Here is an 80,787-nt window from a genome sequence, read left to right on the forward strand (position 1 = left end):
TCCGGTATTTTCTGATATCACAATAAAATTCATCATGGATGATTCATAGTTTGGAAAAGCAGAAATTAAATAATCGAGAATGGTTTTAGATTCATTTGTAAGCAAGAAGTCACGTCCTTTCGTCATTTGATAGGAAAATTATACCAGATTTTTAGAGGAGGTGAAACGATGAAATATCCAAAACCAGTAATGCATAAGACTGAACTGCTTGACATGGGCTTTACCAGGACGTACCTGGATCGGGCCATTGCGGCACCAGGTCAGACATTCGCCTGGCCGATCAATCCGGCCAATAAGTCCAGTCCTGTGCTGTTTGATACAGAGGGGTTTGAACGCTGGAGACTGAAGGAGGTTGCCATGCGGGAGAGGGCGAGAAGGCAACAGAGAGGGGTGATGTAATGAAGAATAACCTAAAATTCGTAGAACCCATGAAGTTAAAACCCGGAACTGACTGGGAAAAACGACGGGAAATCCGGAGGAAAGAGCGGGAACTTGACCGCTGGTGGTGCAGGCTCTACCGAGCGTCACTGGCGCTGGAGATGGTCATAGCGGTCTTAGTGGTCTTGTGTATCGCACATTGCACGGGGCTGCTGCAGATGATGTGAGGAGTGGGAAAGATGAAGAGGTTAACAGTAAGCAGGATTGACGAGATCATCCGCACTCTCGAATCTACAGAGCATATAGATGACCAGACGCAATACCATAAAAATATGGCGATATCATACCTGAAGAATTATGCGGATCTGCTGGATGGGAAGGGGATTAAAAGTGTGAAAGTGAAAGAAGATGAGAAGAGTGGAAGAGGATAAGCAGAAGATCCTGGACTTGTTACTCCCAGCATTGCGGGAGACAAGAAACCTGCACGATCTGGATAACCTGGAATACTTTCCCCAGAACAGCCTGGTGTACGCCACATTTAAAAACGGATACATCAAGGTGGTTGATGTGGAGTGTGATTCTGGGACGGCTATGATCCAGGACGTGATCAGGGGGATCGTATAGGACGAGCGCCCTTACGAGGCGGCAACCTCGGGCGCTCTGGGATTTAATCAATATTATTGTAATCGAAAAAAGGAGAAATGTAAAGATGGCATACATAGGGATCGGGCCAGAGGAAGGGACCATCGCGGAAGAAGACCGGGCTTATGAGTATGCTCTGGAGAGATGTCTTCACGGCACGCCACAGGATCAGCAGGATTTCAAGGAACTGCTGATCGAGTGGTTCTATTCCGGGAACTGGATCAGGAAGGAGGACCATGGATAGGAAGGAGATCCTCTACATCATCCGTTGCTCTGACGGGACTATGAGATGTATCTATGGAACCTATGAAGCGGCGGTAGAAATGGCAGAGGAATATGTCAGGGGTACAGGCCTGACGTATGTGATCAGTTAAGGAGGCGCTATGGAGGTATATAAGATCTATGATTTCCCGGATGAATCTGCATGGCTGAAAGGCCGGATGAACGGGATCGGCGGGAGTGACGCCAGCGCTGTGATCGGCATGAATCCATACAAGAGTAACATCGATCTCTTCGAGGAGAAGATCGGCAGGCGGATCCCGGAGGACATCTCGGACAAGCCCTGCGTAGTCTATGGAAAGCTGGCAGAGGAGCCTATCCGAGCCCTGTTCCGGCTGGACTATCCAGAATACCAGGTAGAACATCATGAACATCGGATCCTGCAGAGTATCAAGTATCCGTTTATGCAGGCGTCCCTGGATGGGGAACTGGTGGACATGGATGGCCGCCGCGGGATCCTGGAGATCAAGACCACAAATATCCTGCAGTCCATGCAGCGGGAGAAGTGGAAGGACAGGATCCCGGACAACTATTATATCCAAGTGCTGCACTACCTGCTTGTGACAGGATATGAATTTGTGATACTCCGGGCGCATTTGAATACAGACTGGAACAGCGAGAAGCGGACCACAGTGAAACATTATTTCATTGAGCGGTCTGAGGTGCGGGAAGATCTGGATATGCTGCTCCGGGAGGAACAGAAGTTTTGGGAGTATGTGGAGAGCGGCAGGAAGCCGCCTCTCGTACTACCAGAAATATAAAAAAGAGAAGGAGGATTCTATGGAATTAAGGATCATCAGTCCCCAGGAAGGGGGATTCATAAAGGAAATCCAGTGGAACAAAGAAGAATTGAAAGCCTGGGTTGCCGAGAAAGTGAAGGATTATCGAGGATTGGTATTTACAGAGGCAACGATCCCGGACGCAAAGAAGGACCGGGCAGACCTCAACAAGCTGAAGAAGGCATTTGAGGACGAGCGGAAGCGGATCAAAAAGCTGTGTCTGGAGCCATACGAAGAGTTCGAGCGGCAGGAAAAGGAACTGATCGCCATGATCGATGAACCGCTCCAACTGATCGATTGTCAGATAAAAGAGGTGGAGGAGAAGCGAAAGGAAGAGAAACGCTTGCGAATCAAGGATCTGTTTTCAACGATCGGTTTTCAGGCATTTGTCTCTTTGGATATGATCTGGGATGAGAAATGGTTAAATGCAACGGTGTCTATGCCCAAGATCGAGGAACAGATGAAGAGCCGGATGTATCAGATTGGGGAAGATGTTTTCACAATCCGCAACCTTCCGGAATTCAGCTTTGAGGCTATGGAGGTCTATAAGAAGTCGTTGGATCTTACTAAGGCAATCCAGGAGGGACAGCGACTATCCGATATCCAGAAGCGAAAGGCAGCCTATGAGGAAGAGAGGCGCCGGAAAGAGGAAGCGGCGAAGCAGGGATCCGTTCACTCGGCGCAGGAACAGGAGGCGGTTCCCGCGGCACAGGAAGCCCAGTCGGAAGCGAAAGAAGCAGAGGATGATGTGGTATGTCTGGATTTCCGTGTATGGGGAACCAGGGACCAGATCATGGGTTTGAGACAGTACATGATTGGCAATAAGATTCGATTTGGAAAGGTGGAATAAGAAGATGGCAGTACAGAACAGTTTGGCAAAGAGTCAGCAAAGAATGGGACTTACGGCGTATCTGACGCAGGACGCTGTGAAGCGGCAGATCAACAGTGTAGTGGGTGGAAAGAATGGAACCCGGTTCATTTCTTCTATTGTGTCGGCTGTACAGACTACCCCAGCGCTTCAGGAGTGTACAAATCAGAGTATCTTATCAGCGGCGCTTCTGGGTGAGGCGCTGAATTTGTCACCATCCCCGCAACTGGGACAGTTCTATATGGTGCCTTTTGACAATAAAAAGAAAGGCGCCAAAGAAGCGCAGTTCCAGCTTGGGTATAAGGGGTATGTTCAGCTTGCAGAACGGTCTGGATATTATAAGAAACTGAACGTACTTGCAATCAGAGAAGGTGAATTGATCCGGTACGATCCTCTGAATGAAGAGATTGAGGTGGAATTGATCGAGGATGATGTTGTCCGGGAAGAAACCCCGGCCATGGGGTATTATGCCATGTTTGAGTACGAAAATGGATTCCGTAAGACTCTGTACTGGTCAAAAAAGAAAATGCTGGCCCATGCAGAGAAGTATTCCCAGGCGTTTAAGCGGAATGGCGGGGCAAAGTCCCTGGAACTATTGGAACAGGGGAAAATTCCAGAGAAAGAGATGTGGAAGTATTCCTCCTTCTGGTTCAAGGATTTCGATGGTATGGCCATGAAGACCATGCTCCGGCAGTTGATCAGTAAATGGGGAATCATGAGCATTGATCTTCAGACTGCGGTGGATAAGGATATGGCGGTGATCCACGAGGATGGGACAGTGGATTATGTAGAAAATGAATCGGTAGAGGATGATGTGGTGTCTGATCAGGACTTGAATGAGGTTCCTGACAATCATAATAATCCGCAGACAGAGCCGATACCACAGAAAGCGGAAAAACCGGACATTGAGTCAGAGTTTTTCAATAACTAATCTATTAGAGATAGAGCATTTCCTTTTTGGTTGATGTATCACATGTAACTTATCAATAACATTTAGCCCGCGCTGGATCAACTACAGTGCGGGCGGAAAGGAGAAACCTATGCGGTCAGTGACCTTTCAAGTCCCGGGAAAGCCCCAGGGAAAAGCCAGGGCCAGGACCTTCTACAGCCCGTCATCCGGCCGGCACATGTCTCACACGCCAGACCGGACCGTCCTGTATGAAAATCTGATCAAGGATCAATTCCTGAATCATGCGGACGGGTTCTATCTTGAGCGGGAGATCCCGGTGTCGCTGCGGATTGTAGCCAGGTTCCTGCCGCCAAAGAGCGCGGCAAAGAAAAAGCAGCAGCAGATGCTGGGAGGTGAGATCCTCCCGCTGAAGAAGCCGGACATGGACAATATCGTGAAGGTGGTGGCGGACGCTTTGAACGGCGTGGCATATCACGATGACACCCAGATCGTTCTGGTGTCCGCGAAGAAAGCCTATTCCGCGATGGAAGGGCTGGATATCACGGTTGAGGAATATTTAGGCGGGAGGTAGGTGAGGACATTGGCCAGACCAAAGAAGAGCGGCCTGTCATACTTCCCTCTGGACGTGGATTTCTTTGAAGATCCAAAGATAAAGATACTGAGAGCCCGATATGGGCGGGATGGTATCGTACTATACATCTACCTTCTCTGCAGAATCTATAAGCAGGGCTACTATATACAGGTGGATGATGATTTTGAGTATATCATATCTGATGACCTGAAAATGGATCAGAATAAGGCGAAGCAGGTCTTGAACTTCTTGCTGTCACGGTCACTGTTTGATAACACACTTTTTCAGTCGGACAAGGTCTTGACCTCTGCCGGAATACAGAGGAGATTTCAGCTGGCGGTAAAAGAGCGGGCAAAGAAAAATCCGATCGAAGTCGGGCGGTTCTGGCTTTTGAAAAAAGAAGAAACGGAACCTTTTATTAAATGCACCGTTTTTGGTGGTTTTTCCGGGAAAAACGAGAGTAATTCCGGGAAAAACGAGAGTAATTCACCGGAACAATCCCTAAAGAAAAGTAAAGTAAATAATATATATAATACTGCGTTTCCGCCAGAACTTGAGAAAGCCTTCCAGATGTACCTCCTTGTGCGTAAAAGTAATTACGGGGAGATCCTGCCGGAGCAGATCCAGGCATTGAGGGAAGATCTCCTGCAGTTGTCCACAGACGAAAAAGAACAGCTTGCTATCGTAAAGAAAGCCACAGCAGGAGGATGGAAGAGTTTTTACAAGTTGAAAAAGGAGCAAGCAAAGGACAAGCAGAATGGGAAGAAGAAAGGATTTGATAATTTCCAAGGTCGGGACTATGACATGGCAGATCTGGAGAGAAGATTAATAAAAAGGGGTGATATGTCATGATATCGACAGATCAGATTGAGATTTATGGTTTTGAATCCCTGGAGGATTTTGAACGATTCCGGCTGCGATGGATAATGGTCTGTTCAAAGATCAACCGCAACGGAAAAAATGCTGGCCGTTCGGAAGTAGCAGAGCGGCGGGCAAAGATATTAAAGATTATTTTGTAAAAACGGAAAGGAGGCGGGAGCCCCGGCCGGGAAAAGATATCTGGCTTCCTTTCGACATGGATTATTTAGAGTTTTTAAAAACAAAGATAGAGATTGCGCCGGAGAGTGGATTTGATGTAGATCCGGATGTGATCAATCCAGCGTTAAAGCCACACCAGCGGGACGCTGTGGCCTGGGCGTTAAAGGGTGGAAGGCGGGCTCTGTTTGAATCTTTTGGACTTGGCAAAACGATCCAGGAACTAGAGTTTTGCCGATTGGCCGCAGGACATGAAAAGAGACGAGCATTGATCGTTCTTCCTTTGGGTGTGAAACAGGAATTTTTGAGGGACGCCGCACAGCTTTTGAAGTATAGAGAAACATGGCCAGGATATAGGGATCCAGAATATTGTCGGACCATGGACGAGGTGAGGAAGTCGAAAAGCCAGATTGTGTTGACAAATTATGAACGGGTCCGGGATGGAGATATCGATCCGTCATATTTTGGGGCAACGTCCTTAGATGAAGCAAGTGTACTGAGATCCTTTGGGAGTAAGACATATCAGACATTTCTGGACAAGTTCAAGGGGGTGCCCTATAAGCTGGTGGCGACGGCAACACCGTCTCCAAACCGATATAAGGAGCTGATCCATTACGCAGGATATCTGGAGATCATGGACACCGGACAGGCGCTGACCAGGTTTTTCCAAAGGGACAGCACAAAAGCTAATAACCTGACACTCTACCCCAATATGGAAGATGAGTTCTGGCTGTGGGTGAGCTCCTGGGCGTTGTTCATCACAAAGCCGTCAGACCTGGATCCGGCTTATTCAGACGATGGATACGTGTTGCCGCCTTTGGATGTGAGATGGCACGAGATTCCAATCCACTATGGAGACGCGACAGAAAAAGATGGTCAGATGACGCTCTTTACAGACGCTGCCGCTGGACTAAAACAGGCGGCGGAAGTGAAGCGGAATACGATCGATATCCGGGTACAGAAGTTGAAAGAAATCGTGGAGGCGTATCCTGAAGAGCATTTTGTCTTATGGCATGACCAGGAAGCGGAACGCCACGCAATCAAGAAGGCGCTTCCTGAGGTCGTGGATATTTATGGATCTCAGGATTATGACATCCGTGAACAACGGGTGATCGATTTCTCAGAAGGAAGGACCAGGCTGTTTGCAACGAAGAAATCCTTGTCTGGATCTGGCTGCAACTTTCAACGGTATTGCCATCGGGAGATTTTCGTTGGGATTGACTATGAGTTCAATGATTTTATCCAGGCTGTGCACCGGTGCTACCGCTTCCTACAGGATAAACCGGTGATCATCGACATTATCTATATGGAGAATGAGCGGAAGATCAAGGAAGAACTGATCCGGAAATGGAAGGACCACGATCACATGATTGAGAAGATGATTGAGATTGTGAAGAAATATGGTCTTTCTTCCGCCGGGAAAGAGCAGGGACTGAAACGAAAGATGGGAGTGAAAACGGTGAGAGTAGAAGGCAAACACTATATGGCGGTACATGATGACTGTGTGGAAGAAGCAAGGAGGATGAAAGGCAATTCTGTTGGGCTGATCCATACTTCAATCCCGTTTGGGAACCATTATGAGTATAGTGCCAATTACAATGACTTTGGTCATAACCAGGATACGGAACGATTTTTTGAGCAGATGGATTTCCTGACACCGGAACTCTTTCGAGTACTGGAGCCCGGAAGGGTGGCGGCAATCCATGTGAAGGACCGGGTGCTGTTTGGAAATACCACGGGGACGGGAATGCCGACTGTGGAACCATTCCATGCGATGTGCATTAAGCACTATATGAAACATGGATTTCAATATTTTGGAATGATCACCGTGGTGACTGATGTGGTCCGGGAAAACAACCAGACCTATCGCCTTGGCTGGACGGAGCAGTGCAAGGATGGTTCCAAGATGGGAGTTGGGTGTCCGGAATATATTCTTCTCTTCCGGAAGCTGCCTTCAGATCGGTCAAACGCCTATGCGGATGATCCGGTGAAAAAGACTAAAGACGAGTATACACGGGCACAGTGGCAGATTGACGCGCATGGGTACTGGAGAAGCTCAGGTGATCGCCTTGTCAGTAAAGAGGAACTGAAAGAGATTTCTGTGGATAACCTGCAGGCAGTCTATCGGAAATACAGCCGCGGAACTGTCTATGATTATGATGAACATGTGAGACTGGCAGAAGAATTAGATCAGAACGGGAAACTTCCAGCCACTTTCATGGTTGTGGCGCCGGGATCCTGGAATCAGATGGAAGTTTGGGACGATATCAACCGTATGCGGACGTTGAACACAACGCAGAGCCGGAGAAGACAGCAGATGCACGTTTGCCCGTTGCAGCTTGATATTGTAGAACGTATCATCAATAGGTATTCCAATGAGGGGGATGTGGTACTGGATCCGTTTGGCGGGCTTATGACAGTACCGATGACCGCGGTGAAAATGAACCGGTATGGATATGGGATCGAACTGAATCCAGACTATTTCCGGGATGGAGTTGGATATTTAAAAGAGGCTGAGGATGAACGGGAAACGCCGACGTTGTTTGATTTTATGTAGAGTGAATGACAAATAAAAATCATGGGGTGAGTATACAGAAGCAAAGAAATAAGCGGTAGACCGTCCGCCAAGACTAATATCTACCGCTTCCACCTGAGGACATTATACCATAGCGGTCCTTGGGAGACAAGGAGGGAAAAGCTATGTATACACAGAAAGAGATATTACGGGACACTATATTGACCGGAATGAAACCATACCTTGATGCCGCAGTGCTGGATATCCTAAACCAGGTAGTCGTGCAGGCATTGTTTGATGTGGAGGTTACAGAGAGCCAAACGCTTCCGGCTACTAGGAATAATACCAATGAGCATATCCTGCAGTTATATATGACCAAAAAGGCTCCAAAGCTGAGCCCTAAAACCGTTAATTATTATCTACTGACTATCCGGCGATTTTCCGACTATGTGGATAAGTCTCTGCTGGACGTGACTGATATGGATGTGGAGTGTTACCTACAGGCCTATGCTCGCAAGGGAAATCAGGCCAGCACGGTCAATAATGAGAGACGTAACTTGTCCGCATTTTACACCTGGGCACGCAAAAGCCATCTGGTCAATGATAACCCAGTGGACGGAGTAGAGCCTTACAAAACGATAGACAAACCTATTGAATATATGGAGGACTGGGAGATGGAGGCTATGCGGGACGCCTGTAAGCTGGAAAAATCCAGTAAGGTTACTGAGATTAAGGAGTATAGGGAATGCTTGCGAGACCGGGCGCTGATTGAGTTTTTACGAAGCACGGCCGTTAGGGTATCAGAGTGTGCGTCTGTGGATATCCGGGATATCGATTGGCAGACTGGAGAGTTAGTGGTGTACGGTCAAAAGACCAGGAGCTATCGGACCGTCTGCTTGGACGATGCAGCCCGGTATCACGTCCGCAAGTACATAGATAGCAGGAGAGACAACGATCCGGCGCTATTTGCGTCACTTAAGGCCCCACATAATCGCCTGACTAAATCAGGGATTGAGAGTGCGATCAAGGCAGTGGCAATCCGGGCAGGCCTCAAACGCCGAGTGTACCCGCACCTATTTCGTAAGACCACAGCGACCAATATGACGCGGCGGGGGTGCCCTAGGGAGCTGATCGCACTGTATCTTGGACATAAAAACGGCAACACGCGGACGCTTAACGCTCATTACGCTGCTACTGACCAGGGACAAGTATTGGCTGCATTCCGACAGTATGGAGCTGCGGCTTAGGAAGGAGAAAATATGTATTAGAAGGAGGACAATCATGAAAAAGAAATCACCAGAACAGGAACTAGAAGGATTGCGCGCCTATATCCGTAAGGAAATCGAATGCTGGGAATATATCAACAAGAATGGGTGCAATGATCCTTTCTGGCCGGATGGAACCAATATGAATTTGACGCGGAACCATATTATATACGCAAAGAACCAAATATTAGAAATCTGCGAGGTGAACAAATTACCAATACCGGAAGAGATGTATCTACCAACCCCGCCGGAAGTAAATGATTACTACATGGCAAACCTGAAGCAGCGGGAACGGGTGAAACGGATTGACAATCCAGAAAAAATCACAACGAAGCGGACGAAATACGATCGAGAACAAATGTCATTATTTTAGGAGTGCGGAGTATTGCAACTAATAGCGACTAATTGCAAATGATTGCAACTAATTGCAACTAAATTTTGATTTAACGGAGGGACAAGGTTGATGTGAGAAAAAAACTAAAAGTGTGTTGGCTATCAGCGGGGGTGTCATCGTTTGTGGCAGGGTATTTGGCAAAAGAAGTGGATGAATATATCTACATTGACATTGATAATCAACACCCGGATAGCATGAGGTTTATTAAGGACTGTGAAAAAGCTTTGGAAAGACCGATAAAAATACTCAGATCTCCATATCGAAGTGTAGAGAATGTGATTAAACAATTTCGATATATTAACGGTGCCTACGGCGCGAAATGCACACAAATCCTGAAAAAGCGTGTGCGAAAAGAATGGGAAGATGCACATAAGGATTATGAGATTATATATGTCTGGGGATTTGATGTCGGAGAAAAGGGCCGTGCAGAACGCCTGAATGAATCTATGTCAGAGTTTGAGCATGAATACCCGTTGATAGAGAGAAATCTGACCAAACAAGACGCACATGCGATTCTGGACAGGCTGGGAATCAAGAGGCCGGTTATGTACGATCTTGGGTACCAGAACAATAATTGTATTGGATGCGTCAAGGGTGGAATGGGTTACTGGAACAAGATCAGGCAAGACTTCCCGGAAGTGTTTGACCGGATGGCGAAATTGGAAAGAGAAGTAGGGCACTCATGCATTAGAGGTGTCTTCCTGGATGAACTTTCCCCGGAACGAGGGCGAATAGAAGATGAGATTATGCAGGAGTGCGGAATTATGTGCTATTTAGCATTAAACTGATATTTAGGGCGTGACTGAAGGTGTGGTCACAGTAACTAGCGGTGTGGAGAGACCACTGCATAAGCGGGGTACGGGGCGATGTTGCAGAACAAACGAAGGGATGAATGACGATGAAAGAATTAACAGTAAAAGAATTAAGGGAAGCGCTGAAGGGCGTACCAGATGATCTGCCGGTACGCTTAAGTAGTGACACAGGGGTAGATCAGGGAGAGGGAGATATCATTATTGAGTCGGCGAACCGAGTAAAATGCGGTGATATGGAGTACTTTGATATCTATGCAAATGACATTGTTGACGATGAAGAAGACTGCGAGAGCCTTCCAGATGATGAGTTTGATAGGCTTATGGGACTTCTGGGAGAGCGGGGAGAATGACATGCAGGAATTAACATCAAAAGAAATAAATGAAATGAAGCACTGTATAGGGTTGGATTATAAAAAACCATACAAAAGACATGGAAAGGAATTTTACAAACCGTACAGAAACCGCTATGCAACATATGTCTACGATGAGGTTTGGAATGGATTAGTTGGAAAGGGGTTTTCAAAGCATGAAAGTGTAGATGAAAAACAAAGGACAGTGTTTTATTTGACCAGAAAAGGACTTGACGCTCTGGGAGACGTGATTGGTGTACATATCTATGATGAGGAGGACTGACATGCAGGAATTAGAGAAGATTCTGGAAGAGATAGATCAAAGGATTGAAAAGGCTGAGAAAATCATTGTTGATCATCCGAGTGACAAATTGGACGAAATAGCAAATGATACGGCTGAAGCGTTTATTGAGGCATATAAAGAGTGTCAGGATATCATCCACAAGCACCTATCTCGTGAAAACGACTCTGAAATCACGAGATTGTCACGAGATAATGACGGATGGATTCCGGTGGAGGAACGGTTGCCGGAAACGAATGAGGATGGACTGAGCGAAGATGTGCTGGTTAGTTTTTCTGATTCGCATAGTAGATGTATAGGATTTTATGATTTTAATAAAAAGCGCTGGTATGTACATGAATCATGCCCGTATATTGGCAGACTGATCGCATGGCGCCCTCTTCCAGAGCCATACCGCCCGGAAAGGAATCGGCCATGACGGTCCGTGATCTGATTGACCGCCTGCTGGTTGAGATTCAATCCGGCGAGCTGAAAGGTTCTGACCCGGTGCCGGCGGACCTCCTGGCGGATAGTGTGCTGGAGAGATACGGAGTGGCTGAGTACATAGCGGAGAAATACGGGATAGGGGAGGTTGGTAAGCATGGGGACTGATTGGAGCCCAGAGGGATATGCCTTATGTGCGGCCAAGGTGGTAGAGCAGGCGGCCCAGGACTACCGGAGGGCGCTGCGGCGGCTGTACCATCATCCAGAAGACGTAGCGGCGCAATCCGGGAAAGAAGAGTGCGAGAGGTTTTTCCGGCGGGATATAGGGATGTACTCCAATCTAGATGGGGAATCTATCATCCGTGAGATCCAAAAGCGGGTGAAAGGAGAGATGAAGCGATGAATAGAGCGATATTGAACAGGTACAAGCCAAACAAAAAAGAGTTGGCATTACTTGATCGGCAACTGAATCGACTGTACGGACGACTGGAGGAAGTCGAGGAAGTATCCGGGAAGGTATCAAAATCCTCGGATGACTGGCCGTACATAGAGGAGTATGTTACTGTCAGGATGGCAGAGCCGAAGGCCGCCGCGAAGATTAAGGACAAGATCAGGGTCAAGGAATCCAGGAGGCAGACGGTTATGTGTGAGGTTTTGGAGGTAGAGGGCTTCATCGAGAGCCTGCCGGAGGGGATTGAGAGGCAGATCCTAGAGATGGTCTACCTGGAAGGGATGAGCCAGGGAGAAGTTGGAGAGATATTGAACCTTGAAAGAAGCGGAATATCCAAAAAGATAAGTGGCTGCCTAAAAGATTCACAGCATTCACACTTTTAGTGTGCTATACTTATACTGAGAAAAGTGGATGACGTAGAGAACCCTCCTTTTTTCTCTCTAATGACATATAGACATACACGGTAAAAGACGCCTACCAGTTAGGGCGTCTTTTTCGTTGTATAAATCAGCCCAGAATGAAGGTGGTGACGTGCCAAGAGCAAGAAGTCCGAAACGGGATGAGGCTATGCGGATATGGCTTTCATCAAACGGACAAAAGAAACTGAAGGACATAGCTGCGGAGATGGGGGTGTCAGAAACCCAGATCCGCAAGTGGAAAAACCAAGATAAATGGAATGGTAACGTTACCAAACTGGCGAAAGGTAACGTTACCAAACGGAAACGCGGCGGGCAGCCAGGTAACAAGAACGCTGTCGGCCACGGCGCACCGCAGGGGAATCAGAACGCCACGAAGCACGGGCTATTCTCCCGGTATCTTCCAGAAGATACCAGGGAGCTTTTTTATTCCCTGGATTCCGCTGATCCGCTTGATCTTCTGTGGGATCAGATCAAGCTTGCTTATACGGCCATTATCCGGGCACAGCAGATCATGCACGTCCGGGACCGGAAGGACAAGACTATTGAGAAGGTCGAAGAAAAAGACGGTAATGTGATCGGGGAGCGATGGGAGGTACAGCAGGCTTGGGACAAGCAGGCTTCCTTCCTGCAGGCGCAGGCCAAGGCCCAGAGAGAGTTGACCAGCATGATCCGGCAGTACGAAGAGTTGCTGCATAAGAACTGGAAATTGGCGACAAAAGAGCAGAAAGCCAGAATCGCACAGTTAAAAGCCCAAACACAGAAAATCACGGGAGAGGGGCTTGAAGTAGAAGATATGTCGGAAATCGAGGCGGAGATCTATGAAGCAGATCAGGAAAAAGAAAACGCTTAATTATGTGTTTTCTGAAAAGCATAAAGATTATATCCGGGCCTGTCGTGATTGCGAATTCAATGTGGCGGAAGGAGCTGTCCGGGCTGGGAAGACGGTAGACAATGTTTTTGCATTTGCTCAAGAATTGAAAACGACACCTGACAGAATCCACCTTGCGACAGGATCCACAGTTGGAAATGCCAAGCTAAACATTGGTGTCTGTAATGGACTTGGTCTGGAGAATATATTCAGGGGACAATGCCACTGGGGGAAATTTAAGGATAATGAGGCTCTGTTTGTGAGAGGGCCTGATACCGGATGGCGACAGAGGATTATCATATTTGCGGGCGGGGCAAAAGAAGACAGCTATAAACGTATCCGAGGAAACTCTTATGGTATGTGGATCGCTACTGAAATAAGCCTCCATCATGATAAAACGATCAAGGAGGCCAATAATCGTCTGCTGGCGGCACGGCGATTAAAGATATTTTGGGACCTAAATCCTGATAACCCGAAACATCCAATATACACAGATTACATAGACAAGTACAGGGATATGGCCGCCGCGGGCAACTTCCCTGGGGGCTACAACTATATGCACTGTACGATCTATGATAATAAAACTATCACTGCTGAGCGCCTGAAGCGGATAGAGAGCAGATATGACAAAAACAGTATCTGGTATATGCGGGATATCAAGGGTATGCGTGTTGTGGCGAGTGGCCTTATCTACCGTAGATTTGCGGATGACGTTAGCACCCAGCAATATACATTCCGTCTGGCGGATAAGCCCAAAGATATCATGGAGATTATCCTTGGGATAGACTTTGGCGGCTCGGCTTCCGGCCATTCTTTTTCCGCGACCGCTATTACCAGAGGGTATAGATTTGTTGTTGCTTTAGCGACTGAGATGATCCCCTGTAAGGATAAAAGCGGTAATCAGATAGAGATTGATCCAGAACTGTTGGGTAATATGTTTTGTGATTTTGCGCAGCGGATATTAAGCATATACGGCTTTGTTACAACCGTATACGCGGATTCTGCGGAGCAGACGTTGATCGCCGGGATCCGAAGCAGTCTTAGAAAGCACGGATTGGGATGGATCAGGGTGGAAAATGCGCTCAAGACGGAGATCAATGACCGGATAAATGCACTTGCTATCTTAATGGCGCAGAGAAGATTTTTCTATGTGGAAAATCAATGCAACAGTCTGGAAACAGCGCTGTGCACGGCTGTATGGGATCCAGATGAGATTACGAAAAATGTCAGGTTGGATGATGGAACGAGCGATATAGACAGCCTGGACAGTTTTGAGTATACATTTGAGCGGCGGATCAGCCAGCTCATCAAATATGGATAGGTGAGGCAAATGAGATATACGAAAATGTATGAGGCGATCGCAAAGATCCTAAAAACTGAAGAGCAGATATCTTTTGTGATGTCAGATATCATGGCTAAGCGTATCGAGCTATGGTCTATGCTTTTCCAAGATAAGGAACCTTGGCTCAGTGATACGGTAAAAAGTTTGAATCTCCCCGCCTCTATTGCTGGAGAGATTGCAAGGCTTGTGACCCTTGAGATGGACACTAAAGTGGAGGGAAGCGCAAGAGCGGCGTATATAGATAAAGTCTACCAAAAGACAGTTAAAAAATTGAGGATCTATGTAGAATTTGCCTGTGCAAAAGGAGGTCTTATCCTAAAGCCATATGTGACAGACTCTGGGATGTGTACAGAATTTATACAGGCAGACAGTTTTTTTCCTCTTTCCTTTGATGACGATGACAATATAACACGCTGCGTCTTTCTGGACCAGTTTCGAGATGGGAATTCCATCTATACAAGGATTGAATATCATAAGCTTGATGGAGGATTTCTGACGATCAGGAATAGGGCTTTTGTATCTATGACAGATGGAGTTTTAGGATCGGAGATACCACTTCATATCGTACCCAAATGGGGCGGGCTTGAGAGCCAGATGATATTTGAAAATGTTCAGAAACTGCCGGTTGGATATTTTAAGGTCCCGATGGCGAATCAGGAAGACAATACCAGCCCCCTGGGGGTGTCCTGCTATAGTCGAGGGGTTGGTCTCATTAAAGAGGCCGATGAAAGATATTCTCAGATTAGCTGGGAATACAAAGGGAAAGAGGTCGCGGTACACATAGCGGAGAGCCTGCTATCCAGAAATCCCCAAACCCAAGAACTTGAGTATCCAGATGGAAAGAAACGGTTATATCGTGAGCTGGATTATAACTCTGGAGCTGTAGATAAACCGCTGTTAGATGTGTTTTCTCCAGATATTCGCGATCAGTCCCTGTTTAATGGACTGAACCAGCAGTTGAGGCGAGTAGAGTTTGCGTGTAATCTGGCTTATGGGACATTGTCAGATCCAAACAATACGGACAAAACAGCGGAAGAGATACGGGCCAGCAAGCAAAGATCCTATTCCTTCGTGGAATCCTGTCAGAGTGCGTTACAGGACGCTCTGGACGATTATATCACAGCCATTGATTTCTGGGCTACAATATATAACTTGGCGCCATTCGGGAACTATCACACATCCTACAAATGGGATGATTCTCTTGTGGTGGATACAGAGAAAGAACGCCAAACAGATCGAGCGGATGTTGCAATGGGGGCAATGCAGTTATGGGAATACCGAGCAAAGCACTATGATGAAGACGATGAGACTGCCAAACGAATGGTGGCGCAACCGGCCGATCTGATTGAAGAGTAGGTGATATCGAATGATGAGCCAAGGAGAGATCGAGGCGCTGACCATTACAATGGAGCAGGCTGCGGCAAAGTTGGAGCGAGACATCATGCTGGATATCGTCCGCAGGATCAAAGCCAATGCCGGAATGACATCTACGGCAGAGTATCAGATCAACCGCCTGCGGCAACTTGATCTATCAGATGCCTATATACAGGAGCAGATCCAGACATATCTCAAAGTGTCCAACGATGAAATGGAGCGGATTTTTAATAATGTCGTCGAAAATCAATATGAGAAGTTTAATGGCATCTATGAATCCACTGGAATATCTCAAAAACCCTTTGGAGATCACGTGGCAATTCAGACGGTGATTTCCTCTGCGCTTGCCCAGACGGATGAAACATTCAAGAATATCTCTCAGAGCATGGGTTTTTCTGTCAAGAAGGGCGGGAAAACGGAGTTTCTTCCGGTGGCTGAATATTACCAGCAGACATTGGACAATGCCATTCTTGGGATAGCAACAGGGGCTTTTGATTACAACTCTGCACTGAACAGAGTGGTTAAGCAGATGACTATGAGCGGCCTTAGGACTATTGATTATGCCTCTGGGAGATCCTATCGGATAGAATCCGCTTCCAGGACGGCCCTCATGACAGGATTTTCCCAGATTACTGGCTATATGAATGAGCAGGTAGCCGCAGAGTTGGGGACAGATAATTATGAGGTGTCCTACCACATGGGCGCCAGGCCAACCCATCAATGGTGGCAGGGAAGGGTGTACAGCTACCAAGAGCTGATCTATACTTGTGGACTTGGCACTGTCACAGGATTGTGCGGGATCAACTGCTATCACTGGTATGAGCCCTTCATCCGTGGCGTATCGGCCAGAAATTATACAGATAAAGAACTGGACGCAATGATCCGGGAAGAGAATCGCCCAAAATCTTACCAGGGAAAGGAATATACCACTTACACGGCCCTTCAGAAGCAGAGAAAGATGGAGCTCCTAATGCGAAAGCAACGCCAGGACATTATGCTGTTGAAAGAAGGAGGTGGAAGCTCCCTTGATATTCTGGCGGCACAGGCCAGATATAGGTACACGATGAATGACTATGTATCATTCTCCAAGGCCATGAACCTACCACAGCAGATGGAAAGGGTGTATATGGATGGGCTTGGAAAGGTAGGAAGGAGCGGAACGATTCCAAGGCCAAAACGCAGAGAGAAAAATACGGGGGCTTTTTCTGTACTTGAAGTTCCTATGCAAAAAAGAACCGTTGACCGTATTGCTAAGAAATATGGAATAACTATATCCGATTTGCAGATAAAAATACAAAGAGACGAGGAACACTTGCGGCGTCCGATGATGGGATGTGCTGATTATGATAATATCGGAAGGATTGACTTGTTTCCCAATTCTTTCAAAAATGAGGAAGCGCTGATCAGGACACTGATACATGAGCGATGTCATGTGCTGCAGCTTAGAAAATATGGCAAGAAATATACGCAGGAGCATATCAATAAGATGGAGGAAGTTGCATACAAGTTCGAAGATTTCTGGTATAATATAGTCAGAAAGAGGGTGCAGCCATGAAGTGGTTAGAAAATTTAGACAATATTGTAAAAGAAAAAAAGCCGGGGAAATGTCCACATTGCGGAAGTGAAGATACAGACTATAGTTGCACGATAGTCATACCGGAAAAGAGATTGGGGCATATGACAATCTGGTGCAACGACTGTATGAGAGGATATCACATATCACGGATGGAAGTTCCAGAAGGATTTAAAACAGGTGGGAAAATCCCGGAGGGTTTGAAATACTAATACCGCTCATTCTTTGGATTGGGTGGTATTTTTATACTCTTTTTAGGAGGTGATTAAGGATGATCGAAAAGACATATTGCGGGAAAGAAACGGAAGTTACTCTTACGAAATATGAATTAGAGTGCATGCTTGATGAAGCAAAAAATCTCGGACGCTGTGAGGTAGCTAAGGAAAACCAAAAATTAAAGGAGGTATTAAGGGTTGTGGGTGAATTGATAAAAATTGTAACAGATGAATAGAGAGGCGGTGATCCGATATCTCCCTTAAGGCGCAGGGTTATGCGTCTTATTTTTATGCCCTGCCATATGGCTCTAAACTGGACAAATTGGCAGCTATGCCGGAAATAGCGACTCTGTGGGTGGATGGTTACACACCGAAAATAACCGAATGCAGAGAGAAAGGATAACGATGATTTTAAAGACAGAAACCTTGAAAGAAAAAGGTATGACGCAGGAGCAGATTGATTTTGTGATGGCGGAAGTGGGGAAAGAAATTAATTCCATTACCGCCGAGCGAGACACCTATAAATCCCAATTGGAGACAGCACAGGCCTCTCTGAAAGCTATGGAAGGAATTGACGCTGCTGGATTGCAACAGAGCGTGAAAGACCTGCAGACGAAATTATCTGGAAAAGACGCAGAGATTGAGAGAATCAAGTCTGATTATGCCTTTAATGATTGCCTGAAAGAAGCTGTCCGGAAATCAGGAGCAAAGAACAGTACGGCAGTCATGGCTCTGTTGGATTTGGAGACGCTGAAAAAGAGCAAGAACCAGACGGCAGATATCGAAGCAGCTTTAGAAGTCGTCAAGAAAGAAAACGACTATCTATTTGCAAGCGACAAGCCGGTGCCTAGGGTAGTCTCCACGACATCTGGAATTGATCAAACTGCGCAGACCAAAAAAGAACAGGCTAATGAAGCACTGAGAAGCCTGTTTGGAAGATCAGAATAGAAAGGAATGTAAATTATGGCAGTAAATATTGTAAATCGGGCGGATGTGGAAGCTCTCATCCGCGAACAAGTTGTATCTACAGTGTTCCAGGACGCGCCAAAGCAGTCTACATTTTTAGGGATGGCCAGGAAGCTCCCTAATATGACCAGCAAACAGACTCGAATCAGGGTACTTGATTTCCTCCCGACCGCTTATTGGGTCAATGGGGATACCGGAATGAAACAGACCACCAGGCAGGCTTGGGACAATGTGTTTTTGACCGCTGCAGAGTTGGCTGTGATTGTACCTATCCCGGAATCAGTTTTTGATGACGCGGAAATCGACATCATGGGTGAAATTACCCCTAGAGTAAATGAAGCCATTGGACAGCGAGTCGATGGAGCCGTTATTTTTGGTGACAACAGACCAGCAGAATGGGATGCAGATATTATCACTCGTGCAAGACAGGCGGGGAACAATGTTGCGCCGGCAGAGGGAAAAGACTGGTATGATCTGATCCTTGGGGAAGATGGCGTTTTTGCGAAGGTTGAAAATGATGGATACGGCGTAAATGGCGCTATTGCGGCTATGAATTTCAAGTCCAAGCTCCGTGGCTTGAGAGACGCAAATGGAGTTCCGATTTTCATGAGAACTATGCAGGAGTCCGCAAGATATACCTTGGATGGTGCTGAAATGGCTTTCCCAGAAAATGGAGGTTTCTTCTCGAATATCGCACAGCTTGTAGTAGGGGATTTCTCCCAGGCGGTGTATTCTATTCGTCAGGATATCACAGTTAAGATTTTGGATCAGGGCGTTATCCAGGATCCAGAAACGAAAGAAATCGTCTACAACCTGGCACAGCAGGACATGATCGCATTGCGTGTAGTCTTTCGTATGGGCTGGGCGCTTCCGAATCCTGCTACGCGAATGAACGAAGACAGAACCGGTTGTCCATTTGCGTACATTGAACCTGGAACGCCTGTAACAACTCAGACAGTTACTTTTACTGTGCAGGATAGCGAATCTACAGCGATTCAGGGCGCACGGGTAAGCGTAGATGGAGCAATTTTAACTACAGACGATTCTGGTCAGGCTGTATTTAACCTGCGCAAAGGATTTTACAAAGCTAAAGTTTCCGCGAAAGGCTATGTGTCCTCTACCCAGACTGTGACTGTTGACAATGCAGCAGTACCGCTTACCGTAAAGTTGGCTGAACAGGCGTGAAAGGGGGCTTAACGCATGGGAACGATTGAAGCTTTAAAAAAACTGGCCGTTGCAATTAAAGGCAGCGGCCAGATATCCGATATTTCTGGGGATAAAATCCCAGAAGTGATTGAAGAAATCCCAGAAGCTTACGAGGAATCTGGAGCTTCCAAAATGTCGCAAGCGGAACTGGTTCCTGAAGCTGTTGGCGATCAGGTATCAAAAGCAGAGTTTAAATCCCTGCTTGATTCCTTAAAAGCAGCCGGGATTATGAAATCATCATAAGGGGTAAAGTATTATATGTATGCGGATTATCAATATTATGTTACCGATTACCTCCTTGGCAGAGATCCAGAGATTACAGAAACTGATTTTCCATTCTTCGAACGTCTTGCCGAGAAGGAAGTCAATAACCGAACCTATGGGCGCATCGTAGCTGATCAGACGTTACTTACAGATGACGTGAAGAACTGTATCTGTGCCGTGACGGAGTTTTTGTGGGAGGCAAACAGTCTGGACAAAGACAATTTCGCGAATGGTGGGGGACAACTGGTATCTTATAGTAATGATGGAGATAGTGGGTCCTATGATCTTTCGCAGTCGGATTACTCTTCTTTAGCGGCAAGGCAGACTAAGATTAGTAGTCTTGTATCCTTCTATTTGAGCGGTACAGGGCTGCTCTACAGAGGGGTTGATTAAAAATGAATCCAAATTACATCCACACGATCACGATCTACAACCGTCTACAAGCCAATGATAATCCGGACAGCATGAAAGACACTTGGCAAAGGACGGTCCTGCATGATTGCTATTATAAAAATGTGATAGGGCGTGTGGAATCTGATAAGACTGCGAAGATGGCCAATGTATATACGGCCAGAATCCCGGAATCAGAAAACTATCGTCCCTATCACGAGTGGGCGGAGCAAGAAGACCGGTCAGGTCTTTTTACGGCAAGCCTTGGGGATATCGTGGTAAAAGGAGAGTGCCAGGAAGAGATTACCGGAAAGTCGCCGTATACAGCAACGGAACTCCTGAAGCGATATAAACCAGACGCCTTTGTGGTGACAGCAGTCTCTGATAATACGTCCCACAAGATGGCTAAGCATTATAGGGTAGGTGGATAGATAGTATGAAAACAGAAGTGAAATGGAATAAGCCAATCCCAACGATCGTCAATGGGGCGACAGGCGGGAACCGGACCCTGCTCTTTATGGCCCAGGAGGCAAGACGGCTAATGCAGCCATACGTCCCGGCCAGAAACATGGTGTTGTCCCGAAATGTAAGGACCTACGTGGAAGGCGACCACGGAGTTGTGCACTATCTATCTCCTTATGCCCGTTTCCAGTATGAAGGATTTCTGATGGTTTCGAGGCTCACTGGCAGCCCTTGGGCAGCGAAAGGGGAGAGTAAAGTGGTCACGGGGATAAGGCTGAATCACAGCGGGGCCAGACATCCCTTGGCTACATCGGAATGGGATAAGGCCATGAAGACCGCAAGGATGGATGATTACCTTCAGGCTGTGCAGAACTATGTGAGGGGGCGCGGACGATGACAAAGCATGACGCTATGGTGGTCTATGTGACGCCGAAAGTGGAGGAGCTGGCCGGCCGTCTTTTGAACTTTAATGTTTCATCGGACCAGGAAGGAGATATATCCTTTTTGACTAATTACTCCGCAAAAGTCCGGCGGAAATATATCCGTGTTGGGGCTGAGAAAGAGTATGGATTTACGATCGTGATCACGAAGTATTTTTCTGACGGCACGGACGATCTGAATATTGGGGCGATGAATTTCGCTCAGGAATTTATGGATTGGATTGATGAGCAGGATCGGAAGAAAAGCTATCCTGATTTTGGCGATAAATGCCAAGTAAAGAAAATAGAAAACTTACAAAACATGCCGAACCTTGCCACAGTAGACTGGGAAAATATGCTTGCTCAGTACATGCTGCAGTGCAGGGTTATTTATTTTGAAAAGGAGATGTGAGATATGAAATTAAGCGAATTGATGGCAAAGCATACACCGGATCCAGAATATGAAGGATGGGTGACAAATGATGATTACGTGTTGGCGATTGACACAGATCCGGGCGCATCGGAAGCGACTACAGAAGCTAATTTTGCTGTGGTAGAAATGGGCATTTCAGGTTTGGATTCGCAGATGAACCCTGTTACGCAGGATAAGCAGTATATCCGCGCTGGGCAGAGTACAACAAAAACTGGAACGCAGAGAACCTTTACTTTGTCTGGTGACAGGTATGTTGGGGACGAGGCACAGGACTATATCCTGTCCCATGCGATGAAGTATGGAACTGGAAATAGCGTGGTAACCAACTATGTATACTTTAATATCTTAACAGGAAAAGGAGAAAAGGGACAGTGTTCGATCATTGTAAATTCTGACGGGTCTGGAAACGCAGGAGAATCGTCCGCGGTAGACGTGGAATTTCGTAAAATCGGGGCCAATCCAACAGAATATACATACTCGGCGGCTTGAACTGAGCCTGTGGCAGGACCACAAATCACTGAAACAGATGTTGTAGATGATAAGGAGGAGATTGACAATGAAATTGATAACAGTGAAGCTCCAGGGGAAGGAAGTACAGGCAGATCTGCTGAATCCGAAAGTAACGAAGCGATTTGAGGATGGATTTGACGAAGTCCTTGAAAAATTTAAAGCTTCTACGGGAGATGAATCGATATCGGGATCTGAAGGAATCCGAATGCAATGCCAGGCTGTGATCGATTACGTGACAGACATCTTTGGCGAAGATGGGGCCAAAGAGGTATTTGGGGATAAAACAGATCTCCTTACTTGCTTGGATGTGTTGAAAGAAATGCAGGAACTGTATCCTTCCCAGGTTAATCCTCTGGTACGGGAAAAGAGCAATGCACTGAAAAGAAAACTGTCCGGGAAGCCAGAGGCTGGTGAAGCGTAATGCATTTTAACCTGTTATCAGAAGCCCTCCCGGAAAGTGTGACTATCGGCGGAAAGAATTATCCAATCCGATGGGATTTCCGGGTGGGAATCCAGGTGGAGGCGATTGTCCGAAGTGAGAAATCGGACATTGATAAATACGAGGAAATCCTCCGGCTGTATTACCCAACAATCCCCTCTGACCTACAGGCGGCAATGGATCGAGCTATGTGGTTTTACCGCTGCGGAGAGGATAAAGACCCAGAAGAGAAAGACCGGGGGCGGTATATGCGCCGCAGCTCGAAAGGGCCGGCTTGGGTATTTACCCAGGACGCGCCATACATCTATGCCGCATTTAAGGAGCAGTATGGGATGGATTTGACAACGATAGAATCCTTGCACTGGTGGAAGTTTATGGCATTGTTTGAATCGCTGGGAGACGGAACGAAGATGAGTAAGATTATGTATTACCGACAAGCGAACACAGCAGGAATGTCAAAGGCTCATCGGGCATTTATTAATGAGATGAAAAAGCATTTCCAGATCCGGGATTCCGGGAAGAAAATGACGCTGGAACAGAGAAACCAGCGTTGGATGAAGTATATCGAAGATAGATATGCACAGAGGAAGGCATGACGGGGTGTGTTCCCGTCCCTCTGTGGATATGGAGCAATTAGGGCATCGCGAAAGGCGGTGCTCTTTTTGCGTCATAACGGACAGGAGTGTGACGCATGGCAAGCGACGGAACAATAAAAATCACTACAGAACTTGATAATCAAAAAGCAGAGCAGGCCCTATCAAAGTTTGGGAGCATTGTAAAAAAGGGCGTTGCCGCTATCGGAATCGCTAAAATCACCTCTGAAGTGGCGCAATTGGGAGCTTATGTTGCCCAGACCGGGATCCAGTTTGAATCCGCCTTTGCTGGTGTTCAGAAGACGGTAGACGCTACCGATGAAGAATTGGCTGGCTTCCGGGAAGGAATCAGGGATATGGCGAAGGATATTCCGCAGACAGCCTCCGAGATTGCTGGAGTTGCGGAAGCGGCTGGACAATTAGGTATTAAAAATGAAAATCTCTTGGATTTTACCCGGACCATGTCTGATCTGGGTGTGGCCACAAATATGTCAGCGACAGAAGCGGCGACATCCCTTGCGAGGCTTGCAAATATCACGCAAATGCCGCAGGAAAATTTTGGCCGCCTTGGGTCTACGATCGTTGCTCTTGGCAATAATCTAGCCACGACAGAGAGCGAGATCACGGAAATGGGACTAAGGCTTGCCGGTGCTGGGAGCCAGGTCGGAATGACAGAAGATCAGATCCTGGGCCTGGCCGGAGCGATCTCTTCCGTCGGCATCGAGGCGGACGCTGGAGGATCTGCGGTGTCCACGGTAATGACCAAAATGCAGTTGGCCGTAGAACAGGGCGGAGAATCATTGGAGCAGTTTGCAAACGTGGCAGGCATGTCGGCAGAGGAATTCCAGCAAGCGTTCCGAGAAGACGCCGCCCAGGCACTTGTGGCGTTTGTAGAAGGTCTTGGGACAATGGAATCCAGGGGCCAGAGTGCGATCGCCACATTGTCCGATATGGAGATCACGGAGATCCGGCAAAGGGACGCTCTTCTGCGTCTGGCGGGGGCCGGAGATACGCTGTCTGAAGCTCTGGGGATTGCCTCTCAAGCATGGGACGAAAATAACGCCCTTACCAATGAGGCAGAACAGAGATATCAGACACTGGAAAGCCAGCTTCAGATCCTGAAAAACAATGTAGATGATTTTGCGATCAGCCTCTATGACGGGATCCGAGACCCTATGGCTGAGGTGGTCACGGAATCTATTGGCTATGTACAGCGTCTGCATGACGCATTTAATGCGGGCGGGGTCACTACGGTGGCGTCTGAAATGGGCGCAGTTATGAATGATGTTGCTGACGATATCGCCGGGACCAGCCAGGCAGCCGCTGGACTGGTGACTCCGCTGAAAGATGTGGCAAATGCAGGAGGCAATCTGGCTAAATCAGTTCTTCCAGTGCTGGGAGACGGAGCGAAGTTTACGGCTGAGAATTTTGACGCGATTCTTCCGGTATTAACGGGAGTGGTTGCTGGGTACAAACTATACAATACTATAGGCCAGAAGACGGCCACTGTACTTAAAGCCAGTACCGCAGCGACAGCGGCGTTGAATAAAATGGAAAAGGCCAATTCCCTACAACTGGTAACACTTAATGGGGGATTGACTGTAAGGCAAACGCTTCTTGGCGTATATAATGGCCAGATCACTGCCACAACCGCAGCAACAGGATTATGGACCAAAGCCCAGACTGCGCTAAATAAGGCGATGAATGCCAACCCAATCGGGGTGGCAGTGGCAGGGGCAACAGCCCTGATTGCAGTTGGGACAGCGATCAAAAATGTTGTGACCCGTGAGACTGAGGCAGAACGGGAACACTCCCAGGCGCTGAAGGAATCCGCTGAGGCAGCTACCGAGAATCGGAAAGCGGCTGAGGAAAGAAAACAGGCTTATGAGGAACTGGTAGAATCCCAAAACACCCAGGCGGCGGGAGATGTCGCACAGCTTGATCGATTGAAAGGCTTAAACGATGAGCTAAATTCGATCGTGGACGCAAATGGCCGGGTAAAGGCTGGAGAAGAGGACAGAGCTGCTTTCATCACCTCGCAGTTATCCAGCGCCCTTGGCGTGGAAATCTCCATGACCGATGGCGTGATCAGCAATTACCAGGAGCTCCAGGGAGAGATTCAAAGCCTGATCCAGCAGAAACGGGTTGAGGCTGTCATGTCTGCACAGCAGGCCAAGTATGAGGAGGCTGTGGCGAACCAGATGCAGGTTGCGGCGGAAGCCTCCGCTAATCTGACGGCCATGAAGCAGGCTGAGAACGATGTGAAGCGGGAAAGCGCAGAACTGTCTCAATTAGAGGAAGAATATAATCAGGCGGTACTTGACGGAAACAAAAAACAAGTTAGTGTCTTGGGCGAAAAGATTAAGCGCCAGGAAGAAGACGTTGAGAAAGCCAAAGAAGCCTACGAAGAAAATAAGAAGGCTTACGAAGGAAATACGGAACTGTTGGCGCAGTATTCCAATGATATCGACATGTACACCGCTCTCGCGGAAGCGGCGGCTACAGGGAACGCGGAAGCGATCGAGGCGGCGATCAGCCAGATAACGGCTGGTATTAAAACGGCCAGCAATGCCACCAGCGAAGAGCTTCAGCAACAGGTAGTCAATGTCTCCAACATGGAGAACCTGATCCGTCAGGAAGTGGAAAAGGGAACACCTGGATTTACCCAGGCCATGTTAACCCAGGCGCAAGATGCCACGACGGCCGCATTGGAAGAATTTGCGAAGGCCGCTCCTCAGACGGCCGCGGAGTTGGCGAAAGTGCCACCAGAGGCAGTGGCCGCATTGGTGGCCGGTGATATGCGAGGCCAGCTTTCCGCCGAGGCCAGCGGAGCCGTGGATGGAATGCTGGAGCAGTTTGATGGACTGGACGCGGAAACGCAAGAGGCGTTTGCGCAGGCGATCTACGGCGCCCTGGAAGGCCTGGAGGGGTTCGAGGATCTGAAAGACCCCGCAGAAGAAGGGGTGGAAGCGTTTCTTGAAACTCTCAGAACCGCATTGGATGAGCACTCTCCATCCAAAAAGACGGAGGAAATCTTCCGGCTTGCGATGGAAGGAGCTGCGCAGGGAATTGAAAGCGGGAAAGAAGGCGTCCTAACGAAAGGTGGGGAACTCATTTCCGCGTTTCTGGCATTGTTTTCCGGCGGCGAAGAAGGCGGGGCCCTTGGCGGAAAGCTGCAGGGCATTGGCTCCACTGTAATGAGTATGTTTGGGATTGGCGTGTCCTCCCAAACGGAGAATTCCCAGGCTGCGGGGAAAGCCAACGCTGACGCCGCAAACGCAGGAGCCGGATCTGTGGACCCAACCGGGACTGGTAGCAAATTTGGCGGCCAGTACAACTCCGGAGTTTCCGGGATGTCTGGAGCGGCAAGAGGTGTGGGTAGTGTCCTTGGAAGCAATGCAAACGCAGGTGCTGGATCTGTGACAGGAACAGGAGCCGGCGGAAAGTTTGGTTCTCAGTACGCCTCTGGAGTTGGCGGGAAAAGCGGAGAAGCACGGTTGAAAGGTGAAGCTCTTGGTGACAGCGCGGAAGCAGGAGCAGATACCGCAGATGGAAGCAGTGCTGGATCAAATTTTGGATCAGGATTTGTAAAAGGGATTGGGGACTGGATCAGCGATGCTGCAAGCAAGGCTGCGGAACTGGCAAGCAGTGCACTGGACGCGGCGAAAAGGAAACTTGGTATTAAGTCCCCGTCAAGGGAGGCGCGAAAGGTTGGCCATTGGTTTGACCAAGGCCTTGCCGGCGGAATCGAGGATGAAAAGAGTGCGGTCGAGAAAGCGTCTCAAGATGTTTCTCAGGCGGCTCTGGATAACCTGAAAGGGCTTGATATCGAGGCCGCGATGGCTGATGTGTACTTTTCCGTGGACGCGAATCAGGCGAAAGTGGCTGATAATATCGTGAGTGCGGTAGGGGCAAGGGAAGCGCTTGCCTGGAAGGACAGGGAGAAGAATCTTACCGTGTCCCTATCCGATGAGGACATAAAGAAACTGGCAAGAGAATTTGCGGCGATTGTTTCTACGTCTATCGCAAACGAGATGGACGGAATGGGAATCTATGCGAAGAACCGAGAGTTTGCGCGCGTGGTGAGGGAGGTTGTAGGACAGTGAAAGACATATACTATGTGAATAACCGTGGTGTAAAGTTGGACTTGCTGAAGACTCCCTATCTTTTGCAGACTGCAGAATTATTTGACTATGAGTGGAAATATGAAAGTGTTGAATCATCCGCTGTGTCGGGACGGATTACAAGTTTTGCGAAGGAGATCACAGAGAGGCCTTTCACGTTGAGTATTTTGAATTATTCCCGCGAATCATATGAAGCGGCCATCAATCGATTTTTTGAAACCGTAGAATACGACGTGCTAAACAAAACGCCTGGCAAGCTGTATATAGGAAATCAGTATCAGCGCTGCTATTTTATCGCATCTGAAAAGACAGGATGGGAATATGATATCGAACTTTTGGATGTTGACGGCACTTACGTCGCAGAACGCCCGTTTTGGATCACGGAACAGAATTATACCTTTAATCCCAGCTCTGGGGAGCCTATGGGAGAATATCTTGATTTCCTGTTTGATGTTCCCTTTGATCTTACGGGAGACGCGGCAGGGATTGGAAATATCCAGATAGATCACTATGCCACTTGTAACTTTTTGCTGACTGTCTATGGTCCGTGCACCAACCCAAGAATCTCGATTGGTGGAAACATCTATGAAATTGAGACAAAACTCGACACTGGAGAATACCTACAAATTGATTCCCTGGCTGGAACGGCGATACGAACAAAAGTCGGAGGTCAGAGGGTCAACGAATTAAATAACCGGGCCAAGGAATACGAGTTGTTTTCCCTGATTCAACCCGGATACAATGTCGTGTCTTGGGATGGTAGTTTTGGGTTTGACCTTGTGATCTATATAGAGAGGAGTGAGCCGGAGTGGTAACCATGATGATGACTGACTCGAATGGCAGAGATGTGGGGTCTCTTGACTATAGCATATCTCTTGATATGGACCTTGGCGATACCAACGATTTTGAATTTGAAGTTGATCAGTCTATTTGGGACTCAGAACAAATGGGGTATGGCTGCCGGCTATATATACCAGAAACAGAGTACGGAGGGATTATCGGGGATATAGAGGTAGTCACTAAAACCGCAACGGCCACATTGACGGGAGATACCTGGCGGGGAATGCTTACCAAGAAGATCATCGAGCCGCCCTCCGGGCAAGACCATAAGACAGTATCTGGAGAGCTTAATACTGTTTTAAAAAGTCTGATTGAGCCTGAATTTTCTGGATTATTTGTCGTTTCGCAAGAGGATACTGGTGTTGAGGTGTCCAATTTTCAGTTCGATCGGTTTTGCACTCTTTTGTCCGGCCTGGAAGACATGCTGGCCAGCGTCGGTTATCGGCTGGACATACGCTATAAAAGCGGAGACGCCGGAGAGGCTGGATGGGTGGAAATCCAGGCCGTCGAGGCTGAGAATTACTCAGAAACCATAGAATACAACCGGGACAATAGGATCAATTACGATGCCAGGGACTACCGGCGTGGAATTAACCATCTAATCTGCGCAGGAACCGGAGAGGGCACGGATCGGACGGTATTACACTTATATGTGCAGTCAGACGGCAGTGTAGGATCTACGAAATATTATACCGGTCTGGAAGAACGTGTAGCTTTATACTCTTATACGTCACAGTCGGATGTGGAGCAGCTCAGGAAGGATGGGACAAAACGTCTCCAAGAACTGATGAACTACAAGCAATTTGAAATGTCTGTAGAGGATGTGGATTTGGAAATTGGGGATACGGTTTCTGGAAGGGATTTCACAACTGGTATCCTGGTGCAAAAACCGATTGTACAAAAAATCCTAAAAATTGAAAAAGGGAAAATCCAGGTTGAGTACAAACTGAAGGGAGATGATTAGATGGAACTGGTAACAGGATTTAAGGGAGAACCGCACATATCCGCAGAAAATTGGGCCGACCTGAATAGGGGGATTGTAGGAGAGGGATCTTATGTCCTTCCCGGCGGTGAAAAGTTCCGGGCCGAGTTGGTGACAAACAATTTGCTAAAGATATATGATGGCTGCGGAATAATGCAGGGACGACAGATAGTAATTCCAGCGGGCCAGTCGGATGAAATTACGATTGACAACGGGACCCAAGGCGAAAAGAGAATTGATCTTGTGGGGGTACGTTATGCAAAAGATGATTCTTCTAAAATAGAATCTACAGCTCCTTTTTATTTAAAGGGGACGCCGGCAGAAAGCGATCCAGTAGCCCCAGCATACACAGAAGGGGATATCCGGGCTGGAGATTTGACCGCAGACTGGCCGCTCTATGAGCTTGAATTAGATGGGCTTAATGTCGTATCGGTTACCCCTCTATTTGAAACATTGTTGACCGGTGCAGATGTGAAGGCGGAGCTTGAAGAGCTAAATGACAAATTGGACGAAAAGATTATTGTCCAAAGATATTCGAACAGAATTAATGTATCAAATGGGCAAAACTCATACACTGCTATCAATGTAAATATCCCTGATGGATATACAATAATAGGTATATCTGCATACGCACTTCACGCGACAACATTGTGCGGTGGAGGAGCGTACGACAGCAATAATAACCGGATTGTTATACCATTTTCTGCACATGATTCTGTCACTCCAGAAACGTTTTATGTGGATTTGACATTAATGGTGGAGTGATTATTTCCATCGGCCCATAGCCGTCCAGCAAGCGCTTGCGCCGGTAACAGGGTTCCCATCGTTTGTCCGAGCGTATATCGTAACATTGTACGTTCTTGGCTGGACAGACAAATCAAAAGTTATAACACTGCTTGCATACATAGATGTTGCTGTTACGATCGGCGTGTCGACAAATGGGATTGTAAAATCTTCCACGGCATATCCATTTCCGCCGGAACCAGAACTTGGAAAACTTGCCTGTCCCCATTGGATTAATGTTCCATTAGGAAGCTTAACGTAATCGTTTCCTTCCTCCGGCAATTTGTCATTTAGTGCTAAAAAATAAAAAAATTTTAATGAAAAGAAAGGAGAGTGATCTCTATGAAAATTATTTTTAACGATGCCACCGAGCTGCAAGTCCAGCAGGTGCAGCAGCATGGCGATTATCTTAGGATCCTTACAGTCTCTGCAACGCCGGATCAGCTCAGAGGAATTTTTGAAGACCAAGTAAAAACCGCAAATATGGTCGTGGAAGAACGTGGTCAGCGCGGAGAACCTCTGGATGGGTACACAACCTTTTACAGGACGGAAGAATACACGGGACAGATATATGGCGTAGTAATGTACAAGCCTGATCGAACCCCAGAGATACAGACGGAAAAGGCTCAAGCGGCGGTGCTAGTTGCCCAGATTCAGGCCCAGGAGCTGACGGACGAGCAGGCGATCACCGTCAAGGCAATCTATCCGCAGTGGTCAGAGATCATCGGGCAGACTGTAGCACTTGGGTACAAGTTCCTGTATGGAGACGTATTGTACAAGACAATTCAGGACAGCCTGCTGATCCAGGAACAGTACATTCCCGGAGAGGGGACTGAGAGCCTGTACACTGTGATCGATGAGACGCACGCCGGCACACAGGAAGATCCGATCCCTTACGGCGGCAATATGGCCCTTGAGAGCGGGAAGTACTACATCCAGGACGAGACGGTATATAAGTGTACGAGAGACACGGAGATCCCGGTGTACAATGCCCTGGCGGACCTGATCGGCATCTATGTTGAGGTAGCAGAGTAAGAAGGGAGGGGCCAATGGAAAACTACATAAGCCGGCAGGAACATGATGAGTTCGTAAAGCGCATGCAGGACGAGCACAAGCGGATCCACTATAGGATCACGGACACGGAAAAAAAGGTGGATAAGATCTATGATCTGACATCTTCCGTGGAGCGCCTGGCCACGTCTATCGAGTCGATGGCCAAGGAGCAGAAAGAGCAGGGCGAGCGGCTGGAAGAGCTGGAGGCGCGCGACGGGGAAACCTGGCGGAAAGTAAAATGGTACATTTTAACGCTGGCCATCGGAGCGGTGGCCGGAGCAGTGTTTACAATGATCGGTTTTTAAAAAAGGAGGTACTATTATGTTTGATTGGAGCACAAGGATCAAAAACAAAATGTTTTGGCTGGCCATTATCCCGGCGGTTCTGCTGGTGATCCAGACGGTGGCTGCAGTATTCGGGTACACGCTGGATCTGGGCGACCTTGGAAATAAACTGCTTGATGTGGTCAATGCGGTCTTTTCCGTGCTGGTGATCGCCGGGATCGTGGTAGACCCATCCACGCCTGGTGTTGGGGATAGTAATGCGGATAAATAATACTTAGCAGGGGGCGGGAGACTGCCCCTTTTTTTGTTTTGCGCCGGCGCAAGCCGGGGAAAGGAGAAGAGATATGGCGATAATGATCGGACACGCAAGCATAAGCGAAAAAGGGACCATCGAGGGGGCGAAAGGCGACAGCACCGGGAAAGAGGTCTGCACCAGGGCCTGGTACAGCAAGCCCTGGGGCTACATGGCAATACACCCAGATCCGGACGTCCGGGAGCGGCACGCCAAGGCGGTAGAGGCGGCCTGTGCGAACAATGCGATCGGGTACGGTCAGTCTGACAGGAATACCCTGAACGCCCAAGCGAAGAAGGTGGATTATGATTTATCCAGGATCAAAACGAAGTGTAACTGTGACTGCTCATCATTGCAAAACGTAGCTGCGGTGGCCGCCGGAGCGCAGGGAGTGACATACGGCAGCAATGGATGGACCACATCCTCCATGCGGGCAGCATTGGAAAAAGCCGGTTATAAGATCATCACGGCCAGCGCATACCTGAAGAGCTCTGCCTATTGCGTACGCGGGGCGATCTATGTCAAGGCCGGCTCTCACACGGTCTGCGGACTGAGTAACGGATCAAAGGCCAGCCAGACGCTGAAAAAGGCTGGGGCCTCCGGAAGCACCGCATCCGGTGCGGACGAGGCTCGGATCCTGAAGCGGGGGATGACCGGGGAGGATGTTAAGGACATGCAGCGGGATCTGATCGCGGCGGGGTATAGCTGCGGACCGGATGGGGCAGACGGAGATTTCGGCGCCAATACCGAGGCGGCGCTGAAGGAATTCCAGGCGGATCATGGCCTGGAGGTAGACGGCCAGTACGGGCCGCTCAGTAAGGCCAAGTTGGAGGGGGCCGGCGGGAGCACAGGCGGCAAGGCGGAAGCGGCAAAAAGTTTTGACAAGTCTCTGGCCGGGACATACACAGTAAATACTAAGACAGATCCGCTCACGCTGAGAGCTGGAGCTGGGACAAGCAAAAAGAGACTGACCAGTATGCCCAAGGGCGCAAGGGTACAGTGCTATGGTTATTATACTGATACTTCGTCCGGCCGGTGGCTATATGTGGTGTATGATGGAGTAACAGGATTTGCCTCCGGCGAGTACCTCAAAAAGCAGTAAAAAATAACCCCGGAGTTACGGCTCCGGGGTGTTTTAGGCCTCTGGAAGGATGTATATTTTTCCTTTTCGATTACGGCCCATAATTTTCCCTTGCCTCTTAATGAGTCTCTGAACCCTGTTGAATTGTTGGATAGTTATGATCCGGGGGTGAATTCCCTTATACAGTTCTCCGTGGAATAGGTTCCAGCCCGCATAGATAGGGCGGGTCAGTATCTTTTCGATGTGCCAGGCAGTCAGATATCCACCGCGTTTTCCACGTATGTCGAGCTGGTCGCAGATGTGCTCAAGTTCGATAAGGCTTTTCCTCGCTTCATAAGAATCGTATAGATAGCGGACTACTTTGGCTTCTGCGGCATTGATCTTGAGTGAATCCTTACTGTCCAGATCATAGCCAAGAATATAGCTGCAGGTCCGTTTTCCCTGTTTGGCGCGCTCTGCCATAGCGAGAATGACATTTTCGGCTATGACCTCACGCTCAAACTGCGCGACTGTCCCAAGCATGGATCGGATCATCCTTCCGGCCGGTGTCGTGCTGTCGAAAGCCTCAGAATAGCTGATCAGGGATACCCCTTTCTTATCGAGCAGATCACACGTGGCTGTAAGATCAGCAAGGTTGCGGGAAAATCGAGTGAGCTTCCAGACCAAGATTCCGTCAAACTTTCCAGCCATTGCGTCATTGATCAGAGATATCATTCCGGGCCGGTGGCAGATATCCTTGGCGCTTATGCCTTCATCCCGATAGATGTCATAGATCATATAATTTTTTGCCTTGCAGTAATCTGTGAGCAGCCGTTCTTGCGCGGCGAGAGAGTGCCCATCCATGGCCTGTTCGATTGTGCTCACTCGTATGTAGAGGGCTAATATTTTCAGATACTTCATGGGCGTCACCTACTTTCTTCTGTCCTCTGCATTTTCCGGGCTTGGAACCGGCTTCGGCTGCATTACAGCGCCGGATCGTGTCCGGCTTAATCGTCATAACATTCAATGTTTACGATTTTCCTGTTTCCTTTTCTTTTTCTGAATATTTCAATCGCCTTTTCTTTGTTCTCGGCCTTTATGTATAGCTCTGTTATAACAACATTGAACCAATACACAAACCTATATGTCTTCATATCTTTTCCTTTCTCCCGGCTTTACCCGGCCGGGGCGGGATGAATCTAACAGAGTGTAGATAACTCAAACACTTCTTTTACGGTTACCGTTTTAGGTGCGGCGAGCCTGAGAGCATTCTGGGCAAACACCTTTTTACTTTTAATCTGTCCTAAGTGCGGATATGCTTCAACGTATTTTCTTCTGATTTCCTGGTATCTGTTTTCTTTCATTTCGTTTTCCTCCGTTCCTTTGATGATTATATGATACACCTAAAATAATGTATTTTCAATTAGCAAATACACCGAAAATAAAGCAACAAAATATAGGGCTAATTGTGCATTATTTATAATGTAAATAATCTTGAAAATGATTTATTAATAATGTATAATAGTAAATAATAGAATGGAGGTATTGGAATGTTTGTCTATAAATTTGACGTGCTGGAAGCACTTAAAGAAAGTGGATATAATACGACAAAGTTGCGTAAAGATAAGTTGTTGGGAGAAAATGCGATCCAATCTTTACGCCGTGGAGAAATGGTCGGGATTATTGCGCTTGAAAAGATTTGCAGATTATTAGATATGCAACCCGGAAACATTATAAAATATGTAGAAAACGATGATGAAAAACATTAAAAATAATGTAAAAATCTATTGACAATACACTGAAAATAATGTAATATATAATTGTCCAAAGGGAACAGAGGACAATAACCCGGAAGGGAGAAAGGAGAAAAAATGGAAGCTATGAACATGAGCGAGACGGCGAGACTGATAATCGGGCTCCGGGCTGCCGGATGGGACGAAAAATCAATTAACGATTTTATTCTCTACATCGAGACCGGCGAAGATCAGTACAAGCCAAAAGAAAAGGCTGACTAAACAGCCAGCCAAAACACACAAAAGGGGCGGACGATAACCGCCCCGCATAAAAATAATACCATAAAAGCGATAATAAATCAAACAGGGGTTGAATCCTCTGTTTTTTGGATTAAATTAAATCTATGTCCTCTGGGTCTGCCAAAAGTCCTTGTAATTTGTCATTTAGTTTCTTCCTATATAATAGGTTGACAGTTTGCGAAAACGGAAATATCATATAAAAAAGAAGTTCCATTATTGTTCCATAATTTTTGGGGAAACCCTCTAGTTATAAGGTTTTATGCGGTGCTGAATCCTTGACTTTTAATCAAGTTGTCCGGGGTTCGAATCCCCGCACGCTCATGGAAAACAGCGGAAATTCAAGTGAAGAAAGAATTTCCGCTGTTTTTTGCTTTTCCTTTTTGAATTTATTAATTTTCGAAGGGCTGACGCATGTGGGGAAATGCGCTAGTCCTTTTTTTCATGTAATTTAAGCGCGATTTTCTCAAGAGTCTCCCAGTCTTTTTCGTTCAATTCAGAAAGCATTTTTACGAATCTTTTTTTAAAAGAGTCATCAACACTTTTCAGTACAGAACCCGCCCAACTCATTAATTTGGCTTCCTTATCCATTTCTATAAACATTTCTCCTTCTCCGGTACGGAGCCATATTTCGTTGACATTAAATGCTTTGCATATGGATGAGATGACAGCGTCCAGCGGAGTACGGGCGCCGGATTCATAACCGGCGACAGAACCTTGTTTTACGCCTATGCGTTCGCCGAATTCTGTCTGGTTTAAGTTGAGTTCTTTGCGAAGCTTTTTTATTCGGTCTTTCAAGATCAGCACCTCTCTTTCTGAAAATGAGTGTAGCATATAAAATATTGCGATGCAATATTAACAAATGTAAAACTATTGACAGAAATATCGTAGATATAATATAATATTGCAAAGATATAAACTGACTGGAGGTGAGAGAAATTGATAAAAGATAGTGAAAAGAAAATTCTTGAAAAATTTGAAAAGATAATTCCAGATATGACTGATTTAGAAAGGGAAAAATTATTAAATTTTGGTGAACGGATCCTTCATAAAGAGTCAGAACAGAAAAAGGAAAACGCTGACGAAAAAAAGGTGGTATAAAAATAGAAAATGCAGCGACAAATTCAAAAGATCTGTTGCTGCATTGATAAATTGTTTACAAAGCTTAAAACGAAAGGAAATGCTAAGAGCTTATCAGGTGGTCAAGACTCCATTTTTTTACGTGTGTAATGAATTGTCTTACGATAGGAGAAAGCGTGTAATTTTCCTTATATGAAATGCTTATTTTTCTGCGGAAACTGGTATTAATTGGACGATGCTGCACTTGGAAAGGGAGACGTTTGAAAAATAGTTCCGGACATACGCTGATTCCCAGATTGCTTTCTACCATAGCGATAGTGGCATAGTCATCAACCACATGATACTGTATATCCAATTTTATATTACGTTCTTCGAAAAAGCGCCTGATGATAGGGTCCTTTCCTTCGTTTACCAGAATAAATGGATATTCAGCCAAATCAGAGGGATATATAGTATCCAGAGCGCCTAAAGGGTGTTCGTTGGGATAGATGGCGAACAGCCGGTCTTCAAATATAAGGATATTCTGGATCCCGCGAGTAGAGGGAGTGATTGTAAATCCGCAGTCTATGGTTCCTTGTAAAATAGAATCTGCAATTTGAGCATAATTTTCGTGCAGGATTTCAAATTGGATGTTTGGGTGTTCCTGCTTAAAAGAATTGATGATCTGAGGAAGCCAGTTAACCGCAATACTGGTGAAAGTGCCAATCCTTATCACACCACATTCTAAATTATTGATTTCAGCCACTTTATTTTCGAATTCCCGGTAAGAATTCATAACATTTCTTATGTAGGGAAGCAGCATTTCTCCCTCATGTGTTAATTCAACGCCAGAACGTCCACGCATTAGCATGCGAACGTTAAATTCATCTTCAAGAGATTGAATAGAATGAGAAATTGCGGATTGTGAATACCCTAGATTTTCAGCGGCTTTTGTTATTGTTCCGGAATCTGTCGCCACCAAGACGGTTTCAAATTTTTGTATATCCAATATGATACCTCCTTTTATCCATCGAAATTATTCATATTAACTATAAATATTATAAGCTTTATCAATGGAAAAATCTATAGTAAGATTAAGAAAAATCAGAAAATAAAAAATAATTCATAGAATATTTGGGTTAATAGAAAAAATGATAAAGGCGATTTCGTTTGATTTAGACCATACTCTATACAATAGAGAGGCGACTTGGGAAAAACTTCTTCCAGAATTTGTGAATAGATTTGATAGAGACTTATGTAAGAAATGGTCAAGGAAGCAAATATTGGCTGCTCTTCAAATGAGTGATAGAAAAGCAACTTATAACGAGACGAGCTGGAAAGGAATGTACTTAGAACTGAAAAATAGTGGGGTCCTGAAAAATACGGTACGGTATGAGGAGTTTTATGATTTTATTTACCTCCTTTTTTCTCCGTATATCGTGCCGTACCCGGACACCTACTCGACACTTCTCTGGTGTAGGGAAAATGGATATCATCCATCCATTATTACAAATGGGCATGTACCGCTTCAGCGAAAAAAGATAGAGTGCATGAAATTAAATGGTTTTGTTGAAGAGTGTTTGATTTGTGATTTGGATAGAGGAGCGGGATGTAAGCCTGAGAAAGCCCCCTTTTTAGAGATGGTACAAAAGATTGGAGTTAGACCGGAAGAAATGCTATACGTAGGGGACAATCCGATCAATGATATCAGCGGGGCAAGAGGAGCTGGAATGAAGACGGCCTGGCTGAATGTTATGGATAACTGGGTGCCTTTTGTGGCGCCGGCAGATTACGAAATTAGTTCATTGTGGGAGCTGCAGCGTATTTTGAAACACAGTGACTAGTAAATAAAAACGAGAAGGAAATGAGGTGATATTTTGCCGTGTATTCAATTGTCTACAAATAAAACACTTTCTGAGCAGAAGCAAGAGATTCTGAAACAGGAATTTGGGAAAGCCATTGAGCAAATACCGGGGAAAACGGAAAAATGGCTGATGTGTATTTTTCGTTCAGAATGTGAAATATGGTTCCGTGGAGAAAAGGAAGACAGCGCATTTTTGGAAGTTGGGATTTATGGACAGCCTTCCAAAGAAAGCTGCGATGCTCTTACACAAGTTCTTATGGATGTTGTAAGCGCTGAGCTAGATGTGGAAAAAGACCATATTTATATCAAATATTCCATGACTCCATACTGGGGCTGGAACGGGAAAAATTTTTGATGGCTGGAGGGAAAAAAGTGAAAAATTTGGAAAGATTTGGGAACTTATTTGATTTGTATGGCCATGTGGCAGTAGTAACGGGAGCAGCCCAGGGAAACGGACTTGCGATCGCGAACGCATTATGCGATGCAGGTGCGACTGTTGTCGCAACGGATGTAAGATTCGAGAAAGACAAAGAAGAGGCAGAGAATCTTAGGGATGGCATTGATCGCATGATTATGGATGTAACAAAAGAAGAGGAAGTTGACCGGACGTTTATGGCAGTTGCTGAAAAATATGGAAAGATTGATATTCTGTGCAATAATGCAGGGATTATTTATAAAAATCCGGTAGATAAGCTGGAAATCGATCGGTTTTCTTCAGTGATCGATATTAATCTCATAGGAACCGTAATCTGTACAAAACACGTGGTTCCTTATATGAGAAAAGCCGGATGGGGAAGGATTGTTAATATTTCATCATCGCAAGCGTTCTTGACTTCTGAAACATATAGTGCGTATTCGGCATCTAAAGCAGCCATTTCTCATCTTACAAGAATATGGGGAAATGAGCTTGCGGCAGACAATATCTTGGTTAATGCATTGTGCCCATGCTACGTGATGACACCGATGATGGTTAATTCCATTGCCAGAAAAGCAGAAGAACTTGGAACAAATACTGACGGGGGCTATCAGTACTTTGCGGATATGATTCCCACGCATCGCCTGTTGGAGACAAAAGAAATTGGAAACTGGGCGGCGGTGCTTTGCAGTGAACTTGGAATGGCGACTACTGGAAGCAACATCTCTATTACATGCGGACAAGTACAGCTGTAGAAGGAAAAGAGGTGGGTTTCATGCAAGATAAAGAACTTTTGTTAGGAATTGATATTGGAACCAGCGGCTGTAAAGTGACCTTGATCGATACAGACTGTAATTTTGTGGGAGATGGCTATACCGAATATAAGACGTATCACCCTAACATCGGGTGGTCGGAACAAGATCCTGCGGACTGGTTCCCGGCCTTCATGAAAAGCTTTTATACAGCGTTGGAGAAAGGGAAAGTCCATCCACAACAGGTGGTGGCTCTAAGTCTGGATGCTTCTGCGCATAATATCGTTTTATTAGATGAAGATGATCAAGTGTTAAGAAAAACGATCATGTGGACGGATACAAGAAGCACAGAAGAAACCGAATATATGATGGAACATTATAAAGATGAGATTTTTGAAATCGGTTACCAGATGCCAAGTCCTACATGGACGATGCTGCAACTAATGTGGATCAATAACCATGAGCCTGAGGTGCTGAAGAAAGCAAAAAGAGCAATGTTTGTGAAAGACTATGTACGTTACCAGCTTACAGGGACATGGACAACGGATCACATTGAGGCCCAGGGGAGTCTTCTTTTTGATAATAAAAACTGGTGCTGGTCAGACGAACTTTGCCGAATCAGCAATGTGCCGATTTCTATTTTACCTCCGCTGGTAAAACCTACAGATATCGCGGGCTACATTACGGCTGAAGCCTCGTCTATTACTGGAATCAAAGAAGGGGTTCCTGTTATTAATGGGTCAACAGATACCGCATTAGAGGCGTATTGTGTTGGAGCGATCAAAGAAAATAGCTGTGTTACAAAACTGGCGACTTCAGGAACAATTTATCTTTTCCGCCCGGAACCATATCCAAATCCCCAGGCGCTTACCTATTCTCATGTAGTAGAAGGACTGTGGTATACCTGTCTGGCCACGTCTTCTGCGGCAGAAAGTTTAAGGTGGTATCGGGATACTTTCTGTAAGGAAGAATGGAAACAGGAGTGCCAAGGCGGAAGAAATACATATCAGCTTTTGGATGAAGAAGCAGAAAAGGTAGCTCCGGGATCGGAAGGGCTGTTTTTCCATCCGTATTTAATGGGAGAAAGATCACCCTATTGGGATACAACTTTGCGTTCCAGCTTTGTAGGGGCAACCGCACATCACGGGCGGGGACACTTTAACAGAGCTGTATTGGAAGGAGTTGCTTATTCCATTAGAGATAATTTTGAATTGATCAAGAATGAAGTGGATATTCAAGAGGTTCGTATTGTAGGCGGAGGCGGGAAAAGCCCTCTCTGGCGTTCGATCATGGCAAATGTGCTTGATCGCCCGATCCTAAAGTTTGAAAACGATGATTCTTCTTACGGATCCGCACTTCTGGCGGGGGTAGGAGCTGGAGTTTTTGCTGGTCATGAAGAGGCTGTCGGCAAAGGGCTTCACTTAAAGGAAAAGGTAGAGCCAGATCCGGAGATCGCTAAAGAATACGAAAAATATTTCGAGATATATCGCCAGATTCATGATGTGCTGGAACCTATTTATAAAAAAATGTAATGAATATACAAGGAGAATAAACATGAGTGTAAATTTAATCGCAATGCTGACCAATCATGATAAAACAGTGCCAAACGCAGTAGAAGTGTTCGAAGAGAATAAAGGAACAAAAACAAACTATTGGGGCTTCAAAGATATTGGAATCGAACTTTCTGAGGCAAAAAAACTGGTGGAACGGATGAAAGCGGAAGGGAAAGTGACCTTTTTAGAACCCTTGGTAGAAAGCGAAGAGGATTGTCTAAAGGCGGCACAGTTTGCGATTGACTGTGAATTTGAGTATATGATCGGAATGGAATTTTATAAAAGTGTGGCAGATAAACTAAAAGGTACTGGGATTAAGTATTTCCCAACCTGCGGAAGAAGAGCCGGAATTCCTCGTATGCTGTACGGAACCTGTCAAGAGATCATTGATGACGCAAAAGAAATACTTTCTTGCGATGGTGTTGAAGGAATCTGCCTGTCTGTATATCGCTATCAAGATGGGGACCCAGAAAAAATGGCAATGGAATTTTTGAAAAATATTGACAGTCCAATGATCATTACTGGAAGTATCGGAAACGATGAGAGATTAGAGTTTGTCAAAAAATTGAACCCCTGGGGCTTTACGATCGGTTCTGCGCTGTTTGATGATAGCTTTGGACATTATGATAAGATTGCGGATAAGATTGACGCTATTATGGAAAAGCTGGAGAAATAAAATTTGTGGTAAATATTACATATTTATGTGGGTCACACAAATTTTATAATAGTGTTAACTTCAGACTGCCTGGATATTTTGGATAAAAATACACCGCCATTTTTATCTGAGAGCGGGGAACGCTGTAAAAATATCCGGGTCGGCTGAAAAAAATCAAAGGAGGAAATCTTTATGAAAAACAATCTGAGAAAGCGTATGGTATCTTTTTTGGTCGTGTGCATGATGGTTGTAGGACTTGCTGCCTGCGGAAGTGAGACCGAAGAGTCTGCAGGAGGTGAGTTAGGGGGAAACGAAGGAGACTTGGTGATAGGTCTTGACTGTCCGATGACAGGAGTAAACGCAAGCTTTGGTGAACAGCTCTCCTATGGAGCCCAGATGGCAATTGATGAAATCAATGAGGCCGGAGGAATCGATGGGAAAATGCTTGCCTTGGATGTACAGGATGACAAGTCTGATCCTAAGGAGGCGGCAACGATCGCGACAAAATTTGTCGCAGATGATTCCGTTGTGGCTTCCCTGGGCTATTATAACAGTTCCTGTGGCCTTTCTGCCCTCCCGATCATCAATGAAGGAAAACTGGTAACTATTGTTACAGGATCTACACCTGATATTTCAGAACAGAATCAAGACTATGGTTTCAGGACAGAGCCTTCTGATGAACAGCAGGCGGTTTATGCGGCTGATTGGATGGTGGAAGACGGTTGTGAAAAGGTCGCGGTTTTGTATGAGAGCACGGATTATGGAATGGGTCAGGAGAAAATCATCACAGAGGTTCTGGAAGAATCCGGAGCAGAAGTTGTATGTTCTGAAACATATATTTTAGGAGAAACAAAAGATTTTACAAATATCCTGACTAAAGTAAAGAATTCAGGAGCGGATTCCGTATTCCTTGCAGGAACATATACAGAAGGAGCCTTGATCGTAAAACAGATGAAATCTTTGGGAATGGATCTCCCGGCGTATTCATCATCATCTATGTTTGAAGTCGCATTTTTGGAAGCGGCAGGAGACGCTGCGGAAGGAGTGAAGGTTCAGGGAGTTCTGGTACCGGACGATCCTTCTGAAGTAAATCAGCAGTTCCAGCAGGCATACAAGGAAAAGTTCGGTGAGGATAAGACAGCAGGCACGTTTTCCGGACATGGATACGCAGGAGTGAAGATGCTGGCGGAAGCAATCGAAAATGTGGGAACCGATCCGGATGCTATGGCAGAATATCTGGAGACAACCACTTTCGATACAGTATATGGAACGGTTCATTTTAATGAAACACATGACCTGATGTTCGAATCCTTAAAACGTCTGGTTGTGGAAGATGGGAAATTTGTAGTTGTTGAGTAAAGTAGTTATTTGAGTTCGTTATAAAGATTGGAGAATAGCGTATGGTTTTGCAAATTATAGTAAACGGACTTACGATGGGATGCGTATATGCTCTGATTGCACTGGGATACTCCATGGTTTATGGATGTTTGAAATTTATCAACTTTGCTCACGGGGATGTTTTTATGTGGGGCGCCTGTTTTGGCCTTATTTTTGCCAGAATGGGCGGAATCCCATTCCCCTTGGCGCTGATTTTAACGATGGTTTGCACAGGTCTGTTAGGAGTGATACTTGAATTTTTGGCTTATCGTCGTTTGAGAAATGTTCCGCGAGTAGTAGTTACAGCAAGTGCTTTGGGAGCCTCTATTGTATTGTCTAATTTAGCGTTGGTTCTTGTTGGCGCGGAGACTTATTCCGTACCGCCGTTTTTTGAGACGCAATATTTTAATATTGGAGATTTGGTAGTCAACAGCCTTCAATTGATCCTTTTGGGCTGCTCGATTGTGTTAATGCTTTTCCTAAATTGGTTCATTAATAAGAGTAAATGGGGGAAGGCAATCCGGGCAACATCAGAAAACATGAGTGTGGCAAGTCTGATGGGAATCAATACGAACAAAATCATTAGTGTAACCTTTTTTATCGGCTCCGCTTTTGCCGGAGCGGCGGGGCTTTTAATTGGAATCTATTATGACGCTGTATATTCTACTATGGGCTATATGGCGGGTATGAAAGCCTTTACAGCAGCGGTTCTTGGTGGAATTGGAAGTATTCCGGGAGCGATGATCGGAAGCTTGATATTAGGGCTTGTAGAAAGCTTTGGAACAACCTATATTTCTTCCAGTATGGGTCCTGCAATTTCGTTTGCGATCTTGATTATTGTATTGCTTGTAAAACCAACGGGATTGATCGGTACTGGCGATACCCATTCGAATCGTGTGTAAGGGAGGAAGAGAAATGAATTTAAAACATTTTTTGAAAAACCGCCGATTCCAGTTTGGGATTATACTTTTCATAGCGCTTGTTCTGCCGTTGTTTGTGAATAATGATTCCGTCAAACATGTGCTGATTATGGTGCTGTTATATGTAATATTAAGTTTAGGGCTGGAAGTGGCGCTTGGAGTTACGAATCTATTTTCACTTTGTCATGCGGCCTTCTATGGAATGGGAGCTTATGTTTCTGCGCTGCTTTCCATCTACCTGGGATGGAACTTTTGGATCACGCTCCCCATTGCGGCGATTGCTGCGGGACTATTTGGAATTCTGATCGGTTTGCCAGCGCTTCGAACAAATGGAGATTATCTGGCGATCGCGACCTTGGGGTTTGGAGAAATCTTTCGGCTTGTGTTAGTAAATGGCGGTGAATTCACAAGAGGACCAAGAGGACTTACTGGACTTTCCAGACCAGAATTATTCGGGCTAGATTTTACGAATCGAAATGTCTATTATTATTTGCTTTTGATTGTGGCTGTTATTATATTTCTAATTGTTTTTAATATTCCAAGGACATTTTTTGGACGTGCGCTGATGGCGATCCGAGACGATGAAGATGCGGCTGTATTTATGGGAATTCGTATTTCAAAATATAAAGTATGCGCTTTTGCGATCAGCGGTTTGATCGCCGGAATCGCCGGAGCCTTTTATGCGCATTACATCTGCTACATCAGCCCGGATACCTTTGTATATAATGACTCTATTACAATATTGACGATGGTGCTGATCGGAGGCGGAGGTACGGTTGTTGGTCCTGTTTTGGGAGCTGTTATCCTAACGATTCTTCCAGAATTATTAAGGTCCTTTGTGGAATACCGAATGCTGATTTACGGACTGGTTGTTGTGATCATGATGCAGATCAGGCCAATGGGGATCATGGGACATCTGAATACGCGGACTTCTTATCTTGAATCATTGCTTCAAAGTATAAGGAAGAAGAATAAAAAAGATAAGGAGGTGGATGTAAATGCTGCTGGAAATTGATCATATAACAAAATCATTTGGTGGTGTTGTTGCTGTAAATGATGTGTCAATGAGTGTAAAAGAAGGCAAGATTTTTAGTATTATCGGACCCAATGGAGCGGGAAAAACAACATTGTTTAACTTGATCACAGGAGCTTACACACGGACTTCCGGAAAGATCATATTTGACGGAGAACAGATTGACACCAAGAAACCATATGAAATCAGTTCCCTTGGGATTGCGCGTACGTTCCAGAATATTCGTCTGTTTAATACAATGACCGTATTGGAAAATGTTATGACGGGAATGCACAGCCGGATCAAGGCAAAAGATATTGAATCCTTTATTCCGGGACGATCCAGAAAAATTGAAGAAGAAATAGTCGAGAAGAGCATGGAAGCACTAAGGATCGTTGGCTTGGAAAAGAAATACGCAGAGTATGGCGGAGCGCTTCCGTATGGCCAACAGAGAAGACTGGAGATTGCGAGAGCGCTTGTGAGCGATCCGAAATTGCTGCTTTTGGATGAGCCGGCAGCAGGAATGAACATTAATGAATCCGCGGATTTGTTGTCTTTGATACGGTGGATCAATACAGACTTGAAAAAGACGGTTATTTTTATCGAACACAATATGAGAGTTGTTATGAATGTGTCGAATTATATTGTGGTATTGGATCACGGGACGAAGATCGCAGAAGGAGACCCAGAGGAGATCAGCAACAATCCAGTTGTCATTGAAGCATATTTGGGGGCAAAAAAAGAAGGAGGAAATGCAGATGCTTAAAGTTGAACATTTAAGTGTGTCCTATGGGGCAATTCAAGCGGTCCGTGATATCTCCTTCGAAGTTGGGAAAGGAGAAATTGTTTCCTTAATAGGCAACAATGGAGCTGGGAAATCATCCACGCTAAAGGCGCTTACAGGGATCGTCAAACCAGCACAGGGATCAATCAAGCTGTTTGACCAGGAAATCGCGGGAGTAAAAGCGCATAAAGTTTCAAAGCTTGGTATGGCAATGGTCCCGGAAGGAAGAGGTATCTTTACTCGTATGACTGTTTTGGAAAACCTGGAAATGGGAGCCTTTAATCGGCCGGATAAGGAAAATGTAAAGAGTGATCTGGATAAAGTGTTTGAACTTTTCCCGGTGTTGGCGGAACGGCGGAAGCAAAAAGGAGGAAGTCTGTCTGGAGGCGAGCAGCAGATGCTGGCTGTTGGGCGGGCAATGATGCAGAATCCAAAGATTTTATTGTTGGATGAGCCGTCGCTTGGTTTGGCGCCGCAGGTAGTAGAGTCTATTTTTGAGGTTGTTAAAGAAATTAACAAAAAAGACGGAACGCCAATTCTTCTAGTAGAGCAGAACGCATACCTGGCGCTGGAGGTATCTAATAGGGGATATGTACTGGAAACGGGAGAAATCATCGTTTATGATGAGTCGAAAAAGCTTTTGGAAAATGAAATGGTTCAAAGAGCATATCTAGGTGTTGAGGATTAAAGTATGAATTATTGGAAGTTATTGGAAAAATCAAAAGTTATAGGAAGCCATCCGACGATATGGAAAATGCCGGGAAGAAAAACGGAAGGAAACATTATTTTTTATAATGGTGCTGCTTTGCGGATAGGAGAAGAAACTGCGAAATTGACTAGCCAAAAAGTGCTTCTCGTTATCGGGAAAAAAGTACTTTCTGCGTCAGGTGAAGTTATTCTAAAATCATTTGAAGAATCAGGGATTGATTATGATATTTTTTCAGATATCTGTGCAGAACCAGACTTGGATACGGCGAAAAAAGTAGCGGACATCATGGATGAGCAGCCGTATGGAGCAGTGATCGGTGTGGGCGGTGGAAGTACATTGGACATTGCGAAATTGGCAGCCCATGGCGGAGATGGAAAACTGACAAAAAGGATTTTAGCCAATAATTTTTCGCAACCGAAAATACCAGTTATTTTACTGCCGACGACATCAGGAACGGGAAGTGAGGTCAGTCCCTATGTTGTACTGACTGTAGGCGGGGTGAAAAAATTTTTTACCTCGTCGGAATTTCTTCCGGCAGTAGCAATTGTAGACCCGCTGCTTACCGCGAGTATGGATTCTAGAACTACGGCGGCTACGGCATTTGATGCAATGACACATGGAATTGAAGGGTATATGGCGTGCGTGACACCTTATACAGAATGTTTAGCGGTCGAGAGCACTGCTGTGATTATGAAATTTCTGAAAAGAGCAGTGGAAAGGCCGGAGGATATAGAAGCCAGATACTGGCTGTCGTATGCTTCTGTCTTGGGAATGCTGTCCTATGTTATGGGAGGCGGGTTATTTGCCCACAGTATTTCTTACATATTAACCCTTGAAAAAGAACAGTCTCATGGCACCGGCTGCGGATTAGCGCTGCCATATACCATGGCGATGAATTATCCCCATATACTTCCTTTCCTTGATAGGCTGGGCGCCCGAATAAACGGGCGCTCAGAAAATGAAGGAGAAGAATTGATACGCGAAATTCAGGCGTTATTCACAAAAGTTGGTATGCCTGCAAATTTGGCAGAACTTGGCTACAAATTGAGTGATGGCCCTGAATTTGCAGAGAGGCTGCTGCGGGAATATCCAAGGCCAAAGAATCCGCGAAAAGTAACAAAACGGGAAGCAGAGAAATTATTTCATGCAATGCTTTTCGGGAAGATTGATTTTTTTTAGTGCAAATGGAAGGAGGAAAAATACAACAATGGTAGAGACAAGAACAAGAGCGTTTGCATGCCCGACCAAATATTTTCAGGGCGTAGGAGAGTTTGATCTTGTAGAACATTATACAAGCCAATATGGGGAAAAGGCTTTTTTTGTGGTGGACGGCTTTTTGTTTGATGGCCTAAAGAAACGGCTGGATAAAGCATATGAAAATACGGAGTCAAAATATAAAGCGATAAAATTTGGCGGCGAATGTTCTTATAATGAAGTGGATCGAGTGATTGAAGAATTCAAGGCATATGGGGCGGATGTGCTGGTAGGAGTAGGAGGCGGAAAAACACTGGATACTTCCAAGGCCGCGGCAGATAAAAGCGGAATACCTGTGATTGTTATTCCTACGGCGGCCTCCTGTGATGCTCCATGCAGCGCGATGTCTGTTATGTATACAGACACGGGCGAATATATCCACAATATCAGGCATAAAAAGAATCCAGAGATGGTGCTTGTAGATACTGATATTGTGGCGAAGGCACCAGTCCGCTTGTTTGTTGCCGGAATGGGAGATGCATTGTCCACGGTGTTTGAAGGTCATGCGAATCATACATCCTTTAGCCCGAACTATGTGGGAAAAGGATACCGGTGTACGAGAACTAGTATTGCGCTTGCGGAACTATCTTTTGAGATATTGATGGAAGAAGGGGTAGAAGCGCTGAAGGCTTTAAGACAAGGAGTATGCACGGAAGCGGTTGAAGATGTTATAGAAGCGAATATTTTGCTGAGCGGAGTTGGATTTGAAAATACAAGCTGCGCGGCCGCGCATGGCATCCATGCGGGACTTACCCAGCTTCCAGGGACCCATTCGTATCTTCATGGGGAAAAAGTCGCATTTGGCGTAATCTGTCAGATGGTTATGGAAAATACGCCGCGCGAACTGTTTGAGCAAGTGATGGAATTCTGCGATGAAGTAGGACTGCCGATTACGTTAGAGCAGTTAGGAGTAGAAGCGACGCCTGAAAACGTTATGGTCATTGCGGATACGGTTGTAAACCATAATAAATTGATCTATGCAGAACCGTTTAAAGTAACATTGGAATTTGTTTATAATTCTATTATGGCCGCAGACGCTATGGGACAGGATTATAGGAAAAGTAAAGAAAAATAATTGTTGATAAATACACACCCCCGTCATTTCTTTGGTGATCAAAATGACGAGGGTGTTTGCGGATTAAAAGTGGAGCTCCATTGACAATAATGAATATCTATAATTATAATAAATTATAGAAAAAACGCCGCCAGATCACGCGAGGGTGTAATCACCAGCAGGCTTTGACCTGTGGCAGTCGCGCTGGGGGTTTTTTCTTTTATTTACAAATCATACGACTGCTAAAATAGTCATTTTCTGGCTCCATAAAATCTGTGTAATACTTCATGCCGTATTTTAAAATTTTCCCATTCCTTTTATAGAGAGAGTTTCGCAATTTATAAGTATAACAAGGCATTACGAAACCATATCTGTTAGTTTCGTGGTAATAAAACATAGAGGTTGCACAGATGTCTGCTAATTGTAACATATCCCATGAGGCCCCAGTTTTACTATATATATTTCTAAAATAATTAGAGACTTCGTTATTGCCATAATGGATTAGTTTGTTGTTCAAGTAGTCGATGAGTTCGCCGTCACGGGATGTACCTCTACTAGATAAAACTACATCCCCAATACGGTTAGTATCTCGTAAAATCCAAGACACTCGCTCAATAAGATATCTGCAAGAATGATTATATAAGATTATACTTGGTTTTTCAGAGAAGTCAGAACGATTTCCAAGTAATTTGTTTAAATCAAGTTTATGCGTGTCTATTATAACATTGATGTATTCAAATGGGGAGTTGAAAAGCTCTTTTGCAACGTATGCCCGTTGTTCAAAACTTCGCAGTGCTCTAAAATGTATTGTATCGAGATTCAGTTCGTGTTTTATTGAAGTCATAGTTTCGCGGATTTGTTTTTCAGAGCTTTTATTTATAATGACGGCAGTTAAGACAAACCATTGAGTGCCTTTTCCAACACCTAAATCACCGGCTTCATCAATATATATAGTGCAATTGCTGCTGACATAAAAGTATCTTCCTCCTATTCTTGCCTGCTGTTCTATCGGTTGTGTCTTCTTGATTAGATATTACAATAATGCATAACAAAAGTAAACAACACGATTCCTGCCTGTAAGTGGGTGTTTTGTTGTAATAAAAAGATAAATATGATAATATGGCGTTAATCTTTTAAGGGAGTGATGCAATGGTAGAGATGAACGAGGCGGCGAAAGCCTACATGAACCGCCAGGGATTTAACAATGTAGTTTTGAATGTAGAAGAGATCACCAGTTGATGCGCGCCTCCGTATCTGGAGGTGACGGTAAGTTTTACCGATGAGGATGAAAAGGTGATGTTGGCTAAAGGCTACCAGATAGAACAAAGTGAGTTGGGGCGTGTCTACTATCCTGCAGAAGGAGTGGAGATTCCGGACAAGATTGTGATCAACTACATGGAATATCCATGGATTTCCTGCTTTGAAGTAGAGGGAGTAAAGATTGCGCATAAGCCTGGAAAATAGGTGAATTCTCCAGGCGGAAGGCTTTACAACGCGGCTTTGGACATGTTATCATTAGACAACAATACAATGAGTCGTGCTTTAGAAAGCAGGAGGAAAACTATGGCATTCTATTATGACGAACCGTCCAGAACATTTAGTGAGTATCTTTTAATCCCCGGCTATTCATCTGCGGAGTGTATCCCGTCTAAAGTCTCTTTGAAAACGCCTCTTGTGCGCTTCCGAAAGGGAGAAGAATCCCCAATATCGATCAACATTCCGATGGTATCGGCGATCATGCAGTCCGTATCTGACGACCGCATGGCGGTAGCGCTTGCCCAGGAAGGAGGTCTTTCCTTTATCTATGGATCTCAGCCCATTGAGGATCAGGCGGAAATGATCCGGAAGGTGAAGCGGTACCGGGCGGGTTTTGTAGTAAGCGATTCCAATGTATCGCCGGATATGACCCTGGCGGATGTGCTTGCGATCACAGAGAAGACGGGCCATTCTACAGTCGCGGTCACAGAGAACGGAGAGCCGGGAGGAAAGTTCCTTGGGATTGTGACCAATAAAGATTACCGGGTGAGCCGGATGGCGCCGGAGACAAAAGTAAGCGAGTTCATGACAGAGTTCTCGAAGATTGTTTACGCGGATGAGGACACAACGCTGAAAGAGGCAAATGATATCATCTGGGAACATAAGATCAACTGTCTTCCCCTGGTGAATAAGAACCAAGAATTGGTTTATCTGGTCTTCCGCAAAGACTATGATACCCATAAGAAAAATGAGAATGAGTTGATCGACAGCTCCAAGCGTTACATGGTAGGCGCTGGAATCAATACCAGAGATTACAAAGAGCGGGTTCCGGCCTTGGTAGATGCTGGGGCGGATGTGCTTTGCATCGACAGTTCAGAAGGATTCTCAGAATGGCAGAAGATGACGATTGACTATATCCGGGAACAGTATGGTGATACTGTCAAAGTAGGAGCTGGAAACGTTGTAGATGCGGAAGGATTCCGGTTTTTGGCGGATGCTGGGGCAGATTTTGTAAAGATCGGCATTGGCGGCGGAGCCATCTGTATTACCAGGGAGCAGAAGGGAATTGGCCGAGGACAGGCTACAGCATTGATCGAGGTGGCAAAAGCCAGGGATGAATATTACGAAGAGACTGGTATCTATGTGCCGATCTGCTCCGACGGCGGGATCGTGCATGACTACCATATTACACTTGCCTTGGCAATGGGGGCGGACTTTATCATGCTGGGCCGGTATTTTGCCCGGTTTGACGAGAGTCCTACAAAGAGAGTCAATATCAATGGAAGCTATATGAAAGAATACTGGGGCGAGGGAAGCGCCAGAGCCAGAAACTGGCAGAGATACGATATGGGCGGAGATAAGAAGCTTTCTTTTGAAGAGGGAGTAGATTCTTTTGTTCCATATGCGGGAAGTCTGAAGAACAATGTGAACCTGACGCTGAGCAAAGTCAAATCTACCATGTGCAACTGCGGGGCGCTGACGATCCCGGAGCTGCAGCAGAAGGCGAAGATCACGCTGGTATCGGCTACCAGTATTGTAGAAGGCGGCACCCATGATGTGACCCTGCGGGATAAGCGATAGGGCAGATGAGGAAATAAAGACGGATCACGCAACCGGAAGGCAGTCTGGAAAGAGAAACTTTTCAGACTGCCTCTTAGCATCCATTTGAAAGAAGATTTTGTGGAGAGAAACGCAAAGTATAGTTGTAAATGCGAAGTATCATGCTATAATTAAGTGTAAAAGTGTCCAATGGATTGTGAAAAACGTTGCATAATACCGGAGCGGGTCATGGGGATTTACACGGGAACAGAAATGGCAAAAAAACTGAATATATCCAGATCCTATCTTTATTACCTGAAAGACCATATGGGAATTCACATAGAGACCAGAGAAGACGGGAAGATCCTCTGGACGGATGAAGTCTATGAGCAGATGGCAGATTATATTGAGAAAAACCGGCTGCCGGAGGAAGCAAAACCAGAGCAGGCGGAACCGGGATATAAAGTCATCCGGATCAATAACCGGAGGTATCTGGGCAATAAATATAAGCTTCTGCCTTTTATCAAAGGCGTGGTGGAACAGGAGTGCAAAGATATCCATACGGTAGCGGATATCTTTGCGGGAACCGGCGCGGTAGCTTCTGCTTTTACAGACCAGAAGCTGATCACCAACGACAACATGTACAGCAACTATATCTGCCATGTGGCCTGGTTTGGCGGCGAAAGTTATTCCAAGGACAAGATCATCCGCATTATAGGAGAATATAACCGGATACAGGTGTCGGAAGACAATTATATGAGCGTGAACTTCGCGAATACTTATTTTGACTTGGAGGACTGCCGGAAGATAGGATTTATCCGGGAAGATATTGAGGAAAAATACCGGGCCGGAGAAATCAACGGAAGAGAGCGGGCGCTTTTGATCACCTCTCTCTTGTACGGAATCGATAAGATCGCCAATACCTGCGGCCATTATGATGCGTACCGGAAAGGGGCCGCTTTTGAGCGGCATTTGGAATTAGGGGTTCCGGAGCCGGAAGAAGAATTAAATGAGCATAACGTCTGTTTTCAAATGGATGCCAATGAGCTTGTGGGGAAATTAGACGTGGATCTGGTGTATATTGATCCGCCTTATAATTCCAGGCAGTACTGTGACGCTTACCACCTTTTAGAAAATGTAGCCTGCTGGGAGAAGCCGGAAGTATTTGGGGCGGCAAGGAAGATGGACCGTTCCGGGTTGAAAAGCGACTATTGTACCAAGAAGGCGGCCTGCGCGTTTGAAGAGTTGATAGAAGCCATCCATGCCAAATATATTCTGCTTTCTTACAACAATATGGCGGAAAAAGGAAATGACCGGTCTAACGCCAAGATCAGCGATGCGGACATTCTGCGGATCTTAGAAAAAAAGGGAAGGGTAAAGGTATTCTCAGAGGATCATAAAGCTTTTTCCACGGGGAAATCGGATATCCAGGAGAACCAGGAACGGTTGTTTTTGTGCCAGTGTTTTGAGGATGGAAAAGAAAAGATCCCTTCGCCTTTGAACTATACGGGAGGCAAGTACCGGCTTCTGCCCCAGATCCTGCCCTATTTTCCAAAAGAGATGGATCAAATGGTGGACCTCTTCTGCGGAGGCTGCAATGTAGGGATCAATGTGTCCTGCGGTAAAGTGCTGTTTAATGATTCCAGCGAATGTCTGATCGGACTGCTCAAAACCTTCCAGAAGCTCCCGCAGGAAGAGATCCATGAAAGGATCCTGAGGATCATTGGAGAATACGGACTTTCCATGTCCAGCAGCCATGACTATGAATACTATAACTGCAATAGCTCCGGCGGCCTGGCGCCTTATAATAAAGAAAGATTTCTAAAACTTCGGGAGGATTTCAACGCCAGGGAAGAAAAAGATGAAGAATACTATCTTATGCTGTATGTATTGATCGTCTTTTCCTTCAACAATCAGCTTCGGTTTAACCGGAAAGGAGAATACAATCTTCCCGTAGGAAAGAGAGATTATAACCAGAAATTGCAAAAGAAACTGGCGGCATTTATCCACCGGATCCATTCTGGAGATTATACCTTTGTGAACCAGGACTTCCGCAAGATTTCCCTGGACGGGTTTACGAAGGACAGTTTTTTCTATGTGGACCCGCCCTACCTGATCACCTGCGCCACCTATAACGAGCAAGGGGGATGGACGCGGCAGGATGAACGGGATCTTCTGGCCTATCTGGAAGAAGCGGACAAAAGAGGAATCCGGTTTGCGCTGTCCAATGTACTGGAAAGCAAAGGCAGGAAAAATGAGATCCTGGAAGCCTGGATCAAAGAACACCGCCAGTTCCGGGTGATCCCGTTGGATTATGGCTATGGAAATTCCAGTTATCATGGGAAAAACAGGAAGAGCAGGACCCAGGAGGTCTTGGTGGTTAATTTTACATGATTTTAACGGGAGAAGGACTGGGAATTTACGTTTGGGACGTATACTGACAGAGTTAGACATACACAGTGAAAAGGAGGAGCGGAGATGCCAGCGGTATATGCGCACTATAGATTCGGAGCAAAAGTATCCAGGAAACTGGAAGGGGATTTAAAGGAAATCGTGACAAAATATCATCCCCAGTTTGCCATTGGACTTCAAGGGCCGGATATTTTCTTTTTTTATCGGCCTTTTGGGAAAAATGCGATCATAAAATACGGGAATCACTTGCATGAGATTCCGGCCAGAAGCTTTTTCGAGCATGGCCTTAAGGTGGTGCGGGAAAAAGGGAGAGACAGCAGGGAATACGCATATCTGCTGGGATTCCTCTGCCACTTTATCCTGGACAGCGAGTGCCATCCTTATGTCAATGAAATGATCGAGAAGATCCATGTGCAGCACTTGGAGATTGAAGAAGAGTTTGAGAAGAAACTTCTTAGGCTGGATGGAAAAGATCCGTTCGCCTATGAGACGGCCAGGCTGATTCCAACGGACCAAGCCACCGCCCAGGCGGCCAGTTCGTTCTATGAAGGAATTTCACCGGAGACGGCGCGCTGCTGTCTTCGATGGATGAAGCGGATCAAAAGGCTGCTTACCACACCGGGGGAGGCCAAATTCCAGATTTTGAATACACTGATGAAGGCCGGCGGCGGGAAATATCCTTATTATAAAGGACTTTTGACTCAGCGAACAGATAATATGAAATGTGAAGGGACGAATCTGGGGCTGTGGAAAAGGTTTTTAGGCGCTGAAGAGGTGGCTGTTTCTATGATCAGGAATTTGGATGAAAGTCTGAGAGAGGAAGCAAAACTCAGTGAACGGTTCGACCGTACATTTGAATAGATCTGACAGAAACTGTGAATAAATAGAGAGCGAGAGGGAACGAATGGAGAAGATAAAACTGACAAGATTAGAAAAATATTGGATCCTATATGATGTGGGGAATTCAGCGTTTACCCTGCTGATCTCTACGATCATTCCAATCTATTTTAATTATCTGGCGGGAAACGCGGGGATTTCAGAAGTGGATTATCTGGCGTACTGGGGATATGCCGCATCTTTGGCGACGGTAATCGTGGCGCTGATCGGCCCGATTCTTGGAACGATCGCGGACACCCAGAATTATAAAAAACCGCTGTTCGCTGCCAGCATGATGGTGGGAGTGATTGGATGCGCCGCCCTCTCTCTGCCTGCTTCCTGGATTTTGTTTCTGGCAGTGTTTGTGATCGCCAGAGTGGGCTACAGCTCCAGTCTGATCTTCTATGACTCTATGCTGGTGGATGTAACAGAGCCGGAGCGGATGGACACGGTGTCGTCACACGGTTATGCCTGGGGATATATTGGAAGCTGTATTCCGTTTATTATCTCGCTGGTTTTTGTCTTGATGTATGAGAGTCTTGGTATTACCATGCAGATGGCTATGGCGATCGCGTTCTTCCTGAACGCGGCCTGGTGGGTGTTGGTGACAATTCCGCTGTTTCGCAATTATCAGCAGAAAAATTATGCCCAGAAGCCGGCGAGTCCGGTGAGAGACAGCTTCCGCCGGCTGGCGGGGACTCTTCGGGATGTGAAGAAGGAAAAGCATATTTTTTTGTATCTGCTGGCGTTTTTCTTCTTTATTGACGGAGTCTATACGATCATAGAGATGGCGACTGCCTATGGAAGCGCCCTTGGGCTGGATTCCACTGGACTCTTGCTGGCGCTTCTGGTGACGCAGATTGTGGCGTTCCCCTGCGCGCTGATCTTCTCAAAATTGTCGAAGCGCCAGGAGACGACTCGTCTGATCAAAATCTGTATCCTGGCTTATACGGGAATCGCTCTTTTTGCGATCCAGTTGGATAAACAATGGGAATTCTGGTTTCTGGCGGTAATGGTGGGGATGTTCCAGGGCGCGATCCAGGCCCTGTCCAGGTCTTATTTCGCCAAGATCATTCCTTCGGAGAAGTCTGGAGAATATTTTGGGATCTATGATATCTGCGGGAAAGGGGCCTCCTTCATGGGAACGACTCTGGTGGGGATCGTAGCCCAGATTACAGATGCCGCCAACGCGGGAGTGGCGGTTATCGCGGTCCTGTTTGTGATTGGATTTGTGCTGTTTGGCAAAGCGGCAAAATATAAAACGGTCCAGAGCTGATAAGCTCTGAACCGTTTCAGACTGTAGACAAAGTCCCCGGTTTACACCGGAGCTTTTCTATTGTAGTTATCAACATTTCAATGATTCTTCCGGTTTTTATCAAGAAAAATCCCCTACTTATCAACTCGAAAGTTAAGCGGTGCGTTCTCTGCACATGGTATAATTATCCTATAAGGAGGGCCTGCTTATGATGACAAGAGATTCCGATAAAAAAAGAGAACAAATGATGCTGTTCAGCATGGATGACATGGTGCCAAAGGATCACATGCTCCGAAAGATTGACCGGGCAATTGACTGGAACTTTATTTACGATCTTGTAGAAGACAAGTATTGTGCAGATAACGGAAGGCCGAGCATGGATCCGGTGATGCTGATCAAAATCCCTTTTATCCAGTATCTCTATGGGATTAAAAGTATGCGCCAGACGATCAAAGAAATCGAAGTGAATGTAGCGTATCGTTGGTTTCTCGGTCTGGATATGCTGGATCCAGTTCCTCACTTTTCTACTTTTGGGAAAAACTATACCCGGCGTTTTAAGGATACGGAACTGTTTGAACAGATCTTTTCCCATATCCTCGAACAATGTATGAAGTTTCATCTGGTAGATACGTCTACCGTGTTTGTGGATTCTACCCATGTAAAAGCCTGTGCGAACAGCAAAAAGAGGCGAAAGAGGATTGCATCTCAAGAAGCTCTATGGTATGAGGAGGAGTTAAAAAAAGAAATCAATGAAGACCGCAAAAATCATGGAAAGAAACCTTTAAAAGAAAAAAAGGATGATTCAACTACACCGCCTGCAGCGGGTAGCGGCACTTCTGGTGAAAGCGGTTCTTCAGACGAGATCCCGGAAGGAGCCAAAACGCAAAAATGCAGTACTTCAGATCCGGAAAGCGGGTGGTTCCGAAAAGGCGAACATAAACATGTTTTTGCATACAACATAGAGACTGCATGTGACAAGCACGGGTGGATCTTAGGTTATACTGTGCATCCAGGGAATGAACATGACAGCAGGACATGGAAGCCTTTGTACGACAAGTTGAAAGACCTGGATATGGAGATGATGGTATTGGATGCCGGATATAAGACTCCAGCAATCGCCCGAGAATTGTTAAAAGACGGGATACAGCCCCTGTTTCCGTATAAAAGGCCCATGACAAAAGATGGATTCTTCAAGAAATATGAGTATGTCTACGATGAGTACTATGACTGCTATATCTGTCCGGCGGATCAGATCCTTACTTATCGGACAACGAACCGGGAAGGGTACAAAGAATACAAGAGCGATAAAAGCATCTGTAAAAACTGCCCTTACCTTTGCAACTGTACAGAAAGCAAAGAGCATGAAAAAACGATCTCCCGCCACATTTGGGAAGAGTATCTGGAAACCAGTGAGGATATCCGCTATACTCTCGGGAACAAAGAGATCTATATGTTGAGAAAAGAAACCATTGAGAGATTGTTCGGAAGTGCAAAAGAACAGCATGGATTTCGATACACACAATACATCGGCAACGCCCGAATGAGAATGAAAGCCGGGCTGACCTTTGCGTGCATGAATCTGAAAAAGCTGGCAAAGATTCTGGATGTAAGGGAAAGGCAGGACAAAAAATCAGGATTCTTTTTTATCTTTTATAAAAAAATATGGGAGTTGGCATTTTGGCAAAAAGAGTGGTGCTGGAGCTAGGCTCCAGCACCAACTTTGTCTACAGTCTGAAACGGTCCAGAGCTGATAAGCTCTGAACCGTTTTTATCTATGCTTCTTGAAGCGGCTCTTCTGTTTGGGGTTCTGGAGGATAAATGTGCACCCGCTCGATCCGGTTTTTGTCTAAAGATTCAACGACCAGACGGATTCCTGTTTCTGTAGATACGGAATCCCCCGTTGCCGGGAAGCGGTCCAGCTGTTCGATGATGAACCCGCCAAGAGAATCATATTCTTCCGATTCCAGATTAAGTCCAAGGATATCGTCCAAGTCCTCCAGATTGATGGCACCTTCTACCAGATACTCCCGTTCGCTCAGTTTCTGAAGATAATCGGATTCTTCATCTTCATCATATTCATCATGGATTTCTCCTACGATTTCCTCCAAAATATCCTCCAGTGTGATCAGACCGGAAGGATCGCCGTATTCATCTAAGACAATGGCAATGTTGAAAGAAGCCTGGCGCATCTCTACCAGCAGCTCGGAGATGCTTTTGTATTCATAAGTAAAGTAAGCTTCTCTCAGGATATTGCGGACGTGGAAATCTCCGGTGTTATCGAAAAGGAGCAGGTCTTTCATATTGATGGTGCCAATGATGTTGTCGGTGGTATCCTCGAACACGGGAAGCCGGGTATACCTGTCCTCCCGGTAGATTGCCAGCAGCTCCTCGTAGGTGCTGTTTACATCGGCAAATGTCACATGGACGCGCGGAACCATAACATCCTTGGCAATGGCGTCTCCAAGATCTACCACGTTATAGATCATTTCTTTTTCGTCAGACTCAATGACTCCGTCCTCATGACTGACATCAACGATGGTGCGCAGGTCTTCTTCTGTGACGGTTTTGTTTTTGACCTTTGAGTTAATGTGAAGAAGAGATAGGATTCCCATGGATAAGCCGTTGATCACAAAGATGACCGGAGTCATAAGCTTCATGAAGATACGGATCACCGGCGCATAGTAAAGAGCCATTTTGTCCGCATGGATGGTTGCGGTGGTTTTGGGCGTGATCTCTCCGAAAAGAAGGATCAGGACTGTTATAATACCGCTTGCGAGGGCAACCATGGAGCCGCCGAATTTATATGCGATAGTAGTTGTAAGAGAAGCGGCAGACAGATTGACGATATTGTTGCCGATCAAAATGGCGCTGAGCATTTTTCCGGAGTTGTCTGTAACTTCCAGAACTGCCTGAGCGCGTTTGCTGCCCTCTTCAGCCAGACCGCGCATACGAAGTTTGTTAGATGTGGTAAGGGCAGTCTCCGCGGAGGAGAAAAAGGCAGAAAAAGCCAGTAAGATAACAAGGATTAAAATTTGTATGACATCATTTGGGTCCAAAAATCGTTCAACTCCTTTTTTGACCTTAGTATCATGAATATACCGCATTTTCGTTTATTTTGCAAGTGTGCGTTGAATTCAGAGAAGGTTTCGTGTATGATGTAAAGATGGAAGTTGAATAAGGAGAATATGAATTTATGGATCAGAAATTCTACAGCCGGCTGGCAAAGATCCTGCCGGAGAATAGAATCATGAAAGAGGAACCTATGCGGCTTCACACCACATTCCGGGCGGGAGGTCCGGCCCGTTTTTTTGTTGTGCCGGAGACGGCGCAGCAGCTGCGGCAAATAGTCCGCTGCTGTCAGGAAGAAGAAGTCGCTTACTATATTATTGGAAATGGCAGCAACCTTCTGGTGTCCGACCAGGGCTATGAAGGAGTGGTCATTCAGATTTTCCGGGAGATGAACCGGATCGAAGTCCAGGGAGAAGTGATCACAGCCCAGGCGGGGGCGCTGCTGTCGGCAGTGGCGGCGCGGGCGCTGGAAGCGGGACTTACCGGATTTGAATTCGCGGCTGGAATCCCTGGAACACTGGGAGGGGCCTGCGTGATGAACGCTGGGGCTTACGGCGGAGAGATGAAGGATGTTTTGAAAGAAGTACAGGTCCTGACCCGTCAGGGTGAGATCATAACGCTTCAAAAAGAGCAGCTGGAAATGGGATATCGGACCAGTGTGATCGCGCGGGAGCAGTATATCGTCCTGGAGGCCGCGATCAAACTGGAGAAAGGAGACGTCCAGGCAATCCGGGATAGAATGGAAGACTTGAAGAATCGCCGGGTGACGAAACAGCCTCTGGAATATCCGAGCGCCGGAAGTACCTTCAAGAGACCGGAAGGATATTTCGCGGGGAAGCTGATCCAGGACGCGGGGCTTAGGGGGTTCCAGGTAGGAGGAGCTCAAGTGTCAGAAAAGCACTGTGGATTTGTGATCAATAAAGATCATGCGACAGCCGGAGAGATCAATGAATTGATCCGCCAGATCCAGGAGAAAGTAAAAGAGGATTCCGGCGTGGAGCTGGAGACGGAGGTAAAGCGTCTGGGAAAATTCTGAGATAGGATAATGGGATAAAAGAGGGGGATCGGGATGAGATTTGTGATTGTAACAGGAATGTCGGGAGCAGGAAAGACAACGGCTTTAAAGATGTTGGAAGACATGGGATATTTTTGCGTGGACAATCTCCCGGTCCCGCTGATTCCAAAGCTGGCGGAACTGCTCACCGTCAGCGGAGCAGAAGTAAATAAGGCCGCGCTTGGAGTGGATATCAGGAGCGGACAGAGTTTTGGCGAATTGGAGCGGGTACTGGACGAGATGGACGCCATGGAGATCAAATATGAGATCCTATATTTGGAATCCAGCGATGACGTACTGGTAAAGCGCTACAAAGAAACTCGGCGTTTTCACCCATTATCCGGCAGCAGCGGGCGTGTGGACGAGGGAATCCGAAAGGAGCGGGAGCGGCTGGGGTTCCTTAAGAAAAAAGCAGATTATCTGGTAGACACCAGCCATATGCTTACCAGAGAGCTGAAAAAGGAATTGAATAAAATATTCGTCTTGAACAAAGAATATAAGAATCTGTATATCACGGTGCTGTCCTTTGGCTTTAAATATGGAATCCCAGCGGACGCGGATCTGGTGTTTGATGTTCGGTTTCTGCCCAATCCCTACTATATTGAAGAACTCCGCCCCAAGAACGGAAACGATAAAGAAGTCAGGGACTATGTCATGGAAAACGAAAAGGCCGGAGTTTTTCTGAAAAAGCTGATAGATATGGTGGAATTTTTGATTCCCAACTATATTATAGAAGGGAAAACACAGCTCGTGATCGGGATCGGGTGTACGGGGGGAAAACACCGTTCGGTAACATTGGCGAACGAACTGTTTACCGCTCTGGAGCAGGCGGAAGCGTATGGAATCCGGATCGAGCACCGGGATATTGGGAAAGACGCGATCACAAAAGCAAGGTAGGGACCAGACATGTCATTTTCTGGGAAGATAAAGGAAGAACTGGCTGAAAGATACGGCCGGGCGAGGCACTGTCAGCTGGCGGAATTATCAGCGATTTTGCATATGTGCGGAGAATTTTCGGAAGATTCTTCCGGAATCTGCGCTTTAAAATTTCATACAGAAAATTTTTCGGTTGCAAGAAAATGCTTTACATTGATGGAAAAAACATTTAATATAAAGACTGATATCGTAATTCGCAAGAATCCATCCAGAGGCAGCTGCGTATATTTTCTCTACGGGAAAGGCAGGGAGCTTCTGGCGGTGAAGAATACGATCGTACAGGCAGTGTGCTGCAAGAGGGCATATATACGTGGTGCTTTCCTGGCAGCGGGTTCCATGAGTGATCCCAGAAAGTCCTATCATTTTGAGATTGTGTGCAATTCGAGAGAAAATGCATGTTACTTGAGAGATATGATTAACAGCTTTGATATGGATGCCAAGATTGTGCAGCGTAAAAAGACGTCTGTTGTTTATCTGAAAGAAGGAGAGCAGATCGTGGACATCTTAAATGTCATGGAAGCTCATGTGGCATTGCTGGAATTGGAGAATGTCCGAATCCTGAAGGAGATGAGGAATTCTGTCAATCGCAAAGTGAATTGCGAGACGGCAAATATCAATAAGACGGTTTCTGCCGCGGTGCGGCAGATGGAGGATATCATGTATATCAGAGATACGATCGGTCTTGAACGTTTGCCAGAGGGATTGAAAGACGTTGCCCTTACACGTCTTGAAAATCCGGAAGCTGCGCTGGCTGAACTGGGACGGCTTTTGAAGTCGCCGGTTGGCAAGTCTGGAGTCAATCACCGGCTGCGCAGACTGAGTGAAATAGCGGATCAGTTAAGGGAGCAGTAAGGAGGAACACATTATGATCAAGAAACCTGTTACTATTCGAACGAATATGGATATGGAATCACGTCCCATTGCCCATCTCGTCCAGGAAGCAAGCCAGTATGCAAGCCATGTGTATATTGAGATGGAAGATAAGAAAATCAACGCGAAAAGCATTATGGGAATGATGAGCCTGGATTTGTTAGAAGGCACCAGTCTGACGATAGTTGCAGATGGCGAGGACGAGGAAAACGCGGTGAATGGCGTAGGAGCTTTTCTTGAAAACTGCAAATAGTATTACATAGATGTAAGACAAATGGAGGGCATGAGTTGTCATGCCCTTTTTTTCAACATCGGGGAGGAGATTGCTGTGAAGAGAATGTTGTTTATCTACAATCCTCATGCGGGGAAGGAATTGATCAAACCCAAACTTTCTGATATTATCGATCTTTTCGTAAAGGCGGGTTATGAGGTGGTGACCTATCCTACACAGTCCTATCGGGACGCGTACCGGAAGGTGAAAAAATATAAGTCCGGCGCCTATGATCTTGTGGTGTGCAGCGGAGGAGACGGAACAATTGATGAGATAGTGACTGGAATGATGCACAGAGGGGAAAAAGTCCCGATCGGATATATTCCGACAGGGACTACCAATGATTTCGCCAACAGCCTTCATATTCCCAAGGGACTTCTTCGGGCGGCGGATAACGCGGTAAATGGTACAGCTTTTCCCTGCGATGTGGGAAAATTCAACGATGACTTTTTCGTATATATTGCGGCTTTTGGGCTTTTTACAGATGTTTCCTACGAGACAAAGCAGGCGGTGAAAAATGTGCTTGGGCATCTGGCTTATGTGCTGGAAGGGACGAAGCGGCTGTTTAATGTACCTTCCTATCGGATCAAGGTGACTCACGACGGAGAGGCCATAGAGGATGAGTTTATATTTGGAATGGTGACCAACTCCCGCTCTGTGGGAGGGTTCCGCAATATGATCGGCAAGAAAGTGGTGTTTGACGACGGCCTTTTTGAAGTGACGCTGATCAAGACGCCGAAGAATCCGATTGCGCTCCAGGAGATCGTAGCCGCCCTTTTGATTGAGCAAGTGGATACAAAGCATATGTATTCTTTCCGCAGCGGAAAGGTGACGTTTGAATCTCTCGAAGAGATACCCTGGACGCTGGACGGGGAGTTTGGAGGCAATCATGATTTTGTCACCGTTGAAAATTTAAAAAAACAGCTTCAGATCATGGTTCCAACAGACTGTGTGGAACAGCTGACCGCAGAGCCGGACCAGTTTAAGGCAGAGGCTGAGACAAAGGAAGAAGAGGAATAAGAAATGGAAAAGAGAGAGAAGTTTTCATCCAGGATGGGGTTCATCCTGATTTCAGCGGGCTGCGCTATCGGTCTTGGGAATGTATGGCGCTTCCCGTATATTACGGGGGCATATGGGGGAGGAGCCTTTGTCCTGATGTACCTGTTTTTCCTTTTAGTCCTGGGACTCCCTATCGTAGTTATGGAGTTTGCGGTGGGAAGAGGAAGCCAGAAAAGTTCCGCCATGTCCTTTAATGTGCTGGAGCCAAAGGGAACGAAATGGCATATTTTCAGATATTTTACTATGGCGGGCAATTTTTTGCTGATGATGTTTTATACAACGATCGCCGGATGGATGCTGGCATACTTTTTTAAAATGCTTTTCGGGGAATTTGCCGGAGCTGATACAAAACAAGTAGAAGCGATCTTTGGAGAACTGACCTCCAACCGAAATGAGATGCTCTTTTGGATGGTGCTGATCTGCCTGATCGCGCTGCTGATCTGTTCCATGGGATTGGAGAAAGGAGTAGAGAAGATCACAAAAGTAATGATGAGCAGCCTTTTTGTGATCCTCTTGATTCTGGTGGTCCGGGCGGTAAGCCTTCCGGGAGCCGCTGAAGGGCTGGAATTCTATTTGAAGCCGGATCTGGGGAAGATCAAAGAGGCGGGGCTTTCGGAGGCGGTCTTTGCGGCAATGGGACAGTCCTTTTTTACATTGAGTGTGGGGGCTGGCTCTCTTGCGATATTTGGGAGTTATATCGGGAAGGAACGAAGTCTGACAGGAGAAGCGGTGAGCATTACCTTGCTGGATACCTGCGTGGCGGTTCTGTCCGGCTTGATCATCTTTCCCGCTTGTTTCGCGTTTGGCGTAAACCCAGGGGAAGGTCCTGGATTGGTGTTCGTCACGCTTCCAAACGTATTTCGTGAAATGCCGGGAGGAAGGCTGTGGGGAAGCCTGTTCTTTCTCTTTATGACATTTGCGGCGCTGTCGACGGTGATCGCTGTATTCCAGAATATCATTCAGTACGCGCTGGATCTGTGGGGGTGGGAGCTGCGTAAATCCGTCCTTGTAAATGGAATCCTGCTGATTTTGCTGAGTATCCCCTGTGTGCTGGGGCTGACAGACTGGTCTGGCTTTACCGTTGGCGGAAAGAATATTATGGATTTGGAAGATTTTATTGTGAGCAATAATCTCCTGCCTCTTGGGTCTGTGGTATACCTTCTGTTCTGCGTGACTCGCTGCGGGTGGGGCTGGGATAACTTTATCAAAGAGACCAATACGGGAAAAGGCCTGAAATTCCCGGCCTGCAAAGCAATCCGGTTCTATCTTACCTTTATTCTGCCGCTGATCATACTGGGAATCTTTATCCAAGGGTATCTGGGGATGATCTCTGGATAAAAGTAAGAGCGGCGAAAAAAATTGTGGATTTTGCAAAAAGTACTTGCCTAATTCAGATTTGTCTGTTATACTAGGCAAGTACGATATGAAATGGCTCCGTGGTCAAGAGGTCAAGACGCTAGCCTCTCACGCTGGAATCAGGGGTTCGATTCCCCTCGGAGTCACTGAAAAAGTCCGTTTTTACGGGCTTTTTTTGCATGCTTTTTTTGCGTGGTACAGGATCGTTTACAAGTTTTTTACACAGGCTTTACGGAAAACAGATGGAATCCCTTACGAAAATAAAGGAAAATAAAAGAAAACATATCATCTGGATTTGATATAAAGCAGGAGGAAGTCGAGATGAATACAGGAGGGCGACTGAAAAAAATTTTTTTAAGTATCTTGGCTGCGCTGATGCTTCTGACAGGCTGTGGAGTCGGTGAGAGGGAAGGCGCTCAAACCGCCTCGGAGGATAACCGTAAGACAGACCAGGAACAGGAGATCACCCGTGTACCAGGCGGCCAGATTCGCATTTTATCAGGCTCTGAAAACCAGGAGTTGGAAGAGATCATCCAAGAGTGCGGTGAAGCGACAGGAGTAGAGATTCAGATGGAATATAAGGGCTCCGTAGATATCATGCGGGAACTGGAAAACGGAGCGCAGGATTACGATGCTGTATGGCCTGCCAGCAGCATCTGGGTATCTATGGGTGATACGGGACACTTGATCAAGCACAGCCAATCTGTTTCCATGACGCCGGTGGTATTCGGTATTCGGGAGAGTCTGGCGGAGGAACTTGGATTTGTGGGAAAAGACGTGTCGGTCAACGACATTCTGACGGCAATCCGAGACGGAAAGATGCGCTTTTGCATGACTAGCGCCACTCAGTCTAACTCCGGCGCCAGCGCCTATATCGGTTTTCTCTATGCGCTGCTTGACAAACAGGAGGGGCTTAAGGCAGAAGATCTTCAGGATCCGGAGCTTAAGGCAGATATTACGGAACTCTTAAGCGGTGTGGAGCGAAGCTCCGGCAGTTCAGACTGGCTCAAAGATATGTTCCTGGATGGGGACTATGATGCCATGGTTAACTATGAGTGTCTGATCATTGACGCTAACAGGCAGATGGTGGAGGAAGGAAAAGAGCCGCTGTATGTGGTCTATCCCTACGACGGTCTGTCCATTGCAGACTCGCCGCTGGGTTATGTGGATCATGGGGACAGTGAAAAAGAAGAGGCATTCCTTGCGGTTCAGGAATACCTGATGTCGGAGCAGGCTCAGAAGAAGATCGAGGCTACGGGCCGCAGGATCAGCGCCAATGGCGTATCAGAAGAAAATCAGAATGTGTTTAACAGTGACTGGGGGATCGATACCGAGAGGATCCTGTCGCCCATCCAGATGCCTGAGGCTTCGGTTCTGACCGAAGCATTGAATGTATACCAGACCAGTTTTAAGAAACCATCGCTGAATATTTATTGCCTGGACTTTTCCGGCAGTATGGCGGGAACAGGAGAGGGACAGCTCAAAGAAGCTATGTCGCAGATCCTTTTGCAGGAAAATGCCAGAAAGAATTTTCTCCAGGCAAATGCGGGGGAAGTCAATCAGGTGATTTTTTTCGATGATACGATTCTGGGCATAGAGGCGGCTGCTGATGATTCTGACGAAGCATTGGCGGAGCTGAATCAGAAGGTGGCGGATTTCCAGATCGCGGGCGGCACGGATGTTTATCGGGCGGCGGCGGAAGCTCTGGAGATTGCCTCCGGATACAATCTGGAGAACTATACGCCGGCTATCATTCTGATGACCGATGGTCGATCCAACTACAATTACAGTAATTTTGAAGAAGTCTGGAGCCAGTACGGAGAAGAAATCCCGATTTTCTCCATTACCTTCGGAGACGCCGATCCAAGCCAGCTGGAGGAACTGGCCCAAATAAGCGGGGGGCGGGTATTTGACGGTACCCAGGATCTGACGGCAGCGTTCCGCAGCGTGAAAGGATATAACTAAGATATGAAGAGAAACTGGAAAGAAATCGTCAGCATTGCAGCTTCGGCGGGACTGGCTCTGGGAGTATTCCTGGGGCTTCTTGCGGGGCTTGGCTGGAATCTTCTGTTATGTATGGGACTGGCCCTCGCCTCCTATCCGGGATTTCTGCTGGTGCTGCGGCCGGTGAAAAAAATCGGCAGGATCGAGGTGGAAACGATCGGAAACGGAGAACTGCTCCACGAAAGACTGCAGGAAGCGGGCTCTGACTACCGGAGAATGAGGAAGGCGGCAGATAAGATTCTGGATCCTGTGTTAAAAAGAGACGTTCAGTCCCTGCTTGCGACAGCTGAAAGTATTTTAAAGTTTCTGACAGATAATCCGAAGAAAATATCATCGGCTAGGCGTTATATCGATTACTATCAGGAAACCGCCGCAAATGTGCTGGAAAACTATGTAGAACTGCAGGACAGCAGGCTTGCCACCAGGGAAGCGCAGAAAATACTCCAAAATACCGCGGAGGCGGTAGCAACGCTGAAAGGAGCGTTCCAGATGCAGTTTGAAAAGCTGCTGCAAAACGAATTGATGGATATGGAGGCGGATCTGAATCTTTTGAAACAGACCCTCCGTTCGGAAGGATATACAGAGATAAGCAAAGAAAGAAAGCAGGAAAGCGAATGAAGAAAAAAATCATAGGGCTGATCGTTCTGGCCTGTGTGATGGGTGTCATTGGCGGCATCTACCTTTTGACCGGCGGCACCGGAGATCTGGGAGGAGAAAACCAGGAAGAAAAACAGACGGAAAGGGAAGACGGGCCGGCCGTTCAGGTCAGCGGATACATAGGCGGAGAAAAGGCGGGATTTCTGGAAGACGAAGAAGTGCTGGAAATCCTGAGGAAAGATTATGGTCTGGAGGTGGATTACTCAAAAGCCGGATCGTTGGATATGATGACGGCGGATCTGACCGGACGCAATTATCTGTTCCCTTCCAGCAGTATTGCTTTGGAATATTACGAAGAACTTCATGGATCGCCCAAGCAGAGCGAGATTATTCTAAACACTCCTATCGTGCTCTACACACACAAGATTGTCCTGGAGGCCTTTGAACAGCAGGGAATGATCACTAAGGACGAGGATGTCAATTATGTGGATATGAACAAGCTGTTGGAACTGATCCGGACCGATACCAAATGGACAGACATTGGTGTGCCGGAATTATACGGCAGTGTGTCTGTAGATACCACAGACCCGGCCAAATCCAACTCTGGAAATATGTTTGCCGCCCTGCTGGCGGACGTATTAAACGGCGGACAGACTCTGACCCCGGAAAGCGTAGATGAGGTTTTGCCTGAACTGCAGGCTATTTTTGGCAAGCTGGGGTATATGGAGACCTCTTCCGCGGATCTGTTCAGCCAGTTCCTACGGATGGGAGTAGGGGCGACACCTATCGCCGCCGGTTATGAGAGCCAGATTATCGAATACGCGCAGATGGAACCAGAGGCATACGAAGAGATCAAGGATGATGTAGTAGTCCTTTACCCGGCGCCTACGGTATGGTCAGCCCATGTGCTGATTGCAATGGACGAGAGCGGACAGACACTGCTGGAAGGCTTGCAGAATGAGAAGATACAGGAATTGGCCTGGAAGAAACATGGATTTCGCACCGGCAGCGCCGGCATCGCGCAGGGAGAGGCGAAAGCCTCAGGGATTGCAGATAGCGTGACCCAGGTGGCGCAGGTGCCCTCTTATGAGGTGATGAGGCGGATTATTGATGGATTGCAGTAGAGGGATGCGGCAGATCAGAGAAAGGCGATAGCAGAAGGGAAATCAGAGAAAGAGAAAGGGGAAAGAGATGGCAGAGATTACGTTAAGCGCGCTGAGAAAGCAAAGGACAGGGGCAGAAGGAAATACAGTGCTGATGGAAGAAAACACTCAGAAACTCCAGGAGCAGATTACGGCGCTTACCGATGAAGAACGGGCAAAAGTGGAGGAGATCAAAGATCAGATCGATCTGACAGACGCCCAGATGCTGATGCAGTATGGTTCCGGCGCAAAGCAGAATATAGCGGATTTTTCCGAGAATATTTTAAATAACGTAAGAAATAAGGATACCGGATACATCGGGGAATTAATGGTCGGCCTGGTGTCCAGCGTGCAGGGACTGGATTTTGAGTCCCTGGAAAAAGAATCCGGCATCATGGGCATTTTCAAAAAGGCGGAGGCGAAAGTAAAGAAATTCATGATGCAGTATGAGAAACTGGAGATGCAAGTGGATAAGATCGAGGGGAAACTGGATGAGGCAAGGATGGAGATGCTCAAAGATATCGGTATGCTAGACACCATGTATGAGAAAAATCTTTCCTATTTCCGCCAGCTGCAGCTTTATATCGCGGCCGGGGAAGAAAAACTAAAAGAAGTGCGGGAACAGACTATCCCAGCGCTTCGCCGGGAGGCGGAAGCAAGCAAGGATCCTATGAACGCTCAGGTGGTAAAAGATTTTGAGGATACGGTAGGACAGTTTGAGAAAAAGCTTCACGACCTGAAAATCAGCAGGACTATTGCCATTCAGACGGCGCCTCAGATAAGACTGGTGCAGAATAATGATAAGCTGCTGGCAGACAAGATCCAGACTGCTATCCAGGAGACGATTCCTCTGTGGAAGAGCCAGATAGTCATGGCACTTGGACTATACCGGCAGCAGGAAGCACTGAAGCTGCAAAGAGATATTACAGATGCGACCAATCAGCTGCTTTTGAAAAATTCGGAAACACTAAAGCAGAACACACTGGACGTGGCAAGAGAAACGGAACGGGGGATTGTGGATATCGCCACATTGAAAAAAGCCAATGAAAATCTGGTCGCCACCATGAATGAAGCGGTGAAGATACAGCAGGACGGAAGAAAGAAACGCCAGGAGGCGGAAGCTGAACTGGAAAAGCTGGAGCAGGATATTCGGAAGTCTCTTATGGCCGGATAATCGAATTTTTTATTAGACGACGGATAGGGCAGCTCCGATAGGTGCGTAGAGTGTCTAAACTATACTGGAGTTTTTTGATATTCTAGAGTATAATAAAAGAAATGTTCGATCAAAAAGGAGGAGAAAATATGGCTAGGTATGTGAGGGACATAGTATTGAATAAACCGGATGATTTTGTACAGTTCATTATGAATGACTATCTTCAGAAGAACCAATTTGCAATGTCCGATTGGAAGGGAGAACCGGCTTACCGCGCGGGAGACGCGATGGTAGAAGGCTTTAAGTACCTGAAATGGTCCTATAATAACGGCGTATTCCACCTGGAAGCATGGCTGAAAGGGACGGCCGGCGGTGAGTGGGACCTGGAGGGCTTTGTAGGAACTTTACAGAAGAAACCTTATAAAGACAGCCTGGAGCAGCTTTTTGTCACACTCAACCAGACGCTTCCAAATGACCCGCAGATGCAGGCGGCATCCAACATGGGGCCGCAGGACCCTGTTCAGAACCCGCAGGCAGCGGGACCTGGACCGCAGAATGGAGGCCCTCAGCCAACGGCGATTCCTGTGCAGACGGTGGACAATACGGGAGCGGCCACAATGGCGCTGGTATTTGGAATCCTAAGCGTAATCCTTGCTTTGGTCCTTCCTTTTGGAGGAATTATTTTGTCGGTTCTTGGATTTACAAGAGCAAGACTCGGTTCTGGATCAAGTAAGGCGGGAATGGCAAAAGCAGGCAAAATCCTATGTATCATTGGCCTGGTCGTGGCGGTCGTGAACTGGGGCCTGGGAATCCTTCTGGTGGTAACGGCGTAAATAAACGGAATAAGAAAAGGCGCTGTCCGTTATGCGGGCGGCGCCTTTTTACTTTGATTTTACCTAAGGCAGATGGAAGATATAACAAAAGAAACGTATAGTGAAAATAGAAAAATTTAAAAATATTATTACGGGAAGGAAATCTGAATGGGAAAAATCTATGTGCTTGATACCAATGTTCTGATCCAGGCGCCATATGCGCCGGCCTGTTTTGAGGAAAATGAAGTGATACTCCCGCTGGTGGTGCTGGAGGAGTTGGACAATCTGAAGAAAGACGAAGGAGAGCGGGGGGCGAATGTGCGCCGGGCAATCCGTTTTCTGGAGCAGATGCGCTCCAAAGGTAATCTGCTGGATGGGATCAGGATGGAAAATGAGGGGATCCTGAAAGTGGAGAAAAACTACCTGGATGTGGAGCTGCCGCCAGACCTTCCCGACTACAAATCGGACAATCGAATTCTAAAAGTATGTAAAGGGCTGTCTCAGTCCAGAGAAGAGCAGGTCACTCTGGTGACAAAGGATATCCTGCTTCGCATTAAGGCACAGATCCTGGGGATCCGGGCGGAAGATTTTACCACAGAACAGGTGGGAGAGCATGAGACGCAATATCAGGGCAGGATTCAGGTGTATGTGCCGGAAGAGGCTTTTAAAGATTTTAAGAAAAAGGGGATCAGCGCAGAGCTGGTCTATTGTATGGATGAAGACGGGAAAGCGTGGGTGCCGGAATTGTTTGAAAATGAGTTTGTAATTTTAAAGGCAGATCAGTCCCACAAAAAAACCCAGCTTGGAAGAGTGGAGAAAGGGATGATCCGGAAGCTGGATTACAGGAAAAGCACGCCTTATGGGGTAAAGCCAAGGAACGCCGGGCAGTATTTTATCCAGGAAGCGCTGATGCAGCCGGCGGAAAAGGCGCCTCTGGTGATCATCAAGGGAATTGCCGGAACCAGTAAGACCTTTTATTCTCTGGCGGTAGGGCTGGAAAAAATGCTGAATCACTATACCGGGGAATACCGGAGGATTCTGATCTGCCGGCCAAACGCGCAGTTTGATTCTGAAATAGGCTTTCTGCCGGGCAATGAGCAGGAGAAGATTTCTCCTCTCTTACGTCCGGTGATCGATAATTTGGAACAATTGGTAGATTCCGATGAAAAGGAAAGATACAGCAGTGAGACGGAACTGTCCGGGAAAATAGAAGAAATCTTTGAGAGAGGAATCATCCAGGCGGAGGCTATGAACTTTATCCGAGGAAGATCCATCGTAAAGACCTATCTGATCATAGATGAAGCGCAGAATATGACGCCCGCTCAGGTGAAGGGAATTATTACACGGGCGGGAAAAGATACGAAGATCATCCTTCTGGGAGATCCGGGGCAGATAGATCGGCCCTTCTTAGATGAACGGACAAACGGGTTGAGTTATGCGGCGGAACATATGAAGGGAAGCCCTCTGTGCTGGCAGATCACGCTGACGCCTGAGGAGTGTGAAAGGTCAGAATTAGCAGTGGATGCGGTCCAGAGGCTATAGAGAAAAATTCCGCGGAAGGTGACACGGGAAATTTTGGGGCGCCTTCCGCTTTTGATTATAGAAAGACAGGAGCAGAGAATACGAGTGATCAGTTATAAAGATATTAAAAAAAATGAAGAGATAAACGCATTGATCGAAAAAGGCAATGATGTCCTGTATGAGCTGGGATACACGGAACACTCCAAGAAGCATGCCGCCAGAGTCGCCCAGCGGGCAGGAGAGATCCTTGAAAAACTAGAATTTGACAAACATGAGGTAGAACTTGCGAAGATCGCGGGATATATGCATGATATCGGCAACTGCGTCAACCGGAATGACCATGCCCACAGCGGCGCTGTCCTGGCCTATCAGGTGTTGAAAGATTTGAGCTTTCCGATGAATGATATTCTTACGGTGGTGACGGCCATCGGTCACCATGACGAAGAGACAGGGACGGCGGTAGACGCGGTGTCGGCGGCGCTTATCCTGGCAGATAAAACAGATGTGAGAAGGAACCGGGTACAGAACAGAACGCCTGCCAATTTCGATATCCATGACCGGGTGAATTACGCGGCTTTGAAAGCCGCGTTGGAATTAAAAGAAGAAAAGAAAGTGATTCAAATGAATCTGGAACTGGATGACGAGATCTGTACCGTAATGGATTATTTTGAGATTTTTCTCCAGCGTATGCTCATGTGCCGGCGGGCGGCAGAAGTGCTGGGCTGCCGGTTTAAGCTGGTGGCCAATGGGAATAAATTATGTTAAGCTGGGGCGAGATCAAAAGGGTGTCTGCCCAGACGGCTTTTTGCCTGATCTGGACAGTTCCAAATCAATCGTTGGCCGGGCAGATTTCAATCCAGTATCCGTCAGGATCGCTGATGAAATAAATACCCATCTCGGGGTTTTCGAAGCAGACGCAGTTCATTTCCCGATGCAGGGCAAGCGCCGTCTCCATGTCATCCACCTTCATGGCGAGGTGAGATTCATTATCTCCCAGATCATAAGGGCGGTCCATGTCTCTTAACCAGGTCAGCTCCAGAAGATGCGGCGTGGTTTCATCCCCCATGAATACTAATTTGAAACTTCCGTCTTCAGCGGTTTTCTCTCTTGTGACGGAAAGTCCCAGGGCTTTTTTGTAAAACTCTACCGCCTTGTCCAGATCCAGGACATTAATATTATTATGATAGAAAGTAAATTTCATTTGCATAGATCCTCCTTGATTCTTTTTGGAAACACAAAATAAGTATATCATTTGTGGCAGAAGAAAAAAAGATGTGTTATAATCAAGAAACAACACTTCAGAATGGAGAAAGAATATGTCGGTGAAAGTTGAGGTCCGGATGGATGCAAAATCAATGGCGGATTTTATGGTATATCATATTTTCTCAGGGAAAGCGGGAGTCATGGCGCTGATTCTGGGAGGGCTGAACGTTGGGTGTACTGTTTCGTTTGTGCTGCGGGGAAATTACGGGATGGCAGGACTATTTCTTGCTTTTGCGGTCCTTGTTCTGGCGGGGTTTCCGTATATAATCCGCAGGAAAGTAATAAGGCAGGTGGAGGCATCTGAGCGGCTGCGGGCTCCGGTAACGTATACCTTTGATGAAGAAGGAATTGAGACAGTGAGAGAAGATGACAGCGGAAAGGCTTCCTGGGATGTGTTTCAGAAGGCGGTATCCAGGAAAAGAATCCTTATCTTATACGATGCGGCCAAGCATGCGATTGTTCTGCCGGTAGACCAGTTGGGAGAAAACTACAGGCCTGTTGTGGATATGATCCGGGCGCATATGCCTGCAAAAGCCATGAAGATCCGTCCGGTGACGGTGGAGGAGAAAGGGGTTTCAGATGATCCGGGAGACAAACAGTGAGAAAGAAACATATGAACTAGGATTCCAAATGGGAACGGAAGCCAGGCCGGGAGATGTGTATACGCTGGTTGGCGACCTGGGGGTTGGCAAGACGGTTTTTACACAGGGGCTGGCTGCCGGGTTAGAAGTTGCGGAACCAGTCAACAGTCCTACATTTACGATCATGCAGGTATATGAGGAAGGGCGTCTGCCCTTCTATCATTTTGACGTTTACCGGATCGGAGATGCAGAAGAGATGGAAGAAATCGGGTATGAAGACTATTTCTACGGGAAGGGCGTCTGCCTGATCGAGTGGGCGGATCTGATCGAAGAACTTCTGCCGGAACATTACACGGAGATAAAGATTGAAAAAAACCTGGAAAAGGGATTTGATTATCGGAGGATCAGCATATGCGAATATTAGCGCTGGATAGTTCGGGACTGGTGGCAAGCGTGGCTCTTGTAGAAGGAGACGGAGATATCCGTACAGAACAGATTATCGCGGAATATACAGTGAATTATAAAAAGACGCACTCACAGACGCTTCTGCCGATGTTGGATGAGATTGTAAAAATGACGGAGACGGATCTGGAAAGCATCGATGCGATCGCGGTAGCGGCAGGACCCGGATCGTTTACTGGTCTGCGCATTGGATCTGCCACAGCAAAAGGTCTTGGCCTTGCGCTTTCGAAACCATTGATCCATGTCCCCACATTGGAAGGACTTGCCTGCAATCTATTCGGTTGTGAGGGGATCGTCTGTCCCATCATGGATGCTAGAAGAAGGCAGGTCTATACAGGAATCTATCGATTTGAAGAAGGACGCCTTAAGGTGCTGAGAGACCAGATGGCTGTCGGGATTGAGGAACTGGGCGGATATTTGAAGGAATATGAAGAGAAGGTTACCTTTCTGGGAGACGGTGTGCCGGTTTTTGGAGGAGACTTGGAACATACGATCATGAAGGGAAGAAAAATCGCCTTTGCGCCAGCCAATATGAACCGCCAGAGGGCTGCTTCAGTAGGCGTTAGGGGAATTCAGTATTATCTGGAAGGCAAGATGGAGACGGCGGCGGAACATCGGCCGGACTATCTGAGAATGTCCCAGGCTGAGAGGGAGAGAAAGGAGCGGCTGAAAAATGATCCGGTTTCAATGTGACTATGGAGAAGGAGCGCATCCTTCTATTTTAAAAAGGCTGGAAGAGACCAATATGGAGCAGACAGCAGGATATGGAGAAGATCCCTACTGTGAAAGCGCAAGGAGGAAAATCCGGGAATTGTGTGAAAGCCCGGAAGCGGACGTGCATTTCCTGGTGGGAGGGACTCAAACGAATTTTACGGTGATCAGCGCCATCCTGCGCCCGCACCAAGGGGTGCTGGCGGCCCAGAGCGGTCATATCAATGTTCATGAAACGGGAGCGGTGGAGGCCACAGGGCATAAGGTTCTTACGCTGCCAAGCACGGACGGGACGATCTGCGCGGACCAAGTGCGGGAAATCTGGAAGGAGCACTGGGAGGATGCGAATCATGAACATGTCGTACAGCCGGGAATGGTCTATATCTCTCATCCTACGGAAAACGGAACCCTGTACTCCAAAGAGAAGCTGACGGAATTGTCCAAGGCGTGCCAAGAACTGGGACTTCCGTTATTTTTGGATGGAGCCAGACTGGGATATGGGCTGATGGCGGAGACCTCGGATCTGACTTTGGCGGATGTGGCAGAGCTGACAGATGTTTTCTATATTGGAGGAACAAAAGTAGGCGCTTTGTTTGGCGAAGCGGTAGTGATTACCAATCCGGCCTTGAAACAGGACTTCCGCTATCTGATCAAGCAGCGGGGAGGAATGCTGGCAAAAGGACGGCTCCTTGGCCTGCAGTTTGAGACGCTTTTTACCGACGGCCTGTATTTTGAGCTTGGAAAACGGGCGGATGAATTGGCGCTGCGGTTAAAGAAGGCATTTTTAGACAAAGGCTATGGACTGGCCTATGATTCCTATACAAATCAGCAGTTTCCAATCCTTCCCGAAGAACACTTGGAGAAATTAAGAGAGAAGTATGCCTTTGGCTTCTGGGAGGACGCAGGAGAAGGGCGCCAGGCCGTCCGGTTCTGTACAAGCTGGGCGACAACGGAAGAAGCGGTGGAAAGCCTGATCCGGGACATCCAAGGATTGTAAGATGATCAAGATAAGAGAGATCCAAAGAGTGGAACTGGAAGAAGTGGCAAAACTGGAACAGACGATCTTCCCGGACGCATGGAGCCTGGGGAGTCTTGAAGAGACCTTCGAGCAGGAGCGGACGTTGCTTTTGGGCGCCTGGATGAAAGAGACGCTGGCTGGTTATCTGATCCTGTATTATGTATTGGATGAAGGAGAGATCGCCAGGATCGCGGCGGCGCCTGCAGCCAGGAGGAAGGGCGTAGGGAGCAGCCTGCTTGAGGAACTGGAAAACAGATGCGGGGAGATCAAAGTCCAAAGACTTCTGCTGGATGTAAGAGCGGGGAACGAAACCGCCAGAAGCTTTTATAGGGGTCACGGCTTCCAGGAAGATGGCAAGCGGAAAAATTTTTATACGAACCCTGTGGAAGATGGGATTCTTATGAGCAAGGATCTTGGAAATGGACATTGACGTCTGTCCACATGCGGGAGCTGTTATAGAAAATAACTGGCAGTTCTGTCAGCAGTTCCCACTAGGAATAAACCTGGCGGGCGGATATAATGGAGGCGTAACAGTAAGACAAGACGATTTTGATATATACAGGAGGAATCGTATGCGCCAATATGAGACAAAGGTCAGAGAGACGAAAGAGATCAGCAAGATCATATGCAATAAATGCGGACGTAAGATTCCGGTGATTGAAGGGGTTCCCAGGGAGGATTTCCTGGAAGTGGAAAAACGCTGGGGATATTTTTCCGGAAAAGACGGCCAGATAGACCGGTTTGATCTGTGTGAGAAATGCTATGATGAGCTTGTAAAAAGTTTTCGGATCAAAATGGGAGATTGAGGAATAAAAAATGTTAGATGTATGTTTGCTTGGAACAGGAGGCATGATGCCTCTGCCGTACCGCTGGCTGACAGCGCTTATGGCGAGATATAACGGCAGCAGTCTTTTGATCGACTGCGGCGAGGGGACGCAGATAGCCATTAAGGAGCGGGGCTGGAGTTTTAAGCCCATCGATGTGATTTGTTTTACCCACTATCACGGAGATCATATCAGCGGACTTCCGGGGCTGCTTCTTACAATGGGAAATGCGGATCGGACAGAACCATTGACGCTGATCGGGCCCAAAGGGCTGGAGCGGGTGGTGAACGCTCTTCGGGTCATTGCCCCGGAATTGCCGTTTCCAATCAAATATGTTGAGATTGCCGGGCCGGAGCAGACATTCGAATTGAATGGCTACCGGCTGAAGGCGTTTCGGGTCAACCATAATGTGATCTGTTACGGATATACAATGGAAATAGACCGGGCCGGGAAGTTCGACGTGGAGCGGGCGAATAAGGCGGGAATCCCCAAACATTTCTGGGGAACTCTGCAAAAGGGAGAAACGGTGGAAGAAGACGGGAAAATCTACACTCCGGATATGGTGCTTGGACCGCCCAGAAAAGGACTGAAAATCACCTATTGTACCGATACCCGTCCAACAGATTCCATCCGGGAGAATGCCAGGGGCGCGGATTTATTTGTATGTGAAGGAATGTATGGAGAGAAGGACAAGCAGAAGAAAGCCAAAGAATATAAGCACATGACCTTCTATGAAGCGGCGCAGATCGCCCAAGAAGCCGATGTGGGAGAAATGTGGCTGACACATTACAGTCCGTCTCTGAACAGACCGGAAGAGTATATGGACGAGGTGAAGAAAATCTTTCCGCGGGCGGTGGCGGCGAAAGACGGCCGTACGATGGAACTGGTTTTTTCAGATTAGACAGGGAGAAACGAAAAATATGAAGGATAATTTGATTCTGGCAATTGAAAGTTCCTGCGATGAGACAGCGGCGGCTGTTGTGAAAAATGGACGGGAGGTTCTTTCCAATGTGATTTCTTCGCAGATCGATCTGCATACCCTTTATGGCGGAGTGGTTCCGGAGATTGCCTCCAGAAAACATATTGAAAGGATCAACCAGATGATCGAAGAGGCTCTGAGAACCGCTGAAACCACACTGGACCAGATAACGGCGGTGGCAGTTACTTATGGGCCGGGGCTTGTGGGCGCTCTTCTTGTGGGAGTGGCAGAGGCGAAAGCGATCGCCTATGCTGCCGGGAAACCATTGGTAGGAGTCCATCACATTGAAGGCCATATTGCGGCTAACTTTATCGAGCACAAGGAATTGGAGCCTCCGTTTCTGTCGCTGGTGGTATCCGGAGGCCACACCCATTTGGTGAGAGTGGAGGATTACGGAGCATTTACGATCTTGGGAAGAACGAGAGATGATGCGGCCGGGGAAGCTTTTGACAAGGTGGCCAGAGCGATCGGCCTTGGTTATCCGGGAGGCCCTAAGATTGATAAAGTGTCGAAGGAAGGCGATTCGGACGCGATTTCATTTCCCAGAGCCCATGTGGAGGATGCCCCGTATGATTTCAGCTTCAGCGGCCTGAAGTCCGCGGTCCTGAATTATATCAATGGGTGCCGGATGAAGGGGCAGACTTTCCGGCAGGCAGATGTGGCGGCCTCCTTCCAGAAGGCAGTGACAGATGTTTTGGTGGAAAATGCCATGCGCGCGGTGGAAGAGTATCATGCGGATAAATTTGCCATCGCTGGCGGGGTCGCGGCCAATTCGGCGCTGCGGCAGGCAATGAAAGAAGCGTGTGAACAGCGGAATGTCAAACTGTATTATCCGTCCCCTGTTTACTGCACAGATAATGCGGCGATGATTGGGGCGGCCGGATATTATGAGTATCAAAAAGGGACCCGGCATGGCTGGGATCTCAATGCGGTTCCAAATCTGAAGCTGGGAGAACGTTAGAGGCTGGATACAGGGAGGACGGGCAGATGATCGAGAATAAAAAGCATTGCACGGCGGTAGTGCTGGCGGCCGGTCAGGGAAAGCGGATGGGAGCGCCGGTACAGAAACAATATATTGAATTGAAGGGAAACCCTCTGATCTGCTATACTCTTGCCGCTTTCCAGGAATCGGAGATTATTGACGATGTGGTGCTGGTAGTAGGAGAAGGGCAGGAAGACTACGTATATGACCAGATTGTGCGGAAATATCATTTTTATAAGGTCAAAGCCATTGTAAAAGGCGGGGAAGAACGCTATGCTTCTGTCTGGCAGGGACTGCGGGTGATCAAAAACGGCGCTGTTCCAGGAGTATATCCCGGCGGTTATATTTTCATCCATGACGGAGCCAGACCCTTCGTTGATAAAGGAATACTTGAGCGTGCCTATGAAACGGTGGATAAGTATAAAGCCTGTGTGGCGGGAATGCCAAGCAAAGATACGGTTAAGTTGGTGGATGAAAATGGATTTGCCCGTGTGACGCCCCAGAGAAAAGATGTATGGACGGTTCAGACGCCCCAAGTATTTGAGAGCGGCCTGATCATTGACGCATATTCTGCCCTGATGGGGGAAGAATGTATCAAAGTAACGGATGACGCTATGGTGGTAGAGCAGATGAGCGATACTCCGGTCAAATTATTTGAAGGTTCTTATGAAAATATCAAGATTACTACGCCAGAAGATTTGGAGATTGCGGAAGTGTTTCTAAAAAGAAGATTTGAATAAAAAAGATGAACAGAAAAATTGTAGATTTTGTATTGACGCTGGTTTTCGTGTGTGGTAAAATGTCAATTGTCGCTGAGAGCGTCAATGATTTATTATGGTATGGAGAGGTATCGAAGTGGTCATAACGAGGCGGTCTTGAAAACCGTTTGTCCGCAAGGGCGCGTGGGTTCGAATCCCACCCTCTCCGCTTGGAAACTGCCAGGCGGTGACGGCGGTTTTCATTATAAATAGGACGAGACATAAGTCAGTTCATTTGGAGAAGTACCCAAGTTGGCTGAAGGGGCTCCCCTGGAAAGGGAGTAGGTCGTTAATAGCGGCGCGAGGGTTCAAATCCCTCCTTCTCCGTTTAGTCAAGGATGACTGTCTGGAGCGGAAGTTTCAGACAGTTTTTTATGGCTAATGCCTGAGGGGATATCTTGTGGTAGGAATCTCAGGTAAAAACAATGTATAGTATCTGAAAAAGAATGTTGAAAAAAACTAAAAAAAAGATAGAAAAAGTCTTGACATCAAACGGCATTCAATGATATTATATCTAGGCTGACCCGTTAGGGGAGGCGAAAACGGACCTTGATAACTGAACAATAGACACCAACCCTGAAAGATTCTTAAGAGAAGATTCAGAGAACAGCTCCGGCCTGTGAGAGCAGGAGGGAGCGACCCAAGAACAGTAAAAGGGATAAGGAAGCTAGTAAGTTTTCTTGGACCTGGAACGAACTTGAACTTAAAGTCCTATCATAGATGGTTCCCGGAACTAAGGTTTGTGAACTACCAAACCTAAGGACCGGGAACTACCAACCGACTAAGGCGCCAAAAGACAGCGCCTAAGTCTATAGGCATTTTATACGAGAGTTTGATCCTGGCTCAGGATGAACGCTGGCGGCGTGCCTAACACATGCAAGTCGAGCGAAGCGCTTATCTTAGATTTCTTCGGAATGACGAGATCTGCGACTGAGCGGCGGACGGGTGAGTAACGCGTGGGTAACCTGCCCTGTACAGGGGGATAACAGTTAGAAATGACTGCTAATACCGCATAAGCCCACAGCTTCGCATGAAGCGGTGGGAAAAACTCCGGTGGTACAGGATGGGCCCGCGTCTGATTAGCTAGTTGGTGAGGTAAGAGCTCACCAAGGCGACGATCAGTAGCCGACCTGAGAGGGTGACCGGCCACATTGGGACTGAGACACGGCCCAAACTCCTACGGGAGGCAGCAGTGGGGAATATTGCACAATGGGGGAAACCCTGATGCAGCGACGCCGCGTGAGCGATGAAGTATTTCGGTATGTAAAGCTCTATCAGCAGGGAAGAAAGTGACGGTACCTGACTAAGAAGCCCCGGCTAACTACGTGCCAGCAGCCGCGGTAATACGTAGGGGGCAAGCGTTATCCGGATTTACTGGGTGTAAAGGGAGCGTAGACGGGAGAGCAAGTCTGAAGTGAAAGCCCAGGGCTCAACCCTGGGACTGCTTTGGAAACTGTTGACCTAGAGTGCTGGAGAGGTAAGTGGAATTCCTAGTGTAGCGGTGA

The 80,787-nt window shown here is 46.8% G+C and carries 87 protein-coding genes, 3 tRNA genes, 1 rRNA gene and 2 pseudogenes (2 of these 93 running past the window's edge); 86 read left to right on the top strand and 7 right to left on the bottom strand.

Annotation, left to right across the window (positions count from 1 at the left end; all coding sequences use genetic code 11):
• Positions 1-105: the 5' end (the start) of a hypothetical protein gene (locus FND36_02790; GenBank protein ID QDW73061.1), read on the bottom strand. Its footprint begins 450 nt before the window's first position; 105 of the gene's 555 nt are visible here — the first part of the coding sequence; the start codon lies at positions 103-105; the stop codon falls past the left edge of the window.
• Positions 106-168: 63 nt separating this feature from the next.
• Here FND36_02790 and FND36_02795 point away from each other — a divergent pair, with 63 nt between their 5' ends.
• The 42 genes and pseudogenes from FND36_02795 to FND36_03000 all read left to right on the top strand — a co-directional run bounded on the left by FND36_02795 (position 169) and on the right by FND36_03000 (position 32,906).
• A complete protein-coding gene (locus tag FND36_02795) occupies positions 169-399 on the top strand; it encodes a hypothetical protein (protein ID QDW73062.1) in 231 nt (76 codons plus the stop codon).
• Positions 399-605, top strand: coding sequence for a hypothetical protein (locus FND36_02800; protein ID QDW73063.1), 207 nt, complete (start codon positions 399-401; stop codon positions 603-605). The genes FND36_02795 and FND36_02800 overlap by 1 nt, the downstream gene beginning before the upstream one ends.
• Before the next feature lie 12 nt (positions 606-617).
• A complete protein-coding gene (locus FND36_02805) occupies positions 618-809 on the top strand; it encodes a hypothetical protein (protein QDW73064.1) in 192 nt (63 codons plus the stop codon).
• Positions 787-1,002, top strand: a complete 216-nt coding sequence (locus tag FND36_02810; protein ID QDW73065.1) for a hypothetical protein — start codon at positions 787-789, stop codon at positions 1,000-1,002. Before FND36_02805 ends, FND36_02810 begins: the two co-directional genes overlap by 23 nt.
• Positions 1,003-1,403: 401 nt before the next feature.
• Positions 1,404-2,060 (top strand): YqaJ viral recombinase family protein, encoded by a 657-nt coding sequence (locus tag FND36_02815; protein QDW73066.1) that lies wholly within the window; start codon positions 1,404-1,406, stop codon positions 2,058-2,060.
• Positions 2,014-2,928 (top strand): DUF1351 domain-containing protein, encoded by a 915-nt coding sequence (locus FND36_02820; GenBank protein QDW73067.1) that lies wholly within the window; start codon positions 2,014-2,016, stop codon positions 2,926-2,928. Before FND36_02815 ends, FND36_02820 begins: the two co-directional genes overlap by 47 nt.
• A gap of 4 nt (positions 2,929-2,932) precedes the next feature.
• Positions 2,933-3,877 (top strand): recombinase, encoded by a 945-nt coding sequence (locus FND36_02825; GenBank protein QDW73068.1) that lies wholly within the window; start codon positions 2,933-2,935, stop codon positions 3,875-3,877.
• 109 nt (positions 3,878-3,986) lie between these two features.
• Positions 3,987-4,427 (top strand): RusA family crossover junction endodeoxyribonuclease, encoded by a 441-nt coding sequence (locus tag FND36_02830; GenBank protein QDW73069.1) that lies wholly within the window; start codon positions 3,987-3,989, stop codon positions 4,425-4,427.
• 9 nt (positions 4,428-4,436) lie between these two features.
• Positions 4,437-5,279, top strand: coding sequence for a DUF4373 domain-containing protein (locus FND36_02835; protein QDW73070.1), 843 nt, complete (start codon positions 4,437-4,439; stop codon positions 5,277-5,279).
• Positions 5,280-5,502: 223 nt separating this feature from the next.
• Entirely contained in the window at positions 5,503-8,019 is a 2,517-nt protein-coding gene (locus FND36_02840) for a DNA methylase N-4 (GenBank protein QDW73071.1), read from the top strand.
• Between the two features lie 143 nt (positions 8,020-8,162).
• Entirely contained in the window at positions 8,163-9,224 is a 1,062-nt protein-coding gene (locus FND36_02845) for a tyrosine-type recombinase/integrase (protein ID QDW73072.1), read from the top strand.
• Between the two features lie 34 nt (positions 9,225-9,258).
• Positions 9,259-9,615 carry a hypothetical protein gene (locus tag FND36_02850; protein ID QDW73073.1) on the top strand — a complete coding sequence of 119 codons (357 nt, stop codon included), beginning with the start codon at positions 9,259-9,261 and terminating at the stop codon, positions 9,613-9,615.
• Positions 9,616-9,707: 92 nt separating this feature from the next.
• Positions 9,708-10,424 (top strand): phosphoadenosine phosphosulfate reductase, encoded by a 717-nt coding sequence (locus tag FND36_02855; protein ID QDW73074.1) that lies wholly within the window; start codon positions 9,708-9,710, stop codon positions 10,422-10,424.
• Positions 10,425-10,534: 110 nt separating this feature from the next.
• Positions 10,535-10,726 (top strand): annotated as a pseudogene (locus FND36_02860) (hypothetical protein).
• A gap of 73 nt (positions 10,727-10,799) precedes the next feature.
• Entirely contained in the window at positions 10,800-11,081 is a 282-nt protein-coding gene (locus FND36_02865) for a hypothetical protein (protein QDW73075.1), read from the top strand.
• On the top strand, positions 11,065-11,517 hold the full coding sequence (locus FND36_02870; GenBank protein QDW73076.1) for a DUF551 domain-containing protein: 453 nt from the start codon (positions 11,065-11,067) through the stop codon (positions 11,515-11,517). The genes FND36_02865 and FND36_02870 overlap by 17 nt, the downstream gene beginning before the upstream one ends.
• A 162-nt stretch (positions 11,518-11,679) precedes the next feature.
• Positions 11,680-11,925, top strand: coding sequence for a hypothetical protein (locus tag FND36_02875; protein QDW73077.1), 246 nt, complete (start codon positions 11,680-11,682; stop codon positions 11,923-11,925).
• Positions 11,922-12,356 (top strand): sigma-70 family RNA polymerase sigma factor, encoded by a 435-nt coding sequence (locus FND36_02880; GenBank protein QDW73078.1) that lies wholly within the window; start codon positions 11,922-11,924, stop codon positions 12,354-12,356. The genes FND36_02875 and FND36_02880 overlap by 4 nt, the downstream gene beginning before the upstream one ends.
• A 148-nt stretch (positions 12,357-12,504) precedes the next feature.
• Positions 12,505-13,242, top strand: a complete 738-nt coding sequence (locus FND36_02885) for a terminase (GenBank protein QDW73079.1) — start codon at positions 12,505-12,507, stop codon at positions 13,240-13,242.
• Positions 13,211-14,581, top strand: coding sequence for a PBSX family phage terminase large subunit (locus tag FND36_02890; GenBank protein QDW73080.1), 1,371 nt, complete (start codon positions 13,211-13,213; stop codon positions 14,579-14,581). Before FND36_02885 ends, FND36_02890 begins: the two co-directional genes overlap by 32 nt.
• A 9-nt stretch (positions 14,582-14,590) precedes the next feature.
• Positions 14,591-15,958 carry a phage portal protein gene (locus FND36_02895; GenBank protein ID QDW73081.1) on the top strand — a complete coding sequence of 456 codons (1,368 nt, stop codon included), beginning with the start codon at positions 14,591-14,593 and terminating at the stop codon, positions 15,956-15,958.
• A 10-nt stretch (positions 15,959-15,968) separates the two neighbouring features.
• Entirely contained in the window at positions 15,969-17,531 is a 1,563-nt protein-coding gene (locus FND36_02900) for a minor capsid protein (protein QDW73082.1), read from the top strand.
• Positions 17,528-17,761, top strand: coding sequence for a hypothetical protein (locus FND36_02905; protein QDW73083.1), 234 nt, complete (start codon positions 17,528-17,530; stop codon positions 17,759-17,761). The genes FND36_02900 and FND36_02905 overlap by 4 nt, the downstream gene beginning before the upstream one ends.
• A gap of 59 nt (positions 17,762-17,820) precedes the next feature.
• Positions 17,821-18,000, top strand: a complete 180-nt coding sequence (locus FND36_02910) for a hypothetical protein (protein ID QDW73084.1) — start codon at positions 17,821-17,823, stop codon at positions 17,998-18,000.
• 169 nt (positions 18,001-18,169) lie between these two features.
• Positions 18,170-18,712 (top strand): hypothetical protein, encoded by a 543-nt coding sequence (locus FND36_02915; GenBank protein QDW73085.1) that lies wholly within the window; start codon positions 18,170-18,172, stop codon positions 18,710-18,712.
• Positions 18,713-18,727: 15 nt separating this feature from the next.
• Positions 18,728-19,915 carry a phage major capsid protein gene (locus tag FND36_02920; protein QDW73086.1) on the top strand — a complete coding sequence of 396 codons (1,188 nt, stop codon included), beginning with the start codon at positions 18,728-18,730 and terminating at the stop codon, positions 19,913-19,915.
• A gap of 15 nt (positions 19,916-19,930) precedes the next feature.
• Positions 19,931-20,179, top strand: coding sequence for a hypothetical protein (locus tag FND36_02925; protein ID QDW73087.1), 249 nt, complete (start codon positions 19,931-19,933; stop codon positions 20,177-20,179).
• A 15-nt stretch (positions 20,180-20,194) separates the two neighbouring features.
• Positions 20,195-20,593, top strand: coding sequence for a hypothetical protein (locus FND36_02930; GenBank protein ID QDW73088.1), 399 nt, complete (start codon positions 20,195-20,197; stop codon positions 20,591-20,593).
• Between the two features lie 2 nt (positions 20,594-20,595).
• Complete coding sequence (locus tag FND36_02935; GenBank protein ID QDW73089.1) at positions 20,596-21,021, top strand: hypothetical protein; 426 nt, start codon at positions 20,596-20,598, stop codon at positions 21,019-21,021.
• 5 nt (positions 21,022-21,026) lie between these two features.
• Positions 21,027-21,449 carry a hypothetical protein gene (locus tag FND36_02940; protein QDW73090.1) on the top strand — a complete coding sequence of 141 codons (423 nt, stop codon included), beginning with the start codon at positions 21,027-21,029 and terminating at the stop codon, positions 21,447-21,449.
• Positions 21,446-21,883, top strand: a complete 438-nt coding sequence (locus FND36_02945; GenBank protein QDW73091.1) for a hypothetical protein — start codon at positions 21,446-21,448, stop codon at positions 21,881-21,883. Before FND36_02940 ends, FND36_02945 begins: the two co-directional genes overlap by 4 nt.
• 3 nt (positions 21,884-21,886) lie before the next feature.
• Positions 21,887-22,393: a hypothetical protein gene (locus FND36_02950; protein ID QDW73092.1), complete on the top strand. Its 507-nt coding sequence runs from the start codon at positions 21,887-21,889 to the stop codon at positions 22,391-22,393.
• Between the two features lie 67 nt (positions 22,394-22,460).
• Positions 22,461-22,835, top strand: coding sequence for a hypothetical protein (locus FND36_02955; protein ID QDW73093.1), 375 nt, complete (start codon positions 22,461-22,463; stop codon positions 22,833-22,835).
• Complete coding sequence (locus FND36_02960) at positions 22,835-23,449, top strand: hypothetical protein (GenBank protein ID QDW73094.1); 615 nt, start codon at positions 22,835-22,837, stop codon at positions 23,447-23,449. The genes FND36_02955 and FND36_02960 overlap by 1 nt, the downstream gene beginning before the upstream one ends.
• Positions 23,450-23,544: 95 nt before the next feature.
• Entirely contained in the window at positions 23,545-27,552 is a 4,008-nt protein-coding gene (locus FND36_02965; GenBank protein QDW73095.1) for a phage tail tape measure protein, read from the top strand.
• On the top strand, positions 27,549-28,385 hold the full coding sequence (locus FND36_02970; GenBank protein ID QDW73096.1) for a hypothetical protein: 837 nt from the start codon (positions 27,549-27,551) through the stop codon (positions 28,383-28,385). Before FND36_02965 ends, FND36_02970 begins: the two co-directional genes overlap by 4 nt.
• Before the next feature lie 2 nt (positions 28,386-28,387).
• A complete protein-coding gene (locus FND36_02975) occupies positions 28,388-29,374 on the top strand; it encodes a hypothetical protein (protein QDW73097.1) in 987 nt (328 codons plus the stop codon).
• Positions 29,375-30,157, top strand: a complete 783-nt coding sequence (locus FND36_02980) for a hypothetical protein (protein ID QDW73098.1) — start codon at positions 29,375-29,377, stop codon at positions 30,155-30,157.
• Between the two features lie 360 nt (positions 30,158-30,517).
• On the top strand, positions 30,518-31,210 hold the full coding sequence (locus FND36_02985) for a hypothetical protein (protein QDW73099.1): 693 nt from the start codon (positions 30,518-30,520) through the stop codon (positions 31,208-31,210).
• 14 nt (positions 31,211-31,224) lie between these two features.
• Positions 31,225-31,533 (top strand): hypothetical protein, encoded by a 309-nt coding sequence (locus FND36_02990; GenBank protein QDW73100.1) that lies wholly within the window; start codon positions 31,225-31,227, stop codon positions 31,531-31,533.
• Positions 31,534-31,549: 16 nt separating this feature from the next.
• A complete protein-coding gene (locus tag FND36_02995) occupies positions 31,550-31,783 on the top strand; it encodes a phage holin (GenBank protein QDW73101.1) in 234 nt (77 codons plus the stop codon).
• Positions 31,784-31,856: 73 nt separating this feature from the next.
• Positions 31,857-32,906, top strand: a complete 1,050-nt coding sequence (locus tag FND36_03000) for an SH3 domain-containing protein (protein QDW73102.1) — start codon at positions 31,857-31,859, stop codon at positions 32,904-32,906.
• Positions 32,907-32,939: 33 nt separating this feature from the next.
• Here the strand turns inward: FND36_03000 and FND36_03005 are convergent, their stop codons facing one another.
• Entirely contained in the window at positions 32,940-33,785 is an 846-nt protein-coding gene (locus FND36_03005) for a recombinase family protein (GenBank protein QDW73103.1), read from the bottom strand.
• 629 nt (positions 33,786-34,414) lie between these two features.
• Between FND36_03005 and FND36_03010 the strand changes: the two genes are divergently transcribed.
• Positions 34,415-34,633 (top strand): XRE family transcriptional regulator, encoded by a 219-nt coding sequence (locus FND36_03010; GenBank protein QDW73104.1) that lies wholly within the window; start codon positions 34,415-34,417, stop codon positions 34,631-34,633.
• Positions 34,634-35,323: 690 nt separating this feature from the next.
• Here FND36_03010 and FND36_03015 read toward each other — a convergent pair.
• Entirely contained in the window at positions 35,324-35,692 is a 369-nt protein-coding gene (locus FND36_03015) for a helix-turn-helix transcriptional regulator (protein ID QDW75520.1), read from the bottom strand.
• Between the two features lie 385 nt (positions 35,693-36,077).
• Positions 36,078-36,962, bottom strand: a complete 885-nt coding sequence (locus tag FND36_03020) for a LysR family transcriptional regulator (GenBank protein QDW73105.1) — start codon at positions 36,960-36,962, stop codon at positions 36,078-36,080.
• 142 nt (positions 36,963-37,104) lie between these two features.
• On the opposite strand from FND36_03020, the gene FND36_03025 reads away from it, so the two are divergent.
• From FND36_03025 to FND36_03080, 12 genes are all read left to right on the top strand, one after another.
• The gene (locus tag FND36_03025) at positions 37,105-37,797 is read left to right on the top strand and encodes an HAD family hydrolase (protein ID QDW73106.1); all 693 of its coding nucleotides are present in this window, start codon (positions 37,105-37,107) and stop codon (positions 37,795-37,797) included.
• Positions 37,798-37,827: 30 nt separating this feature from the next.
• Positions 37,828-38,172, top strand: a complete 345-nt coding sequence (locus tag FND36_03030; protein ID QDW73107.1) for a hypothetical protein — start codon at positions 37,828-37,830, stop codon at positions 38,170-38,172.
• Complete coding sequence (locus FND36_03035; protein ID QDW73108.1) at positions 38,172-38,987, top strand: SDR family oxidoreductase; 816 nt, start codon at positions 38,172-38,174, stop codon at positions 38,985-38,987. Before FND36_03030 ends, FND36_03035 begins: the two co-directional genes overlap by 1 nt.
• Positions 38,966-40,516, top strand: coding sequence for a xylulokinase (gene xylB / locus FND36_03040; GenBank protein ID QDW73109.1), 1,551 nt, complete (start codon positions 38,966-38,968; stop codon positions 40,514-40,516). Before FND36_03035 ends, xylB begins: the two co-directional genes overlap by 22 nt.
• Positions 40,517-40,538: 22 nt before the next feature.
• A complete protein-coding gene (locus tag FND36_03045; protein QDW73110.1) occupies positions 40,539-41,213 on the top strand; it encodes a hypothetical protein in 675 nt (224 codons plus the stop codon).
• Between the two features lie 171 nt (positions 41,214-41,384).
• Complete coding sequence (locus FND36_03050; protein QDW73111.1) at positions 41,385-42,551, top strand: ABC transporter substrate-binding protein; 1,167 nt, start codon at positions 41,385-41,387, stop codon at positions 42,549-42,551.
• 41 nt (positions 42,552-42,592) lie between these two features.
• Complete coding sequence (locus tag FND36_03055; protein QDW73112.1) at positions 42,593-43,471, top strand: branched-chain amino acid ABC transporter permease; 879 nt, start codon at positions 42,593-42,595, stop codon at positions 43,469-43,471.
• A 13-nt stretch (positions 43,472-43,484) separates the two neighbouring features.
• Complete coding sequence (locus FND36_03060) at positions 43,485-44,504, top strand: branched-chain amino acid ABC transporter permease (GenBank protein ID QDW73113.1); 1,020 nt, start codon at positions 43,485-43,487, stop codon at positions 44,502-44,504.
• Positions 44,488-45,267, top strand: a complete 780-nt coding sequence (locus FND36_03065) for an ABC transporter ATP-binding protein (protein QDW73114.1) — start codon at positions 44,488-44,490, stop codon at positions 45,265-45,267. The genes FND36_03060 and FND36_03065 overlap by 17 nt, the downstream gene beginning before the upstream one ends.
• Positions 45,260-45,973: an ABC transporter ATP-binding protein gene (locus FND36_03070; protein QDW73115.1), complete on the top strand. Its 714-nt coding sequence runs from the start codon at positions 45,260-45,262 to the stop codon at positions 45,971-45,973. Before FND36_03065 ends, FND36_03070 begins: the two co-directional genes overlap by 8 nt.
• A 3-nt stretch (positions 45,974-45,976) precedes the next feature.
• Complete coding sequence (locus tag FND36_03075) at positions 45,977-47,173, top strand: iron-containing alcohol dehydrogenase (GenBank protein ID QDW73116.1); 1,197 nt, start codon at positions 45,977-45,979, stop codon at positions 47,171-47,173.
• 28 nt (positions 47,174-47,201) lie between these two features.
• Positions 47,202-48,323 (top strand): glycerol dehydrogenase, encoded by a 1,122-nt coding sequence (locus FND36_03080; GenBank protein ID QDW73117.1) that lies wholly within the window; start codon positions 47,202-47,204, stop codon positions 48,321-48,323.
• Positions 48,324-48,522: 199 nt separating this feature from the next.
• Here FND36_03080 and FND36_03085 read toward each other — a convergent pair whose 3' ends face one another.
• Positions 48,523-49,329 carry a DUF3800 domain-containing protein gene (locus tag FND36_03085; GenBank protein QDW75521.1) on the bottom strand — a complete coding sequence of 269 codons (807 nt, stop codon included), beginning with the start codon at positions 49,327-49,329 and terminating at the stop codon, positions 48,523-48,525.
• 536 nt (positions 49,330-49,865) lie between these two features.
• Here FND36_03085 and FND36_03090 point away from each other — a divergent pair.
• The 5 genes and pseudogenes from FND36_03090 to FND36_03110 all read left to right on the top strand — a co-directional run bounded on the left by FND36_03090 (position 49,866) and on the right by FND36_03110 (position 57,460).
• Positions 49,866-51,359, top strand: a complete 1,494-nt coding sequence (locus FND36_03090; protein ID QDW73118.1) for an IMP dehydrogenase — start codon at positions 49,866-49,868, stop codon at positions 51,357-51,359.
• 207 nt (positions 51,360-51,566) lie between these two features.
• Positions 51,567-53,711: a Dam family site-specific DNA-(adenine-N6)-methyltransferase gene (locus FND36_03095; protein ID QDW73119.1), complete on the top strand. Its 2,145-nt coding sequence runs from the start codon at positions 51,567-51,569 to the stop codon at positions 53,709-53,711.
• An 84-nt stretch (positions 53,712-53,795) separates the two neighbouring features.
• Positions 53,796-54,590, top strand: coding sequence for a zinc dependent phospholipase C family protein (locus FND36_03100; protein ID QDW73120.1), 795 nt, complete (start codon positions 53,796-53,798; stop codon positions 54,588-54,590).
• 43 nt (positions 54,591-54,633) lie between these two features.
• Positions 54,634-55,881, top strand: coding sequence for an MFS transporter (locus tag FND36_03105; GenBank protein ID QDW73121.1), 1,248 nt, complete (start codon positions 54,634-54,636; stop codon positions 55,879-55,881).
• 181 nt (positions 55,882-56,062) lie between these two features.
• Positions 56,063-57,460: pseudogene (locus FND36_03110) on the top strand (IS1182 family transposase).
• Between the two features lie 172 nt (positions 57,461-57,632).
• On the opposite strand, the gene FND36_03115 reads toward FND36_03110, so the two are convergent.
• Positions 57,633-58,916: an HlyC/CorC family transporter gene (locus FND36_03115; GenBank protein QDW73122.1), complete on the bottom strand. Its 1,284-nt coding sequence runs from the start codon at positions 58,914-58,916 to the stop codon at positions 57,633-57,635.
• A 137-nt stretch (positions 58,917-59,053) separates the two neighbouring features.
• Here FND36_03115 and murB point away from each other — a divergent pair, with 137 nt between their 5' ends.
• From murB to FND36_03185, 14 genes are all read left to right on the top strand, one after another.
• A complete protein-coding gene (murB, locus tag FND36_03120) occupies positions 59,054-59,965 on the top strand; it encodes a UDP-N-acetylmuramate dehydrogenase (GenBank protein QDW73123.1) in 912 nt (303 codons plus the stop codon).
• A gap of 33 nt (positions 59,966-59,998) precedes the next feature.
• Positions 59,999-60,880, top strand: a complete 882-nt coding sequence (gene rapZ / locus FND36_03125; GenBank protein QDW73124.1) for an RNase adapter RapZ — start codon at positions 59,999-60,001, stop codon at positions 60,878-60,880.
• 9 nt (positions 60,881-60,889) lie between these two features.
• The gene (gene whiA / locus FND36_03130) at positions 60,890-61,771 is read left to right on the top strand and encodes a DNA-binding protein WhiA (GenBank protein QDW73125.1); all 882 of its coding nucleotides are present in this window, start codon (positions 60,890-60,892) and stop codon (positions 61,769-61,771) included.
• Positions 61,772-61,784: 13 nt separating this feature from the next.
• Positions 61,785-62,042, top strand: a complete 258-nt coding sequence (locus tag FND36_03135; protein ID QDW73126.1) for an HPr family phosphocarrier protein — start codon at positions 61,785-61,787, stop codon at positions 62,040-62,042.
• A gap of 75 nt (positions 62,043-62,117) precedes the next feature.
• Positions 62,118-63,080 carry a YegS/Rv2252/BmrU family lipid kinase gene (locus tag FND36_03140; GenBank protein ID QDW73127.1) on the top strand — a complete coding sequence of 321 codons (963 nt, stop codon included), beginning with the start codon at positions 62,118-62,120 and terminating at the stop codon, positions 63,078-63,080.
• Positions 63,081-63,083: 3 nt separating this feature from the next.
• Entirely contained in the window at positions 63,084-64,457 is a 1,374-nt protein-coding gene (locus tag FND36_03145) for a sodium-dependent transporter (GenBank protein QDW73128.1), read from the top strand.
• Between the two features lie 92 nt (positions 64,458-64,549).
• Positions 64,550-64,621, top strand: a tRNA-Glu gene (locus FND36_03150).
• A 175-nt stretch (positions 64,622-64,796) separates the two neighbouring features.
• On the top strand, positions 64,797-66,440 hold the full coding sequence (locus tag FND36_03155) for a VWA domain-containing protein (GenBank protein ID QDW73129.1): 1,644 nt from the start codon (positions 64,797-64,799) through the stop codon (positions 66,438-66,440).
• 3 nt (positions 66,441-66,443) lie between these two features.
• Positions 66,444-67,097, top strand: coding sequence for a hypothetical protein (locus FND36_03160; GenBank protein ID QDW73130.1), 654 nt, complete (start codon positions 66,444-66,446; stop codon positions 67,095-67,097).
• Positions 67,094-68,200: a hypothetical protein gene (locus FND36_03165; protein ID QDW73131.1), complete on the top strand. Its 1,107-nt coding sequence runs from the start codon at positions 67,094-67,096 to the stop codon at positions 68,198-68,200. Before FND36_03160 ends, FND36_03165 begins: the two co-directional genes overlap by 4 nt.
• Before the next feature lie 67 nt (positions 68,201-68,267).
• Positions 68,268-69,392: a toxic anion resistance protein gene (locus FND36_03170; protein ID QDW73132.1), complete on the top strand. Its 1,125-nt coding sequence runs from the start codon at positions 68,268-68,270 to the stop codon at positions 69,390-69,392.
• A 128-nt stretch (positions 69,393-69,520) separates the two neighbouring features.
• A complete protein-coding gene (locus FND36_03175; GenBank protein ID QDW73133.1) occupies positions 69,521-70,204 on the top strand; it encodes a DUF4190 domain-containing protein in 684 nt (227 codons plus the stop codon).
• A 147-nt stretch (positions 70,205-70,351) separates the two neighbouring features.
• Positions 70,352-71,725: a PhoH family protein gene (locus FND36_03180; GenBank protein QDW73134.1), complete on the top strand. Its 1,374-nt coding sequence runs from the start codon at positions 70,352-70,354 to the stop codon at positions 71,723-71,725.
• Positions 71,726-71,803: 78 nt separating this feature from the next.
• Positions 71,804-72,469 carry an HD domain-containing protein gene (locus FND36_03185; GenBank protein ID QDW75522.1) on the top strand — a complete coding sequence of 222 codons (666 nt, stop codon included), beginning with the start codon at positions 71,804-71,806 and terminating at the stop codon, positions 72,467-72,469.
• Between the two features lie 64 nt (positions 72,470-72,533).
• On the opposite strand, the gene FND36_03190 is transcribed toward FND36_03185, so the two are convergent.
• Positions 72,534-72,905, bottom strand: a complete 372-nt coding sequence (locus FND36_03190) for a lactoylglutathione lyase (protein ID QDW75523.1) — start codon at positions 72,903-72,905, stop codon at positions 72,534-72,536.
• Between the two features lie 115 nt (positions 72,906-73,020).
• Here FND36_03190 and FND36_03195 point away from each other — a divergent pair, with 115 nt between their 5' ends.
• From FND36_03195 to FND36_03250, 12 genes are all read left to right on the top strand, one after another.
• A complete protein-coding gene (locus tag FND36_03195; GenBank protein ID QDW73135.1) occupies positions 73,021-73,569 on the top strand; it encodes a YcxB family protein in 549 nt (182 codons plus the stop codon).
• Complete coding sequence (gene tsaE / locus FND36_03200; GenBank protein QDW73136.1) at positions 73,547-73,972, top strand: tRNA (adenosine(37)-N6)-threonylcarbamoyltransferase complex ATPase subunit type 1 TsaE; 426 nt, start codon at positions 73,547-73,549, stop codon at positions 73,970-73,972. Before FND36_03195 ends, tsaE begins: the two co-directional genes overlap by 23 nt.
• Complete coding sequence (gene tsaB, locus FND36_03205; protein QDW73137.1) at positions 73,960-74,703, top strand: tRNA (adenosine(37)-N6)-threonylcarbamoyltransferase complex dimerization subunit type 1 TsaB; 744 nt, start codon at positions 73,960-73,962, stop codon at positions 74,701-74,703. Before tsaE ends, tsaB begins: the two co-directional genes overlap by 13 nt.
• Positions 74,684-75,718 carry an aminotransferase class I/II-fold pyridoxal phosphate-dependent enzyme gene (locus tag FND36_03210; GenBank protein QDW73138.1) on the top strand — a complete coding sequence of 345 codons (1,035 nt, stop codon included), beginning with the start codon at positions 74,684-74,686 and terminating at the stop codon, positions 75,716-75,718. Before tsaB ends, FND36_03210 begins: the two co-directional genes overlap by 20 nt.
• A 1-nt stretch (position 75,719) precedes the next feature.
• Complete coding sequence (rimI, locus tag FND36_03215) at positions 75,720-76,169, top strand: ribosomal-protein-alanine N-acetyltransferase (protein ID QDW73139.1); 450 nt, start codon at positions 75,720-75,722, stop codon at positions 76,167-76,169.
• A gap of 142 nt (positions 76,170-76,311) precedes the next feature.
• Positions 76,312-76,545 carry a hypothetical protein gene (locus tag FND36_03220; GenBank protein ID QDW73140.1) on the top strand — a complete coding sequence of 78 codons (234 nt, stop codon included), beginning with the start codon at positions 76,312-76,314 and terminating at the stop codon, positions 76,543-76,545.
• Positions 76,546-76,555: 10 nt separating this feature from the next.
• A complete protein-coding gene (locus FND36_03225) occupies positions 76,556-77,464 on the top strand; it encodes a ribonuclease Z (protein ID QDW73141.1) in 909 nt (302 codons plus the stop codon).
• 19 nt (positions 77,465-77,483) lie between these two features.
• Positions 77,484-78,503, top strand: coding sequence for a tRNA (adenosine(37)-N6)-threonylcarbamoyltransferase complex transferase subunit TsaD (gene tsaD, locus FND36_03230; protein ID QDW73142.1), 1,020 nt, complete (start codon positions 77,484-77,486; stop codon positions 78,501-78,503).
• 26 nt (positions 78,504-78,529) lie between these two features.
• Positions 78,530-79,264, top strand: a complete 735-nt coding sequence (ispD, locus tag FND36_03235) for a 2-C-methyl-D-erythritol 4-phosphate cytidylyltransferase (GenBank protein QDW73143.1) — start codon at positions 78,530-78,532, stop codon at positions 79,262-79,264.
• A gap of 101 nt (positions 79,265-79,365) precedes the next feature.
• A tRNA-Ser gene (locus FND36_03240) sits at positions 79,366-79,451 on the top strand.
• 68 nt (positions 79,452-79,519) lie between these two features.
• Positions 79,520-79,609: transfer RNA gene (locus tag FND36_03245), tRNA-Ser, on the top strand.
• Positions 79,610-80,101: 492 nt separating this feature from the next.
• Positions 80,102-80,787 (top strand): 16S ribosomal RNA (locus FND36_03250); it runs 855 nt beyond the window's last position.

It is taken from the genome of Lachnospiraceae bacterium KGMB03038 (assembly GCA_007361935.1).
GTDB lineage: Bacteria > Bacillota > Clostridia > Lachnospirales > Lachnospiraceae > Massilistercora.

Coding starts and splice junctions, on each gene's coding strand:
- FND36_02795 (QDW73062.1), top strand. CDS start 169: ATGAAATATCCAAAACCAGTAATGCATAAGACTGAACTGCTTGACATG.
- FND36_02800 (QDW73063.1), top strand. CDS start 399: ATGAAGAATAACCTAAAATTCGTAGAACCCATGAAGTTAAAACCCGGA.
- FND36_02805 (QDW73064.1), top strand. CDS start 618: ATGAAGAGGTTAACAGTAAGCAGGATTGACGAGATCATCCGCACTCTC.
- FND36_02810 (QDW73065.1), top strand. CDS start 787: ATGAGAAGAGTGGAAGAGGATAAGCAGAAGATCCTGGACTTGTTACTC.
- FND36_02815 (QDW73066.1), top strand. CDS start 1,404: ATGGAGGTATATAAGATCTATGATTTCCCGGATGAATCTGCATGGCTG.
- FND36_02820 (QDW73067.1), top strand. CDS start 2,014: ATGTGGAGAGCGGCAGGAAGCCGCCTCTCGTACTACCAGAAATATAAA.
- FND36_02825 (QDW73068.1), top strand. CDS start 2,933: ATGGCAGTACAGAACAGTTTGGCAAAGAGTCAGCAAAGAATGGGACTT.
- FND36_02830 (QDW73069.1), top strand. CDS start 3,987: ATGCGGTCAGTGACCTTTCAAGTCCCGGGAAAGCCCCAGGGAAAAGCC.
- FND36_02840 (QDW73071.1), top strand. CDS start 5,503: ATGGATTATTTAGAGTTTTTAAAAACAAAGATAGAGATTGCGCCGGAG.
- FND36_02845 (QDW73072.1), top strand. CDS start 8,163: ATGTATACACAGAAAGAGATATTACGGGACACTATATTGACCGGAATG.
- FND36_02850 (QDW73073.1), top strand. CDS start 9,259: ATGAAAAAGAAATCACCAGAACAGGAACTAGAAGGATTGCGCGCCTAT.
- FND36_02865 (QDW73075.1), top strand. CDS start 10,800: ATGCAGGAATTAACATCAAAAGAAATAAATGAAATGAAGCACTGTATA.
- FND36_02870 (QDW73076.1), top strand. CDS start 11,065: ATGATGAGGAGGACTGACATGCAGGAATTAGAGAAGATTCTGGAAGAG.
- FND36_02875 (QDW73077.1), top strand. CDS start 11,680: ATGGGGACTGATTGGAGCCCAGAGGGATATGCCTTATGTGCGGCCAAG.
- FND36_02880 (QDW73078.1), top strand. CDS start 11,922: ATGAATAGAGCGATATTGAACAGGTACAAGCCAAACAAAAAAGAGTTG.
- FND36_02890 (QDW73080.1), top strand. CDS start 13,211: ATGAAGCAGATCAGGAAAAAGAAAACGCTTAATTATGTGTTTTCTGAA.
- FND36_02895 (QDW73081.1), top strand. CDS start 14,591: ATGAGATATACGAAAATGTATGAGGCGATCGCAAAGATCCTAAAAACT.
- FND36_02900 (QDW73082.1), top strand. CDS start 15,969: ATGATGAGCCAAGGAGAGATCGAGGCGCTGACCATTACAATGGAGCAG.
- FND36_02905 (QDW73083.1), top strand. CDS start 17,528: ATGAAGTGGTTAGAAAATTTAGACAATATTGTAAAAGAAAAAAAGCCG.
- FND36_02910 (QDW73084.1), top strand. CDS start 17,821: ATGATCGAAAAGACATATTGCGGGAAAGAAACGGAAGTTACTCTTACG.
- FND36_02915 (QDW73085.1), top strand. CDS start 18,170: ATGATTTTAAAGACAGAAACCTTGAAAGAAAAAGGTATGACGCAGGAG.
- FND36_02920 (QDW73086.1), top strand. CDS start 18,728: ATGGCAGTAAATATTGTAAATCGGGCGGATGTGGAAGCTCTCATCCGC.
- FND36_02925 (QDW73087.1), top strand. CDS start 19,931: ATGGGAACGATTGAAGCTTTAAAAAAACTGGCCGTTGCAATTAAAGGC.
- FND36_02930 (QDW73088.1), top strand. CDS start 20,195: ATGTATGCGGATTATCAATATTATGTTACCGATTACCTCCTTGGCAGA.
- FND36_02935 (QDW73089.1), top strand. CDS start 20,596: ATGAATCCAAATTACATCCACACGATCACGATCTACAACCGTCTACAA.
- FND36_02940 (QDW73090.1), top strand. CDS start 21,027: ATGAAAACAGAAGTGAAATGGAATAAGCCAATCCCAACGATCGTCAAT.
- FND36_02945 (QDW73091.1), top strand. CDS start 21,446: ATGACAAAGCATGACGCTATGGTGGTCTATGTGACGCCGAAAGTGGAG.
- FND36_02950 (QDW73092.1), top strand. CDS start 21,887: ATGAAATTAAGCGAATTGATGGCAAAGCATACACCGGATCCAGAATAT.
- FND36_02955 (QDW73093.1), top strand. CDS start 22,461: ATGAAATTGATAACAGTGAAGCTCCAGGGGAAGGAAGTACAGGCAGAT.
- FND36_02960 (QDW73094.1), top strand. CDS start 22,835: ATGCATTTTAACCTGTTATCAGAAGCCCTCCCGGAAAGTGTGACTATC.
- FND36_02965 (QDW73095.1), top strand. CDS start 23,545: ATGGCAAGCGACGGAACAATAAAAATCACTACAGAACTTGATAATCAA.
- FND36_02975 (QDW73097.1), top strand. CDS start 28,388: ATGATGATGACTGACTCGAATGGCAGAGATGTGGGGTCTCTTGACTAT.
- FND36_02980 (QDW73098.1), top strand. CDS start 29,375: ATGGAACTGGTAACAGGATTTAAGGGAGAACCGCACATATCCGCAGAA.
- FND36_02985 (QDW73099.1), top strand. CDS start 30,518: ATGAAAATTATTTTTAACGATGCCACCGAGCTGCAAGTCCAGCAGGTG.
- FND36_02990 (QDW73100.1), top strand. CDS start 31,225: ATGGAAAACTACATAAGCCGGCAGGAACATGATGAGTTCGTAAAGCGC.
- FND36_02995 (QDW73101.1), top strand. CDS start 31,550: ATGTTTGATTGGAGCACAAGGATCAAAAACAAAATGTTTTGGCTGGCC.
- FND36_03000 (QDW73102.1), top strand. CDS start 31,857: ATGGCGATAATGATCGGACACGCAAGCATAAGCGAAAAAGGGACCATC.
- FND36_03005 (QDW73103.1), bottom strand. CDS start 33,785: ATGAAGTATCTGAAAATATTAGCCCTCTACATACGAGTGAGCACAATC.
- FND36_03010 (QDW73104.1), top strand. CDS start 34,415: ATGTTTGTCTATAAATTTGACGTGCTGGAAGCACTTAAAGAAAGTGGA.
- FND36_03025 (QDW73106.1), top strand. CDS start 37,105: ATGATAAAGGCGATTTCGTTTGATTTAGACCATACTCTATACAATAGA.
- FND36_03035 (QDW73108.1), top strand. CDS start 38,172: ATGGCTGGAGGGAAAAAAGTGAAAAATTTGGAAAGATTTGGGAACTTA.
- xylB (QDW73109.1), top strand. CDS start 38,966: ATGCGGACAAGTACAGCTGTAGAAGGAAAAGAGGTGGGTTTCATGCAA.
- FND36_03045 (QDW73110.1), top strand. CDS start 40,539: ATGAGTGTAAATTTAATCGCAATGCTGACCAATCATGATAAAACAGTG.
- FND36_03050 (QDW73111.1), top strand. CDS start 41,385: ATGAAAAACAATCTGAGAAAGCGTATGGTATCTTTTTTGGTCGTGTGC.
- FND36_03055 (QDW73112.1), top strand. CDS start 42,593: ATGGTTTTGCAAATTATAGTAAACGGACTTACGATGGGATGCGTATAT.
- FND36_03060 (QDW73113.1), top strand. CDS start 43,485: ATGAATTTAAAACATTTTTTGAAAAACCGCCGATTCCAGTTTGGGATT.
- FND36_03065 (QDW73114.1), top strand. CDS start 44,488: ATGCTGCTGGAAATTGATCATATAACAAAATCATTTGGTGGTGTTGTT.
- FND36_03070 (QDW73115.1), top strand. CDS start 45,260: ATGCTTAAAGTTGAACATTTAAGTGTGTCCTATGGGGCAATTCAAGCG.
- FND36_03075 (QDW73116.1), top strand. CDS start 45,977: ATGAATTATTGGAAGTTATTGGAAAAATCAAAAGTTATAGGAAGCCAT.
- FND36_03080 (QDW73117.1), top strand. CDS start 47,202: ATGGTAGAGACAAGAACAAGAGCGTTTGCATGCCCGACCAAATATTTT.
- FND36_03090 (QDW73118.1), top strand. CDS start 49,866: ATGGCATTCTATTATGACGAACCGTCCAGAACATTTAGTGAGTATCTT.
- FND36_03095 (QDW73119.1), top strand. CDS start 51,567: ATGGGGATTTACACGGGAACAGAAATGGCAAAAAAACTGAATATATCC.
- FND36_03100 (QDW73120.1), top strand. CDS start 53,796: ATGCCAGCGGTATATGCGCACTATAGATTCGGAGCAAAAGTATCCAGG.
- FND36_03105 (QDW73121.1), top strand. CDS start 54,634: ATGGAGAAGATAAAACTGACAAGATTAGAAAAATATTGGATCCTATAT.
- murB (QDW73123.1), top strand. CDS start 59,054: ATGGATCAGAAATTCTACAGCCGGCTGGCAAAGATCCTGCCGGAGAAT.
- rapZ (QDW73124.1), top strand. CDS start 59,999: ATGAGATTTGTGATTGTAACAGGAATGTCGGGAGCAGGAAAGACAACG.
- whiA (QDW73125.1), top strand. CDS start 60,890: ATGTCATTTTCTGGGAAGATAAAGGAAGAACTGGCTGAAAGATACGGC.
- FND36_03135 (QDW73126.1), top strand. CDS start 61,785: ATGATCAAGAAACCTGTTACTATTCGAACGAATATGGATATGGAATCA.
- FND36_03145 (QDW73128.1), top strand. CDS start 63,084: ATGGAAAAGAGAGAGAAGTTTTCATCCAGGATGGGGTTCATCCTGATT.
- FND36_03155 (QDW73129.1), top strand. CDS start 64,797: ATGAATACAGGAGGGCGACTGAAAAAAATTTTTTTAAGTATCTTGGCT.
- FND36_03160 (QDW73130.1), top strand. CDS start 66,444: ATGAAGAGAAACTGGAAAGAAATCGTCAGCATTGCAGCTTCGGCGGGA.
- FND36_03165 (QDW73131.1), top strand. CDS start 67,094: ATGAAGAAAAAAATCATAGGGCTGATCGTTCTGGCCTGTGTGATGGGT.
- FND36_03170 (QDW73132.1), top strand. CDS start 68,268: ATGGCAGAGATTACGTTAAGCGCGCTGAGAAAGCAAAGGACAGGGGCA.
- FND36_03175 (QDW73133.1), top strand. CDS start 69,521: ATGGCTAGGTATGTGAGGGACATAGTATTGAATAAACCGGATGATTTT.
- FND36_03180 (QDW73134.1), top strand. CDS start 70,352: ATGGGAAAAATCTATGTGCTTGATACCAATGTTCTGATCCAGGCGCCA.
- FND36_03190 (QDW75523.1), bottom strand. CDS start 72,905: ATGAAATTTACTTTCTATCATAATAATATTAATGTCCTGGATCTGGAC.
- FND36_03195 (QDW73135.1), top strand. CDS start 73,021: ATGTCGGTGAAAGTTGAGGTCCGGATGGATGCAAAATCAATGGCGGAT.
- tsaE (QDW73136.1), top strand. CDS start 73,547: ATGATCCGGGAGACAAACAGTGAGAAAGAAACATATGAACTAGGATTC.
- tsaB (QDW73137.1), top strand. CDS start 73,960: ATGCGAATATTAGCGCTGGATAGTTCGGGACTGGTGGCAAGCGTGGCT.
- FND36_03210 (QDW73138.1), top strand. CDS start 74,684: ATGATCCGGTTTCAATGTGACTATGGAGAAGGAGCGCATCCTTCTATT.
- rimI (QDW73139.1), top strand. CDS start 75,720: ATGATCAAGATAAGAGAGATCCAAAGAGTGGAACTGGAAGAAGTGGCA.
- FND36_03220 (QDW73140.1), top strand. CDS start 76,312: ATGCGCCAATATGAGACAAAGGTCAGAGAGACGAAAGAGATCAGCAAG.
- FND36_03225 (QDW73141.1), top strand. CDS start 76,556: ATGTTAGATGTATGTTTGCTTGGAACAGGAGGCATGATGCCTCTGCCG.
- tsaD (QDW73142.1), top strand. CDS start 77,484: ATGAAGGATAATTTGATTCTGGCAATTGAAAGTTCCTGCGATGAGACA.
- ispD (QDW73143.1), top strand. CDS start 78,530: ATGATCGAGAATAAAAAGCATTGCACGGCGGTAGTGCTGGCGGCCGGT.